Raw genomic sequence first — 100400 nt, 5'->3', positions numbered from 1 at the left:
TCGACCGACCAGATCAAGGCCCTCAACTCCGATCAGGTCGCCGGCCTCAGTTCCGCGCAGGTCGCCACCCTGAGCAGCAGCGAGCTGGCACTGTTCTCGACCGACGAGATCAAGGCCATCAGCGCCAATGCCGTCGCCGGTCTTACACTGGCTGGTCTCGGCACCGAAAATGCCGCCGCTCTGACAAAGACGCAGATCGCCGGTCTGTCTTCGACACAACTGAACGCCCTGTCCTCCGACAGCCTTGACACCTTCTCCGCCGATGAAATCAAGGCCATCAGCACCAAGGCACTCGCGGGCATCGACGTCACCAAGCTGAGCACTGGCAACATCGCCGCCCTGAGCAGAACGCAGGCCGCAGCGCTTTCCTCGGCGCAATTTGCAGCCCTGTCGACCGACCAGATCAAGGCCCTTACCTCCGATCAGGTCGCCGGCCTCAGCTCCGCTCAGGTCGCCACCCTGAGCAGCAGCGAACTGGCTCTGTTCTCCTCAGACGAGATCAAGGCCATCAGCGCCAATGCCGTCGCCGGTCTTACACTGGCTGGTCTCGGCACCGAAAACGCTGCGGCATTGACCAAGACGCAGATCGCCGGCCTGTCTTCGGCACAGCTGAACGCCCTGTCTTCCGACAGCCTTGCCACCTTCTCTGCCGATGAGGTCAAAGCCATCAGCACCAAGGCGCTCGCAGGCCTCGACGTCACCAAGCTGAGCACTGGCAACATCGCCGCCCTGAGCAGAACGCAGGCCGCAGCACTCTCCTCGGCGCAGTTCGCAGCTCTGACGACCGATCAGATCACGGCCCTCGGCTCCGATCAGGTCGCCGGCCTCAGCTCCGCACAGGTCGCCACCCTGAGCAGCAGCGAGCTGGCACTGTTCTCGACTGACGAGATCAAAGCGATCAGCGCAAATGCCATCGCCGGTCTTTCCGCGGCGGCCCTCGCTGGCCTCGGCACCGCAAACGCTGCGGCATTGACCAAGACACAGATCGCCGGCCTGTCTTCGGCACAGCTTGGCGCCCTGTCCTCTGATAGCCTTTCCACCTTCTCCGCCGATGAGGTCAAGGCCATCAGCACCAAGGCGCTTGCAGGCCTCGATGCCAGCAAGCTGAGCACCGATAACGTCGCCGCCCTGAGCAAAGCACAGGCCGCAGCGCTCTCTTCGGCACAGTTCGCGGCCCTGTCGACCGACCAGATCAAGGCCCTCAACTCCGATCAGGTTTCCGGCCTGAGCTCCGCACAGATCGCGACCCTGAACAGCAGCGAACTGGCACTCTTCTCGACCGATGAGATCAAAGCGATCAGCGCAAATGCCGTCGCCGGTCTCTCCACAGCTGCCATTGGTGGTCTGAACAGCGCCCAGGCCGGCGCTCTCTCACCCCAGCAGCTCAAGGTCATGAACGATGCACAGGTCGAGGCGGTCATCAAAGCCTACAAGGCAGTATAAGACTTAAACGACCAGAAAACCTACGACGCGGCTCAGGGCCGCGTCGTAACATTTTAATTGCAGAATGCCCCAGAAGGACATTCAGTATCTGCCATGGCAAAAATATCCATCATCATTCCGGCCTTCAACATGGCCAGTCTTATCGGCGAGACACTCGACAGTGTTCTGCTTAATGACACCGAAATGGATATCGTCGTTGTCGACGATGCCTCCACCGACAATACCTGCGACATCGTTGAGCAATACATGGCGCGGCACGCCAATATAAGGCTGATGCGCAGCGAGACGAACACCGGGCCGGGCGTTGCCCGCAACAGGGCGCTGGCGACAATCGACAGCGAATATTGCCTGTTTCACGATGCTGACGACCTCCTGCACAAGGGAGCCGTCGATACCGTTCTCCCCTTGATGGATGATACGAATATCGATGTCGCGGCATTCAGATATAGCGTGCTGAGGACGGCCGGTGGCACACCTGGCGAAATGGCGCCTATCGACAAGAATATCTGGGATAGCGTCCTCGGCAGTCACGACAGCGCCATGATCGATCTCGACTCGACCGCGCAATTCCTGGTGACGATCAATTACCCGTGGAACAAGATACTGCGGACATCTTTCATTCGCCAGACGAACTGGCGCTTCTCCACCGCGCGGATCAACGAAGACATCCTGCCGCATTGGGCAGCCTATATGAATGCCGGGCGCTTTCTGGCCATCAACAGCAGCCTGACAACACATCGCCTCATCCCGGGACGGGAACAGCATACGAGCACTTTCGACGAGCGCCGACTTGAAATGTTCGCGGCGCTGAAAGACACCGAAAAGCTCTTTCTGGAAAATCCGATCTTCAGGGCAAAATATTACCCGATCTTCATCGTCTTCAAGGCAGGTCTGCTGGAATGGGCGGCCAAGCAGATGCGGGAGGACCTGCACGGTCTTTTCCGGGAATACGTCGCATATTCATACCAATACTTCACGGACGAAGACTTCGACAGTGTCTATAGGATAAATCCGTCAATCGCTCTGGCGAGTTACAGGATGAAACATTCTCGTCGCTAGACATGTGAGCGATCCTTATTGCGGCGCGACAGCATCAACGCCTCAAAAGCCGGCGCCTGACTGGGAGAAACCTTCTCTCCGCCGGGCCGCCGGCTGATCTGGACACGCAACGCCGCTTCAAACACATCCAGCCACAGGCAAGTTACCTGCGATAGCTAAGTACGGCCCATCAACAGGCCGTTTTTATCTTCGACCCTTTGTCGCCTTGCCGCAGGATGTCATGACCGCCAACCACGTCTCTCCTTCAAACGATGACACCGCTCCCAGCGCGCTTGATCTTGCGCGGAACCAACGGTTAAGTCTCATGGATCTGCTGAGCGTGACCGAGGCGCTCACTGCCGCCGGCCAACGAGCCGCCGCCGTGGAACTCTACAAGACATGGGTCGCATTCAACGACAACAATCCCGTCATTCATCTTGCCTATTTCAATTATGCCGTAGCACTCAGCCAGCTTGGCGACCGCGCAGGCGCCGTACAGGCATTCCGCGCCTGTTTGAAGGCCAATCCGCAATTCGCTCCCGGCCATATCAATCTCGGCCGTGTCCTTGAAGACAGCGGGTTGATCGGCCAGGCAGTGGAACAGTGGTCGCACTATGCGGAGATGACGAAACATCTCGAGGCCGAAGCGATCGGCCACCGGCATATGGCTCTGCAGAACACGGGCCGGGTTCTCGAAGGCGCTGGAAAGCTCGAGGACGCCGAAACCGCCTTGCTGCAGGCGTTCGAGCTGCGGCCGGAATTGCCTGAAGCAGGCCAGCACTGGGTGTCATTGCGGCAGCGTCAGTGCAAGTGGCCGGTGCTTGCGCCCTCGAACCACGTCCCTGCCCGCAAGATGATCGACGCCATGTCGTCGCTGACGCTGAGCTGTTACGCCGACGATCCGATGTTCCAGCTGGCCAAGGCATATCGCTATAGCAAAACGGTGGTCGGCACGCGCCCGGACCTCAGCCGTTTTCCGCGCAGATCACCGAAGCAGAAGTCGGGGACCGGTGAGCGGCTGCGTGTCGGCTACCTCTCGTCGGATCTTCGCGACCATGCCGTAGGCTTCGCTCTTTGCGAGGTTCTGGAGTTGCATGACAAGAACAGCCTTGAGGTCTTCGCCTATTATTGCGGTAACGTCCGCAACACTGACAGCACGCAGGAGCGGATCAAGGCAGCGGTTCATTGCTGGCGGGATATCCATGGCCTCGACGATGCCGCAGCGGCATCGCAGATCATTTCCGACGACATCGATATCCTGATCGACGTGAATGGCTACACCAAGGACGCGCGCACGAAGATTTTCGCCTATCGTCCCGCGCCTGTTATCGTCAGTTTTTGCGGCTACCCCGGATCGATGGGAAGCCCGTTCCATCATTATCTGATCTCCGACGGATACATGATCCCGCCGGAGAACGACATCTATTACTCCGAAAAGGTCCTGCGCATCGCGTGTGACCAGCCGCTTGACCGCAAGCGGCCCATCGCCGCCCGGCCAAGCCGGGCCGAGGTTGGGCTGCCGGAAGATGCATTCGTTTATGCCAGCTTCAACGGCATGCAGAAGATTACCGAAAGCTGCTTTGCGCGATGGATGACGATCCTGTCTGAAACGCCCGGCAGCCTGTTGTGGCTGCTGGCGGGCGACGAAGATGTCAATCAACGCCTGCAAGGCATCGCAGAAAAAAGCGGCGTCGCACCGGAACGGCTCGTATTTGCGCCGAAGGTCCCGAACCCGCACCATATTGCCCGTATCGGCGTCGCCGATCTGTTTCTGGACACGTTCCCCTATGGCGCTCACTCCACGGCTGCGGATGCGATAACATCCGGCCTGCCCGTCCTCACCATGTCCGGCAAGACATTTGCTGCGCGCTTCTGCGGCAGCATCGTCACTGCAGCGGGTGTTCCGGAAATGATTTGTTCTTCGCCGGAAGATTATGTCGCCCGCGCCATCGGTTTCGAACGCGACCGGAAGAGCCTTCAGGAGGTCAGAGAATCGATCGCCCGGCAGCGGGATACCAGCGTATTGCGCGATATTCCCGCTCTGGCGCAACGTCTGGAAGAACTGTTCTGGCAAATGCAGGGCGAATGTGAGCGCGGCGAGACACCGGTGCCGGATCTCAGCAATCTCGATCTCTATTACGAACTGGGCGCGGAAGCCGTATTCGAGAACATAGAGTTTGAAGACGAGCAGAGCTACCGCAACCGCTACCTTAAGAAGCTCACCCAGTGGCACGACTATGCGCCAATTCCCTATGACCGTCGTCTCTGGCAGAAGCCGGATAACTGAGCGCGGAATATTCTCGACCGGCCGAAGCACGCGCTGCACGGCACCTCTTCGATGCAAATCGTGACCGCCCGCCGGGCGACCTATGAACAGGACCGATTATCAATGTTCGCGGACGAAAGAATTGTCATTGTGGGCGCCGGGCTTTCCGGCGCAGTCATTGGCCGGGAGCTTGCACTGGCAGGCCATATGGTCGACATCGTCGACGCCCGCGATCACATTGCCGGCAATTGCCACACCGAACGCGACCGTGAGACTGGCGTCATGGTCCATGTTTACGGTCCGCATATCTTCCATACCGACGACAAGGAAGTCTGGGACTATGTGAACGGCTTCCAGACGTTCATGCCCTACAAGAACCGCGTCAAGACGACGAGCGGCGAGCGCGTCTATTCGCTGCCGGTCAATCTGCATACGATCAACCAGTTTTTCGGCAAGAATTTCCGGCCCGATGAAGCCCGGGCCTTCATCGAGGAAAAGGCCGACAAGTCGATTACCGACCCACAGACCTTCGAGGAGCAGGCGCTGCGCTTCGTTGGCCGCGATCTCTATGAAGCCTTCTTCAAGGGATATACCGAGAAGCAATGGGGCTGCTCGCCGACAGAGCTGCCGGCCTCGATCCTGAAGCGCCTGCCGGTGCGCTTCAACTATGACGACAACTACTTCTTCCACAAATATCAGGGCATGCCGGAAACCGGCTATACGGACATGATCGAGCGCATCCTCGATCATCCAAACATCACCGTCAGGCTTGGCACACATTTCCAGCGCGCCGAGGCGCCCGCCGCCGGACACGTTTTTTACTCCGGTCCGCTTGACGGTTATTTCGACTTCGAATTCGGCCGCCTCGCATACCGGACGCTGAATTTCGAACGCTTCACCTATGACGGCGACTATCAGGGCTGCGCGGTGATGAACTATGGCGATGTCGCAGTACCCTTTACCCGCATCACCGAACACAAGCACTTTTCTCCGTGGGAGGAACATGCCGGCTCGGTCTGCTACAGGGAGTTCTCCCATGAATGCGGCCCGCAGGACATTCCCTATTACCCCATCCGGCTGGTCGAAGACAAAGAACAGCTTGCCGAATATGTGGCGCGTGCCGAGCGGGAAGCGTCGGTAACCTTTGTCGGACGGCTGGGGACCTATCGTTACCTCGACATGGATGCGACCATTCGAGAGGCGCTCGACACCGCCCGCCTCTATCTCGCCAGACAGTCAGAGGGTGCTCCCATGCCGGCATTTCTGCATTCGCCCTTCTGAGACGGACCTGTCCCGCTCTTTTCCATAAATGCAGGCATTTGAGACTTCGGCTTTACCGGAGTTCATCAACGTTTTGCCGCCACGGCATAACGTCCCTCGCCTCTGATAGGGCACCGGCGCCTGTCGCATCTGTGGCGTTGAAAACAGTATCGCAAAGGGAGATCGGCGGCGACGTAGCAACTTCAGGTTCAGGCAAGCCCGATTGCGTAATCAACATCTGAAAAATGGTGGAACCGCATAACCGATGCCCCTTTGGGGGCTTGGGCGAAAAATCCACCTGTTGAGCTTGGGCTTTAGGATTTTTCAGACATGACGTCGATCATTTCTTCCCTGAATGTCAATCAGATCAGATATCTGTCGACAGAGGCGGTCGCAGCCTGGACAACCGACGACGTGGCGTCGCTTTCCACAACGCAGATCAAAGCGCTCTCGTCGGCTCAGATCGCGGCATTGGATGTGGAGGATGTCAAAGTCCTCAACTCGCAACAGTTGAGCGCCATTTCGCAGGTCGCCATTGTTGGCCTGACGCTGGATCAACTCAATATTCTCGACCAATACGCCATTAAAAGTCTGAATTCGAGCCAGGTTTCTGCGCTCACCACCACCCAGCTTCAGGCCCTGACGACCGATCAGGCGGAGGCTTTGACCTCATCTCAGGTGCGCGCCCTCAGTGCGACGCAGATTGCCGCCCTGAGCGCGGAAGATATCGCGACATTCTCAACCGCTGATATGGCCGCAATCACGAACAGAGCCGTGCCGGGCCTGAGCACTGAAGTGATTGCAGGGCTGACCCCGGATCAGATCGCGGCCCTGAGCACGAGCGCGGTTGCAAGCCTGACCACCGACCAGATCGCGGTCCTGAGCCCGGAGCAGGCCGAAGCCCTTTCGCCGGCGCAGGTCAGGGTGTTGAGCTCGATGCAACTCGCGGCCCTCGGCTCAGATGACATAGCGACATTCTCCACCGCCGACATCGCGGCGATTACCGTCAAAGCCATGCCGGGCCTCAGCACCGAAGCAATCGCAGAGTTTACGCCTGATCGGATCGCCGCCCTCAATGCAAGTGCGATTGCGGGTCTGACGATCGACCAGATCGAAAGCCTGAGCACCGCCCAGATCGCCGCACTGACGACGGCTCAGATTGCCGCGCTTAAAACGACGCACATCGCCGCCTTAAGCACGAGCCAGGTCGAAGCCCTGTCACCGGCACAGGTGAGATCGCTGAGTGCGGCACAATTCGTGGCCCTGAGTGCGGAGGATATAGCGACATTCTCAACCGCCGATATCGCGGAAATTACCGCAAAAGCCATGCCACGTCTGGGCACGGAGACGATCGGCGCGCTTACCAGGGATCAGGTCGCCGCATTGACGACGGCCCAGATGAACGCGCTTGGCGTTGCGCAATTCCAGGCCTTGAGCGCTGCTCAGATCGAGGCCCTGTCAACCGCTCAGATTGCCGCCCTCAACACGGGCGTGATCGCAAACCTGATCGCCGATCAGATCGAAGCCTTTAGTACCCAACAGGTCGAAGCCCTGTCCTCGGCACAGGTGAAGTTGCTGAACTCGGTACAACTTGCGGCTCTGAGCGCGGAGGACATAGCAACATTCTCGACCGCCGATATTGCGGCGATCACGAGCAAGGCCATGGCCGGCCTCAGCACGGACGCAATCGCAGCGCTGACCACCGCCCAGATCGCCGCCCTGACCACCAGCGCCATTGCCGGCCTGACGGCGGATCAGGTCGAGGCATTGAGCACAGGTCAGGTCGAGGCCCTGTCGCCGGCACAGGTGAAATCACTGAGCGCAACGCAAATTGCGGCCCTGAGCATTGAAGACTTGGCGACATTCTCGACCGCCGATATCGCGGCGATCACCAACAGGGCGATGTCGGGCCTGAACACGGATGTTATCGCAGCCCTCACCACGGCTCAGATCGGCGCCTTGAGCACCAATGCGGTTACCGGCCTGACCTCCGACCAGATCGAGGCCCTGAGCGGCAGTCAGGTCAGCCTTCTATCCGCCGCGCAGATCAAGGCATTGAGCGCAGCACAGGTCGCCGCCCTAGGCAACGATGTGACCGCCTTGTCCACCAATCAAACAGCCATGTTGAGCACATCGGGCGTCAAGGGTCTGACCACGGATCAGATTGCAGCCCTTGGCATCGATCAGTTCTCGGCCTTGACCACCGTCCAGATCGGAGCTCTCAGCTCGGGACAGATTGCGGCGCTAAGCACGGACAATATAGCATCGCTTTCCGTGGCCCAGCTCGCGGCAATGAGCACCTCTGGCATCGTCGGACTTTCGAGCGGCCAGATCGCCGCCCTCAGCACTGATCAGGTTTCCAGACTGTCGACCAAGCAGATAGGGCGGCTGAGCGCGACACAGGTCGCCACCCTTGGTACAGACGACATAGCCGCTCTTTCAACCGCCCAGATTGCCTCCCTGAGTGCTGCGGGCATTGCGGGACTTAGCTCGCAGCAACTGGCGACCCTCAGCACCAGCCAGGCTGAAGCCCTGACGAGTGCGCAGATCGTCAATCTCGGCTCCACTCAGATTGCACAGCTGGGAACGGACGATCTGGCGAAATTCACGACCAAGGACATTGCCGCGATCAGTTCGAGTGCGATCTCAGGATTGTCGGCGGAGACCATCGCCTCCCTGACGACAGCTCAGATCGCCGCCCTCAATATGCAAAGCATCGCGGCGTTGAGCACCGTGCAGATCGCGGCCCTGAGCATCGCCCAGGTCGAGGCCTTGACCACCGCCCAGGTCAGCGCTCTCAGCTCCAAACAGATAGCGGCCTTGAGCGCGGACGACATTGCGACATTCTCGATCAAGGACATCGCCGCGATCAGTCCGAATGCGGTCGCGGGCTTATCAACGGAGACCATGGCGTCGCTGACGACGGCCCAGATTGCAGCGCTGAGCACGGCGGGTATTGGCGCATTGAGCACCGGGCAGGTCGCCGCCTTGAGCACCGCTCAGGTCGAGGCCTTGACCAGCGCCCAGGTCGGCGCGCTCAGTTCGACGCAGGTAGCGGCGCTGGGCGCGGACGATATCGCAACGTTCTCGACCAGGGACATTGCCGCGCTCAGTTCGAATGCGGTCCCGGGCCTGTCAACGCAAACCATAGCGTCGCTGACAACAGCGCAGATCGCCGCGCTGAGTACGGCCGGCATCGGGGCGCTGAGCACCGGGCAGGTCGCCGCCTTGACTGGCGATCAGGTGGACGCCCTGACCAATACCCAGATTGCTGCGCTCACCTCCAAACAGGTTGCGGCTCTCAGCGTGGCTGACATTGCCTCGCTTTCGGCGGCCCAGATCGCCGCCCTCAGCACCGGCGGTATAACGGGCCTGACCACTGATCAGATCGCGGCCCTCGACACCACCCAGGTCGAGGCCCTGACCGATATCCAGGTCGGTGCTCTCAGCTCGAAACAGATTGCAGTCTTGAGTACGGACGACATAGCAACGTTCTCGACCAAGGACATCGCGGCGATCAGTTCGAATGCCATACCAGGTCTGTCAGCGGAAACCGTGGCGTCGATGACCACGGCTCAGATCGCGGCGTTGAGCACGGCCGGCATTGGTGGACTGAACACCGGACAGGTCGCCGTCCTGACCAGTGATCAGGTGGACGCCCTGATCAGTATCCAGGTGGGTGCTCTCACCTCCAAACAGGTTGCGGCTCTCAGCGTGGCCAGCATCGCCTCGCTTTCGGCAACCCAGATAGCCGCCCTCAGCACGGCGGGCATAGCCGGCCTGACAACTGACCAGATCGCGGCCCTCAACACTGCTCAGGTCGAGGCTCTCACCAGTGCTCAGATCAGTGCTCTCAGCGCAAAACAGATTGCGGCCCTCACCGCCGATGGTCTTGATACCTTCACCGCCGCCGAACTCGCCGCCATCAGTTCGAGCGCGATCTCGGGCCTGTCCACGGCCGCAATCGCCTCGCTGACGACAGCTCAGATCGCGGCGCTGGGCACGGCGGCGCTACCTGGCCTCACCACCGACCAGATCGCAGCCCTCAACATCACCCAGGTCGAGGCCCTCACCAGCGCCCAGGTCGGCGCCCTCACCTCCAAGCAGGTTGCCGCTCTCAGCGTGGCTGGCATCGCCTCGCTTTCAGCGGCCCAGATCGCGGCCCTCACCACGGCGGGCGCGGCAGGCCTGACCGCTGATCAGATCACGGCCCTCAACACCGCTCAGGTCGAGGCCTTCACCAGCGCTCAGATCGGTGCTCTCGGTTCGAAACAGATTGCGGCCCTTGGCGCCGATGATCTCGATACATTCACCGCCGCCGAACTCGCTGCCATCAGCTCGAGTGCGGTCTCGGGCCTGTCGGCGGCAACGATCGCTTCGCTGGCGACAACTCAGATCGCAGCCTTGGGTGCGGCGACAGTGCCGGGCCTGACCACGGACCAGATCGCCGCCCTCGGCACCGGGCAGGTGAACGCGCTGACCAATACCCAGATCGCCGCGCTCACCTCCAAACAGGTTGCGGCTTTGGATACGGCCGACATCGCCTCCCTTTCCGTAAGCCAGATAGCTGCGCTGGACGCCAAGGCGATCGCAGGACTTGGCAGTGCGCAGACCGGCGCCTTGAGCATTGAACAGGTTCAGGCATTATCCACCCGTCAGATCGCATCGTTGAATTCGGATGCGCTCAGGGGCCTGTCTGCGGAGATGCTGGAGACCTTCTCGACGGAAGAACTCGCCGCGATCGGCTCAAGCGCGATAAAGGGACTGTCAACGGGCTTTATCGCCGCTCTTTCCACCGCTGAGGTTGCAGCCCTCAGCACGGCCGGCGTTGCCGGATTGACCAGCGAGCAGATCAATGCCCTTGGCAGGGACCAGATCGAAACACTCTCCACCAGCCAGATCGCCGCATTAAGTTCGGCCGGACTTGCGGGGTTGACGACTGAAGATCTGGCGACATTCTCGACCGGGGAGCTTTCCGCCATCAGTTCGACGGCGATCAAGGGACTGTCCACCGCCGTTGTAGCGTCCCTGTCGCCTCAGGAGATCGCCGCCTTGACCACAAGCCAGGTGGCTTCGCTGAGCTACAGCCAGGTGGCGGCAATGGGATCTGTGCAAATCGGAGCGCTTTCACTGTCGCAGGTCAGCGCCCTCAACGCGATGCAGGCAGCCGCGCTTGGCGGCGACGACCTCACAACATTTTCCACCGAGCAGATCATCAGCTTGAGTTCGAGCGCGATCTCGGGATTGAGCACTGGTACGCTCGCTGCCTTGACGACCTCCCAGGCGGCCGCCTTCACGCCGGGTCAGATCGCCGCCATGACGTCGGCGCAGGTTACGGCATTAAATAGCGCAAAGCCCACAAACAGCTCCGTGCAGGATATCGCCTCCTTCATCTCAACCATCGAGCAGAAGGCTGCGACCCCGGACAATACAGCCGGGACCAATACATCAACTAACGCTTCGAGTGAGACGCAGGAGGCGTCTGACGTCGCAGCAACGATTTTGTCCTACCTGGACGTCTGACTTTCGCTCGTGAGCAGACCGGAAAACCGGTCAAGCCCGGCCGGCTTGACCGCCATGCAAGCGCATCGATGGATGGCAGTTCCGGGCTGATATCGCCCAAAAGCAGAACACCGGGGATCAGGGTCCAAAAACCTCCGATCCCCGGCGCCAATTTTCAAAGCGGTGCTTTCAGTTCCTCAGCTGAGGGCGGCGTAAAAGCAGGGCAAGGATCAAAACTCCTCCCAATTATCCGCCGCGGTATTCAATGCCGCATTGCCGGAAAACGCAGCCTTGATCCTGCCGCCCAGGGCGCGGGCGGGAGACCGAGCGGGCCTGTCGGCGGGTGAAGCCGAACGCACTGGCGCTGCTGCCTCGCTGAACGAACCTTCGGTCAGCCTGAACTGGGCGATCAGCGCGTTCAGTGAAGACGCCTCGCGCGCAAGCCCGTGGCTGGCGGCAGTGCTTTCTTCCACCATGGCGGCGTTCTTCTGGGTGTCCTGATCCATCTGGTTCACGGCCGTATTGATCTGCTGAAGGCCTGAGGATTGCTCCTGTGCCGATTCCGCGATGGCCGCAACGTGCCGGTTGATTTCCTTCACCTCCGTCACGATAAGTTCCAGCGCCCTGCCGGTTTCACCGACCAGCTGTACACCCTGCTGAACCTGACCGTTCGATGTCGTGATCAGGTTCTTGATCTCCTTGGCGGCGCCGGCGGAACGCTGCGCCAGTTCGCGAACCTCCTGCGCGACAACGGCAAAACCCTTGCCCGCCTCGCCCGCACGGGCTGCTTCAACGCCCGCATTCAGCGCCAGAAGGTTGGTCTGGAACGCGATCTCGTCGATCACACCGATGATGTTGGAAATCTCATTGGCGGATGTCGCGATCTGCTCCATTGCCGCGACAGCCTGCTGCACCACCTCTCCGGACTTTTCAGCGCCGACTTTTGCGCGGCCGACGAGGTGACCCGCTTCCTGCGCCCGTTTCGTGGCGTCTTTCACCGTCGTGGTGATCTCTTCCAGCGCAGCCGCAGTCTCTTCGACGGCGGCGGCCTGCTGCTCCGTGCGTCTCGCTAGATCGTCTGCCGCAGACCTGATCTCGTTGGCGCCGGCATCGATGCCGCGTGCGTTCTGCGCCACCTGGCTCAAGGTCGACTGCAACTGCTCCGCAGCCCGGTTGAAATCACCACGGATACCGTCAAGGCCGGAGACGAATGGCTGAACGATCCGGTAGGTAACGTCGCCCTCGGCGATCTTCGAAAGGGCCGTGGCAAGATTATCGACGGCAAACTGTACGTCGGCAGCTTCCCTGGCCTTCTGTTTCTCGCGCTCGATCCGGTCCTTTTCCGAAGTCGACCGGTTGGCTTCCGTTTCATTCTCGAGCCGGAGGCGCTCGATTGCACCTTCGCGAAATGCCTGCACGGCGGCGGCCATCTGGCCAACTTCATCCCTGCGATCCATTCCGGTGATTTCGCTCGCCGTATCACCGGCCGCCAGCGATTCCATGCGCGCACGAAGCCGCGCAATCGGGGTGGTGATGCCTCGGGAAGAAACAAGCAGGCCAAGTGCGATCACAGCCAGAGAAACGAGCGCGAGCGTAATCAGGCCCGTCCAGATCGTCGTATTGGTGCTGGCTGTAAGACGCTCTCTCCCCTCATTCATGACCTGGATGAGCTGCTCATTGCCGGCGCTGATCTTCGGCGAGACTTCGGCAATTTTTCGAAGCACGTTAAGCGCCATCTGCTGCGCTTCGGCGCGTTGCCCTGCCTGCATGAGGGCGATGACCTGATTACCGATCTCTTCGACTTCGACAACACCCTTGAGGATATCGCGGGCGGCTTCCGTGCGCGCCGGCACCAGCTCCATGATCTTGTTCTGGCGTTCCTCGAGTTGCTTACGGTCGGCTCTGAAGGTTTTGACGGCAGCTTCGAAATCGCCGCTGGCCGGGTCGTTAAGGCTGGCGCGAAGCATCTGCATGCCGAGCGCATTGAGGTTGCCGCTGGTTCTGGCGTTCAGAACCGCAGCAAGGGCCTCATGGCCGATGAAGTCGCTATAGACGTTGTCGGTTTTTTGATATTGCAGGCTGACGTAGCTTATTCCGGAAAGCGACATCAGGCTCATCAGCGAGATGACAAAAACGACCTTCGTTTTTATCTTGGTATTCTTCAGGAAAGACATGAATGGCCTCAAGGCAAGCACTCCTCCAGCCGCCCTCGCGGGAGGCCGGGGAATATATGATGAAACATCGCGGGTAGCTGTTGCCCCTCCTCATAGGGCGACAAGCGAGCGCCATTTTCGAACCGCCGCCAGGCAGGTCGAGGTGGCTTCACTTGTTCTACCGGCTCCGCCGATGAAACCTTGGAACCTGCGTATTTTAGATTTCACAAAATCACTAAATGAAGTGTTACCCGGACTATGCAATTGCTGACAATCCGCTGCACCGCAAACCCGTTCAGGCATCATTTTCACGTGTAGCGGCGGCCCCTGCGGCTATGCCGGAAACCGACGCCGCAAGGCAGACCGACACCGCGGTGACTCGGCCCCGCAAAGGATGATTTTTCGGGTATTTCTCACGTCAGGTCATGAAGGGCTTTGCCGAGCGGAGGTCCAACACGGAACTCGGAAAACCTCACCTCCAGGCCCTCGCGCTCCGGTGTGCAGCACATGGGCCCGACCTGATAGAACGGCGATTTTGGAAACGGGCAAAGTTTCAGAAGAGGCCAGCGGATTCCATCAGCGGATGTTTGAACGCGTAGCACGCCATCCGCAACGGTGACGCGCAGATACAGATCAGAAGGATCCCCTGCATAGGCAGTCGTGGACCAGTCCGAGCGATCCAATGTCAGCACATTGCCGATGCAGGCAACACCGTCCGACAGCTCGATGCCCGCCTTGATCCAGTGTGACTCATCGATCCGAACCATGATGCCTGCCTGATCGTACAGTTCCTCATAACGGCCCTCAATCCGCAATGAAGCGGTGAAATCCCCCTGCCACTCCATTCCGAAGAAGTGTCCACTGTCGCGCGTAAAGCCATAATAGGTCTCACGCCAGAAATCGGAGCCTTTATCAGTGGTGACGTGGAGAACCTGGTTATCGAGCGACCATTGCTGCGGCTCATTATGCCAAACACACCTCTCGAACATGGCTATCCCCAGCTTCGTTCATACGACGGAATCGGTGGCGTTATACGTCGAGAGAGGCAGGCTGGCCAGCACGCACACACCCGCGTTCGGTCCCGCCAAGCTATGGCTTGCCGACCTGATCCCGTGGCAGCACCCAGCTTGATGGTGCGTCGTCAAAATCGATACGCTCGCCTCGCCAGACCAGCGTGTAGAGCGGTTCGTCCGGAAAGTCATTCATCTTCAGTTCGCATTTTTCCCCGTCATGAATACCATGCCATTGAGGAGTGCCCGCCTCCTTCGCCCAGACTATTTTTTCCTTCAGCAAACGTTGAATTGGCTCGGATGGATCAATGATCATTTTGTCCACTCCTGCGGTTTGAAGGTGCAGCGGATTTTCATGGCGGATCATGCTCGTGGCCGTACCCGCTTGGGCGATCAGGCTATCGTGCCTGCAATGATCCGGGACCGGATCGTTCGGGCCGACAAAACGAAGCTGCAGATAGAGATGCAGCCGCCCCTGCGAGCGCTCGAACAGTCGCTTGCAGGCGGAAGCATTCACGTCCTCCTCACCGGTCAACTGGCCGATGAGGCGCATGAACCAGCTGTCATAAGCCTGCACATAAAGGAACCATCGTGTTGGGTCCGGTGTATCGGGCGGCGTGTCGCGGCAGAGCCAGATGGCGTGCGCATGCTGAAAAAGCGGGTGAAGCGTATCTTGCAGCAAGGCGAGTTCAGATACGTCCAACCCGTGCGGATGAAGATCAGTACTGTTGGACGTGGATCGAACCGTATCTTCGCTTGTCCATAACCGGTCAGCGATCTGCCGATGCTGCTCTGCCGCCGCCTTGTCCCCCGCTCTCAGCAAGAGTTCACAGAGGTGGCGATGGAACCGATACCGGGGAAAAGACCGGCTAAGGCCGATGCGGCGCCACAGAGATATTGTTCCGTGTATATCCCCGGCTTTCTCCCGATCCCCGGCCTTCAGCTGTAGAAGCGCCGGGTCTTCAGGCGAATATCGCAATCCTTCCGCGATCGCCTCGGCGCGGAGCGTGCCTGATGGATCAAATTTCTCTGCCAGCAGCGCCAGTTGCAGCCAGTCCTGCTCGTCAAACATCTGTTGTTCACGACGCAGCAGGAGCCTTGAGAATTCACCGTGTTGACGGACATGCCAGTCTTTTGCGTCCTGCCAGCCTTGCGCGGCATTTTCGCGCCAGTCCTCATCAAGCCGCGCCGCAATACCGGAGGCTTCCTCTCGCAACCATTCAGCGGCAGCGGAAGTCTCCCCAAGACGCCATGGCAGATGATCGGGAAGCGGGCCTGCCGGATCAACGCCTGCCGCCGCAACGCGCTCGAAGAGTACGGGATGGGTGCTATGAATATCCGGTTTCCGGCAGAGATCTTCATGCAACCAGACCGCCGCCTGCGCGCCGTCACGCGCTCTGCTGTTCTCCGGCTCCGTCAACATGAGGGCAAAGGGTCGCGCTTGGGTGATGTCATTCTTGCCCGCCCCGGCAAACATGTCCGGCCAGAATTGACTGGAAAGGGCTCTTTGCCGCAAAGTCAGCGCGATTTCCGTTTCAAAGGCAATATCTGCGCCACAGACCGAGATCGCCCGCGCATCGGCAACCGCCTCGCAACGGCGTGAAAACTCAAGTGTCTCGCGCATCATGCGCGGTACATACCAGCCAAGAAACAATCTGAGCGGCGCAGTGATCAGCCGATGATTGCGCTCATGCACCGCGCCAAGCGCCGCCCAGCGCTGGCGAGCCATGTGAGCCCAGCGCGCGAGATGACCGTGCGACCGGGAAATATGGGCGTATTCATGCGCGATGACGGTCGCGGCCTGCCGTCCCGTCAACAGGGCGAGAAGCGGCAGGCCGAGCACCAGAACATGTTTGGGCTGGCCGCCACGGGAGCCCGTCTGATAGATGGACGCGTTAAGCGCGGCGTTGATATAGACGGCCGTGAAGGCTGGCGCATCGCAGGCAAGGCGCAGCCGCTCAAGCTCTTCGGCAAGGGCGGGAACCTCTTCGGCCTTCAGCAATATGCCATCCGAAACCGGTGGGGTCGGTACTGTCGCATAGGCGCGCAGGACCATTAGCCCGTAAAAGACCCATGACAGCGCCGGCAACGCAAGAAGCACCAGCAAAAGCCGTGAAGGCGACAGCAGCACAAGCAAAAGAGGCGACAGGATCAGCGTAAGGCCGCAGGCCAGCAGGGACATGTCGCCAAAAGCGAGCCAGGCCAGGGTTCGCCATCTGCCTTCACGCGGTGACTGGAGGGAGCTCGCCATCACGACGCTTATTTCGGTGGAAGGTGGTCGCTTGAGAGTTTCTTGCCGAGGAAGAACGCCTTCAACGCCCGCCCGGCCATCTGCAATCCGGTCGATCCATAAACCTGCGTTTCCATCCACTCCAGTGATGAATGATCGGGGAAGAGTTCCTTGTAACGGTCAAACCATTGCATGGCGATAAACTCGCTCTGGGGAACGCCGTCGCCGTATTTATAGGCGAGAACGACCTGACCATAGGCCTCTCCGGCAATGTGGTCGTCATGATAGTCGATGAGGGATTTCATATCGGCGACGGCCTGCTGTTTTTCCTCCGCAGTGCCATGCCGACGATCGACGCTCGCCAGTCGAATGAGGGACATATCCACCCCGCCTGCCATGGCACCACGGTAATATTCCTGAACCCGTTCGAAATTTTCCCGGAGCGACAGATCGAGATTGTCGACATTTTCCAGCCGCCAGGCATAGTTATAAAGCGCGACCGGTTCACCTTCCTCGACTGCCTGCTGAAGCCAGTGACCCGCTTCGTCGCTGTCGAGCAGCTGCGGGTCTGTGTCGGGCCGGAACCCCGTTACAATGTCATACATGCTTGCCGCGGCCGAATAGACACGCCGTTCAGCCAACGCCCGGGTCAACCAGGCCGACTCCTGCTGGAAGCCTCCATCCCATATCATCCGGCAGGCATGCATCGGCGTAAACTCATCGGGCTCATAGAGCGGCTCGAGCTGTGCTACCCGGTCAACCAGCTGCGTGGCGATCGCAGGGTTGGCCTCTATCCCCCACATGCCGAACTGCCAGGCAAATGCCGCCATGGCCAGCATGGTCGGCTCATCAAAACGACGCACGGCCGTCTGCAACACATCGGCATAAGCGCCGTCATGATCGTCGAAATGCTGGATCAGCATCAGATTGGTGAAGTCACGGAACGGGCCGTCAATGGCCGGATAGGTTCCCGGCGCGTTGCAATAACGGATCGATTCGACATGGCGCTGATACGCCAGTTTTTCGTCCTTGAGAGAATAATGGGTAAAATTGGCGTATTTCCCGAGGGAAACGAAACGCAGGCGATCCGTGAGATCCCGCGCCAGCCAATTCTTGAAAATCCTCTCCCGCGCGGCAATTTCTCGGGTATCGCCGGGTTCCGGATAATCGGGGATAGTCAGCGCATCCTGCACTCCGGGCCAGCGCACGGAATTGCGCTCCTGTTCATTCAATGCAGAACACAGGGGGCCCTTGGCGAATTTTTCGACCTCACCATCATCGCCACCCCATCTCGGGCTCAGATATTGCGCATAGGAAACCAGGATTTCCGGCCACCGGGGCCTAAGCGAAAGGCAATAACGCAGCCAGTAATAGCCGGGATTTTGGGCGTCCCCCTGCTGCAGGGGCGGAAGCGAGGCAGGAAGCGTCGCCGTTACGATGCCTGGCGGCTTCAATCCATGTCTGGCAAGCCGGGCGCATACGGCATCGTAAAACTCCGGCTCGAACTCATCGCGCGCTACCGTCTTTTCAACGGGCTTAGCGAGAAACAGCGCATCGACGAAATCAGGCTGGCCGAGATACTGGCTCATCTCCATCATGGTTTCCGCGGCAAGGGCAGGCCGCGCAGAAAGTGCGATCGCCTTCAGCAAATGGTCTGCCGCAATTATGCAGGCCATGTGGGCGGCGGCCCACTGGTCTTCCCCGACATCCGACGCCCAGGTCGCCGTTCGGATATCACAGGCTCGTCGGAAGTAATAATGACCAGCGACCTGCCTTGCATGGTACGAAGCCGGATATGCCTTTCCCCAGGCATCGAGCAGTTCCAGTCTGAGGTCCGCATCGACGCTGGCGCTGTCGAACACGCCGGTATCGGTCGAAAGATGGATATAATGATCATCCGTCAGATCATCGGACTGCCACCACGCCGCCTCAAGCGTCGCGAGTATACGCTCGACCTCGTCGAAACGCCGCTCAAGCATCGCGCTTCGCAATTCATCCCGCTTGCGGAATCTCGCCCATTGCGCGCCATCCAGTGACAGGGGAGATGAATTTGTGACTGTTTGCATGAATGGCTCCTCAGCGGATGCATTCTCCCTTGGAGCATCAAAAAGCCCCTTGTGTCGAGATATGTGAGGAGACTTTTCCCGGCAGTTTTACAAATCTCAACCACCAGGAACACAACACTGATCCGGTGCTCAGTCAGCAAAAGCCACGAGCCCCACGCCTCGCTTCGCGGCCCTTTCAAGGAAGTCGCGCATCGAATGGAGCGCGGCCAGCGCGTGTTCGTTACCTTCCAGAACATGTTCATTTGCAAGGAGGATGTTCAGCAATATCGCGACCTGCGCGGGTTCAAGCAACGTATCGTCGAAATAGCTGAGATCGGCGCCAGCCTGCCGGGCCTTGTCGAACAGGGCCGCAAGCAAACGGTGCGCATCGAGATCGATGGAACCGGCGAATTCGAGGCAGCCCGGGTCCGGCGGCATGAAGGTGGTGTCGAAATCGGCGTAGTAGATGTCCAGCATGGCAATTGGTCCAGCGGATGGAAGGATTTGAACGCCCCATTTTGCGTGCAAGGCTCAGGCATTTAAAAGGGGCGATCAACGACCGCCCCGACGGAATATTGCTGTTTCAGTCCGCTTACGCAGGACGCTCCTCGCCTGCATTCGGTCGCCAGGTAATCAACCTCTTCTCCGCAAAATCCAGAATGAGGTCAATAATAAGAACAAAGACCGCGAGGATGATGATGCCCGCAAAAACGCCGACCGCATCGAAGTTTCCTTCCGAGCGGGCGATCAGGTAACCGAGGCCAGCGGAAGCTCCCAGATATTCGCCGATGATTGCGCCGACCACCGCAAATCCGACGGAAGTGCGCAGCGACGATAAGATCCAGCTCGCCGCCGCCGGGAAATAGACATGACGCAGCAGATCCGAGCGCTTCGCACCAAGAATGCGGGTATTGGAAAGCACGACCGGGTTCACCTCGCGCACGCCCTGCATGGCGTTGAAGAACGTGACGAAGAAGACGAGCGTAACCGCAAGCGCAACCTTCGACCACAGGCCAAGACCGAGCCAGAGCACGAAGATCGGGGCCAGAACGACACGCGGAATGGCGTTCACGGCCTTGATGAACGGATCAAGCACGCGGGCGACGAAGGGGCTGAGGCCCAGCCAGACGCCGGCACCGACGCCGAGACCTGTTCCGATGATATAGCCAAGCACCGTTTCGCTCAGCGTGATGCCGACATGCTTGTAAAAACCGGCATCGGCAACCCAGTCAATCACCTGTTTGACGATGTCATAGGGCGCGGGAAAGAAGAAGCGGTCGATGGCGCCCGAGGTGACACCGAGCTGCCAACCGCCCAAGAGCACGACCAGAAGAGCGATCTGGATGATACGAACATTAACGGCTTGCATAGCTTTTCTCCACTTCGCCACGCAGGGACGCCCATATATCGCGATAGAGCGTCATGAATTTAGGATCGAGTTTGATTTCCGCAACGTTGCGGGGCCGTTCAAGATCGACAGGGAAACTCTCGATGACTCGGCTTTTCGGGCCTGCAGCGAGAACGACAACCCGGTCTCCCAGCGCAATCGCCTCTTCCAGATCATGGGTGATCATCACCACCGCACGGCGATCCTCCTGCCACAGGCGCAGCAATTCATTCTGCATGAGGTGGCGGGTATGAATATCCAATGCGGAGAAGGGTTCATCCATCAGGATGACCTTCGGCTCGGTGATGAGCGCTTGCGCCATCTGCACGCGTTTGCGCTGTCCGCCCGAGAGCTGGTGCGGAAAACGGTCTCCGAAGCCCTTCAGGCCGACCTTTTCAAGCCAGGCCTGAACCTTGGCGCGCCGCTCGGTTTCGGGAACGCCGCGGAACATCAAACCAAGCTCGACATTCTGAAAGGCTGTCTTCCAGGGAAGAAGCGCATCCTGCTGGAACAGATATCCGATGTTGTTCTGTACGCCCTTGACGAGCGAACCGTCGATGGAAACCTTGCCCTGCGCTGGCTTCAACAGGCCCGCGATGGCGTTGAGAATGGTGGACTTTCCGCATCCCGTCGGCCCAACGATGGAGAGAAACTCGCCATCGCCGACCTTGAGATTTACGTTTTGCACGGCAACAAACGAACCGAACGCCATGGTCACGTCGTCGATTGCCACCATCGGCTGCGGTTTGAGTTCCGTCACAGGTTCTAGCTTTCTAGCTGGCGAAGACATGGCAGCCTCTCAGTTTGCGGCCTTCGAGGCAGCAGCCTCGACGAACTTGTTGGTGTAGGTGGTGTTGAGGTCGATCGTCGCCTTGGCGACCGCGTCATTGAAGCTTTTCAGAACGGCCAGCGGCGTTTCGAGATCGGCAGGCTCAAACTTGCCATCTTCGGAGAAGATCGCCTTGGCCGCTTCAACGGCCTTGATGTAGGTCTGCTTGTCGCCGGACACGAAATCATCGGGAAGCTTTGCGACGATTTCTTCCGCAGAATGCTGCTTCATCCAGTGCAGCGCCCGAACCGTTGCATTGGTGACCTTCTGGATCACTTCGGGATTGGCATTGATATAGTCCTGCGTCGCGTAAAGAACTGATGTCGGATAGATGCCGCCGTAAACATCCTTGGCGCCCTGATCACTACGGGCATCGATGAGGATCTTGCCCAGTCCGCGCTCCACAACGATGGTCGCGGCAGGGTCGTAATTGACGAGCAGATCGATCTTACCCTGCTGCAGGGCTGCAACGGCCGCAGCGCCCGAACCGACACCGATGATGGAAATGTCGTTGTCGCTAAGATTGTGCTGCTTCATGTAGTAGCGAATGAAGAAGTCCGAAGAGGAGCCGGGCGACGTAATGCCGACCTTTTTGCCCTTGATCGTCTCGGGCTTGGCCGGATCAAAATCGGTATCGTTCTTGCCGGCGAGAACGAGACCTGAGTTACGGGCAAGCTGCACGAAGCCGACCACATGCTTGTTCTGCGACTGCATCTGGATCGTATGATCGTAGAAACCAACGGCAACGTCAGTGGAACCGGCAACCAGTGCCTGAAGCACCTTCGAGCCGCCCTGTGCAAAGTTCTCGGTCGTTACATCAAGTCCTTCCTCCTTGTAGAAGCCGAGACTGGCGGCCACGGGGAAAGGCAGGTTGTTGAGGTTGTACGAGCCAACGCTCATCCTGACGGATTCGGCATGGGCAGATGCTGCCAGCGCACAGAGCGCGGCGGTTGCAAGCAGATATTTACGCATAAGGGTCTCCTCCCGGTTTAACTATATTTTGCGCCACTATGGCCGCGTCTAGGCTGCGTCTTCAATCGCAGCGGTTGGTTTGGCGAAGGCAAAGCCTTCGAAAAGCCTGCGCGCCGTTCTTACAAGTCCGGCCATTATTGCGCCGTTTCGCATTTCCAGCTGCACGTCGAGGCAGCCGGCTGGATGTTCGATGCGGATCTGGGTGGGCACCGAAAGACCTCCGGCCACATCATATGCGACGGAGCCTTTGGTGACAGCCGCCGTTGCGATGCCAACAGCACCGGTCGTCGCCAATGCAGGATGACACTCGTTGGGCATGAAATACCGTACCGAGAGAGTGCCACCTTTACGGGCGGGCGCAACGAGCACCGGTTTCGGAATGACCATGTCTTTTACATCACCCATTCCCATCAACTTTCCAGCCTCAATGCGGATGCGCGTCATCCGTTCAATAAGGTCTTTGTTGGCGCTCAGGGTTTGCGGATCCTCGTAACCGGTCATGCCGAGATCTGCTGCGCGGATGAGAACCATCGGAATGGCGCAGTCTATGGCCGTCACGTTGACCCCATCGATCACGTCAACCGGCTTTCCGGTGGGCAGCAGCTTGCCGGTTTTCGCACCCGCTGCATCCATGAATGTCAATGCAATGGGCGCCGCCAGGCCTGGAACACCGTCGATCGAGGCGTCGCCGAGATAAATAACCTCGCGGCCGCGCGTCGGAACCTTCGCCTCGATCAGCTTGCCGGTATTCACGTTATGGATTCGCACAAGAGTATCGTTGCCCTTCGCCTCGACAAGCCCCGCTTCGATGGCAAAGGGGCCGACGGCGGCCAGCATGTTTCCGCAGTTTGGCGAATAATCGACATACTGTCTGTCGGTCCGAACCTGTGCGAAGAGATAATCGATATCGGCGCCCCTGACCGTGGAAGGTCCGATAATCGCAACTTTGGACGTGACCGGATTGCCCCCGCCAATGCCGTCGATCTGCAAAGGATGGCCCGACCCCATGATGGAAAGAAGGGCCGCGTCCCGGTCTGCTCGATCACGGGGAAGATCGGATGCAAGAAAAAACGGTCCACGCGACGTTCCACCGCGCATCAGCACACAGGGTATCTTCAGCAGATCGTTCATGGGTTGCCTCAATATTGCATTTGGCGGATCAATACGCCGTGTTGTTGCAATATGAGCAAAAGAGTCTAATCTGTTAAATGCAATGTTTTGGAGTTTTATTGCGTTATGAGCATCAATTGTGAAATTCTGGATCTGCGGGCTTTTCAAGCGGTGGTTGAACTCGCCAGTTTCCACAGGGCCGCCGAGGCGCTGCACATCTCGCAACCGGCGCTCACCCGCCGCATCCAGAAACTGGAGCAGGCGATCGGCGCGCCACTTCTGGAAAGAACGACGCGCCACGTCGCCCCTACCGCCATGGGGCAGGAAGTCATGCCGCTCGTCCGGCGTATGCTCGAGGAATTTGACGGATCGCTTTTTGCCATGAAGGACGGCGCGCAAAGGCGCGGGCTTATTACGATGGCCTGCGTCCCCACTGCCGCTTTTTACTTTCTTCCGACCGTTATCAAGACCTTCAGCCAGCAATATCCCCACATAAGGCTGCGGATCAGGGATCTGACAGCCAATGAGGGTCTGCAGGCGGTCGCCAGAGGCGAGGTGGAATTCGGCATCAACCTGATGGGCAATTCAGATCCCGAGCTTTCATTCGAGCCGCTCATCGACGACCCCTTCGTGCTGGCAATGCGGAAAGACCACCCTCTGGCAGCTTTCGAAACGATCGAGTGGGACCAGCTGGAAGCCTATCCGCTGGTCGTCGTGGATCGTTCAAGCGGCAACAGGACGCTTCTGGACAGCGCGCTTGCGCGGCACAATCTGAAATTGAACTGGTTTTATGAGGTCACGCATCTCAACACATCGCTCGGTCTCGTCGAAGCCGGGCTTGGAATTTCCGTCCTGCCGCGACTGGCGACGCCGCAGGACGATCACCCATTCCTCATCACCCGGCCGATCGTCAACCCGGTGGTCTCCCGTACGATCGGCATCGTGCAACGGCGAAGCAGTGCTCTTTCCCCAGCCGCCGAAAAATTTGTGAGGATGCTGCTCGAGACCTGGAAAACACAGTGACCGCCTGAGAGAGATACTTTCTACGATATCCGGCTGGTTGCGGCGCAAACCGCAGGCGCCAGGCAACAGCCTCTGATTTGCAGATGCGCGAATGAAAGACAGAAGCTACACCCGGGCCTCGATATCCAGCACCAGCTTTTTCAGCAGCGCCGCAAGGTTATCCCGCTCGTCCGGAGTGAGGCCCTGCAGGAAATTCAACTCGCTTGCCATATCCCGGCGAAACGCCTTTTCCGCCAGCTCGATGCCGGACGGCATGAGGCATACGACAACGCCGCGCCCATCAAGCTTCGATTTTCTGCGCTCGATAAGGCCAGCCTTTTCCAACCGGTCAAGCCGGTGCGTCAGGCCGCCTGAAGAGAGCATCAGCGTCGTATACATCTCCGTCGGCGTCAGCTGGTAGGGCGGCCCCGACCGGCGCAATGTGGCGATAACATCGAACTCGCCGCGATCGAGACCAAAGCCGGCGAATGTCTCTTCTATTGACGGCGCCAGAAGGTTGCTGAGCCGTTTGGCGCGCCCGAAGATAGCCATCGGCTCGGTATCGATATCAGGCAGTTCCCGCGCCCACTGGCCACGGAGACGATCAACATGATCTTCCCTGTCAGTTTCAATCGTCCGATCCGCCGTCGTGTCCGGCATCGCCTGCTTCATCTCATAACCCCATTGCCACTCTGAAACCATATACGGCTTTGCCTGCTTCGTGAATATATCTTTGCGAGAAGATAGATATCTTGACAGGAAGATAAATATCACATATATCTTCTCGCGAAGATAGTTTTGTCTCGAGGAGGAGACCAGATGTTTTCCATCCGCCGTCATCATGAACCGAAGCCCGGCGAGAGCCGGACAGTGCGTTATGAAGGATCCGAATACGGAAGCGCCGTATCCATCTTTCTCGTCAATGCCGATCCGGGTCGCGGCCCTGATCTGCATGTTCACCCCTATGCCGAAACCTGGGTGGTGCGCAAAGGCGAGGCCGAGTTCACAATCGGCAATCAGAGGGCGCGCGGCTCTTCGGGAGACATCGTCGTCGGGCCTGCCAATATCCCCCATCGCTTCGAAAATATCGGTACGGACCGGCTGGAGATCATCTGCATCCATCCGAGTGAGACCTTCCAGCAGACCTTCCTGTAATTCCGTTCCAACATGAGGAGAAAGACAATGGCCAGAATGATTTTCCTGAACCTGCCGGTCAAAGACCTGGCTGTTTCAACCGCCTTCTACGGGGCAATCGGCTGCGTGAAGAACGAGGAGTTCTCCAACGAAGACGCAAGCTCGATGGTGTGGTCGGAGACGATTACGTTCCAGCTACTGCGGCATGACTATTACAAGACCTTCACCGCCAAACCGATCGCCGATGCTCACAAAACAAACGGCATGCTGATTGCTCTTTCGCGCGACAGCCGCGAAGAGGTGGATGCCATGGTTGACGCCGCAGCAAAAGCGGGCGGACAGGCGGATGTTCGAGAGCCGCAGGATCTGGGTTTCATGTATCTTCGCACCTTCGCCGATCCCGATGGCCACGAGTTTGAACCCGCTTACATGGACTTGAGCAACGCGGGCTGACGTTATCCACAAAGGGATGATCCCCATTGATAGCGTAAAGCGTGCCTCCCGAATGGTTTTGATATCAGGAAGGCGCTTCGCACTTGACCGTGGGCTGCGAACAGCAGCCGGAAACTAAAGCACGTCCGCCCCTTCACCTAATCGCCGGTGCCCGATACGGCTGCGGCCAGCGCCCTGATCGCCGATGCGTGTGCCGGCGTTCTTGCACGGGAGAGAAGAACGATATCGGAAGGCGGCAACGAAGGCAGCCCGAGTTCGGCACCCCTGTCGGGCAGGCCGCGGGCGCTAATATCGCCGAGCGGCGCGACGCCCGCTCCCGCAAGAATTCCTTCATGGAGCGCCGAACAGCTTCCGGCGGTGAACGCATCGCGCCAATCCACGCCGGCTCTTCTAAGCTCCGACACCGCAATTTCTCTGACTCCGCACCCGGTTCCCAGCGACACCAGCGGAATGGCGCTGTTCGAGCGCGGCCGCCAGTCTGGAGCGGCCCGCCATCCGAGCTTGTCGGTGCGCAGGATTTCGCCGTCAGAGCCCCCGCCGTTACGCCTGAAAATGACGGCGTCCGCCTGTCCGGACGCGAAACTTTCCTTCACCTGCCGGGAAAAGCCGACATTCACCTCAATCACCGCATTGGCGGGGAGCGCAGCACGCATCGCTCTTATGGCCGTCGAAAGGCGGCCCCCGATCGCATGGTCACTGGCAGCCAGGCTAAAGTGCAGCGGTGATTCACAACCGAAGGTCAGTGCTTCCTCGTGTTTGGCGAGCAGCTCGCGCGCCTTCGGCAGAAACACCTCACCATCCTCCGTGAGCCGCAGATGACGCGGCGAACGGTCGATCAGCCGCCTGCCGACACGCTGCTCCAGCATCTTCAATTTTTGGCTGACGACCGGTTGCACGGTTCCCGCCGCCTCCGCCGCCTTTGTCAGGCTGCCGAGCTCGACGGAGAAAATGAACAGGCGAACGCTCTCAAGATCAATCATATGAAATCACTATGTATGGAATATCTATCCTCATCTTCTCATTATGAAGAAATTTGCGCAAGGTGTCTCGGCAACAAGGAGACAAGACCATGCCCATGATCAAAGCGCGTTACACCAAACCCCGAAACGGAAGCGACCCAAAGCTGGAAGTCGCGGCGCTGCTATCTCGCCTCACGGCGGAAATCCTGCACAAGGACCCGGCCGTCACTGCGGTTCTCGTCGAGAGTGCCGATCCCGGGGACTGGATCATTGCCGGATCGAGCCTCACCGACCAGAAGATCGGAAGCTTCTATGTCGAGGTTTCGATTACCGAGCACACCAACATAAAGGATGAGACGACCGAATGGGTCCGGCGGGTTTATGACGGGATGAACGCGCTGGTAGGCCCCGTGCACGAGGCGAGTTATGTCCTTGTTCACGCCGTCGACGGCGATGCCTATGGTTATGGCGGGCAAACCCAGAACCTGCGGTGGGCGCGAAAGCACGGATAACGCCGGCCACCAGATGAGGCAGGCCGACAAAGTCAGCGGCGCGGCCCCGGATATACGAACCTGCCCGAAGAGGAGGACTACAGCCGTCCCACCTCCTCATTCGGGGTCGAGCGAAACTGCCCGACACCCGTCATCCAAGTCTACGCTCGCGGGATCAAATCCGCGCACCGCCTGTCGCATCGATCATCTGCCCGGTCGTCCAGCGGGCATCATCCGAGGCAAGGAACGTGATGACGTCAGCAATATCGTCGGCGCGACCGATACGTGAAAAGACGGACAGGGCCTCGGCACCGGCACGGGCCTCCGGCGCTGCCAGCCATTCGGCGTTCATGTCGGTTTCAGTAACACCCGGCAGAACCGAATTGACCGTAATTCCGCGCCGGCCGAATTCCGGGGCGAGTGCCAGTGTCAATGTCTCAAGCGCACCCTTGGATGCCGCATAGGCCGGATGCGTCGGCGCCGCAATGCGCGTGAAACCGGTCGAAACATTGATGATCCGGCCATTGTCGCGGAGATGATCAGCGACAGCCTGAATAAGGAAGAATGGCGCCTTGAAGTTGATCGTCATCAACTCGTCGAACGCGGCCTCCGTTGTTTCCTTCAACGGTGTCGCCGGGGCAATGCCCGCATTGTTGACGAGAATATCGAGCGATGGCGCGCCGGTGAAAGCGATCGCGGCTTCCTTAAACTGCTCCCACAAGCTGTCGGTCGCTGCTTTCCCTGCCCGCAGATCGGCATTGAGCGCGACCGCCTTCGAACCGAGGGCCTCGATCTCGCGGATCGTTACCTGCGCGGCCTGGGGATTCGCGCCATAGTGGACGCCGATAAGACCTGCACCCTCCTTCGCAAACGCCAAAGCGGCGGCGCGGCCAATGCCGCGTGAACTGCCCGTTATGAGGGCGACTTTGTTGGATAGTTTCCGGGACATGGATCACTCCGTTGCGATTTAACTAGCGATCGATATAATAAAAGCCAATCATGGTCTGTCAATATTTTTATAGTGATCGATATAATAATGACTGAAACAACGCGAAAACGCGGTAGACCGCGTCTGCTCGATCGGAATGCAGGGCTCGATGTCGCAGCCCGGCTGTTCTGGGAACGCGGCTATGAGGGAACTTCGATAGCGGACCTTACCCATGCCATGGGCATCACCCCGCCGTCCCTCTATGCGACCTTCGGCTCAAAGGAAGAATTATTCCGGCTGGCGCTCGATCATAGCATCGCGCAGCAAAGCCAACGCCGTTCCGAAATGCTGCAGGCGAAAATACCGGCCTACGAGGCGCTCGCCTCTTATCTCTACGACATTGCCGAAGGAGACACCCAGCCTGACAAGCCGCGCGGATGCATCGTGTCTACCGCCGTTCTCCAGCATTCGGAAGAAAACGCCTCTGTCGCCCGCACAGCGGCAGCGTGGCGCGAGGCGGCAATGCAGATTCTCAAGACGCGGTTCGACCGCGCCGTCAGCGAAGGCGAACTGCCCGAGCAAACGAACACGGATACCCTCGCGCGCTTTTATGGCGCCATTATTCAGGGCATGTCTGCGCAGGCTTGTGATGGCGCGTGTACCGCAAGATTGAAGGACTTGGTCGACGTCGCGCTGACAGCATGGCCGGGGAAACGGGGCCGTCAGGATTGAATCCCGAGGCTCTTGAACAGGCAGAGAGAGCTCAGTCGGAATAGGCTGAATAAAGCTGGCAGGCGACGCTGAGAAGAGTGAAATCATCTGCGTTAGAGATGCTCCGGCCGGTCAACGCTTCTATTCTGGCGAGGCGCTGGTACAGGGTATTGTTATGTATCTTCAGGAAACTCGCCGCCCGTGTCGCGGATCTGCCTTCCTGTAGGTAGCTGTGCAGGGTTTCATAGAGAAATTCATGTTTCTGGTCGTGGAGAAGCGGGCCCAGGATTTCGCGTGCGAAACCGAGAACTTCGTGCCGGCAAGGGCGGGGACTGTCAGCTCCCGTCCAGTTTCACAGTGGTTCCGAAGCAAATCGGGCCGGATTTATCGATGCCCGTTTCCTGTTTGGCGCGTTTTTGGCACGCGCGAAGGCGAATTTTCTGCGGAACAATCTGTAGATGGTGAAGTTACCCTTCTTCAGGAGGAGAACAATCCATGACCACAAAAGCCATTTTTGCGGGGGCGGCGACTGCCCTGTCGATGCTTTTTTCCACTACCGCACTCGCGCAAACCGATCTCACGATGTGGTATCACGGTGCTGGCAATGTTGAAGAACGCAAGATCCTGGCGGGCATTATCGAAGACTTCAATTCGTCCCAGTCAGACTGGCGGGTTTCGCTTCAGGAATTTCCCCAGAGCGCATATAACGAATCCGTCACCGCCGCTGCGCTCTCCAACAAGCTGCCTGACATTCTGGATGTCGACGGACCGAACATGCCGAACTGGGCGTGGTCAGGTTATCTGCAGCCATTGCAGATCGACGAGGCAAAGCTTGCGAACTTCCTGCCGGGCGCGGTGGGAAAGTGGGGGGACAAGCTCTATTCAGTAGGCCTGTGGGACGCAGCCGTCGCGGTCTTTGCCCGCAAATCCGTTCTCGATGAAAATGGCATTCGCATTCCAACGCTGGACCAGCCATGGAGCGGCGAAGAATTTAATGCAGCGCTCGAAAAGCTCGCGGCCAGCGGCAAGTTCGACTATGCGATCGACCTCGGCATGGCCGATAAAACCGAATGGTACAGCTACGCCTTCAGCCCGTTTCTGGAAAGCTTCGGCGGCAGCTTGATCGACAAGGAAAATTATCAAACCGCCGAGAACGTCCTTAACGGAGACAGTGCCATCAAGTTCGGAGAATGGTGGCAGTCCCTGTTCCAGAAGAAGCTCGCACCCGGAACATCGCAGTCGCCTGCCGACCATGAAACCGGATTTCTGGAGGGCCGCCACGCCCTGCAATGGATGGGCAACTGGGTTGCGGTGAAGGCTCTGGAGAAATATGGGGACGACCTGCTGTTCCTGCCGGCCCCTGATTTCGGGAACGGTCCGAAGATCGGCGCCGGATCCTGGCAGTTTGGCGTGTCGGCCACCAGCAAACATCCCGAAGGCGCGTCCGCCTTCATCGAATTCGCCATACAGGACAAATATCTCGCGCAGTTCTCCGACGCGATCGGCCTGATCCCGGCCACGTCTTCAGCGGCCCAGATGACGAAGAATTACAAGCAGGGCGGCCCGCTCGAGGTTTTCTTCGAGCTCTCCCAGCGTCAGGGAACATTGCGTCCGGTGACGCCAGCTTATGCCTTCATCTCTCCGGTCTTTTCCAAGGCCGTGTCCGACATTGCCAATGGCGCGGATGTGGCCGATACGCTGGACAATGCAACCGACGAGATAAACAACAACATAGAGCGTAATTCCGGTTACCAACCCAAATAGGGGCATGTGATCGATGGCGCTCTTTTCCTCAAAGGGGAAACTGACCCGGGACGGTTTCATCGGCTGGTTCATGGCTGGACCGGCCATGGTGCTGATCGGGCTGTTCCTGATCACGCCCTTTCTGCTGGGGCTCGGTTTTTCCTTAACCAACCAGCGGCTGACATCTCCCAATCCGACCGAGTTTGTCGGCGTTGAAAACTACACCCGGCTGCTGGGTATCGGCGTGCTCACGCTCGAGCCGGAAAGGGAGGCGGATGGGAGCCTCAAGCAGGGTGCGGATGGCGCCATCTCCTATCCGCGAATTCGCAATTTCACCCGCAACAATCCCGACTATCCCTATCTGGAAGGGATGCGGGAATATAAGAGCTTCACCTGGGGCGAGAACCAGATCTTCATTCTGGCGCGCGACGTTGTGTTTTTGACAGCACTCGTCAATACGCTTTCCTTCGTGGCGGTCGTTGCGCCGGTTCAGGCAGCACTTGCGTTGTTTCTTGCCCTGTTGGTGAACCAGAAAATTCCCGGCGTCACGATTTTCCGTGCGATCTACTTCATGCCTGTGGTGCTGTCGGTGGTGGTGGTGGCCCTGCTCTGGCGGTTTATCTATGCGGCGGATAACGGGCTCCTGAACAGCCTTTTGAGTTACATGAGCTTCGGGCTGTTCCAGCCCGTCGACTGGCTGGGCAGAACCGATACCGCCCTATGGGCCATTCTGGTGATGTCAGTCTGGCAGGGCGTCGGTTTCCATATGGTCATATGGCTTTCCGGCCTGCAGACAATCTCTCCGGATCTTTACGAGGCGGCTGATATCGAAGGCGCGAGCCGCTGGCAGAAATTCAGCATGATAACCTGGCCGCTGCTGCGCAACACGGCCGTGCTGATTATCATCGTCATTACCATGCAGGCTTTTGCCCTTTTTGCGCAGATCGATGTGATGACCAAGGGCGGACCCCGCGATTCGACGCAAAGCATCGTCTATCAGGCGGTTGAGAGGGGATACCGACAGCAGGATATCGCGGCGGGCTCGGCAATCTCGGTCGTCCTGTTCCTGCTTGTCCTGTGCATTTCGCTGACCCAGCGATACCTGACTAGGGAGAAGCAATGATGCAGGCCGGACAACGCAAAAACCTTCCTTTTCTCATCGGCAACTATGTGCTCATGCTGGCTTTCGCGGCGATCTTCATTTTGCCCCTGCTCTTCATGGGCTTCTCGTCACTGAAACCGAACGACCAGCTGCTGAGTGATGCGACCTCGATACGGGCTTTCCTGCCGGTGGGAGACCTTTCGCTCGAAAACTACACCGCGGCTTTTGCCCGGGCGCCGATTGCGACCTTCATATTCAACTCGGTGCTGGTAACGGGCGTCACCGTCTTTCTCGCCCTGCTGCTTGGCTCGCTTGCCGCCTTCGCTTTCACCTTTTTGAACTGGCGTGGAAAGGATGTGCTCTTCTCGGTCATTCTCGCCACCCTCATCATTCCCTTTGAAACCATTGCCGTGCCGCTGCTGCTGGAAGTCAACAATCTGCCATGGATCGGCAGCAACGGGTTTACCTGGGGATGGCTCAATTCGTGGCATGTGCAGATCATTCCATGGATAGCGGACGGGCTGACGATTTTCCTCTTCGTGCAATATTTCAAGGATTTGCCGAAGGAGTTGCTGGAGGCGGCGCGCATCGACGGAGCCGGCTGGCTGCGGATCTACGCACAGGTGGTGATGCCGCTCAGCGGCCCGGTCATCGCAACGGCTGCAATCCTCAAATTTCTCGTCATGTACAGCCAGCAATATCTATGGCCGCTTCTCGTTACCCAGTCCGAGGCATACAGGCCGGTGATGGTGGGGCTGCAATATTTCTTCCAGCTCAACACACCCTGGGGTGAGGTGATGGCTTATCTCACCATCATCACGCTGCCGGTGCTGATCTTTTATCTCTGCCTGCAGAGGCTGTTCATCTCCAGTATCGCGGCGAGCGGGATAAAGGGATAGCGCATCGGCAAGGTCGCGGCGCGAACCGTTCGGCCCCCGAAGGCCGGCATTTTCGCTGCGCGACAGCCTGCCGCCGGATGAGTTCCCACCAAAGTTTTCTACAAGAAACTGTCGGTTCAAGCGCGGGAGGCTGGAGACGTCATCCCAAGTGAAACGCGCGGTTTCCCCAGAACTCACAATTTATTGTGGTTGCGTTATTGTGGTTGCGCTTTGAAGCAATTTGGCCTTGTTTGTGGGCTCAAAATATTCACGGGGAAAGAAAACAATGTCGATAACAACAAAAGTTCGCATCACTCTGCTGGCAGGATCGCTTCTGATCGGCGCCAGTTCCGCACTAGCAGAAACAGTTCTGCACCGTGGTAATGCTGGGGAACCACAGACGCTCGATCAGGCACAGACCTCAATCAACATCGAAGCCTTTATCCTGAAAGACCTCTATGAAGGTCTCACCATTTACGATGCTGCCGGCAAGATCGTTCCCGGTACGGCGGAAAGCTGGACGCTGTCTGAAGATGGCACAGTCTACACATTCAAACTGCGTGCGGATGCAAAGTGGTCGGATGGCACTCCGGTAACGGCTGGAGATTTTGTTTTCTCCTACCAGCGCGTCGAAGACCCGAAGACCGCGGCAAAATACGCGAATATTCTCTACCCGATCAAGAACGCCGAAAAGATCAACAAGGGCGAAACGCCGGTTGAGCAGCTCGGCGTGAAGGCGGTGGATGACAAGACCCTTGAGATCACGCTCGAGCGCCCGACACCCTTCTTCGTTGAACTGCTTGCCCATCAGGCGGCTCTGCCCATCTCAAAGGCGAGCTACGAAAAGAACGGCACGAACTTCGTAAAGCCGGGTGTCATGGTCTCGAACGGTGCATACAAGCTCGAAGCGCATGTCCCGAATGACAGCCTGACGGTCGTCAAGAACACCAGTTTCTGGGACGCAGCAAACACCAAGATCGATAAGGTCATCTTCTACCCGGTGGATGACCAGGCGGCATCCGTTCGTCGTTTCGAAGCCAAGGAAATGGACCTCGCCTACAATTTTTCAGCAGATCAGATCGACCGTCTGCGCAAGGCCTATGGTGAGCAGGTTCACGTTTCGCCGACGCTTGCGACCTATTACTACACCTTCGACACCCGCGAAGCGCCCTATAACGACGTCCGGGTCCGCCGAGCCCTGTCGATGGCGGTGGACCGCGACTTCCTCGCCAAGGAAATCTACAGCGGCTCTCAGGTTCCGGCCTACTCGATGGTTCCCCCCGGTATGGCTTCCTACGGCGAGCCAGCCAAGGCCGACTTTGCGACGCTGTCCCAGCTTGATCGCGAAGACGAAGCCCTCAAACTCATGAAGGAAGCCGGTTACGGTGAGGGCGGCAAGCCGCTTTCCGTCGAAATCCGCTACAACACCAACCCGAACCATGAGCGCGTTGCCACCGCTATTGCAGATATGTGGAAGAACACCTTCGGCGCAAAGGTGTCGCTGGTGAACCTCGACGTCGCCTCGCACTATGGCTACCTGCAGGAAGGCGGCAAATTCAACGTCGCGCGTGCTGGCTGGGTTGCCGACTACGCGGATGCGGAAAACTTCCTCGCGCTTTCCATATCCTCCAACAAGACCTTCAACTACGCGAAGTTCAACAACGCCGAATATGATGCGTTGATGAAGAAATCCTATGACGAAAAGGATCCGGCAGCGCGCTCCAAGCTGCTGCATGAGGCAGAAACGATCCTCATGAAGGAACAGCCGGTTGCTCCGCTTCTGACGCAGGCAGACCTCTGGCTGGTTTCCAACCGCGTCAAGGGTTGGGAAGACAATGCTGCCAACGAACACCTCAGCCGCTTCCTGAGCGTTTCCGAATAAGCAGCACTGGCACGGTGGCCGAAACCACCGTGCCATGCCGGAGCCCGAAAAACCATGATCTCGTTTATTCTGCGCCGTTTGGCGAGCGCCGTGCCGACCTTGTTTATCGTCGTCACGATTTCGTTTTTCCTGATGCGTTTCGCACCGGGTGGTCCGTTCAATCTTGAACGCCCCCTGCCGCCGCAGACAATGGAAAACCTGATGAGAACCTATCATCTGGATGAACCATTGTGGCGCCAGTACCTCATCTATCTCGGCAATGCCGTCACCGGTGATTTTGGTCCGAGCTACATCTACAAGGACAACACCGTCGCCCAGTTGATCGGAAAGGGACTGCCCTATTCGCTGGAACTCGGCAGCTATGCTCTTCTGTTGGCACTGGTGGGCGGCGTTCTTGCCGGCACTTTCGCCGCGCTCAAGCAGAACAGCGCCTTCGATTTCTCGATCATGTCGATTTCGACGGTTGGCGTCACCGTGCCGAACTTCGTTGTCGCACCTGTTCTGACGCTGATCTTCGCCGTCATGCTCGGGCTGCTGCCGGCAGGCAGCTGGGGTGACGGATCACTGCGCTATCTCATTCTTCCGATGATCGCGCTCGCTTTGCCGCAGCTTGCGGTTATCGCGCGTCTGACGCGCGGTGCCATGATCGAGGCTCTGCGGATGGACCATATCCGCACCGCCAAGGCTTATGGTCTTCCAGCGCGCAGCGTGGTGGTGTTCCACGCCATGCGCGCGGCGATGCTGCCGGTCGTTTCTTATCTCGCGCCCTGTGCCGCAGCCCTGCTCACGGGTTCGGCGGTCGTCGAGACGATCTTCACAATCCCCGGCGTCGGCCGTTACTTCGTTCTTGGCGCCATCAATCGTGACTATACGCTGGTCATGGGAACCGTCGTTCTCGTCGCCATTTTTGTCATCGTGTTCAATCTCGTGGTCGACATTCTCTACGGCCTGCTCGATCCGAGGGTCAGACATGACTGATATCTCCGGCAATATTGCCCCTCAACCGTTGGTAAAAAGCCGAAGCCTGTTCCAGCTGGCAGCCCTGCGTTTCAAACGAAACAAGGCGGCCATGGCTGGCTCCATCATGCTCGTGCTGATTACGCTTTTCTCGTTCATCGGTCCGAATTTCCTTACGCACACCTATGATCAGGTGTTTTCGTCCTATGTCTCCGTGGCGCCGAGCCTCGAGCCACGCCCGGATGTGAACAACCTTCAGGGTGTGATGGAGGGCGTCGCCGGCCGGGCGCGCGTGGAACTGAAGGAGTTTTCCGTGGAGGGGCAGACCTTCACGGCAACCATCACCTCCAGTAGCCCGATCGACCCGCGCGCGACACGTTATTTCGACCGCGCCAACGAATTTGAAAATACGAAGGTCGTCGCCACCGAAGACGAGGGCCGGACGCTGAAGCTGGAAGGCGACGTAAACCGCGAATACTTCTTCTTCGGTACGGATTCGAACGGTCGCGACATGCTGGCCCGCGTGATGCTGGGTGGGCAGATATCGATCACCGTCGGCGTTCTCGCCAGTCTCGTTTCGCTTGGGATCGGCGTCGTTTACGGAGCGACTGCGGGGTATATCGGGGGGCGCGTCGACAATGTGATGATGCGTTTCGTTGAAATCCTCTATTCGCTGCCTTTCGTCTTTTTGGTGGTCGTTCTGGTGGTCTTTTTCGGCCGCAGCTTCATCCTGATCTTCCTTGTCATTGGCGCCGTGGAATGGCTGGATATGGCGCGTATCGTGCGCGGCCAGACGCTCGCCTTGAAACGACGGGAATTTGTAAGTGCTGCCCAAGCCTTGGGTTTGAGCGACTGGCAGATCATCCGCCGCCACATCATTCCCAATACGATCGGGCCCGTCGTCGTCTTCGTCACCGTTGTCGTGCCGAAGGTCATTCTTCTGGAAAGCTTCCTCTCGTTCCTCGGTCTTGGCGTGCAGGCGCCTTTGACGAGCTGGGGAGCGCTGATTTCCGAAGGTGCAAACAACATCCAATCGGCACCATGGCTCCTGATATTTCCGGCGATCTTCTTCGTGCTGACCCTGTTTTCGCTCAATTTCGTGGGCGATGGGTTGCGTGATGCGCTCGATCCCAAGGATCGTTGACATGACCAAGACATCTGAAACCATCCTCACCGTCCGCAATCTCAAGGTCGATTTCACCACACCTGATGGCACGGTGAATGCCGTCAAAGGCATCGATCTTGACGTCAAACCGGGGGAAACGCTCGCCGTTGTCGGCGAATCCGGTTCCGGCAAAAGCCAGACCATGATGGGCATCATGGGGCTGCTCGCATCCAACGGCGTTATTGAGGGCTCGGCAAAATATCGTGGGCGCGAACTGATCGGTCTGCCGGTCAGCAAGCTGAACGACATCCGGGGCGCGAAAATCACCATGATTTTCCAGGAGCCGATGACCTCGCTCGATCCCCTCTACAGGATCGGCGCGCAAATCGCCGAACCGATCGTCCACCACAGGGGGGGTAGCAAAAAACAAGCGCGCGCACGCGTTCTCGAACTCCTGAAGCTCGTGGGAATTCCCGACCCGGAGCGGCGCATAGACAGCTACCCTCACGAACTCTCCGGCGGCCAGCGCCAGCGCGTCATGATCGCGATGGCTCTCGCGAACGAACCGGACATTCTGATTGCAGATGAACCGACCACGGCGCTCGACGTAACGATCCAGGCGCAGATCCTCGACCTTCTGAAGTCGTTGCAGCAACGCTTCGGCATGGCCATCGTCCTGATCACGCATGATCTCGGCGTTGTCCGCCACTTTGCCGATCGCGTCGCCGTCATGCGTCGTGGGGAGATTGTCGAATCCGGCACGACGGAGGATATCTTCGATCGCCCGCAGGCGGACTACACCCGGATGCTTCTTGACGCAGAACCCAGCGGGCACAAGCCTGCAGTTGGTAAAGAGGCGCCGATCGTTCTCTCCGGCCGGAACGTGACGGTCGATTATAAAATCCCCGGCGGCTTCCTCTCGAAGCCGAGCAAATTCCGGGCCGTCGATGACGTCAATCTCAGCCTTCACCAGGGACAGACCATCGGCATCGTCGGTGAATCGGGATCAGGCAAGTCCACGCTCGGTCGCGCGCTTCTGCGTCTTGCCCATGCAAATGGCCGCATTTTCTTCGGCGCGACGGAAATCAGCGGCCTCGACCGAAAGGCCATGCGGCCTTTGCGACGGCATCTGCAGCTGGTGTTCCAGGATCCCTATGGCTCGCTTTCGCCCAGACAGACAGTCGGAGAAATAATCACCGAAGGTCTGTTCGTGCATGAGCAGCAACTCAGCCGGGCGGAGCGTGACAAACGCGCAATCGAAGCGCTGAAAGAGGTTGGTCTCAATCCCGCGGCCCGCAACCGTTACCCTCACGAGTTTTCAGGCGGACAACGTCAGCGTATCGCAATTGCCCGCGCGATCATCCTCAAGCCTGATGTCGTCATTCTCGACGAACCTACATCTGCGCTGGACCGATCCGTTCAGGGCCAGGTTATCGACCTGCTACGGGATTTGCAAAAAACGCACGGCCTTTCTTACATCTTCATCAGCCACGACCTTTCTGTCGTCAAAGCCATTTCGGACTATGTCATTGTCATGAGAAACGGGAGGATTGTGGAGGAGGGAGAAACGGACGCCATATTCAACCGGCCGACGGCGGAATATACCGAAACACTCATCAAATCCGCGTTCTCGGCGGGGGTCGCAAGATAGATTAGCGCCCGGTCATCGCCGGGCGATTTCTACCCGGGGCACTGTCCTTAGCCTCGAGAGACCTGTCCGTTTGACCCATATGCCTGGCTTTTCCACGATCTCAGGCATTGAGAGGTTGGAGATTTGGCCGGCCATTTCGGTTTGGCAGAATATCGTAATTTCCGAGGTCCAGAAACGCAAAACGCCCAACGAAGGGGTGAATAGCCCCGAGTTTCGTAGACACCCTCGGGTTAGATTTTCTGCTGCTTCTCGAACTCGACGGGCGACAGCATCCCGTTCTTGGCGTGCGTCACGGCTATCGAGTGCGGCGGGAGTTCGACGGTAATGGGGAGCCAGTGCGTGGCCTGCGTTCGATCGACACCAATGTGGCAACCACTGTCTGGATTTTTGAGCGGTACGCGAATGGCGTGAGCCCCGTTATGCTTCTGTCAAGGCCGGAGCAACGTCGCGGCCGGCCTTATAAAACTCTTGCGCCCGCGCTTGAAACCCATAGCAGGTTCGCGCAGCCCGCCGAAGACCTCGGTCTCGTCCTCGCCTTCCATGACGACGATATCGGCTATCGCCCCGACAGCCAGCCCGTAACCTTCGATCCGCATCAACCGGGCTGCATCCTCCGAGACAAGATCCAGACAGGCTGCAAAATCCTCCGGCCCGAGATGCATGACATTGGCGTAGAGATTGGCCATGCGCAGCAGCGAACAGTCGCCGAAGGGCGTGAACGGGTTGAGAATATTGTTGCTGGCGATGGATGCGGTGACGCCCCGATCCCTCAGTATATGCACGGGTGCAATACCTCGAACGGCGCGAAAGCCGGCTTCCCGGCCGTTCAGATAGAGATCGGTCGACGGCAGCGCCGTCACCCCGACGCCCGCCTGGCGCAACCGCGAAACCCGACGTTCGAATGCTGCCTCGTCCATCGCCGCAAGCTTGGTAGCGTGGCCGACAGTCACCCTGCCCCGCCAATCGGCCCCCTCCGTCCGCTCGCAAATCTCCTCCAGATGCCCCCAGCTCGGATCGAGGTCGAAATCCAGATGAAAATCCAGATCCACGTCATGCCGCGTGGCCATGGTGAAAAGCCGCTCCATTTGGCCGGACGGATCGCTGTCGGTATAGGGACAGCCACCGAGAAGGTCCGCGCCCTCCCCAAGCGCCTGCTCCAGCAGGTCCTCCGTGCCAGGATCGTTGGTCAGCCCTTCTTGCGGGAAGACGCAGATGGAAAGATCGAGCGCGAAGGCATAATCCTGTCTCAACCGCTTTATCGCCTCGAAGCTGCGCAGACCCGCCCGCGGATCGACCTCAACATGGGTGCGCATATGCATCGTACCTTTGGCAATCGCCATCTCTATCGTCCGCGCCCCGCGGGCATAGACGTCCTCGACCGTATAGTCCCGCTTCAGATGGGCAACCGCGGCAATCGCCCCCTTCAGCCCACCTCCGGCATTGCCGCAACGGCAGAGCAGACAGGACTTGTCGAGATGCACATGGGTATCGACGAAGCCCGGCAGCACCAGCCGCCCGCCGATCGACTCATCCTCGTGGCCCGCGCCGGCGGCGATCCGGCCAATGGCGGCGATGCGGCCATCCACAATGCCTATATCCTGCAGCACGGCACACCCCCTCAGGCGCACATCGCGTAGCACGAGATCGAAGGATTCTTGAAATGACATATTGCGACTCGAGGCGTAATTTTTGTAACACTTACTGTATGCACTTTTGATATAAAATTCGCAACAGTCCTGGAGATATCGATGCACAAGACAACAGAACGCGACCTGCAGGCAGTGAAGGACTATCTCGCTGCCTCCATGGCGCCCGATCCGGTTCGCGCCGCGACCTATGTCGCTCCCGGCTTCACCTGCCGCTTCACCGGCAACCGGCTTTTTGACACGCCAAGCGGCCCGACCAGCTTCAATGCCTCCCGCTACAAATGGGTGAAAAAACGCATAGAGCGCTATGACGTCGTGCCGGGCGAAACCGAAACCATCATCTACAGCCTAGGCTATCTCCACGGCGAATGGCCGGACGGCACCCCTTTCGACAACAACCGCTATATCGACCGGTTCACGGTACGCGACGGCCTGATCATCGACACCGACGTCTGGAACGACAGCGCCGAATGGATACTCGACCCGTCCATCGCCCGCTGAATGCCCGTTAAAGGGGCCATCAGGCCCTTTCAGTCTGCATAGGGCGCCAGGATATCCATCAAGTCGCGTGGCTTGGCGCCCGAGCTTTGCAGCAATGCCCGCAAGGCAACCGCCTCCAGATGTTCGCCCATCATCGCCTCCGCCTTTTCCGCCGGCCCGGTGCGGATCGCCTCGATCAATTCGAGATGTTCGCTGACTGCGCAGTCGGAGGAATGTGGTCGTCCGAAGACGGCAAGCGACAGGCCTGCGCGATAGCAGATTTCCGTGACATAGCGGATCAGGATCGGCTTGCCGGTCATCTGCGCCAGAAGCACATGAAACTCGGTGGCGAGCCGGATCGAAGCACCTTCAGGCCCGTGCCGCGCGCCGTGCTCGGCCTCCACGATTGCTTTCAGTTGCTTCGCCTGCGCATCCGTCAGCTTGCCCGCGAGACGCCTCACCACCTGCTTTTCCAGATCAAGACGGATGTCGAAAATATCCCGCGCATCCTCGAAGGACGGCGTGGCGACCACAGCGATGCGGTTGCGCCGCAGATCGACAAGACCTTCCGCCGCAAGCTGGCCGAGCGCATGGCGGGCAATAGTGCGACTGACACCGAACCGCTCACCGAGCGAATCCTCCGGCAGCCGGTCACCCGGGTGCAGCGCCCGCTCGATGATGGCACGGCGCAAGCCCGTACAGATCGCCGCGACGCGATCCCCTTCACTTCTTGCCGAACCCTTGCTGCCCGCCATCACCAACCCTCTTCTTCCGGTCAATCGATAAGCGAGGCGACGGCAAAGATCAACTCGGCGCGCTGCCGCATTTAAATGCAAATGAAATCGAAAATGCACAAAACAATTGCATACAGTTATTGCATTCACTTTTACAGATAATGAATCCATCCTGGAACGCCACAATTCCGCACTTATAGAAACTGGCACGCTCATTGCATGCACTTTTCGGAAACGCTTTCAATGGTGATCTGATGCTGACTGTTCCTCAACCGACGACATACGCCCCTCCCGCCGTGGAGCTCTCCCAGGCAGCCGTCTGCTTCGGCCGGCAGGAAAAAGCCGTCGTTGCGCTGCAGGAGACCAGTCTGCGCATTGCCGATGGGGAATTCGTGGCACTCGTCGGCCCGTCCGGCTGTGGCAAGTCGACGATCATGCGGCTCGCCGCCGGCCTGCTGCAGCCGACCAGGGGCGCGGTCATCGTCGGCGGCCGCGAAGTCGACGCCAAGGCGCTGCGCATCGGCATGGCCTTCCAGAACCCTACCATGCTCCCTTGGCTGACGATCGAGCGCAATGTCATGTTGCCGCTCAAGATCGTAAAGCCGTTCCGTTCCGAATACCGGGCGAAGAAGAACGGTGACTTCCGCGATCGGGTGCGTGCGCTGCTTGCCGATGTCGGACTCGACAAATTTGCCAACCACTACCCGTGGCAGCTTTCCGGCGGCATGCTCCAGCGCGCCAATCTCTGCCGCGCGCTCGTCCACGAGCCGAACCTGCTCCTGCTCGACGAACCTTTTGGCGCGCTCGATCAATTTACCCGCGAAGAACTATGGGGCACGATGCAGTCGCTCTGGATGAAGCGCAAGCCGACCGTCCTGCTCATCACTCATGACCTGAAGGAAGCGGGCTTCCTCGCTTCACGTATCTGCGTCATGAGCGCAAGGCCCGGTCGCATCATTGATGACAGCACGGTCGATTTCCACCGCCCCCGCACCATTGAGATGACGTTCGAGCACGATTTCGTCGCGCTCAACCAGCGCCTGCGTGAACTCATCATCAATGCCCGCTCCGACACCGCAATCCAGGGAGCCTGATCCATGAGCTATGCATTGCGCCGCCGCTTCTGGGCAGCCGCCCTCATCGTCGCCTTCTTTGGCCTGTGGGAAATCCTATGCCTGGTACTGCAGGTGTCCGATCTCGTCCTGCCTCGTCCGAGTCAGGTCTTCGATACGCTCATCGACCGCTTGCCCATCCTCATGCCGCATATCATCCAGACGCTCTGGACGACGATGGTCGGCTTTGTCCTCGGCGTAGCCGTCGGCGTCGTCATCGGTGCTGCGATCGGCGTGTCGCGCACGGCCTATGATACGGCCTATCCGCTGCTGATCGGCTTCTCGTCGATCCCCAAGGTCGCGGTCGTGCCGATCTTCGTTCTGTGGTTCGGCTCCGGCTCGGTGCCTGCAATCCTGACCGCGCTCGCCATGTGCTTCTTCCCGATCGTCGTCAACATCGCCACCGGCCTTGCGACAACCGAGCCGGAACTGGAGGATGTCCTGAAATCGCTGGGCGCCAGCAAACTCGACATCCTGTGGAATGTCGGCCTGCCACGCACCATGCCCTTCTTTTTCGCCTCGCTGAAGATTGCCGTCACCTTCGCTTTCGTCGGTTCCGTCCTGTCGGAAACCGTCGCCTCGAACCGCGGCATCGGCAATGTCATGATGTCGGCCTCGTCCAATTTCGATGTGCCGCTGGTCTTTGCCGGCCTCTTCATCCTCGCCCTTCTGGGTGTGCTTCTCTACGTCGCCTTCTCGCTTATCGAGGTGCGCGTCACGGGCTGGGCCGTCCGCGGCCAGGATTTCACTGCCGCCTGAATATCTACTCAAAACAAATGGAGCCAGACATGCTGAAGAAACTGATCTCGACTCTTGCGCTTGGCCTTTGCCTCGGCGGTGTCGCCCAGGCTGACACGGATATCAAGTTCACTCTCGGCTGGAAGACGCAAGGCTCGGACGCCCCCTTCCTGCTCGCCATGCAGAAGGGCTACTTCAAGGAAGAAGGCCTCAATGTCACGATCGACCAGGGCGAGGGTTCGGCCGCCACGGTCACCCGCATCATGTCGGGCGTCTACGATGCCGGTTTCGGCGATATCAATGCCATCATCCAGAATGCCGCCACCCGACCGAACGAAGTGCCGGTCATGGTCTACCAGCTCTGGAGCAAGCCGCCCTTCGCCATCGTCAGCAAGAAGGAAAGCAACATCACCAAGCCGGCCGATCTGGAAGGCAAGAAGCTCGGCGGCGCACAGGGCACGCCCACCACCCGCCTCGTCAACGTGCTCGGTTCGATCAACAAGGTCGACATGACCAAGGTCGCAATCGAGAACATGGGCCCCAACCTGCAGGAGCCGATGCTGATCAAGGGCGATATCGACGGCGCGCTCGTCTTCAATATCACCAGCTGGTTCAACCTCATCAACAACCGCCAGGACCCGGCAAAGGACTATAACTGGCTATCCTTCGGCGATTATGGCCTGGATCTCTATGCCAACGGCATGATGGTGTCGCAGAAACTCGTCAAGGAAAACCCGAAGGCCGTGGAAGGACTGGTGCGCGCGGTCAATAGGGCCACCAGGGAAATCGCCGGCAATTCCAGGGCAGGCATCGAGGCCATCATGGCCTATGACAATCTCGCCAAGGAAGAGCTCGAATTGGCGCGCATGAAATTCTCCTACGAGAACCTGATCATCTCGCCTGAAGTCGACAGGCTCGGTCTCGGCGATGTCGATGACGCCCGCCTGGCCCGCTCGATCGATATCGTTACCGAAGGCTACCAGCTACCGTCGAAGCCGAAGCCGGAAAATGTCTTCTCGCGTCAGTTCCTGCCGTCGTTGGCCGAGCGCAAGCTCGTCTACAAGGTTGACTGATTGACGGAAACACGCCTCCCTGGCCGGAAATGTCCGGCCAGGCTATGAAGAGAGGAAATTTCATGTCGCTAAATGTGCCGCTAGCAGCCCGGCCGGGAATGGTCACCAGCCCGCATCCCCTGGCAAGCGAAGCCGGCGCAGCGGTGCTGAGGCGCGGCGGCAACGCCATCGAGGCCGCCGTTGCGATCGCCGCGACACTTGCGGTGGTGATGCCGCATTTTTGCGGTCTGGGCGGCGATGCTGTATGGCTGGTTGCAGACAGACAAGGCCTCCGCCGGTCGTTTCTCGGGATAGGTCAGGCCGCGGCTGTCCTTCCTGATTATCATACGCCGATCCCGTTGCGTGGCTCCGCTTCCATGATCACAACCGCCTGCGCGGTGGATAGCTGGGGGCATGCCCTGACATTTGGGCAGCAGCATTGGCAAGGGCGCGAACAGCTTTCAGATCTCCTGACGCCGGCTATCGCTTTTGCGGAAAACGGCTACCGGCCGAGTCACTCGCAAGATTTCTGGCTCGAATTCAGACGCGCCGAGATAGCCGGCTGGCCGGGTTTCGCGGCCGCATTTGATCATCCCGGGAGCAGGGGTATTTTCACGCAAAGTTCACTCGCTCGGACGCTTCGCCATGTCGCCGAGCATGGGCACCGTTCCTTCTATGAGGGAGAGTTGGCGGCACGCTTCGGAGAGGCTATGGCTTCGCTAGGGTCGCCGATCACTGCCACCGACTTGCGGCTTACCCGCACCCGCGATGCCGAACCCGTGTCGCAGGACTATCGCGGCGTAACACTGCTCGCGCCGCCCCCGCCGACGCAGGGGGTTTCCACACTCGCAATCCTTGGCATTCTGTCCCGGCTGGATCTGGCGGCGCTACCGTCGTCAAGCGCAGCGCGATACCATCTCTTGGTTGAAGCCGTGAAACAGGCGTTCCTCGATCGCGAACACATCGCCGATCCGGATTTCGTTAACGACAATACCCCCGGCCTTCTTGACCCGATGCGGCTTGAGGAGAAAGCCTGGACCATAGACCGCCAGCAGGCCCTCGAGTGGCCGCATCCTTACCAGCATGGCGACACGGTGTTCTTTGCGGCAACCGACGAGCAAGGACGCTGTGCAAGCGTGCTTCAGAGTACCTATTTCGACTGGGGCAGCGGCGTGGTCGTAGGCGATAGCGGAATCATCTGGCAGAACCGTGGTGCGGCGTTTTCAGTTGCGCCCCGCCATCCGAACGCCATCCGGCCAGGAAAGCGCCCGTTCTACACCCTTAACCCCGGCATCGCATTCAAGGATGGAGCGCCCCATATGCTTTACGGAACTCAAGGGGCCGATGGCCAACCGCAGACATTGTCGCTGCTGCTCACCGGCCTGCTCGACTACGGCATGACGCCCACACAGGCTCTGGCCCAGCCTCGTTTTCTGCTTGGGCGCACCTTTTCCGACGTCCACAACAGCCTGAAGGTCGAGCAGTCGCTTGGCGGAAACATCATCCGGGAACTCGCTGCGCTCGGGCATGACATCTTGTCGCTGCCGGCACTTTCGCCGATTTTCGGCCAAGCCGGTGTCATCTGCATCCAAGATGAAGGAAGGATTATTGGATCCCACGATCCGCGTGGGGAAGGCGTCACTATTTGTGTTTCCACAAATTGAAAATCGGCAACGCGGTTTCCATGATGGTGCAACAATTCGCAACATGGAGTCTTCCCAGACCTCAAAGAGTATCAAATGGTTTTCCGGCCATCGGCGCGATTTTCGTGAACAGCAAATCCTGATCTCGCCACTGCTTTTCGAAGCTTGCGATGGAGCGTGCGCTCATCTCAGGATCGAGTGCTCCCAACTCCGCCGGAATAGCTTCCACGAGGCTAATTCCAGGAATGATCGTCGTGTAAAAAGATGTGCTTTCAGCCGGCGCCAAGAGAACGTAGCCGCCACTTTCAGCCAACGCATTTTGCAATCATCATCTCTCGCAAGTTCCATACGATAGCCGCACAGAGTCGCGTGGCGCGTGTTCTTCGCCGACGCCGACTGGATAAAGATGTCCGGTCGCGCAATGCCGTGCCGTTGGACAAGACGCTCCACTACAAGGTCGGCCGCCTGTCGCGTTTAGAAAACTGCCGTGATCGTAGCCCTGTCGTCGGCCATCGGTCAGCCTTCAGTTCGCTTGAGTACATGATCAAACGCCTGAAGAAGCGGGTAGTTTCGCTTTGGAGGTCCCAAACACGGCTAGCACTTGGATGCAGCTCCAAAAACTGATATGTTCCCGTTTCGTTTCCACCAGTGACACGCAAGCGCCATGGATCTCACCACCGTCTCAACCGTCAGGAAAATCATCCATGTGGATATGGATGCCTTCTACGCGTCGGTCGAGCAGCGCGACAATCCGGAGCTTCGTGGCAAACCCCTGGCTGTTGGCGGAGCGGCTGCCCGCGGCGTCGTTGCAGCAGCAAGCTACGAGGCGCGGGAGTTCGGCGTGCGCTCGGCCATGCCGTCGGTCACGGCGGCTCGAAAATGTCCGGATCTGATCTTCGTTAAGCCCAGGTTTGAAGTCTATCGCGCCGTCTCGCAGCAGATCCGTGAGATTTTTGCAGAGTACACGCCGATCGTCGAACCCTTGTCGCTCGACGAGGCCTATCTCGACGTGACCGAAAATCTCAAAGACATGCCGATTGCCACTGACATCGCGCTGGAAATCCGCGCCAGGATCAAGGCGGTCACGGGGCTGAACGCTTCGGCTGGTATTTCCTATAACAAATTCCTCGCCAAGATGGCGTCGGATTTGAACAAGCCAAACGGCCAGGCAGTCATCACGCCAAAGAACGGTCCGGCGTTCGTCGAGCAGCTCGCCGTCAAGAAATTCCATGGCGTCGGCCCGGCTACGGCGGAAAAGATGCAACGGCTTGGTATCGAGACTGGCAAGGATTTGAAGGCAAAGTCCCTGCAGTTTCTGGTGGAGCATTTTGGGAAATCGGGCCCGTACTTCTATGGTATTGCCCGGGGCATCGATGACAGGCGGGTTCGGCCGGACCGGGTGCGTAAGTCGGTCGGTGCTGAAGATACATTTACCGCCGACATCAGCGATCTTGATCTCGCAACCAGCGAGCTCCGGCCGCTTGCCGAAAAGGTCTGGGCCTACTGCGAGGCCAAGGGCTTCAGCGGCAAGACGGTGACCGTGAAAATCAAATACTCCGACTTCACCCAGGCAACGCGGAGCAGGACGTCTGCTCTCCCCTATTCGGGCATCAAAGACATTTTCGATGCGGCCAACGCCTTGCTGGCTGGTGTCTATCCGTTCAAGCGCCCGGTCCGGCTCCTTGGTGTAACACTGTCGTCGCTCACCAATGAAAAGGAAGCCGAAGGCGAGGAACAATCGCAGCTCGGCTTGGGTCTGTAGTCAAAGGAACCTGGAACGAATCCAGCAGCGGAAGCCGAGATTCCAAGTTGTGGCGGATGTCGCTTGGGTGGAGCGACATCCGCCATTTCTTCAAGCTCCGACCGGAATCGGGTTATCGATGATCCGTCGATTGAATGCTTCGAAGAGGCCGTGCTCCTTCGCTCCTCGATTGTCATATAGATGGCATCGACGATTACTTCGGGGTCGTCTGTGGCGAGCGCGACGAGGGTTTGCTCGATAAAATCGGGAAGTGGCACGGCGCGTGGGTCACCGCTTTTGTAGATCAGATCGGTGTCCACCCACGGCGGTGCGATTTCCTGCACCCGAACGCTGGTGTTGCGCAGTTGAAAACTGCTGCGACAGAGCAAAGGAATGAAGCGCTGCTTTGGTCGCCGAGTAGATCGCGTTACCTTTTCGGGCTTCCTCTCTGAGAATGAACGTAGCGCTCTTCATGAATGGCTTTTTATCTATCTCCCTCAGCGTGGTGCGTCACTCCATCTGCGCGCTCCCCAGTAACGCGACACCGAACATTGATGGCGATCAGCGGCAGGTGAACCCACCGTCGACAGGCAGCGAAACGCCAGTAATCATTGAGGCTGCGTCGCTGAGCAAAAAGACGATGGGGGCGGCGATTTCCGCTTCGCTGGCCCACCGGCCAAGCGGCATCTGCTTAAGGAAAGGCTCGGCCACATGCGGCTGGCTCCAGTGGCCAGACGAGATCGGCGTCATGACGACGGTTGGATTGACGCTGTTGACGCGGATATTATAGCGGCCGAGCTCCAGCGCCGAGCAGCGGGTAATGTTGTCAAGAGCTGCTTTGGACGAGCCGTAGGAAATGTGGCCCGGCAACGCCACAAGGGCTGCCTGGCTGGACACGTTGACGATGGCGCCGCCCTTGCCGAGCCTCACCATGGACTGGCTGGCATACTTCGTCACCAGCAGCGCACCACGCGCATTAATGGTGATGACCTTGTCGAAAATGGCGATATCCGTGTCCATCGGCGTGGCGATCTCGCCGCCGAAACCGCCACAATTGACGACGCCCCACAGATCCAGCCCCTCCAGCGCGGCGCGGATTTCCTCGTCGCGGGCGAGATCGAACGCCACTGTGCGGCAACCGGTTTCCTTCGCGATGGCCTCGAGCGCCTCCTGCGAACGCCCTGCCGCGATGACATCGGCATTGGTGCGGACAAGATGGCGAACCGTTTCCCCGCCAATACCGCCGCTGCCGCCCGTCACAAGGATCGTTCTGCCCTGAAAATCCGTCATTTCCCGTCTTCCTCCCTCATGGCGCCGCACATTCCGCGCCCTTCACAACGTTTCAATTGATCCGCCCCGGTCCAGTCTCCTGAGGGGTCTTCATATCCCGCGACACTCTCTGCCCGTTCGCATCGAACAGATGGCAGGCGGCGGCCGGGAACGACACGGTAATCCGGTCGCCTGCTCGCGCCATGCGGCCAAGACTGTCTCTTATGGTGATCGTTTCCTCGCCCTCGCGGACATGGATGAAAGTATCGCTGCCGAGCAGTTCGACCATCGTCGCTTTCATCGAATAGGACTGTCCGCCCTGCCCGTCGCCGATTGCAATATGTTCGGGACGGATGCCGAGGGTCACGGTGTCGCCAGGTTCAAACGGCCTTGAAACCGCAATATCGAGGGAGGGACCGGCGGCGAGAGACACGGTGGCGATGCCTTCTGCGACGGCGACAACGCGCGCTTTCAGAAGGTTCATGGCGGGCGAACCGATGAAACCCGCGACGAAAAGATTGGCGGGACGCTGGTAGAGCGCAAGCGGTGAGCCGATCTGCTCGATACGGCCGCCATTCATGACGACGATCTTGTCGGCAAGCGTCATCGCTTCCACCTGGTCGTGCGTGACATAGATCATCGTGCAGCCAAGTTCCGCCTTCAGCCGCGCGATTTCCACCCGCATGCCGACGCGCAGAGCCGCATCGAGGTTGGAAAGCGGTTCATCGAGCAGGAACAGCTTCGGCTTGCGCGTCATCGCACGGCCGATGGCGACACGCTGACGCTGACCGCCGGACAATTCGCGCGGCTTGCGTTTCAGATAGCTCGAAAGCTTGAGTTTGCCGGCCGCCCGGCCCACCCGCTCGCCGATTTCAGCCGCTGGCGTCCGGGCGATTTCCAGCCCGAACCCGATATTGCGGGCAACATTCATATGAGGATAAAGCGCATAGGACTGGAAAACCATGGCGACGCCGCGTTCGGGCGGCTCGGCATCACTCATATCCGCGCCATCCACCAGCACGCGGCCCGAACTGATCGGCTCCAGCCCGGCGATGATGCGCAGCAGCGTGGATTTTCCGCAGCCCGACGGGCCGACCAGCACGCAGAATTCGCCATCCTCTATAGTTAGCGACAATTCGGGAATGACCGTCAGGCTGCCGAAGGCCTTTGTGATTTTGTCGATCGAAAGCATCGCCATGGCTCTAGCCTTTCACCGCGCCGGCAGTCAGGCCGCGCACGAAGGCGCGCTGCACCAGCACATAAAGAAGAATGAGGGGAAGTGCGATCAGGGTCAGCACCGCAAACAGCGCGCCGGGATTGGCCATGTAGAGGCCGGAATATTGCATCGGCACGATGGTGAGCGTCTTCATCTCACTTTTCGTCAGCACGATCAGCGCCAGGAAAAATTCGTTCCAGGTGACGATGAACTGCCAGATGGTGACAAAGACCAGCGCCGGGCGCACCAGCGGCAGCGCCACATGCCAGTAGGTCTGCCAGGCGTTGCAGCCATCCACCTTGGCCGCCTCGAACAGTTCACGCGGGGCGTCTTCCATGAAGGATTTCAGAATGACCATGGCAAAGGGCACGCCAAGGGCGGCATAGGGCAATATGAGGCCGATATAGGTGTTCACCCAGCCGAAATTCTTCAGGAGAATGGCAAGCGGCAACACCATCGAGGCAAGCGGCACCATCAGCGTGGTCAGAAGCGTGGTGTAGAGGAACAGCGTGCCTTTGAGCCGAAGTATGGCGATGGAGAAGGCAAAAAGCGAGGATACGGCGACCACGATCGCCACCGTCGCGACGGTGACGATCAGGCTGTTCAGGAAGATGCCGCCGAGCGGATTGTCGCGGATGACCGTGATGAAATTGTCGAAGGTCACCGGCCATGTGAAGAGCGCGGCGTCGAAAGCCTGCGCCGGCGTTCTCAGACCAACGGACAGCATATAGACCTGCGGGACCATCCAGATGCCGAGCACGATGAACAGCACCGCATGAATGAGAAGGCCGCGTGCGCGGTTGCGGGCAAAAGCCGTCATGACCGATCCTTTCCGGCAGGCGTCAGCCGCGCGCCCAGCGCCGCGATCTGCAGCAGCGAAAGGCCAAGCGCCACGACAAGAACAATCACGGAAAGCGCCGCCCCGCTGCCGGTATCGCCCAGCACAAAGCTCTGCTTGAAGATGAAGGTGCCGAAAACCTCGCTTGCCCGGTTCGGGCCGCCGCCGGTCATCAGATGCACGATGGGAAAGGTCTGAAGCGTGCCGATGACGCCGAGAAGCAGCAACGATTTCGTGGCGGGCGCCAGCATGGGAACCACGACATGGGCGGCAAGTTTCAAACCCTTCGCGCCATCGATGCGCGCCGCATCCAGCACTTCAGACGGCAAGTTGGCGATGCCGGCAATATACATCAGCATGGAAAACCCGGTCCATTGCCAAATATTGACGACGATGAGGGCATAGATCGCCGTTTTGGGATCGCCGATCGGCGAGGTCGACATGACGATACCGGCATATTTCAGATATTCCTGCGCGATGCCGTAATAGGGCGCGTAAATCTGCACCCAGACAAGGCTGACCACCGAAACGGAGGTGACGACGGGCAGGAAGAACATGGTGCGAAAGAAACCGCGCAGCCGGTCCGTGTGCCGTTCGATGAACCAGGCGAGCACCCCGCCCACCAGCATCTGGACCGGAATGGTGATGACACCCCAGAGCGCCATGTTGCGCACGACGGTCCAGAAGGTGGGGTCACCAAGAACCGTGGCGTAATTCGAAAATCCCGCAAAGCTGCGCGCCTCGCCGGAAGCCGCATAGAAGCTCTGTCCCGTCACCCAAAGGATTGGATAGGCAATGAAAACGACGAACAGCAGAACGGCAGGAAGGGCGAAGACATAAAGCATGGACGTCCTCGAAACTCTGCTGCGTTCAATGATAACAGGCGTAGCGCCGGCCCTTAAAACTTCTGCACGCATGGGTTCTCACCGATTGATAATCACGCCGCCATCAAACGAAACGGCATCGAAAGGTGTTGAAGCGCACCCGGGAGGTCTTGTCGCGGTCGATGCGCTTCAACCCGCCGGGCGCATTTGGCAACGCCCGGCATCTTGAGGCCGCCTGTCACTTTGACGCGAGCGCTTTCTTGGTCGCCTCGTCCACCTTGGCCAGCGCGGCCTCGGCTTCGATGCTGCCGGCGGCGACGCCCGCCAGGGCGTTGTCCAGCGCCTCAGCCACGGCCGGCGAAGAAAAGCGTTGGTTTTCAGCCTTGGGCAGATCTGCCATAAACCGCACCGACAATTGCCTGACGTGGTCGGTAATATCGCCCTTCGGCATATGGCCTTCGAAGGCGGGCAGATCGTTCAGGTCGTTCAGCGCCTCCTGCAGACCGACACCGTTGGTCAGTTCGGCAAGGAAGGTCCATGCGGCGTCATTCTTGCCGCCATTTTTCGTCAGGCCGTAACCGATGTCGATGCCGCCGACAGGTGGGCTTGCCTTGTTGCCCTCCTTGACGGGTGGCATGTAGAAAAAGTCGAACCCGTCCATGTTCTGTACATAGTCGGAGAGCGGCGGCGGGAACTTGCTTTCCTGCATCCACCAGGAGCCAAGCGCCATCATGCCCACCTTGCCCTGTGCGAAGAGCTGCGCGCCGGTCGGATAGGCATGCGCGCCAAGCGCACCCTGCTGGAAGATGCCGTCATCGAAGAGGCCCTTCCACGCCTTCATGGCGGCCACCAGCTCCGGCGCGGTCCACGGCGTTTCACCCGCCTGCGCCTTGTCGACGATGCCAGGGGAAAACTGGTTGGCGAGCATCAGGAAGACGTTTTCGTTCTGCCAGCCGTCCGCAGCCCCCTGAAACATCGGGATGAGGCCGTTATCGCTTAGCGCCTTGGCGGCAGCCTTCAGTTCCGCATAGGTCTTCGGCACAGCGATATTGTGTTTTTCGAAGAGCTTACGGTTGTACCAGATGCACAGAACCTGCGATTCCTGGGGAATGATGTAGAAATTCTTGTCGCCGGCGGGGTTGCCCATCAACATCTGTTTGCGGTTGACGGGGAAAATCTTCTCCTCCCACGTTGCACCCCATTGTTTGGCGGCGCGGTCGTTTACGGGCTCCAGATTATCGCGATATTGCTGTGTGAGGGACCCCGGCTGCAGGCCGATGATGTCAGGCAAGCTCCCGGATGCCGCCGCCGCCTTCAGCGCCGTGATATATTCCGGAGAATAATTGTAATAGGTGTAGTTCACCTTCACGTCGGGATGGGCCTTCTCGAAGGCCGCGATCGACTTCTTCATGGTGCTTTGCACGAACCATGACCATACGGTCACTTCTTTCTGCGCGGCGCTCGCGACAGCAGCGGACAGAACGGCAGTCAGAACTGTCGTTGCAAGAAACAACGTCTTCCTCATCATATTCCTCCCTTTATTGTTTAAAGACGCATTGTTTAAAGATGCCGGCGGACCCGCCGCCCTATTTTGTCGCGGCCCTCCCCAGAGCCGCGTTCACTCGAAATGCCGGCAGCTATCAGGCTGCCTTGGCCGCCGCCGCTTTCAGCACATCCTCGGTAATGACGCGGTCGTCAGCGAGCGGGCGTACCGGGGAAAGCCCCAGTGTCTGCAGCTCGCCATGATAGGCGCGAACCGCCTCTTCCGGCTTCAGGGCGCCGTCGGCAACCGCGCGCATCAGCACGATCAGATTGAGCGGAGCTTCAGCCAGATTGATCTTGCGCCCGAACAGCGCGAGCCGCGCGCCGTAACGCTCCGACTGCGCCACCAGCTCAAACGTATCGCGGGTGGTGCCCGCTCCGCCACCAAGAACGCCGACGATCAGCTCGGAATCGAACGAGGCGAGTTCCTCCAGCGCCTTCGGCCCGTTATAGGGCATCTTGAGAAACAGCGGTCGCTCGGCACGCGGCACGCTCGCCAGTGACTTGATGATGTGGTCATTGACAAACTCGCCGGTCTGCTCGCGCGTCAGGCCGATATCGACGTTCGGATTGAAGACCTCGTAGAAATATTTGAAATTGTGTCTCGACGCTTCGGCGCGGAACTCGGCGAAAGCTTTCAGCGTACATATGTCGCGGTCGAGATCGTTGGTGAAGCACACCGAATAAAGGCAGAGATCGGTGCCCGAGGTCGGATAGTTGGCGATGGCGCGGGCAAGGCCCGTATCGCGGAACGGCACGGATGGCGACTGTGTATAGGTGCCATGTCGCACGCCACCCCAGCACATGCTTTCGAGATTGCCGCGAATGGCCGGCTTCACCTCGCTGCCGGAAAACGCGCCGCGCTCGTCCAGCAGATCGAGATTGGACTGCGACACCAGCATGATGTCGACCACATCCTGGTCGATGATCTCCTCGATCTGGGTGATGAATTCCTGGCGGGTGCGACGGCGGGGCGGCTTGACGGAATAATCGAAACCGGTGGCGGAGACACCCGCGCCGACATCGCTGTCCTTCGCATCGGCAATGATAAAATCAGTCGGTTTGTAACGCCCTGCGCGAATATTCGCCAGTTTTCTGTCGAGTCTCGTGACCATCGTAGCCCTCAATGAATGTTGGAGTTCGGCTGCCAGCGCTTCGATTGCGACCGCAGACTTGCATTTATAAACGGCTACTTCTCATATTCTGTCAATAGCTATCTTTTTCTCTCTAAAGGAAGGTGTCTCGACCCATATTCTTGACCAAAGGATGAGATTAAAAGTTTCAAAAATTCGCGTTTTATAAAAATAAATCAATATTTTAAATTTCTCATCCAGACGCCTTCCAGCGCCTTTTCATACCACATCAACAGAACATCAGTGCCACGATGATCCTCCAATCACACGCTTGAAATGTCTTTATTTTCGGCAAATTAGCGGTCAATACGCCGCTCAAGACGTTCGCATGCGCAAAACATGTACTGCGCCGCTTTAAAAATGCGCTGCATTGCGCAAATTCTGGCAAAATAGCATTTTCAGCGCAAAATCACGTTGACGATTTGAGAGATAATGGTAGCAATTGACATCATTGCCGCGTGAGGAGGAGATACTCGGCTATGGGTGACGTTTTTACAGGCGACTGGGGGGAGCGTTATGTCGCGCTCGCCGATCCGCGCTCCGGCCCGATTGGAACATCGGCGCTTTCGCGGGCGGGGCTGTTTTTGTGCGGCATGTCCACCTGTGTCGATGCACGGGTCGACATGCACAATATGCAGCCGCTTCTTAATGCTCCAGCCGAAACGCCGGCGGGTCAATTCGCCGCCATGTTGCTGGCGCGCGCCGCAAAGGGTATCGGCGGCGAAGTACGCGCCGACTGGGTGGACGGCCCGCAATGGCTGCGCGACCATCTGGATGTTCGCTACGCGCTGGGCGGCACCGGCCCGCAGGCCGCCTGGGTGCTTTCGCGGCTCGGCGTCGCGTCTCTGGTGGCGCTGGAGGATCGCCACGAGCAGCAGCTTCGCCATATCCCACCGGGCGTTTTATTGGCCGAGGGCAATGCACTCAAAACGGCAGCGGAAGTGACGCCGACAGAACGGCATATCCCTGAAATATTCATCTTCGAATTCACGGCGGGCAAGCCAATCGGTGCGCTCACCCCCAATCGTTCGACACGCATCATCGTGCGTTTCTGTGATCGTGGTATCCAGCATGATGCGGCATTTGAGGCGGTATCACGAAAGCGCGCCTCCACCGCCGCTGCCGGTCTTCTGTCCGGCCTCAACGACGAGGCCGCGGAAAATGTCGCCGCCGCCGCCCGCCATGTCTTTGCGCTCAGCCGCGACTGGATGGATGCGGGCTTGAAGACGGTGCATTTCGAGCTTGCCGGTTATGCTTCGCAGGACGCCGTAAGCGAGCTGCTCGATCAGGCCAGCGGTGCAATCAGTTCACTCGGCATGAGCCATTCGGAACTGCTGGCAATGGATAGCGCCGCCCAGCATCCGATGGAGGCGCTGATCGCTCTTGGAGACCGGCTGGATATAGACCGCGTCTGCGTGCATGCCGACACCTGGGCCGCCGCTGTGACACGCAACGACCCCGACGAGGAGGAACTGGCGCTGATGGCCGGATGCGCCATTGCCAGCGCCCGGGCCGCCAATGGGGAGCCGGCAAACGCGATCCGTACCGATGCGCTGGCGCAGTTCCACGCGTTGCCCTTCGACAATCGCGTGCGGAAAGGCCGCTGGACCTTTGTTGCCTGCGCCTCGCCTTATGTTGAAAAGCCCGCCACCACGCTCGGCCTCGGCGACAGTTTCACGGCCGGGTGCCTTCTCGTTCTCGGCAATCCCGGCGTCGCGACCGCCCCCGCCGCCCTCAAACATGCCTAAAGGAAAAACGATGTTTCTCGAACGATTTCGTCTGGATGGAAAAACCGCCTTCATCACCGGCGGCGGGCGCGGCATCGGCCTTGCGACGGCGCAAGCGCTGGCGGAAGCAGGCGCGCATGTCATCATTTCCGACATGAATGCCGAGGTGCTGGAGACGGGTCTCTCGGAACTGAAGGCACAAGGCCATGCGGCGGATGCCATGCAGCTGGATGTAACGGATGCGAAAGCCGTCGCCGAGGCCGCGCGGGCCGCCAACGACCGCTTCGGCGCCGTCGACATCCTGATCTCCAATGCCGGCATCGCCTGGCCGGACACGCCGGGCGAAGAGATGAGCGACGAGGTCTGGCTGAAGGTGGTGGATGTCGATCTCAACGGCGCTTACTGGTCATGCCGTGAATTCGCCCGGCCGATGCTGGCGCGGGGACACGGCTCCATCGTCACCCTCGGTTCGATGTCCGGATTGATTTCCAACAAGCCGCAGCGGCAGGTGCATTACAACACGGCAAAGGCCGCCGTTCACCACATGACGCGGTGCCTCGCGGGCGAATGGGCTGAGCGCGGCGTTCGGGTCAATTGCGTTGCGCCCACCTATGTCGATACCGTCATGTCGCGGGGCGGCTTTTCAGACGAAACGCTGATGCCGGTCTGGATGGAAATGACGCCGATGAAACGCGTCGCAAGGCCCGATGAGATCGCCGCGCCGATCCTGTTTCTGGCGTCGGACGCCGCCAGCGCCATGACGGGCACAATCGTTGCGGTGGATTGCGGATACACGATTTGGTAGAGCTTGACGGACATTGGAGAGAATCGGCGCGTTTTTGCGGGCCGAAAACCGGGTGATTGCATGGAGTCTTCGAGCAAGCGTGTTGATATGGTTCCCGCCAAAAGACGGGCGCTCATTCTGGAGCACCTGCGCATCAATGGCGCGGCGGGCATTCAGGAGCTCGCGGATACGATCGGCGGATCGCAATCGACCGTGCGGCGTGATCTCGAGCATCTGGTGGAAAAAGGCTATCTCGAGCGCACCCACGGCGGTGCGCATCTGTTGCAGCCGATGCGTGCGACCTTCGAAAGGGAGATGACGGTCAATGCAGCGCTTCAGCACGCGGAAAAAGTTGCGATCGGCCGCGAGGCGGCGGAGCGGCTGAGTGCCGGTGACAGCGTCATCTTCGACAGCTCCTCGACGGTCATGGAGGCGGTGCGGGCCGCCGCCGAACGCGACCTTCCGTTGACGGTGGTGACCAACAGCCTGCAGATCGCCGATTTCGCCGCCGACATCAAATCCTGGCGCACCATCCTGCCGGGCGGCACGGTGCGGCCGGGGCATCGCCATCTTGCTGGCGAGCCGGGGGAAAGCTTCATCAAAACGCTGCATGCCGATATCTGCATGACGGGGGCTTCGGCGGTTACCGGCACGCTGCTGACGGAAACTTCGCTGGAAGTGGCTTCGCTCAAGCGCGCCATGATCGCCGCGGCCCGCAAGACCGTGCTTCTGGTCGACAGCTCGAAATTCGCGGCGCCCGGTTTCTGCACGCTGTCTGATATTTCGCAGATAGATGAGGTCATCACCGATAACGGCATTTCGCAGGATGCGATGACCTCGCTCAAAGCTACGGAGTGCAAGGTGACGCTGGTTTCGCCCGCTGCCCCTGCGCCACTGACCTGACGAAGTGCCATTTCCATCGGCAAATTCACTGTGCCGCCTCGGCGTTCGGCGATTGCGGTTGCGAATGTGCAGTTTGACGTGCGGCAAACAGATGAAGCGAGCGCATGGCTCGCCGGAGCTCCTCGTCCGCCGCAAGCCGGCGATATTCGGCATAAAGCGTCTCGTATTTTTCGAAATGGCGCAGGTTCGGCACAAATTCGCGTAGGCTGCGCGCACCGAGCCTTTCAGCACCCTCGGCAAAAGAGCCAACGATCCCGGCCGCCACCGCCGCATGGATTGCCGCGCCGAGCGCCGTCGGGTTCTCCACATCAGGAACCTCGATTATGCGCCCGAACACATCCGCCATCGTCTGCACCAGAAACGGATTGCTGCGGGCCAGACCGCTCGTCATCACGATACGGCTGATCGGCACACCGCCCGCTATCGCCATGTCCAGAATGGATCGCGTGCCGAAACACAGCGCCTCGATCAGCGCCCGGTAGATTCCGGCCGAGGTCGATTTCAGGCTGAGGCCCACCAGCAATCCCGACAGCATGGAGTCGGCGAGCGGAATGCGGTTTCCCGCAAACCAGTCGAGCGCCAGAACACCGCCCTCGCCCGGACTGACCGCCTGCGCCGCCTCATTATGCAGGGCGAAGTTGCGGGAAAGGTCTTCATCGCGCGGAAAGGTTTTCACATACCAGGCCAGCATATCGCCGAACGCCGCCTGCCCCGCCTCGTAACACCACAGATCCGGCAGGGCGGCACCGAAGGCCGCCCCTTCGAGCCCCGGCGGCAGACCGCGTCCCTCGCCGTCCAGAATGAGAAAACCGGCAGAGGTTCCGAGCGCGCCGACAAAAACACCGGGACCGACGGCGCCGACCGCAGGCAGAACGACATGGCTGTCGATAACCGAAACCGCAACGACGGCGTCGCCTTTAATTCCGGTGCGGCGACGCCACTCCGGCGTCAGGGAACTGGCCGGGCTACCGACCTGAAGCGGTTTCGAAAGGCGCTCCGCAAGTCCCGGCACCACGTCTTCCGGATAGCCGGTTTCCCGGGAGAACTGCGCCTTGTAGGAGGCGAAGTCGAGACTTCGCGCCTCATTGCCGGTAAGCTGCCAGACCAGCCAGTCTCCGGCCTCGATGAAGCGCCCGGTTTCGGCCCACAATGCGGGTGCTTCAGCGCGCATTTGCGCCGCCTTGGCAAGCATCCATTCGCCGGAAAGCTTCCCGCCGAAGTTTCCAAGGTAATCACCGCCCAAAGCATTGATCGCATCGGCATGAGCCTGCGCCGAATGTTTCCAGAGCTTCACATAGGCATGCGGCTCATCCGGATAAAGCACCGAAAGCGCCGTACCGTCGGCGCGTGCGGGCATGGGGGAGGACGCGGTGAAATCAATACCTATTCCCGCAACATTGCGACCGTTACCGAGCGCCGACAGAATGATCTCGGCGGCTTCCGTATAGTCGTCTGCGACCTGAAGGACGAAATTGGCGGGCAGGCTTCGACCGCGCAGCGAATGCGTCAGAATGCCGTTGCGATACGGATGGACATGGTGGCCTTCCTGCGCGCCGGTGCGGGCATTGACGAGAATGCCGCGCGCCGATTCCGAGCCGAAATCCATGCCGATCATATAGGTATCGGTCATGACCTCACGTCCCCCGGCGACTGCTGACAAATACTGTGTGGGCATCATTCAGGGGCATGGGATCTCGCAATTGGGTGGGACTGAAACACTGCCGTTCGTCACGTTGCCATTCTTCACGTTGTCGGGCTGGCAGCGGCATGGGCGCGCCGGCCCGGCGGATCGAGATCGGCAGCAGCCATGGCGCCGGTCATGATCGCCACGGCATCCGACATGGTGATGTCTCGCGGATTGACGACGGCCGCCCGCCTGCCGAGCCTGTGGATGTGGATACGGTCGGCGATTTCAAACACATGCGGCATGTTGTGGCTGATAAGCACGATCGACAGGCCCTTGTCGCGAATGCTAAGGATCATGTCGAGAACCTTGCGGGATTCCTTGACACCAAGAGCTGCGGTCGGCTCGTCGAGAATGACGACACGCCCACCGAACGCGCAGGCACGCGCGACGGCAATGCCCTGCCGCTGCCCGCCGGACAGCGTTTCGACGCTCTGGTGAATGTCCTGCACTGTCATCAAACCGAGGTTCGACAGGTGTCGCCGCGCTTCGGTCGCCATGCGGGGGCGGTCCAGCAGACGAAAGACCGATCCGCCGATGCCGGACACACGCATTTCGCGCCCGAGGAAAAGATTGTCCGCGATGGAAAGCGCCGGCGAAAGGGCAAGGTTCTGAAACACCGTTTCGATGCCGGCGGAGCGCGCATCCATCGGCGTTCTGAAATCGACACGTTTGCCTTCCAGCCGGATTTCGCCGCTGTCGGGGATAATCGCGCCGGCAAGCGCCTTGATGAGCGTGGATTTTCCGGCGCCGTTGTCACCGATCACGGCAAGAATTTCGCCGCGACGCAATTCGAAGTCCGCCCCGTTGAGGGCAACGACATTGCCGTACCGTTTGGTCAGCCCGCGACCTTCGAGCGCAAGTTTGCCTGTCATGCCGAAACTCTCCGGAGCCACTGGTCGACGCCGACGGCCGCCACGATCAGAATGCCGACAGCGAATTCCTGCCACAGCGCATCGAGGCCCGCGAGCGCGAGACCGTTTCTAAAGACCCCCACGATCAGCGCGCCGATCAGGGTGCCAATGATGGTGCCGCGTCCGCCGAACAGCGAAGTTCCGCCGATCACCGTCGCGGTGATCGAATCCAGATTGGCAGTCGATCCGGAGGTCGGGCTGATTGCGCCGACCCGGCCGATCAACGCCCAGGCGCCGATGGCGGAGATGAGACCCGCGCAGGCATATACCGCCAGCAACACGCGGCGCGTATCGATGCCCGCAAGCGTCGCCGCATCCGGGTCATCCCCGGTCGCATAGACATGGCGGCCGAATGCGGTGCGGTTCAGCACGTACCAGGCGAGAGCGGCAAGAGCGAGCATCAGCACGGTTCCGAGCGTAATGCGAGCGCCGCCGAACTGGATTGCAGCCCCCATCCATTGCAGGATCGGTGCAACCTCCGCCACCTCCTGGCTACGGATGGTCTGGCTGCCGGAATACCAGAGGTTCAGCGCCCCGAAGACGCTCCAGCTCCCGAGGGTGACGATGAAAGGCGGAAGACGCACATATGTTATGAGAAACCCGTTGATGAGGCCGCAACCCAGCCCGCCGCCGAGCCCGATAAGGAAGGCGAGTTCCGGTGGCAACCCGGCTGTAATGGCAAGGCGGCCCATGAGCGTCGAGGTCAATACCATGATGGCGCCGACCGACAGGTCGATGCCTGCCGTCAGGATCACCAGTGTCTGGGCGATGCCGATAATGCCGATGATGGTGACCTGTTGAAGAATGAGCGAAAGATTGAAAGGCTGAATAAACCGTGAGCCGACGATGATGGAAAACACCCCAACGCTGGCTGCAAGAACAATGAACGGCACCACCGTTGGATTACCGTGCAGGAAACGTTGCAGCCTCCGAAGCGGGCTCGCGTCCTGATCCTCGAACACGGCATGAGATGTTTCTTTTCCTATCGAACCGGCCTCAAAGCCTGCCGGACCAGTCGAAGCATGTTTGCTGGGTTCAGTCATCGAGATACACCCTTCGCAGGTCTGCGGCTTCAACCCGGACACAGGACCGGCTGCCGGAAAATGCGATGCACGGATTAAACACGTTGGAGCGCCTTTTTCACATCCGCAGGGAAGTGCGGCGTTCTGTTACGGCAAATTTTTAAAAAGCGTGGCCAGACGGTTTTTATTCGGAAACTGACCTGGCCATGAGTGACGCCCCGCGGCTTAGAGAGGACGGGGCGTCAAAGGCTGGTCAGCCCCAGCAGGCCTTCAGCGCTTCATCGGAAGTGATCGAGTCAACGCCGGCAACCGGCTTGTCGGTGACGAGCGTGACGCCGGTGTTGAAGAACGGCAGGCCGGGGCTGGCCTCAGGCTTCTTGCCGGACTTCACATATTCGACGATCGCATCGACTCCAAGCGACGCCATCTTGAGCGGATATTGCATCGACGTTGCGCCGATCACGCCCGCCTTCACGTTTTTTACGCCAGGGCAACCACCATCCACCGAGGTGATTATGACGGAGTCCTGCTTGCCGGTCGCCTTCAACGCTTCATAAGCGCCGGCCGCGGTCGGCTCGTTGATGGTGTAGACCACATTCAGATCGCTGTCTTTCTGGAGAAGCGTTTCCATGCCGGTGCGGCCGCCCTCTTCAGATCCCTGCCCCCACTGGTGGCCGACGATGCGCTTGTCGTCTTCATCCAGATAACGCGTCACGTCCTTGGGATCGATGCCGAAACCCTTCATGAAGCCCTGATCGCGGGCGACATCCACCGTTGGCTGGTTTTCAAGCGCATCGATAAAGGCGACCTTGGCCTTGGAAGCATCGCCGACCGTTTTGGCGGCCCAGGAGCCGATCAGTTCACCCGCCTTGAAATTGTCAGTCGCAAAGGTCGCATCGGCGGCATCGGCGGGTTCCAGCGGCGTATCGAGCGCGATGACGAGGATACCCGCCTTACGGGCCTGCTCCACCACCGGCACCACCGCCTTGGTGTCGCTCGCCACCATCAGAATGCCTTTTGCACCGGCAGAGATCAGGTTTTCGACGGCAGCTACCTGGCTTTCATTATCGCCGTCGAACTTGCCGGCGAAACTCTGGATCTTCACACCACCCAGTTCCTTGGCCTTCAAGGTTGCGCCTTCGCGGATCTTGGCAAAAAACGGATTGGCTTCGGTTTTTGTGATAACGCCGATAAGGATGTCTTCAGCCTGTGCGTTCAAGGGAATGAAGGCAAGGCTTACCCCCAAGGCGAGCGCTGCAGCGCCCAGACGTCCGGACATGGCAAAACTGCCCGCAGAAGCGGGTTTTTCAAAAAACTTCATTTGAAATCCTCCCAGATTACCAAGCGCTCCCTCCCATCCGGAGGACGTAATCCGTCTTGGCGCGATTATTACTGACCGTAATTATGCATACTGTCAACATTATCTAGTTACCATTTTGTATTTTTTTATACATATATCGGGAGCAATATCGGAAATTTCGGATTATAAGGGGATTTTCTACCAAATGTTGGTAAGCAGTCTCGTCAGGCGCGCGGCCGCATGCCAGACACTCAAAGACGCTGTGAGGAACGGGAACCGGCAATGGCAAGCACAACCTCCGGACAAGGATCTACCCCTCGCGAATGGCAGGGCGATCTCAACGCGATCAAGGCAAGCGCCGCGCTGCTGTCGCTCGTCGGTTCGGGTCGCGCCCGTTCGCGGAGTGCGCTGACCGAACTTTCCGGTCTCTCGCGGGCGACCGTACACCAGAAACTCGCAGGCCTGATCGATGCGGGGTTGATCCGCGAGACGGAGGAAACGCTTCCGAGTGGCGGACGCCCGACGCGGGCCCTTGATCTCAACCGCGATTTTGCTGTCGTCCTCTCCGTCGACATCGGCGAGCAGCATATCCGCGTCGCCGTCACCGACCTGCAGCCGCGCATCCTCACGGAAATCGCGGAAACGTTCGATATTCTGCGCGGCCCCGCTGTGGTTCTGAACTGGATCGAAGAGCAGTTCGAGGCACTTTTATCGAGGATTGGCAAAACAACCGGCGACGTGCTGGGCATCGGCATAGGCCTGCCTGCCCCCGTAGACTACGCCAACGGCCGGGTCGTCGGTCCTTCCGTGATGGTCGGATGGGACAATTTCGAAATCAGGCAACATCTTGAAGAAAGATTCGGCGTTCCAGTCTACGCCGAAAACGACGTGAACCTTCTGGCGTTGAGCGACCATCGGCAGCGACGGACAAACATCAGCGAGATGGTTTTTGTCAAGGTCGGGACAGGCATCGGCAGCGGCATCATTACGGAAGGCCGCCTTTATCGTGGCGCGCAAGGTGCCGCAGGCGATATCGGCCATATCCAGTTCGCGCGCGAACCCGCACCACTCTGCCGCTGCGGCAAGATCGGCTGCGTCGAGGCACGCGCGGCCGGATGGGCAATCGCACGCGAATTGCGGAGAGAGGGCATCGAGGCGCACACCGCCCGTGACGTGACCCGACTGGTGGAGCTTGGCCAACCGCTTGCCATCCACCTCGTCAGGGAATCCGGTCGCATTCTCGGCGAGGTCATGACGAGCCTCGTGAGCATCCTCAACCCGCAGATGATCGTCATCGGCGGCACACTTGCGATCGTCAACGACCACCTTCTGGCCGGCATACGCGAGCTGGTCTACAAACGCTCGCTTCCACTGGCAACCAGAGAACTGGAGCTGGTGATCTCGCCCCCGGATCCGGACGCAGGCGTCATGGGCGCCGCTATTCTCGTGGTCGAGGAACAGATGAAGGCAAAAAACGTCGAAACGGTGATTTTGCGCCATAGTGCGCACCCGGCGCTTAAGTGAACGAGAAAGCGTGCGTTGTCACGCGTCTCACCTGATTTCTAGCGGTCTCGCCGCCAGATAAGCCCTGCCAGAACGAGCATCATAACGTCTGCCATCGGCGCTGCCGCCCAGATGCCTGTTTTCCCCCAGATCAAGGGAAGTGTCAGGGTCAGTGGAATGGCGAACAGATAGGTTCGGCCCAGCGAGAGGACCGCGGTCTGACGCACCTTCCCAACGGCTTGTACATAGCTCGCGGCCATCAGGACAGGACCGAAGGCGAAGTAGGCGGCAACATAGACTGGAACAATCCTGGCCACCTCCAGCGCCACCGTGGCATCACTCACGAAGAGCCATCCAAGGCCATCGCGCGCCAGGCTCAGCGTCAACTGAGTAAGGAGGCCATAAACCGCACTGACACAAATGGCCAAACGCAATGTATCCGACGCCCGATCGGCTTGTCCTGCCCCAATGGTGTTGCCGACAATCGCCTGTAGGGCGAGGCTCATGCCCATAAGGGGCAGAAACGCGAAAGTCATGACACGCATGACGACGCCATATGCGGTCACCATGGTTTCCTGATTGCCAAGATTCAGGCGATGCAATGAAAATAGAACCGCCGCGGAACTCAGGGAGAGACCGATGAAGTTCATGCTTCTCGGTATTCCCAGGGCCAGCATCTCACCCCAACTTCGACCAATCCGAAAACCGACAACTGGCAAAATGCCCTTGCCCGCCATGCGATAGCCAATGATGAGCAAAAGCGCAATTAGCTGTGCCAGCGCAGTTCCGCCAGCAGAACCAGCGGCTCCGAACTGGAAATAGCCGATCAGCAATGCATTGAGAGCAATATTCGCAAGCGTCAGGATTACACCGGCCATGGCCATGAACGCCACGCGCCCCTCGGTGCGGAGCGCGTCCGAATGAACTGTCAGCAGAAACATGACCGGCGCTGCGACAAAGGAGACCGCCAGAAAGCGCCACCCCGTATCTGCGAGGTGCTGGTTGCCGCCTGCCATCCAGGTAACGATCACGCCGCCACCGAGGAAAAACAGGGCGATCGTAAGCACACCAAGCACGACAGCCAGACCCTGTGCTGAAGCGAGGACCTCACAAGCCTCTGACATGTCACGCGCGCCAAGACGGCGCCCGAGCACGCTGGCCATGCCGGAACCGACAATAGCTGACGCCGCTACCAGTAGCATGGAGAAAGGAAAGACCAGCGTTACCGCACCAAGCGCTTCGGGCCCGACAAAGGCACCCAGTAGCATAGCATCGGCAACGATCAGCATCCCATTGACCATGGTCACAAGGATGATCGGCAGGCTGGTTCGAATAAAAACGGAAGAAATCGATCCATGCAGGAACGAATTGGTCGGCACGGAGGCCGAACGGTTTTGCTCACTCATCTCAACATTCCAAAATGGGCAAGTCGGATTTTCTGAGTGGGCGCTTGCATTGCCACCGCACCAACTACCCAAAAGGGGATATTGCGATCAGCTTGAACGAGCAGGAGTTCACCAATGACAGGGCGTCATGCAAGCGGCGGGCCTCCTGAAGCCGGGAGATTTATATGACTGCATCGCTACGCGGTCAAGCAAAACCCAGTCGCCCTCATCCTGTTGGCTGAGGGACGACATTTACCCGGAACCGTCAGTTCAGGCTTCACTTCGAGCTGGGCAGCAGGTAGCATAAGTCCAACGGCAGCTTCGGGGGCATCTCGGTGTCCGTCAGGACGGCTGGAAAGAAGGAGCGTTCTTGTCACAAGATTTGTCGCTCCATGGCCAAAGCACCCAGCTTCCAAGCCAAGTTGGGAAGCCGTCACGCCACCTCAAGGTGTGAGGGTTCCATTCCCTGCGCGACAGGCGGCGCAGAAGACTTCGAATGCGGGTGGGAAGTGTTAAGTCGCCGAGCCACGATATCGTGGTTGAGCCACAGGACGGGACCAGAGGGTTCGGAAGATTCGCCAAAAATTAGCTGCCCGGTTGCCTTCACAACGAGACCGCTCAGGAGGTCGCTGATCATCACCTTGCCATCCCGATGCATCTGGGTGATCTCGTTTGACGTGCCAATGGTCAGATCGGCCTGTGCCTGACTGTTTGCCATGGGCCAAGCCGAAAAGACATAGAACGGGCGCATGACCTCGCTGGCCTGCATGGCGGCGATCTTCCCGAAAACATCCTTCATGGTTAAGCCATCGTCCAGAAGCTGCTGGCAGGCCTGCCACTGTTCTTCTGCCCATTGGCCACCGTTTTCTTTCTTCAACGCAAGCAGCAGCGGTATGAGGGGCAGCTCGATACCCGTGAACACATCGGACGAGTTGGTCCGGATTTCGGGACAGTTATAGACAGTTGCCTTGATCCCTGTCGCCCAGGCTTCCTCTGCAATGCCTTCGAGCCGCATCTTCGCATATCCCTGGGTGTAGTTGGTATAGGTCTGCCAACGATAGCTCCCATCGATCAGGACCGCCGATCCATGATAACCATAGGCCGTATATCGCACTTGTCCGCCCGAAGCTTCGACGCGCTCGCGGATCGCCGTGCTGAAATCAATGAGATGGCGAAAGGTGTTTGCGGAGACATCGTCAAAATTCTGTAGAATGAGCTTTCCCATGTCACTGTCGAGCAGGGCCTGCGAAGACATGTGGCGGGCGCCGGTTCCCTTGTAGATTCGATTGGCGACGACCAGGAATACCTTCGCCTTCGGAATGCCCCCAGCCATTGTATGGGCGAAGAAAACATTGCGGCCAGCGCCAATCATTCCGTCTAGAACGGTCATGACCCTTGAAAGCGACTCCGTAAAACGCGCAGTAGCGATGTCGCGGCATTGCCCGACATAGTCCCAGTCGAGCTTGTCGTGTTCCCAGCTCTCCAGCGTCATCTTTGCCAGGAGATCGGTGGGAGTTGGACCGTCTGCGGGCGCATCGAGATCGAAACCCGCCATAAGAGGTATGTTGATAATCCTGCCGCCCAGCTGGGCCTCCGCCGAAGACAGTTCCTCGGCGTCAAGCGGCCGGAGCGCGTTGTTCTCGTCGCGCCGCCCGACGGTGATCCCCACAATCTCCATTCCAGCCCGCCTGGCTTCGTCAAGCAAGCCGGTGGCGTATCCGCGGCCGAATAGTTCGCCGAACAATACGAAAACATCGCCCTTACGGAAGACCGTGTTTTCGGAAAGACTATTCAGCGCAATCGGATTTTCCATACTGTCAACTCTTTGCCTCGCGTATCGTAGAGCAATGGCTCACACGACCTGTGATAAAGACATGACCGCATAGTCGCCGGATGGGAACTCATTTTCGGTGACCGTTCATTTCAAAACGTGAAATCAATCCCCTGTTGTTCTTACACTGCAGCGAAATGCCAAAGCCGCTGGAGACAGGCGCACCGATACCAAAACGAATTGCTTCGAAACGCTCGTCTACGGATGCTTGAGAGGCTATCGGCGTTTCCTGAGGCGCAAAGCAACCCTATTTTTTGTGCCGGGAGGCGGCTTGCATCGAGACTCATGCAATTTACAAAGCTCTTGATACAAATCGAACCGGCGACACTGCTGTTAACGGAGGCTCCGTTTCCAACGATATGTCGACCCTTCGACATGATGGACATGCGGCGAAACAGCCACCATAGTGTCGAAAAAAGCGGCGCACCAGACCGACGCTCAATAGCGGGGCGAACCAACGGACGGGGCCGAAATACCGGTGAAGGCCGAACCTTTGCGGGAACGAAGGAACAGTCCGGACAACGGTCCGCGCCTTGGTCGATACAGGTTCGGCCTGCGTGCTGGCTCGGTTTGATACACTACTTGCATGAACTGGTTGTCCCTCTCTGGAGGATAAGGCTAATGAAAATGCGATTTCTCAGTGAGGCTGTTCTCGCCTTGATGCTTTCCACCGCAATCGCCTCCGCGCAGCAGGCGTCCGACACGGTGGCGCCCGAGAAAGCAACGGATATTGCGACTGCCAAACGTATCGAGTCAAAGAGCTTCATGGTGGCGGCGGCCAATCCGCTGGCGGCCGAGGCGGGGCGCGACGTGATCACAGCGGGTGGCAACGCCATTGATGCAATGGTGGCGGTGCAGGCCATGCTCGGCCTCGTTGAACCGCAGAGTTCCGGTCTCGGCGGCGGCGCCTTCCTGGTCTACTACGACGCAAAAAGCGGCAAGCTGACAACGTTTGACGGCCGCGAGACGGCGCCGATGGAAGCCACGCCAAAGCTCTTCCTGGATGACAACGGCCAACCGCTTAAATTCATGGACGCAGTGGTCGGCGGCCGTTCCGTTGGCACACCGGGAACAGTGCGGCTTCTGGAGGAAGCCCACAAACGCTATGGAAAGGCGGAGTGGGCAAGCCTCCTGAAGCCGGCGGAAACGCTGGCTACCGAGGGCTTTAAGGTGTCACCGCGCCTTGCTTCCCTGATCGCGTCCGAGGGCGACCGGTTGAAGAAATATAAAGAGGCCCGGTCATATTTCTTCGACACCTCCGGGGCCGCCCTGCAGACCGGTGCCCTGTTGAAGAACCCGGCCTATGCCGAAACGCTTGCGGTGCTCGCCAGCGGCGGCGCCGATGCTTTTTATAAAGGGACAATTGCCGAGGCGGTCGTCGACACTGTGCGTGGGGCACCCGACAATCCCGGCGTGCTGTCCCTGACCGATCTGTCCAACTATCGCGTGATCGAGCGCGAACCTGTCTGTCTCAATTATCGTGCTCTTGATGTGTGCGGCATGGGACCGCCCTCTTCGGGCGCCATCGCCGTCGGCCAGATACTCGGCCTGGTGGAGAATTTCGATTTAAGGAGCCTGGGGCCGAAAAATGGCGAAAGCTGGCGCATTATCGGCGATGCGCAGCGTCTCGCATTCGCCGACCGCGAGCGTTACGTCGCTGATACTCATTTCGTGCCACTGCCGATCAACGGCCTGCTGGACAAGTCCTATCTTGGCGAGAGGGCAAAGCTGCTGGACGGCGACAAGGCGCTGGCCAACGATGCCGTCAAGGCTGGCGAGCCGCAATGGGACCACGCGCTAGTTTTCGGCCGTGATGCCGCGCTCGAGTTGCCTTCCACCAGCCATTTTGTCATCGTCGACAAGGATGGCAACGTGGTCTCGATGACGACGACGATCGAAAATGGCTTCGGCTCGCGTCTGATGACGAACGGCTTCCTGCTCAATAACGAGTTGACGGACTTCTCCTTCAAGACCCATGACGGCGGCCTGCCGATCGCCAACCGCGTTGAGCCCGGCAAACGGCCGCGCTCCTCCATGGCCCCGACTATTGTGATGAAGGATGGAAGACCACTGCTCGCCATTGGTTCCCCCGGCGGCAGCCAGATCATCGGCTATGTGACACAGGCGCTGATCGCCTACATTGACTGGGGCATGCCGGTTGAGGCGATCGTCGCTCAGCCGCATCTCATCAACCGGTTCGGCACCTACGACATCGAGGCTGGCACCAGCGCGGAAGAACTGATCGGGCCGCTGAAGGCGCTGGGTTACGAGGTGAAACCGGGCGAGATGAATTCCGGTTTACATGCTATCGAGATAACCGCCCAGGGCTTGGCCGGCAGCGCCGATCCACGACGCGAGGGAATGGTTGTAGGGGAGTGAAGGCCCGGCCTGCGAAAAGACGGCGGCCTCAAGAGACAGAGCATAGCGTCGTGTGGAGGCTAGGTGACTACCCCGCGTGGGTGTCCTGTTTTTAGCGAGGAAATCGTAGGGAACAGGACATTACGTCCAAAAACAACTCTTCCTGCGCCATTGAAGCCGTCAAAGCGTCAGAGAATTCCTGAGTGCACGTCGGGGAACTGGTTGTAACCCACTCCGTTAGTTGTCTGCATGACCAATGGAGGACGGCATGAAGAACTTCGCCCTTTATTACTGGCCAGTTCCTTTTCGAGGTCAGTTCATCCGCGGAATTCTGGCCCATTGTGGGTACTCCTGGGATGAATACGATGTCGATGCGATTGAAGGAATTATGGATTGTGGGGTGGAAAAGCAGCCGGTTGCCTTCATGGGGCCACCGGTTCTGATTGACCGTGAGCGCAATTTTGCGATCTCCCAGATGCCGGCGATCGCCATATACCTCGGTGAGCGGCTGGATATGCTGCCGACAACTGTTGAGGGCCGCGCACTCAGCGCCAAGATCGTTAACGATGCCAATGATGTCCTTGATGAGTTGACTCTCGACGGCGGGCGAGAAATGTGGACACCTGAAAAGTGGGAGGAATTCATCCCTCGTTTCCAAAAATGGGTCCGTATTTTTGCGGATACCGGAGTACGAAACGGCTTGAGTGCTACTTCCGGCTTTATGCTCGGAACGGAAAAGATCGGCGTTGCAGATATAGTAACCGCAATCCTTTGGACGACTGTAGCGGACCGGTTCCCGGCCATTAAGGGCCTCATTGAGGACACCTCACCCATAATCTGGGGTCTCTCCAGAAGAGTGGGAGCTACAGCTCCGCTGGCTGCCTTGAACCGCAAGAGTTTTGAAGACTATGGCAACGCTTATTGCGGAGGAGAGATTGAGAAGTCGCTCCGAAAGGTAGCGGGTTGATTAACGTCTGCACGGCGCCATAGCTTTGTCTGCTTTGCAGCCGGTCCAAAGTCTTGAAAAGATACGCGCCGCCGACGCATTATTTCCACAACCCCGCAGTTGAAAGAGACCCGGACCGACGTTTGACCTTCAAACAATTTCGATCACTGGGATTTACAACTCCACTTGGTCGTAAGCGCGCCGGCGCGCTCTGATGGTGTCCAGATTGTCGTGGACCCAGAAGTTAAATCCCTCAAGGGCGTGCAAAGCTCCATGGGCGATCTCTGTCAGCTCGTACTCGACACGCGGCGGCACCTCGGGAAAATAGTGACGCACAACAAATCCCTCGCGCTGGAGATTACGCAGTGTGAGCGTCAGCATGCGCTGCGTAATCTCACCGACATCTTTTCTCAATGTCGAAAAGCGGAGCCGATGATCTTCCGCGAGAGAAAGACGCCAAAGAACCGGCATAGTCCATTTGTCACTCAGCAGGCTGCAGACCCCGTTTGCCGGAATGGGTCTTAAGTGTCTGCCATTTTCTGATCCGCGCACTGGGCCGGCATCGATCTGTTTTTCCAAGGGTATCATCCTTGTGCCTGATGCTGAAAAATGTGCCGTCTTCCGGCAGAATTACATTCGTATATATAGACGGTCCTTGTTTAACGCGAGGGTTTCAAGTGACCAATAGCAAGCACCCAATTCTGGTTTTCGGCGCCACGGGAAGGCAGGGAGGGTCTGTCGCCAAAGCCCTGTTGAAGGTGGGATGGCCAGTTCGCGCACTCGTTCTGGATTCCACCAAAACTGCATCGCTGCAATTGCGGAATGCAGGCGTCGAGCTTGTGCAAGGTTCATTTGAAGACACCAAAGTAATCCGCACAGCGATGAAAGACGCTTACGGTGTTTTTAGCGTACTACCAGCAAACCTGGCTGCCGAAGACGAAGTCCGTCATGGTATATCGATTGCGGATATCGCTGCCGAAACCGGCATCGACCATTTTGTTTATTCGTCAGGCGCCAGCGTGGGGAATGAACTGACTGGCGTTCCGCGTTTCGACGCCAAGCCTCGTATCGAAGCCCATATTCGACAGCTCGACATGACTACGACCATCATACGGCCGATGATTTTCATGGAAATGCTGGTGAGGCCTGGCTTCGGTCTGGATGAGGGCCGGCTGGTGTCCCTGATCCGATCCGACCATTTCATTCAGCTTACTGCCGTTGAAGACATCGGCAGGTTTGTTGCAGCCGTGCTTGCCGACAAGTCCCGCTTTGGCGGCGCAACACTTAAGATCGCAAGCGATCGACTGACCGGGCATGAACTTGAGGTCGCTTTCAGCGAAGCAGCCGGTCGCTCGATAACCTATGAACGGTTTCCCGATGACGTTCTCGCTGCAAACACGGATCTCGCGCATATGGCAGAGAGCCTGGTAGACGGGCCGCTCGCCGAGCTCGTCGATCTGAAAGTCATGCACGAAATTAACCCCAACCTTCTCACTTTCAGGTCCTGGCTCGCTGGCGATGGGCGTAAGCTGCTCGATGCAGCCTTGCAACCGTCGGTCTAGTGACATACGCCAGCCTCAATAATGACAAGCGAACCACAACGGCTACCGAGCAGACGTTTGCAGCTCATCAGTCACGCGACAGGGCTTCGATCGGGTCCAGCTTTGCCGCATTTCGGGCGGGAAGGAAGCCGAAGACGATTCCGATCAGGGTCGAGCAGGCGAAGGCCACCATGATGGAGCCCGAAGAGAAGATCATTTTGAAATCGGGGCTCAGCAAATTGAAAAGAGCGCTGATCCCGAGGGCGAGCATCACTCCCATGAAGCCGCCGACAAGGCAGACCATGATGGCCTCGATCAGGAACTGGGAGAGAATATCGCTGCGGCGCGCGCCGACGGCCACACGAACCCCGATCTCCTTGGTGCGCTCGGTCACGGATACCAGCATGATATTCATCACACCGATGCCACCGACAATCAGCGAGATCACGGCGACTGACGAAATCAGCAGCGTCAGGGTTTGCGTGGTGGTCTCGATAGTCTCGCGAATGGTCGCCGAATTGGTGAGGAAGAAGTCTTTCGCGCCGTGCCGACGCTCGATAAGGCGGGAAACCGCGGCCTCGACATTGCCCGGATCGACATCGTCTCTGATACGGACCGTTATGCCGTCGACGTTCTGACGACCCAGCATACGGCCCATGACGGTTGTGTAAGGCGCATAAACGGTCAACGTATCAACCGCAGGGCCGAAGGAGTTTTCCCGTTTCGTTACACCTACAACCCTCGCCGGCATCGTGCCCAGAAGGATGACCTGCCCCACCGGGTTAACCCGGTCTGGAAACAGGTCTCGCGCGGCATTTGCATCAATCACCACATTCTGGCTGTAGGCGGTAACGTCCTGGGCATCGAACAATTGTCCATGCGTCAGCTCAAGACCCCGTACACGAAAGAAGTCCGCGCCAACTCCGGTGACTGACGCATTGACGGCCACGGCGGCGCGCTTGACAGTTACGCTCGTCGTGACGGTTGGTGTCACGCTGTCGACATAGGGCTGGTTCACCAGCGCTTCTGCATCGGCGGGAACCAGCGTCCGTATCTTGCCCGCTTCCAGATCGCCGAAGCCTTTCCCTGCCCGCACCTCGATCGTGTTGGTGCCGAGCGAACTGATACTGCTCAGGATTTGTTGCTGCGAGCCGGCTCCCAGTGCCGAGATAGCCGCCACCGAGGCGATACCGATGATGATGCCGAGCATGGTCAGAAGCGAGCGCATCTTGTGTGCCCATATTGCCGCGCCCGCCATACGAAAGGCCTCAGTCATCCGGTCAATTGCGCCACGCCAGCCAGCGCCCGGCGCATGCTCGCGGATGGGACGGGCCGTCACGGCGGATTTGGATATATTGCGCTCGTCGGAAATGATAACGCCGTCGCTGATCTCTACAACCCGATCTGCGTGTTCGGCGATCTTCTTGTCGTGAGTGACGAGAATGATGGTGTGCCCCTCGGCGTGAAGCTCGCGCAGGATCTTCATGACTTCGGCGCCGCTGTGCGTATCAAGCGCTCCGGTCGGCTCATCGGCCAGAATTATCTCGCCGCCATTCATCAGGGCGCGGGCGATCGACACCCGCTGCTGCTGGCCACCCGAAAGCTTGCCGGGGATATTGCCCGTCCGCTCGGCGAGGCCCAGTCGGGTCAACAAGGAGATCGCTCGCTTGTGCCGGTCGGATCGGCTGCGTCCGGCATAGATGGCCGGCACCTCGACGTTGCTGGCCGCGCTGAGATCGCCAAGCAGATGATAACGCTGGAAGATGAAACCAAAACGCTCACGGCGTAGCGCCGCCAGTTCGTCCACGGACATCTTCGAGGTCTCGCGCCCTTCGATCCAGTAGCTGCCGTCCGTCGGACGATCAAGGCAGCCAAGGATGTTCATCAGCGTCGACTTGCCGGAGCCAGAAGCACCGATGATGGCCATCATCTCGCCGGCCTCGATGTCGAGGTCGACGTCTTTCAGCACCCGCACCATCTCGTCGCCTGCGGGGAAAGCGCGGGATACCCCACGTACGCGGATCAGTGGTTCCGTCATAGTGCGCCCTATCGCTTCGCCGCGGCCAGTTGAGCCTGGCCATCCGTGCGTTCGTCCGTGGATGCTCCAACGACGATGGTCTCGCCTGCCTGAAGACCGCTAAGGATCTGGATGTCCGCGCCATTATCGATGCCGACCTGGACCTGCCGGATCTGGACCTCGCCCATCGCGTCCAGTATGCGGACACGCGCCGTGTCCCCGGCCCGTGGCGCGCCTTCCACTGCGCTCAGCGGAATCAGCACGGCGCCGCTGACGCGGCTCAAGACGATGGACACCTGCGCCGTCATGGAGGGCCGCAGGACCCCGTCCGCATTCGCGACGTCGATCAGCCCGGTGTAATAGACCGCGCCGTTGGTTGAGCCAATCCGGCTCGCGGCGGCGTTGCTCTCGTTGGCGATGGAGGCTGGGGCCGGTTCCACCTGTCGCAACTCCCCATCGAAACGACGCTTCGGATCGCCAAGAATGCTGAGCCAGACCGGCAGGCCCCGCCGCACACGCACGACGTCAGCCTCGGAGATATCCGCGCGCACCGTCATTGTGTCCAATCGTGCGATCATGACGATGGTCGGCGCGGTCTGCAGGGCATTCACGGTTTGACCCTCGTCAGTGACGATCGCGACCACTGTGCCGGCGATTGGGGCAGTGATGCGCGTATAGTCCAACTCTATACCCGCAGACTCCAGCGCGACCTGCGCTTGGGAGACCTGAGCGTCCAGCGACTGAACCTCGGCCCGCGCGGTGTCTCGCATGGCAACCGCAGCGTCATACTGGGCGCGCGGCGTGGAACCACCTGCCAGCAGGTCACGCTCGCGCTCGAAATCCTTCTCGGCTTTCACCAGACCGGCCCTGCGCGCGGCGTGAACGGCGCGGATGTTGGCCAGAGCGGCCTCGCGGTCCCGCAAGGTGTTGCGCCGGGTCTGGGAATCGATCTCGGCCACCAATTGGCCAGCCTCGACGATGTCACCGATCTTGACAGCTAGATGCTCAATGCGACCCGAGGCCTGAGCGCCGACACGCACCAGCTCGAGCGGTTCGAGAACCCCGTTCGCCAGCACCACCTCTTCAATGTCACCCGTTCGCGCCTGCGCCGTCACCAGTTCAGGCTTTGCCGGCGGACGCAGAAACAGCAGCCAGACGACCAGCAGACCGACAAGGGTTGCCGCCGCCAGGATGAAACGCTTGCGGGTAATGTGTCGTGTCATTTAGTCGTGGCCCATGCTATTGAAATTTGCGGGCTTTCTCTGTCACGAGAGTTACCCGAAAATTACGGGGAGCCGTCGTCGCGCCTATCCGTTAGGCACGCGCTGTAAGATCAACCGATCGGCAAAGAGTGCTTGCAATGTGGATGGCGTGCCAAAGATTGTGCGCCAGACATCAAGTGATCGCAGCCGTGCTCAGCCAACATCGACGGATGAAAACGCCTTGATCTGTTGTCTCAGACGACGGGCCCTACCGCTGCTGGAAAACGCGCTTCTCGCGCCAGCGTACGGCAAATGTGCTGCCCTTGCCTGGAGCGGACGAAAGCTCGACATAGCCGCCGTGACGGGTGACGATCTCGTTGACCATGCTGAGCCCCAGACCCGCACCTGAGCCGTGAGGGCTGACCCGGTAGAACGGCTCGAATATGCGCGACTGCTTGTCGCCGGCAATTCCGCAGCCCTGATCGGCGACAGTCACGCTGCCGTCAGCCTCAATACTGACCGATATCTGTCCTCTTCCGCCTCCGTACTGGACTGCATTACGGACCAGATTGACGAATGCACGCTCCAGAGCTTCGGCATCCCCGGGAACGAACAGGTTTTCCGCATCGCTATCGAACGAAATCTCGTAACCTTCGGCAATCGCCAGAGGGGCAAGGTCGGCGACCACCTTAGACACAACGCTGTTGAGATCGACAGGCGCATCCTGCTGGGGCTTCTGCCGGTACTTCTCTGTATCGAGAAGCTGGTTCGCGATTGCTGTAAGTCGCTTGATGGCCGTCTGCAGGTGTGTCTTGTCCGCACCTGGTGAAAGCGTATCGATTCTCACCTGCAGGACAGCAATCGGCGTTCGAAGTTCATGGGCCGCGTTGACGAAGAAGCGCTCCGTGGCCTCGAAGCCGCTATCGAGACGACGCAGTGCCCTGTTGATGTCGCGCACCAGACGAAGCACCTCAGTGGGCAAGCCCCGCTCTTCCACCAGGGCGCCACGTGTGTCGAGGTCGATCCGGTCGAGGCGCCTGGTCAGATCGCTGAAGGACCGCAAAGCCCAGCGTGTGACAAACGGGACGCCAATCAGGGAGATGGCGACGAGGATCAGCGCCGGCACGCCGATGGCAAGGTTCCCCAGCAGCACGGTCACACCATATTGGGACATGGAAACACCGCCGGCAAAAATCGTTGCCTCACCGGCCTCTGTGTCGAAACGCTCCATGCGGGCGACACTCAACGGATCGTTCAGATCACCATGGAGTTCGACACTTCTGAACGTCCGCAGGAATGGCATGTTGTCGGCAATTTTCCCGGGAGGCGCACCGTGTGCAAGGACAGTATCTTTTCCAAGATCTGCCACGAACCACAGGTCAGGCGCGTCTTCCATAATCTCTTTAAGCTCGGCCGTCGGCACCAGATGGACCCGGCCATTCGGCTCGAGACGAACCGAGTCTGCGATTTCCTGAGACAGCCAGATGGACGTGATCGCCACATCGGGCTTGAGGCCAGAAAGGAGATAGAAAACCAGGCTGAGCGAAGCGATGACCGCGCAGAGCTGCAGGACAATAAAACCAAAAGTAAATCGCCAGCGAAGGGATGTGCTGGTCATCCTATTTCTGCTCATGAAGGTAGTAGCCTATGCCACGAATGTTCTTGATAACAATGTCGGCCTCCGCTTCGCCAAGCTTTCGGCGCAAGCGAGACATGTTGGACTCCAGTGAGTTCGACTGGATTTCGTCGTCAAAGGAATAGACCTGCCCCTCAAGGGACGAACGCAACACGGTACGACCACGGTTTCTCAAAAGAGTTTCGATGATGAGCAGTTCCCTGCGGGTGAGCGCAAGCCGGACGCCGTTGACATGCACATCGCATGAAACCCGATCATAGGTAACGTTTCCTGCCGACAGGACGAACGGGCCAGCTGTCGGCACCCGCCTCAGCACAGCGCTCATTCTGGCAATCAGCTCGGGAATTTCGAACGGCTTCGGCAGATAGTCATCGGCGCCGTCATTGAGGCCGGAAATTCGCTCGCCAGTCGACCTCAGAGCGGAGATGATGATCGATCGCGTATTTGAACCCGTGCGGTGCAAATCGGCGAGGAAGGTACTGCCATCGCCATCCGGCAGTTGCCGGTCGATAAGGACAATATCATAATCCGCCATGGCGATTGCTTCCCGCGCCATCGCCAGATCTCCAACAGCGTCAAGCACGATGCCATGCTGCGAGAGGGCCGTCCTCAAGGCATCCGTCATTTCCGGATCGTCTTCGATAAGCAGAAGTTTCATAGTGGCCTGATCGTGCAAGTCCGGGACAGCTGTTCTCAAGAATTCTAACAGCAAATTTATATGTATGTTTCAGATAAACTCGACTGTCATGACCGACTGGCCGCCAAGTCAATCGGCGGTCCAGATGTTTGGCACCGGGGAACCGAAACCTGGCCGGTATCCAGCTGGCTTTTAGCTGCCGGTCGCCAAGGTCAAATCCTTATCGGCAGCGGCCGTAATTATCGCGATATCTGCAACCGTAGTCGCGTCGGTCCCGATGTTCCCAGCGATCGCGCCGGTTCCTGTCGTTTCGTTCACTAATGTTCCCAATCACAGCCCCTCCCGCGCCACCCGCGGCGGCGCCCACTGCAGCGCCTTCCCACGTGCCGCTCGCCAGCCCGCCGATGATTGCGCCACTGGCCGCACCAATACCGGCGCCCTTTTCCGTCTTGCTGCACGCCGTCAGCGTCAAACAAATGAATATGCCTGATATGATCTTTTTCATGTCTGTCCTTTCGATCCATCGCCGCTACGGTCGCTCTTCGACCGTTGAGACGCGCCAAGGCGGCGACGTATGGCCACCGAAAATTACGTGGAAGTTACGCACAACCGTCGACACCGACACCAGTCGAACGCGCAAAGTCGTGTAGGATGCGCGTTTTCGCGATCAGTAATTCTCAGGTAATTCCGCCCGCCTAGTCGACAGGCTCCGACGGTTCACCCTTGACCACTGCGTTTGAGGATGGTGGATCAAATGACTGGAGCAGACCATTGCCAGGCGCGCGGCCAGGCCGGAGTCATTATGCGCACGGCATGTTCCAGAATATTCAGAAGAAAACCGAGTGACCAGAATTACGGGAAAAGCAGTCGTAAAGCTTGCCTGTAGATGTGTTTGAACGCTTTTTTTGCTCTTAAGCGGAATCGAACAATCGTTCACCTAGTTAATAACATTGGTTGAGTTCATTAGACTAGCAGCAATTTATTTCTGCAATGACAGCCAGTACCGGGTATGCCGACGTTCGCCCGTACGCGTCAGTGCACCGATCTCCACGAGCCGCTGAAAGTCGCGTGTAGCTGTAGCGCGGGATGTGTCTGTGATCGAAATGTAGTTTCGGCACTTAGACCTCCCTTGAAGCCAGCCGTACCTTCCTTGAAGATGCGCGCGACTACCTTTTCCTGCCGCTCGTTCAACTGGCCTCGAAAACGATCATAAAACTTTGCTTTCTGAATGAAGAAATCTATGCGCTCAAGCGTCGCCCGTTGAGCATCCAGGATCGTTTCTGAAAAGAAAATGATCCAGCCGGTGATATCGAGCGTGCACTGGTGTCGCTCAAGCTCGGAATAGTAGGCCTTCCCGGTCTTCTCGATTGTGGAGGCGAGTGAAATGAGACTTGGCTGCCCTATGTTTTGCGATAGGAGAATATACGGCCTTATATGGCCAGTTTGATTATCTACCGGAAATCGCCCCCGCTTCTGAGTGGCCATATCGACTGGACGATGATCAGTCAGGCCTGTGGGATCGAAGCCGAGGTGACGGCAGAACTGAAAAAGCAGCTCCGGCCAGGCCTGGATGCAATCATCCGCTGGCTCGGCGCACCCATTTAAAGGAGCAAGCGCGGCAGGTTTGATCAATTGGCGTCAGAAGTGGGACGCAACCCCGGTTACCGGACGGATTTTATGACCGACCCGGAAGTTATCGGAAGAGGGCAAAAAGTCGTGTTTGCAAGATAGACCCGAGTACACAGCGAAGCCGTTCTTACCGGGAATGTCGCAGGGCCAATCTGCGCATTTACGCAGTATCGAATGGGCAGATTTCATGGTTTCTGTCGCGCAGCAGACATCCGGGCCGTGACGCTTTGCCGGTTGTCCGCCCCGATCCCGGCACAGCCCCTAGAATTCGACAGCAGAACAGCCTTGGAACAGAAAATCAATTCTCACTTGTCTCGCAGATCGCTGCTCACCTTGGCAATCAGCTCATTTCTGGCGGCAGGTTGCGAGCAGGTTCCCAAGACGAAACTCGAAGTTACTGCGGCTACCCTGCCCGAAAACAAAAATGAAACGACGTCAGCCGCAAAAACGGCGAAGGAAAACAGGCCAAAGCCTGCGGGTACCGGTTTCGCTTACGACGAAATTTATGCGGCGCTGGCGGATGGCGGCTTTGACGTTCCAGCAGTCAATTACCGCGCCATTGACCCACAATACCTCCGACAGGAAGTCGAATACATCACCGCAGAGCCTGCCTATTCAATTGTCGTAGATACAAATGAGAGGTTCCTCTACTGGGTTCTTCCCCGTGGCCGAGCCATACGTTACGGCGTCGGGCTCGGAACTCAGGGACGATCATGGAAAGGGCGCGCTGTCGTTCAATGGAAACAGAAATGGCCAAGGTGGAAGGCGCCGGACGATATGATCGCCCGCAACCCTGAACTCAAGCCCTACGGTGTTGAAGCAGGCGGAATGGCCCCCGGCCCCAGGAACCCTCTCGGCGCGCGCGCCATGTACATTTTCCAGAACGGCAAGGATACGCTTTATCGTATTCACGGATCACCGAGCTGGAGAACCATAGGTAAAAATTCTTCCTCGGGTTGCGTCAGAATGCTGATGCAGGATGCGATCGATCTTTATGATCGAGTGAAAGGAAAGACGCCCCTTTTGGTCATCTGATAGCGTTAATCTGAGCGCGCAATGATTAAGAATAACCGCCGCGGGTCAAATTTACGCCATAAACGACACCATATCTCGCGGTCGTTCGGTTTAGCGGATCTGGGGCCTTTCGGTTGTAGAAACGTCAGATCGCAGCGCTCCAGACCTCGTGATTGAGGCGTGGGGCAACACATATCGAGCAGCGGGAGAGACCGATATCTCCCGACATCGGCGCCGACGGAGCAACCACCCCGGAAACTCTCAGGCAAAAGGACCGCTGCAAGATCATACAAACTCTGAAAAGCGAGCTGATGCTCGCGCCGATGGTGTAAGTTCGCCGAAACAAGGTGAGCGAATCTCTCAGGCCAATGACAGAGGGGGTGCCAAAAGCCCAGGAAAAGGGCAAGGAGCACCTATGGCTGGAAGTCACCCTTCCCTATCGACAGTCGATTGCGTCGACGCAGTTTCAAGACCATTTTCATTGACGGTGGCGGCAATTGCATTTGCCGCACACGACCCTGGCAGGCGTGGCGCATTCCGGCGCGTCGGCGCTCGTGTCAGCCGGCTTCAGCGGCGGCATTTCACCCCGGTCCCCTTCAAAAATTGAACAGCTCCACGCGGTTTCACCGGGCAACGCGCTCGACAGGTGTGGCGCAAGCACCTCACGACCCGCCTTCTCGCGATGAGACCGCTACGCGGTTCTTGTACGAACACTACCTAATTCAGGAAATTTAAAATGGTCGATTGGGAAGATTTGCGATTTTTCTCCGCCTTCGCTCACCACGGGTCGATCACGGCAACCGCCAAGGCGCTACGCGTCGATCATACGACCGTCAGTCGGCGCATCACATCGCTGGAAACCTCGCTTTCCGTGAAGCTCGTTGATCGCAGGCCAAGATCATATGTACTGACCGATATGGGACGCGACGTCGCGAACTTCGCCGAGGAAATGAGCAGATCTGCATTTGCTCTGAGCCGTTGCGCCGGTTCCGGCCAGAACGGTATCGAAGGTGATATCGTGGTATCCGCCCCGCCATCGCTGCTCTACAGCTTCATTGCGCCGCAAATCTCCGCGCTGCAATCTCAGCATCCTGACGTAAGGCTCCGTCTTGTCGGTACCATGGAAGCGATGTCCCTCTCCAAGGGAGAGGCGGATATTGCCATCAGCCTGAAGCGGCCGAGCGAAGCCACGCTGGTTGCGCGTCGCCTCGGACAATTGCCCTATTTCCTCTATGCCGACCCTGCCTACCCGACGAGAAACGGCCCTCCTCTCTATATAAGTTATGATGATACCATGCGGGAGTCGGATCACTATCGCTGGCTTGATGAGAGGCTTTCCGCCGACGAGGTGTTCATGTGCAGCAACGACCTGCGCATACAGGCGGCGGCGGCCGCCGGCGGCTGTGGGGTGGCACTGCTGCCCGCCTACCTCGCCGCGGAACACGGTCTTGTGAGGTTCGATCCACTCGATCCCGGCGTCAGGATCGACGTTTGGCTGGTGATCCACGAAGACGTGCGCGACACGCCGCGGATACGTGTTGCCATGGACTTCATCAGTGAAAGCCTCAAGCCCTTGTGGTGTTCCTGATTATGCGCAGATCAAGCCTGCGCCATTGCCGAATTTTCCGGGATTTGGCGCGGTGTAAAATGCCGCGTGACAGGGTCTGTCCTGCGCGCGTGCAGTGACCGGTTGTACCTGCCCGCATTCCAACCCTATTCCCGATACCTGAGCGTGGAGTATTTTCATGTCTTTGATTGCTCGTTACAGGAGAGGTACCGCCGGATACCTTGTTCTCCCTGCCAAAAAACGCAGCGCCAAAACATCCGCTCGAAATCGTCAGCGGGTGGGCCTGCTAATCGTGGCATTTGCGATCGGTTATGCCGCGATCGCAGTCCGCCTTCTGCAATATGGCTATTTTTCCGAGAGTGACGCGACGGCCAGTATTCCACGATCTCCCAATATAATCGCCTCCCGCCCCGACATTCTGGACCGCAACGGCCAGCTTATCGCAACGGATATCAATCTCATCTCGCTTTATGCAGAGCCTCGCCGCGTTGTTGATGCAAATGAGGCCATCGAAAAGCTCGCCTCTGTTGTTCCCGATCTGGATTGGGCTGATCTGCACAGAAAACTAACGTCGGACTCCGGTTTTCAGTGGATCAGGAGACAGCTTACGCCCCGCCAGGAAGCTGAGATCATGCGCCTTGGCATTCCGGGCATCGGATTCAGACCCGAAAAGCGGCGGTTTTATCCTGGTGGGCCAGTGGCATCTCACATTGTCGGGCATGTCAACATCGATAATCAGGGGCTGGCGGGCATTGAGCGCTATCTCGACAGGCAAGGCCTGGCAGACCTGCGTGGAGCTGGCCTTACCGATCCCACCCAGCTTGAACCGGTCCGGCTGTCCATCGATTTGCGCGTTCAGAGCATCGTGCATAACATCGTTAGCGATGCCTTGAGGAACTATCGGGCGGAAGCGGCAGGTGCCGTCGTAATCGATGTCGACACAGGCGAGGTTCTCGCGATGGCGTCCGTCCCCGACTATGACCCGAATGAGCCTTCGCGGCGCCTTACCGATGGCACGATCGACAGGGACTACGAAAACGGATGGTTCAACCGCATGAGCAATTCAGCGGTCGAAATGGGCTCGACCTTCAAGGCGTTCACCCTTGCCATGGGGATTGATGCAGGCGTCGTCAATCTGAACTCGGTCGTTGATGCCTCCCGCCCGCTGAAGATGGGTGGTTTCATCATCAGGGATTTTCACGGCCGAGGACGGCCGCTGACTATCCGGGAAGTCTTTCGCTACTCATCAAACATCGGCACGGCAAAAATCGCTGATCTCGTTGGCCTGGAAAGTCACCAGCAATTTCTCTTCAGACTGGGCTTGTTGTCAAAGATGCAGACGGAGTTACCGGAAATTGCTTCGCCCGCAGCGCCAAGGAACTGGAAAAAGATCAATTCCGCAACGATTTCCTTCGGTCACGGTCTGGCCACGACACCGTTACAGACAGCTGCGGCTGCGGCGGCCCTCGTAAACGGTGGCATATTTCGGCACCCGACCTTCATCGCCGACAACGGGAGGCGTCACCAAATCACCGGCAGACGTGTCCTGCAGGCCTCGACCAGCGCAAAGGTCCGCGAGCTGTTCTGGTACAACGGCACCCAAGGTTCGGGCCGAAACGCCCAGGTGGCCGGTTTTGATGTAGGTGGGAAAACCGGGACAGCGGAAAAGGTTATCGATGGCAAATACGCGAAGAACCTGAACTTCAATACATTCCTCGCGGCATTCCCCATGCACCGCCCTCGTTATTTGGTGCTGTCGATCATTGACGCCCCGCTTTCCGGTGAGCGTGGCGGGCGCCTGGCGGCCTTCAATGCCGCGCCGATGGTGCGCGACATCATCGAGCGCGCCGCACCACTCCTCGGGGTTCGACCGTCATTCGGGAACCCGCAAGCATATCCTTTGATGAACTACTGAATAGGCGATGAACCCATGTCATTCGCAGATACTGAATTTTCAGATTATTTGATGATCTTTCCCCCGACGAGCGACATTATCCATATCCTCTATTTCGTTGCGATTGTCGCAGAGGCCATGACAGCCGCACTCGCCGCCGGCCGTCGCGAAATGGATTGGATCGGCGTATTTCTGCTTGGATGCATTACCGCCCTTGGCGGTGGAACCGTGCGCGATGTTTTTCTGAACCACTATCCGCTATCGTGGGTCGAAAATCCCAGCTATCTCCTCGTGACGGGATTATCTGCGCTGGCGACGATCCCGATCGCCCGATATATGTATCACCTGCGCAAGATGTTCCTTTTTCTTGACGCGATAGGACTGGTCGTCTTCACCGTCATCGGCTGCCAGATTGCGTCAAACCTCAACCTGCCGCTGGTTGTCGTGGTGGCGGCAGGCGTGCTGACTGGATGTCTGGGCGGCGTACTTCGGGATATCCTGTGCAACGAAGTACCGCTCTTGTTTCGTTCGGAACTCTATGCAACCGTCTCGGTCTTTACGAGCCTGATCTACTTGATCGTGCCCCTCCTGGGGGTTTCCCACGCGATATCCTCGCTCGTCGCAATGGCCCTCGGGTTGATGCTCCGGCTCCTTGCAATACGCTTTAACTGGTGTGTACCGACATTCGTTTACACGAAAGACCCTCATTGAGGAGCGAGCGCATTCTTCACCGCCGCAAGGCCGCGGCGTAAAAACGGGTCGGAGTGCACGTAAAAGAACTGCACTCCACGCGCCCGCCAGTGCGGGATTTCTTCCAGCGTTGCAAGCGTGCCGGCGATCTTTCCCGCTGCGCGAATTTTTTCGACGGCGACGGCGACCTTGTCGATCACCACGTCCGGGCGCGGTTCGCCGAATGGCGGCGCGGGCGGATAGCCCATGTCCTGCGACAGATCGCCGGGGCCGATGAAAAAAACGTCGATGCCCTCGACCGTCAGCATCTCCTCAAGAGCGTCGACTGCATCGACGGTCTCGATCATGGCGATGACCAGCCGCTTCTCATAATCGGACGGCAGGGCGTAACGCACCGCATCGACAATTGCCCGGGCCTCGTCGGCATTGCTGACCATGGGCACCATGATCCCGTCGGCGCCGGCATTGAGGTAGCGGATGATGATCGGCCGTTCGTGCGAATGCGGGCGCACGATGGCAGCACCGCCCACCGAGCGTACCACCTGCCCTGTTGCCCGCACATCCTCGAAGCTCCATGTGCCATGCTCGCAATCGACGAAGACTGCATCCGCGCCAAGTTCCACCAGCCGGGCGGAAAGACCTGAATGTGTATGGTGCGGCGTGAACATGCTGATAGCCTCACCCGTCGCAAGACGGGCGCGCAACTTTGCTCCATTCATGGAAGTCTCTCCCTTACTTCTTTTTCGGCATATCTGGCGTGTCGTCCGGCGCCCCTATCCAGCGCGCGATCTCTATGTCTTTCGAAGTGTCGCGCATATGGGTCGGGCAGATGTGCAGTTCCGGAATGACCGCGCTGTCACTCAGGCTGGCGCAAAGCATGATGGCCCGGGCCACGTCATGCGGGTCCATCATCACGGCGCGTTCTTCCTTCAGGGGCGGCCGCGCGCGGTTGTTCATGATCGGCGTATCGGTCTCGCCCGGCAGGATGGTGGTCGCCCGGATACCCTGATTGCGATAGGTATTGTGCAGGAAGGTCATGAAGTTCTTCACGCCCGCCTTTGCCGCGCCATAGGCCACGCCACCCAGGAGGTTGGGATTGAGGGCGGCGAGCGAAGAAACGGTAATGATAGTTCCCTCACCCTTTTCGATCATCTCCGGCAGCACCGCCTGCGTCAGGTTGAACACCGCAGTCAGATTGACGTTGATGGTGGCGTTCCACTCCTCCTCACTGATGAAGCGGGCGTTGAGCACCTTGCTGGCGGAACCGGCATTGTTCACGAGGATATCAATGGGACCGACGGCCTCGCTGATCGACTTGACCGTATCGAAGATCGCCTCACGCGAGGCGATGTCGAGCGTGCGGGCGATGGCCTTGCCCTTCTTCTTTTCGATCAGTTCCGCGACTTCCCGCAGAGGATCGAGGCGGCGGCCGGTCAGCACGACCGTCGCTCCTTCCTTTGCAAGCAGGATTGCGGTTTCGCGGCCGATGCCCGAGCCGGCACCGGTTACCAGCGCGATCTTTCCGTTCAGCAGTCCCATCATCGTCTCCTATTCGGCTGCGGCAGCAATGGCGCCAGAATAGCCGAAGATTTCCTTTGCCGCCTTCGAGGTTACCAGGCCTTCGGAAATATCCTGCTCGATCAAATCGCGCGAGCGTTCGGCAGCACGGCCCCAGCCGCCGCCGCCCGGCGTCTGCACTTCGAGACGTTCGCCGGTCTGAAGAACCACCTTGCCCTTCGGGAAATGCGGTTTCCCTTGCTTCATCACCTTGCCGGCGGAACCGCTCTGGCCTTCCACCACACCGAAGCAGGGATGGCGGACGCGTTCCGATGCGAGGTAGATGTTCATCGGGTTCCTGCCGAGATTGCGCAGGATAACACGCTGGCCGAGGCCACCGCGATGTTTGCCGGCGCCGCCGGAATCGGCGATGAGCTCCTTGCGTTCCGTCAGAACCGGAACGGCGACCTCGAACATTTCAACGGCCGTGACCTTGCAGTTGGACGGGAAGCTCAGCGTGTCCAGCCCGTCGAATTCGGCGCGCGCGCCCTGCCCGCCATGGAAATTCTGCACGGAGGCATATTGCGTTCCGTCGTTGCGCTGGCCGACGCAATTGGCAGCCCAGATTGGCGCACCGCCACTGTCGCCCAGCACCTTTTCCGGCACGATGCCCTCAAGCGCCTTGAAGATCAGCGAGGGGATAACGTGACCGATCAGGTTGCGCGAATTGCCCGCCGTCCATTCCTGCGGATTGAGAATGCAGCCGAGCGGCGCCTCGTCGGTGATCGGAACGATGCAGCCCTCATTATTGGGGGTTTCCGCATCGAGCAGGCATTTCAACGCGTATACCGAATGGGCGTAACGGTAGTTCGTGCGGCAGTTGATCGAGTGCAGGACCTGATCCGAGGTGCCCGTATAATCGACATGGATGGAATCGTCCCTGACGATAACAGAGGCTTTCAGTTTGACGTCGACGTCGTAGCCGTCGAGCAGAACCTCTGCGGAATAGGTACCGTTCGGCCATTCGCGAATTGCCTTGCGGGTCTGCGCCTCGGAGCGGTTGTGGATGGCGTCGGCCAGTCCGTCGACGTCGTCCAGCCCGTATTCATCGAGGAATTTCACTAGTTCGCGGCCCATGACGTTGTTGGCGGCGATCATCGATTCCAGATCGCCGCGCACTTCCGTGGGAAGGCGGACGGAGGCTGCGATGATGTCGAACACGTCCTCATTCGGAACGCCTGCCTTGAGCAGCTTGACGATGGGAAAACGGATACCTTCCGCGAAAATGTCGCTTGCTTCCGAATGCAGCGGCGCACCACCAATATCGGGAAGATGGGCGATCGATCCCGCATAGGCGACGACCTTGCCATTCTTGAAGATCGGCGTGATCATCGTCACGTCAGGCAGATGGCCGGTTCCGATTTCCGGGTCGTTGGTGGCTAGAACATCGCCCTCTTCGAGCGTGTCGGCAGGAAACTTCGGCAGGAAATATTTCTGTGCGGCCGCAGGCAGCGAGGTGATGAAGACCGGGATAGACCAGGTGCATTGCGCCAGCGCCCTGCCCTTGCTGTCGAGAAGTACGGTGACGTAATCGTGGTTCTCGCGCACGATCGGCGAAAACGCCGTCTTGCCAAGCACGTTATCGGCCTGATCCGCGATGAAGATCAGGCGGTTCCACATGACCTGGAGGTTGATCGGATCGTTGAAATCGGTAGCGGGTTTCGACATCTGATTACCCCTTAGAGAATGTTGATCACGAGATTGCCGTGGGCATCGACGTGGAAGGCGCCGCTTGGCCCGACGACAGCCGTCGATTCACGCTGCTCGACGATGGCAGGTCCCTTGACGTTATGGCCGACCGGCAGCTTGTAGTGATCGTAGACCGAGGTCTCAACGTAGCCGTTCGCCTCCTGAAAATAGACCTGCCGGCTGCCCTTCCGGGCTTCGGCAACGACGGTTTCATGCGGCCGGGTGACCTGATCCTTCTCGCCGCTGGCGCGTAGACGCCAGGTGATGACTTCCAGCGGTGCTGCGACGGTGCGGCCGAACAATTCGCGATAGAGCTTGAAGAAACTGCTGCGCAATTCTGCAAGGAAGGCTTCTTTCGGAAGGCTGCGGTCAGGAAGCACCACCGTGATCTCGTGTCCCTGCCCCACGTGGCGCATGTCCACGGTATAACGATTGGTGATCGTGTCCTTGGGAACGCCCGCCGCCGATACGACTTCAGCGCCCTGGACGGAAAGATCGTCGAGCAGACGGTTCATCGCATCGATATCCCAGGCATCGATCGCCATCGGATGGCTTGCGGAGAGATCGACGGCGACCGGCGCGATCAACAGGCCGATGGCGGAGCTGACGCCGGCGCCGGTCGGGCAGATGATGCGCGAGATGCCGAGTTTGCGGGCGATGCCATAGGCATGCACCGGGCCGGCACCGCCGAAGGCGACCATCGGCAGCGAGCGTGGATCGACGCCAAGGTCGGTCGCATGCATGGCGGCGGCCTTGCTCATGGATTCATTGACGAGATCGTGAATGCCCCAGGCGCAACGCTCGACCGATACATCCAGCGAGGCGGCCAGCTTGGACATCGCCTGATGTGCGGCGTCTTTTGAAACCTTGAACGAACCACCGACGAAGGATTCCGTTCCCATGTAACCGAGCAAAATATCCGCGTCGGTCACCGTCGGCTCGGTTCCGCCGCGCTGATAGGCGGCCGGTCCCGGCATTGCACCTGCGGAATGCGGGCCGACATCAAGAAGGCCGAGAGGATTCTTCGCCGCGATGGAACCGCCGCCTGCGCCGATCTCGATCATCTGGATCGACTGGATTTTCAGCGGGAAACCGGATCCCTTACGGAAGCGCTGGTAGTGCGCGACTTCGAGATCGGTGCCGACATTCGGCTCGCCATTGGGAATGAGGCAGAGCTTGGCGGTGGTGCCGCCCATGTCGAAAGAGAGAACGCTCGCTTCACCCGCGGTGCGGCCAAATTCGGCAGCGGCGACAGCACCCGCTGCAGGCCCGGATTCGATCAGGCGGACGGGAAGCTCGGCCGCGCGGCTGCTCGGGACAAGCCCGCCCGAAGACGTCATCCAGAGAACCTGCCGGTCGATGCCCCTGTTGGCAAATTCCTTTTGCAGATGGGCGACATGTCCGGACATTTGCGGGCGGGTATAGGCATTGACAACGGTCGTCGAGGCACGGTCGAATTCGCGCATTTCCGGGCAGACCTCGGAAGACAGCGAAACGAAGATGTCAGGGTCTTCTTCGCGCAGGAGTGCGGCGACACGCTGCTCGTGCTGCGGATATTTGTAAGCGTGCAACAGGCAGACCGCCACCGAGCGGATGCCCTTTTCCCTCAGCCGTCCGGCAATCTCGCGGACGGTCTCCTCCTTGAGTTCCGTCATGACCTCGCCATCGGCGGCGATACGTTCCTCGGCGCCGAAGCTGTTGGCGCGGGTAACCAGCGGATCGGGATATTTGATGTTCAGGTCATAGAGGTCGTAGCGTCCCTCGTTGCGGATACGCAGCATGTCCTGGAAGCCGTCTGTGGTGACGAAACCGGTTTCCACGCCCTTGCGTTCAAGCACGGCATTAGTGACGACGGTGGTTGCGCCAAGCACCTGCAGGTTCTCGATCGCAATCGCATGCGCATGCTTTTCGAGCAGTTCGGACACACCCTGGACAACGGCTTCCGCCGGATTTCTCGGCGTGCTCAGGACTTTGTGAAGGTGGAGTTCGCCGCTGTCATCCAGAAGCGCAAAATCGGTAAAGGTACCGCCAGTATCGAAAGCCAGTTTTGCCATTGTTTCCCTCGAGCGACCATGCAGCGTCTTTTGCTGCTTTGTGGACCCAGAGGTTGGGCCCGTTCACTGATGGGAAATTGAAACGTTCGGCCAGCCTTTACCAACACAACCTCGGTCTGCCGCCATAGGGTTTGCTTATAGCGAATTCACACGGCGCGAATGCCCGGATGGTGCCCGCTCTTCAGCTTCGTGACGATTTCGAGAAGCACGGAACGCGCTGCCAGAGCCGGCTCGGAAAGCGGCATGTGATCGGAGACGCAAAGCGAAACCGTGGCGTCGATAACGGGCGTTGTGAGGGGATGCAGCTGCGCGCCGCTGAAGCTCGGGGTTTCCAGGACAACCGAGGCCGGAAGGATGGTCGAACCGAGGCCGTCGAGTACCGCAGCCCCCAGCGCAGGCACGGATTCCAGTTCTGAAATAACCTCCGGCTTCGCGCGCGCCCGTGCGAGCCCTTCATCGATTAGCCGGCGAAGGAAATGCGCCTTGCTTGGCAGCAACATTGGTCGGCCATCGAGCGCTGAGAGGGGAAGCGGCTGACCGGGTTCGGCAGGCAACACCATGTCGGCAGGCGAGACGAGGAACATCTCTTCGCGGAACAGGGGTTCCAGCGTCACGCCCTTGATTGGGTCGGAAGTGTAGATGAGCGCCATGTCCATCTTGCCAGTCATGATTAGCTCGCTCAGGATATGGCCGAAGCTGTCGTTGATATGGACCGTGATGGCAGGAAATCGCGCCCTCATTTCCTTGATGAGAGGCAGCGAAAGCGCACTTGACGAGGAATAGGTGGCAAGCCCGATGGAGACGCGGCCGGAGACAGAGCGCGCCGAGCGGTCAATGTCGGTCTGCGCCTGCTCGATCTGCTTCAGCATGATCTGCGCATGGCGATAGAGGATCAGCCCGGCTTCCGTCGGTGTGATGCCGACATTGCTGCGCAGCAGAAGCTGGTGCTTGAAGTGCTGTTCCAGCGAGGCGATCTGCTGCGACAGCGCCGGCTGGGCCACACGAAGGATGCCGGCGGCACGCGAAACGCTGCCGGTATCGACGATCTTGACGAAGCTTTTTAGTTTTTTGAAATCGACGCTCATCGGTCCCCACTTTTTGCGGAAACCCTAACGTATCAGCGCAGAAACAGGAATCTATTTCTGCAGGGAGGATGCGTAATTTCAATAGGATAGAGCGCTTTTGCGTTCATTCGAACACCAAGCGTTGCGGGACGCGCAAGAGAAGTGGACAGCTCCTTCTGCGCGCCCGATCGATTTGTTAGCGCAGCGCTTCCACCGCACGCTCGATGCGGTTGCAGGCATCCTCAAGCACTTCCATGGAGGTGGCAAAGGAGATGCGGAAATAGGGCGAAAGCCCGTAGGCAGCGCCTTGAAGAGCCGCCACGCCGACGCTGTCGAGGAGATAGAGGACGAAATCGAGATCGTTTTCGATCACCTTGCCATCCGCTGTCTTCTTGCCGATCACGCCGGCGCAGCTCGGATAGAGGTAGAATGCCCCGTCCGGGACCAAACAGGAGAGGCCGGTGATGGCGTTCAGACGCTCACAGGCGTAGTCGCGCCGCTTTTTATAGACCGCAACGCTTTCCATCACGAATGTCTGGTCGCCTGAAAGCGCATGTGCGGCGGCCGCCTGGCTGATGGAGGAAGGGCAGGATGACATTTGCGATTGCAATTTGTTGATGGCGGCAATGAGTGCAGCAGGCCCTGCCCCGTAACCGATCCGCCATCCCGTCATGGCGTAGGACTTGGAAACGCCGTTGGTCAGTAGCACCCGATCCTTCAGTTCCGGAACGACGGCAACGAGGGTCTTCATCGGCTCATCCTTGAACCAGACCTGATCGTAGATATCGTCGGACAGAACCATGACATGGGGGTGCCGCAACAGTACGTCGCCAAGCGCCTTCAGCTCCGCCTCTGTATAGGCCGCACCCGTCGGGTTTGATGGCGCGTTGAGGATCAGCCACATCGTCTTCGGAGTGATCGCCGCCTCAAGCGCTTCGGCTGTGAGTTTGAACCCCGTTTCCTCCGGGCATGCGACGATGACAGGCGTGCCGTCATTGGCGATGACCATATCTGGGTAAGACACCCAGTAGGGAGCCGGGATGATGACTTCAGCACCATTTTCCACGCTTGCCATCAGCGCCAGAAACAGGATCTGCTTGGCGCCACCGCCAACGCAGATTTCACTATCGCCATAGGTGATGCCAAGACGTTTCTGGAAGTCGCCGATGATCGCCTTGCGAAGTGCGGGCGTGCCGTTGACCGAGGTGTATTTGGTCTCTCCCCGGTCGATGGCGGCATGCGCCGCGGCCTTGACGGCCTCCGGCGTATCGAAGTCCGGCTCACCAACCGTCAGGTCCGCGATATCCCGACCGGCGGCCTTCAGTTCCCGGGCGCGGGCCGCAGCCGCCGTGCTTGGCGATACCTTTATTCTCGACACGCGTGATGCTGGCACGAAAGTGCTCATGGGATTTCCTCGTCTGGATCTATCGTTATGGGCTTGTCAGTGCGCGGCTTCGAGTTCGCCGCGCATCTTTCCGGTCAGGAACAATTCGCCGAGTTCGTCATGGGTGATCTCCACCGGCTTGCCGTCCCAGATCACCTTGCCGAGACGGAGGATGACCGCACGTTGCGCCACCTCCATGGCCTTCTTGGTGTTCTGCTCGACAAGCAGGATGGTCATGCCGTTCGCATGCAGGCGCAGGAGTTCGTCGAACACGATGCCGATTGCGGCGGGCGACAGGCCGACCGAGGGCTCGTCGACCAGAAGCACCTTCGGCCGCTGCAGAACCGCCATCGCCACTTCGAGCAATTGCTGCTCACCGCCGGACATGTTGCCGGCGAGCGTCGAGCGCCGCGTCTTCAGGATCGGGAAAAGATCATAGACATAATCCCGGTCCGCCTTCACCTTGGCGTCACGGATGGTATAGGCGGCCATCTGCAGGTTTTCATCGACAGTCATGACCGGGAAGTTGCAACGTCCCTGCGGCACGAAAGATATCCCCTCGCCCAGAATGGCCCGCGAGGTAGATCCGGCAATGTTCTTGCCGCGCCAGTCGATGCCACCTTCCTTGATGGTGGTCATGCCGTAAAGCGTCTTGAGCAGGGTGGACTTGCCCGCGCCATTCGGCCCCATGAGGGCCACGAACTGGCCGCCCGGCACATCCAGATCGACACCGTTCAAGATATCAAGATTGCCGTATCCCGCGCGCAGGCCCTTGATGGAAAGATTGCTGTCAGCCGCCAAGATAGGCCTCCCTCACACGCTGGTCCTTGATGATGTCATGCGGCAGCCCCTCGACCAGTTTCGTTCCCTGATCGAGCACGACCACGCGCTGGCAGATGCTGGTGACGACATCGATATTGTGTTCGATGACGAGGAAGCTGACGCCCAGCGATTTGTTCGCATATTGGATCGTTTCCACCACGCGCTCGATAATCTTCGGATTGATGCCCGCCATCGGTTCGTCCAGCAGGATGAGCTTCGGTTCCGGCATCAACATTGAGGCAAACTGAATGAGTTTCTGCTGACCGCCGGAAAGATCACCGGCCGGCTGATGGCGAACATCCCACAGGCCCGCCATCTTGATCAGTTCGCGTGCACGCTCCCTGAGTCCGGCCACGCGTCGGCGCGACATGCCACCGAGACCGAAGGTGGATAGCAGCGAGGGAAAGGTGAACATCTGGCCCGCGATGACAAGGTTCTCCTCCACATCGAGCGCCTTGAAGGTAACCGTCTTCTGGAAAGACCGCAGCATGCGGCCTTCGCGGGCGATGCGGTTGAGCGACCAGCCGGTGATATCCTGTCCGTCCAGGATCACCTTGCCGGTATCCGGCCGGGCAAGCCCGGTGCTGCAATCGAAGAAGGTGGACTTGCCGGAACCGTTAGGTCCAATCAGCCCGGCAATCTCGCCGCGATTGATGTGCATGCTGACATCGTTGACCGCCTTGACCGCACCATAGGACTTGCTGAGGTTCTTTATCTCGAGGATGGGAAGATGAGCGGTCATTTCGAACCTCCGATCGCGTTCCAGAAGCGATTGATCAGGGGGGCGAAACCCTTCTTAAACCAGAAGACGAGAACGAGAAGGCAGAAGCCGTAAGCGATCATCCGCACTTCAGGAGCAACGCGGAGCGCCTCGGTCAGTCCGACGAAGAACAGGCTGCCGAAGACGGTTCCCGAGATCATGCCCGCGCCGCCGCCGAGAACGATGATCAGCATCGTCGTCGAATAATACATCTGAAAAGTCAGCGGGCTCACCACCGTCAGATAATGGGCGTAAAGGCAGCCTCCTACGCCGGCAAAAACGGCGCTCAGCATGAAGACGATCAGCTTGTAGCGCCAGGTCGGGACGCCGAGGGATTCCGCCAGCGTCTCGTTTTCGCGTATGGCGACCATGTTGCGGCCCGCCGGCGAGCGGACGATTGCCCATGCAGCAAGCGTGCCGAGCACACAGATGGCAAGCGCCAGATAATAAAAATTGGTGGTTCCACTGACGGTAAAGGAAAGCGGCCCAAGCTCGAGGTATGGTTTGGGGATGCCGGAGAGGCCCATGTCGCCACGGGTCAGCGAAATCCAGTTCTTGGCAATCGCCTGGCCGATGATGACGAAACCGAGCGTACACATGACGAAGGACGTTGAACGAAGACGCAGCGCCGGAATGCCGAGCGGCAGGGCAATCGCGCCGGTAACGAGGCCGGAGGCGATGAGGTTCACGTAAAACGGCGTCTCGAAATGCACGGCCAGCAGGCCCGCCGTATAGGCTCCGATGCCGAAAAATGCCGCCTGAGCCAGTGATAGCAGACCGGTATAGCCTACCAGCAGGTTGAGCCCGTGCGCCGGCAACATGAAGATGAGCGCGATGATGAGCGAATGCGTGACGTAGCGCGTGCCGATGAAGGGCGCGGCAAGTGCTAAGACGATCAGGACGGCGGCGAGCGGAATACGCAGATCGCGGCGGCGAGCCTGGGGAACGGTGTCTGTGAGAGACATGTCTAGTCCTCAAAATTCGAGAAAATTCGGCTGGTGCGGTTTCTAAAAACGCGCCTGCGTCGAAAACAGGCCGTGCGGACGCCACATCAGCATCAGGATCAGCGTTGCGAAACCAACGGTGTCGCGGAATTGCAGCCCGACATAGGTGGCGACGAGGCTTTCTGCGATGCCAAGGATCATAGCGGCAAAGAAGGTTCCCCGCACGTTTCCAAGACCGCCCATGATGATGATCGGCAGGGTCTTGAATGTGATGAGTTCACCCATGCCGCCATAGACACTGACATTCACCGGCGCAGTCAGGACGCCCGAGAGTGCAGCGAGTGCGGCGCCGAGAACGAAGGTCCGCAACACGACCTGGGACACATCAATACCGACCACACCGCAGCATTCGACGTTCTGCGAGACCGCCCGCATCGCCATGCCGAGACGGCTGTAGGTGACCATCAGTTCAAGGCCGACGAAGACGATGAGACACACGGCCAGAATGATGATGCGCTGTTGCGCCAGCGTGAAGCCGAGAATGGAAACCGGCTCGATATAACCGCCGGCGAAGAACTTGTAGCCGCCGCCGAAGACGAAAATCACGGCGTTCTGCAGGATAAGCGCGATGCCGAGGGTGGCAAGAACGCCGGACTCCGCCGGCGCCCCCACCATTCTGCGCATCACGAGCTGGCCTACCACGTAGGCCACCACCACGGTCGAGAGAACACCGACGACAATCGAAGCCTCATAGGAAAGGCCCAGATAATCGATGGCGAACCACGCCCCGAAGGTTCCGAGCATGTAATATTCGCCATGAGCGAAGTTGATGGCTCTCAGCACCCCGAAAATCATGGTCATGCCGACGGCGACGATCGCGTAGACGGAACCGGTGACGATCCCGTTTACGACTTGCTCGAGAATTGTCGAGAACATGGCTGTACCCCTCCCGGTCTATCAGTTCGCAGGGTACTGGATTTCCGCCGTATAAGCGCCCTTGATACTTGGCTTGCCGTTCTCGATCTGGAGAAGGATCATCGGAAGGCGCGCCTGGTTGTGGTCATCGAAGGTGACCTCGCCAACCGGGCTCTTGTATTTGATCTTCGAGAGAGCTTCACGGACGGCATTGCGATCAGCACTTCCGGCTTCCTTGATTGCCTGGGCAAGCAGGTTGACGGTATCCCAATGCACATAGGCGTGGTTGTTGGGCGCTTCCTTGTATGTGGCGGTGAATTTCTCAACGAAGGCCTTGCTGGCCGGACTATCGAACTGCGGCAGCCAGGCTGCGGCCTCGACCGCGCCTTCCATGGCCTTAGGTGCTGATTTGATCGTTTTTTCGGTGTTGAATTCACCGTTGCCGATCAGCACGACCTTACCGGCAAGTCCGAGTTCCAGCATCTGGCGGGCAACGATGGGCGTGGTGTCGGCCAGACCATACATGATGATCGCCTGCGCGCCATTGTCGCGGATCTTTGCCAGCACGCTACGGAAGTCAACTTCGCCTTCCTTGTAGTAGTCTTCGCTGAGTATCTCGCCCTTGAAGTCGGGCAGATATTTCTTGGTAAAGGTGATGGCGGAACGGCCATAATCGCTATCGACCGACAGCACCGCGAACTTGGTGAAACCACGCTGCTCGGCGGCGTATTTCGCCACCACAAGCGCGCGGTTCTCATCCGTCGGATAATTGCGGAAAGTCCATTTGAAACCGCCGACACCCGCCTGATAAGTGATCTTCGGGTTGGAAGAGGCAGCGTTCAGAAGCAAAACCTCCGCATCTTCAGCGACAGGCTGCATGGCGAGCGTGACGGAGCTCGATACATCGCCGATGACGAAATCCACCTCGTCCTGATCGATCAGGCGGCGGGTCGCCGAAACACCCTCGACCGGCGTTCCCTGGCTGTCGGCGTTGAAGAGTTCGATCTGCTGACCGTTGATGCCGCCGGCCGCATTTATGTCCTTTACCGCGAGTTCCGCGCCATGCATGGAGAAAGCGCCGTAGCGCGCATTCGGGCCGCTCATCGGCGCGACGAGGCCGAGCCTTATCGTGTCGGCCGCATAAGCGGAGGCGGAGAGCGCCGGCGACAGGCTCAGGATCGGAGCGACCGCTGCGGAAACCAGTAGAAGTCTGCGAGTAATACCGTTTTTCATGTTCCCACTCCTTTTCGGATTTATCTGTTCCGGCTTTAGCCGGGCGAGCTTTTGCCGCTTTTGCGGTTCTTGTCGATCAACGTCACGCTAATCTTCAGGGCAGAGTAGGTTCATCCCCGGAGGTTTTGCCAACACAAGTCCTTTCTGCCGCTATAGCGTTTCCTTATGCCGGGGGCCGTTTCTCTCGTTCTAGACGCGGCGCTTCGTTTTTTGCATGGCTTCCATGCAGGCAAACGCCTGTATTTTTTGCGTCTGAATGAACATATCCTGTGCAACACAATTGAAGGAACCTATGAAAATGAAACTCCACGACACCGTTCGTAACTACTTCCGCAATCGCCGCGCCATGGCAGAACTTAGCGCGCTCGACGACAGAAGCCTTTCCGACATCGGCGTTAGCCGCTCGCATATCCGTTCTGCCGTGGAAGGCCGCCGCTAAAGAATAGGGTGGCCGCTGTAGTCGCACAGCAAAGTCTCGCTCATCGACAAGTCTTGTTCCCAGGCAAATAACGTGAGTGCGGTAGATTCAGCAGCATAGAGCCGCAAAGTCATCCCATTGCGCCAAAGATCTATGCTCTAAGATTGACGTTGCCCCCAAGTTTTATCCAGTTTTGAGTTCGCTCCAGCGGTTTTGGGTTGCTGTATTCTGGGCGGTAGCGGCGGGGTGCGGTGCGGAGCCATTTCGGCTGCGCAGCACCGCATCACGTCGCGGGTTGATTGTCTGAGCGAACTCGGTGGGTGTCAGCCAGCCGAGGCCAGAGTGTGGGCGGTGATCGTTGTAATCGTAGCGCCAGTTTGAAAGCGCTGATCGAGCATGAGCCAGCGACGAGAAGAGAGTCTCATTCAGGAACTCGTCTCGCAGCCGCCCATTGAAGCTTTCGATGAAGGCGTTCTGGATCGGCTTGCCCGGTGCGATGTAGTGCCATTCCACCTTGGTCCGATCCGTCCATTGCAAGATCGCGTTGCTGGTGAACTCGCTACCATTGTCGCTGACGATCATCTTCGGCTTGCCTCGTCCCTCGATGATCCGGTCCAGCTCACGGGCAACCCGCAGACCGGAAAGCGACGTATCGGCGACGAGAGCCAAGCACTCCCTGGTGCAATCGTCGACCACCGTAAGCACCCGGAACCTGCGACCATCGGTGAGCTGATCCGACACGAAGTCCAATGACCAGCGATCATTGGCGGCAAGCGGGATCAGCAACGGTGCTCGTGTGCCTATCGCTCGTTTCCGACCGCCGCGCTTGCACCGTCAGTTTCTCTTCCCGATAGAGCCGGAAGAGCCGCTTGTGGTTCACAAGGTGACCCTCACGCCTGAGCAGCACATGAAGGCGTCGATATCCAAAGCGGCGACGTTCATGCGCCAGCGCCTTCATCCGCTCGCGAAGGTCATAGTCATCGCTGCGCCTGGTTTCGTAACGGATCGTCATCCGGCAAAAGCCGATGGCTTTACACGCCCGCCGTTCGCTCATCTGGTGGTGATCCATCAGATGAGCGACAGCTTTTCGCCTTGCTGCGGGCGTCACCACTTCTTTCCCAAAAGGTCTTTCAAAGCCGCATTGTCCAGCATCGCATCTGCCAGGAGCCGTTTCAGCTTCGTGTTCTCGTCTTCCAGCGTCTTCAATCGCTTGGCTTCGGATACGTCCATGCCGCCGAACTTGGCTTTCCACTTATAGATGCTGGCATCGCTGACGCCGTGCTTGCGGCAAAGCTCCGAGATCGGCGTGCCAGCCTCGTGCTCCTTCAGAATGCCGATGATCTGTTCGTCTGTAAAACGATTGCGCTTCATTCCCTGGTCCTCTCAATGGGCCAGAGCTTACTTCAAAATGGATTATTTCAACGGGGCAAGGTCACTCGCGTGCCCTTCACTCGCATATGGAAGTGAGTGGCGGGATTGATTTGATGACCCGCAACCCTGTTTTGTACCTGACAGCGACGCGGTTCCGATTTTATGTTTGCGACGCCAAAAGGGCTCCGCGTTGTCACGGAGCCCTTTATATATTGTGTGGCTAGATTTGGTTGCGGGGGCGAGCTTTCATCTTTACTTGCGCTCCAAGCAAGTAAAGATGGTTGCAGGTTTAAATCGCGCAATTTCAGATTATTTAACAATGGCTTCCGGGGATATCGTCATCCCGCAAGGTGAACTTTTTGCAACATCGGCGTAGCTATCTCGCCTTCAAACCAGAAGGCGAGCAACCAGTGAAGTCCAATCACTTATCGGCAGTCTGTCCTCGTTCCCAAAGCGCTGGCCTATTTATCAGTTCGACCATTTCCGGAACCGGGGCAGCCGGCTCGGATAAAGCCAGGTAAAAATTCGAAAACCCTTCAGGAGTCATGACAATCAAACGCCCATTTATCACGTCGTCTGCTAATCTTAGAATGGAGGTATACGCAAACTCCACCGGCGACTGACCGCATTGGTCGGCTGCACGCTTAACCACTGCGGCGTCCGCTTCCGAGAGCCGTATCGTTATAATGTCTTTTGACTCTTCCACACGATGTACCCGATTGCGATTATGACGTTCGCCCTTCTACAGCACGATAGAAAGGCCTGACTACCATTCTGATTTCTAGAAAGCACAATCACCTGAATACCTGAAGTGCAGTCTGCCGCGCTCCCCATTGAGCGCGGCAGATGATTATCAAACGGTCATGCATCTGCCCTGTTCAACGCTTTGAGGATGGCTTTTGACAATGCGAACGCACGGGCATCACCTCCCTTTTGATCCCGGACCATCTCGCCTAGTTCCGCCATGGGGAACCGCCTCAGTGTTGGTACGAATTCGTCGGGATCAAAGCCCTCGGGGGGATTGGCATAGATACGCACGAGCGCACCGAAGATCGAGGCACCGTGTGTAAGTGGTTCACCCTTATATGCTTCAGCCATGCAGGTCAGAGCAGCCGAAACGACTGCGTCACCATGTCTGCGAAGCGCGGTGGCAATCGAAGACGTAAAAGTGACATCTCCTGGCTTCCATGCAGTTGACGAAGTGCTCCGGGCAATAGCTAATCCTGCCTCAGACACAAACCGTCGAATATCCAGGGCATCCTCATCGCCGGCAGCAAGAGCCGCGTGGAAGTCATCCATGCGGTTCATCGCCTTGCGCGCCCTGTTCGCAACAATGAACATGCGTGCCTCATCTTCTGGACTGCCATAGGTGAAAAGGCAGCAAGGCAACTGCAGTAAATCTCCCCGGCGCACGGCTGCAGCCCAACGATGCTGTCCGTCGATGATTACCCTTGAACCGTCAGGCCGCCGCGATACCACCAGAGGCGCACAAAGCCGCCAATCGAAGTTTGCGGCTGAATAGCCCCGAGTTTCGTAGACACCCTCGGGTTAGATTTTCTGCTGCTTCTCGAACTCGACGGGCGACAGCATCCCGTTCCTGACGTGTTTGCGTTTCGGGTTGTAGAACATTTCGATGTAGTCGAACACGTCCTGGCGTGCTTCATCGCGTGAACGGTAGACTTTGCGCCGTATCCGCTCTCGCTTCAGAAGATTGAAGAAGCTCTCGGCCACCGCATTGTCATGGCAGTTGCCGCGTCGGCTCATCGAGTGAACCAGATTGTGGTGCCTGAGGAACG

General features: G+C 58.7%; 82 protein-coding genes, 4 pseudogenes and 1 riboswitch. Of the genes and pseudogenes, 36 read left to right on the top strand and 50 right to left on the bottom strand.

Going from position 1 to position 100400, the window contains the following annotated elements:
• The 5 genes and pseudogenes from CFB10_RS23450 to CFB10_RS23430 form a co-directional block, all read left to right on the top strand.
• Positions 1-1443, top strand: a pseudogene (locus CFB10_RS23450) (ice nucleation-like protein); the annotation flags it as partial.
• A 93-nt stretch (positions 1444-1536) separates the two neighbouring features.
• A complete protein-coding gene (locus CFB10_RS23445; RefSeq protein ID WP_020009022.1) occupies positions 1537-2502 on the top strand; it encodes a glycosyltransferase family 2 protein in 966 nt (321 codons plus the stop codon).
• Positions 2503-2806: 304 nt separating this feature from the next.
• A complete protein-coding gene (locus CFB10_RS23440) occupies positions 2807-4768 on the top strand; it encodes a tetratricopeptide repeat protein (protein ID WP_020009021.1) in 1962 nt (653 codons plus the stop codon).
• Positions 4769-4870: 102 nt separating this feature from the next.
• Complete coding sequence (gene glf, locus CFB10_RS23435) at positions 4871-6028, top strand: UDP-galactopyranose mutase (RefSeq protein WP_020009020.1); 1158 nt, start codon at positions 4871-4873, stop codon at positions 6026-6028.
• Positions 6029-6337: 309 nt separating this feature from the next.
• Complete coding sequence (locus CFB10_RS23430; protein WP_020009019.1) at positions 6338-11530, top strand: S-layer family protein; 5193 nt, start codon at positions 6338-6340, stop codon at positions 11528-11530.
• A 209-nt stretch (positions 11531-11739) separates the two neighbouring features.
• Here the strand turns inward: CFB10_RS23430 and CFB10_RS23425 are convergent, their stop codons facing one another.
• The 9 genes from CFB10_RS23425 to CFB10_RS23385 all read right to left on the bottom strand — a co-directional run bounded on the left by CFB10_RS23425 (position 11740) and on the right by CFB10_RS23385 (position 23266).
• A complete protein-coding gene (locus CFB10_RS23425; protein WP_020009018.1) occupies positions 11740-13683 on the bottom strand; it encodes a methyl-accepting chemotaxis protein in 1944 nt (647 codons plus the stop codon).
• A 392-nt stretch (positions 13684-14075) separates the two neighbouring features.
• Positions 14076-14651 (bottom strand): DUF1349 domain-containing protein, encoded by a 576-nt coding sequence (locus CFB10_RS23420; protein WP_020009017.1) that lies wholly within the window; start codon positions 14649-14651, stop codon positions 14076-14078.
• Positions 14652-14751: 100 nt separating this feature from the next.
• A complete protein-coding gene (locus tag CFB10_RS23415; RefSeq protein WP_244559888.1) occupies positions 14752-16728 on the bottom strand; it encodes a M48 family metallopeptidase in 1977 nt (658 codons plus the stop codon).
• A gap of 203 nt (positions 16729-16931) precedes the next feature.
• Positions 16932-18968, bottom strand: coding sequence for a DUF4034 domain-containing protein (locus CFB10_RS23410; protein WP_034500886.1), 2037 nt, complete (start codon positions 18966-18968; stop codon positions 16932-16934).
• Between the two features lie 129 nt (positions 18969-19097).
• Positions 19098-19424: a hypothetical protein gene (locus tag CFB10_RS23405; protein ID WP_020009014.1), complete on the bottom strand. Its 327-nt coding sequence runs from the start codon at positions 19422-19424 to the stop codon at positions 19098-19100.
• Positions 19425-19539: 115 nt separating this feature from the next.
• Positions 19540-20316: an ABC transporter permease gene (locus CFB10_RS23400; protein ID WP_020009013.1), complete on the bottom strand. Its 777-nt coding sequence runs from the start codon at positions 20314-20316 to the stop codon at positions 19540-19542.
• Positions 20303-21070, bottom strand: coding sequence for an ABC transporter ATP-binding protein (locus CFB10_RS23395; protein WP_034500883.1), 768 nt, complete (start codon positions 21068-21070; stop codon positions 20303-20305). Before CFB10_RS23395 ends, CFB10_RS23400 begins: the two co-directional genes overlap by 14 nt.
• A gap of 63 nt (positions 21071-21133) precedes the next feature.
• Positions 21134-22135 carry an ABC transporter substrate-binding protein gene (locus CFB10_RS23390; RefSeq protein WP_020009011.1) on the bottom strand — a complete coding sequence of 334 codons (1002 nt, stop codon included), beginning with the start codon at positions 22133-22135 and terminating at the stop codon, positions 21134-21136.
• Between the two features lie 48 nt (positions 22136-22183).
• Positions 22184-23266, bottom strand: coding sequence for a 4-oxalomesaconate tautomerase (locus CFB10_RS23385; RefSeq protein ID WP_020009010.1), 1083 nt, complete (start codon positions 23264-23266; stop codon positions 22184-22186).
• A gap of 105 nt (positions 23267-23371) precedes the next feature.
• Between CFB10_RS23385 and CFB10_RS23380 the strand changes: the two genes are divergently transcribed.
• Positions 23372-24268, top strand: coding sequence for a LysR family transcriptional regulator (locus tag CFB10_RS23380; protein WP_003510199.1), 897 nt, complete (start codon positions 23372-23374; stop codon positions 24266-24268).
• Positions 24269-24373: 105 nt separating this feature from the next.
• Here the strand turns inward: CFB10_RS23380 and CFB10_RS23375 are convergent, their stop codons facing one another.
• The gene (locus tag CFB10_RS23375; protein WP_020009009.1) at positions 24374-24919 is read right to left on the bottom strand and encodes a MarR family winged helix-turn-helix transcriptional regulator; all 546 of its coding nucleotides are present in this window, start codon (positions 24917-24919) and stop codon (positions 24374-24376) included.
• A 147-nt stretch (positions 24920-25066) separates the two neighbouring features.
• Here CFB10_RS23375 and CFB10_RS23370 point away from each other — a divergent pair, with 147 nt between their 5' ends.
• Both CFB10_RS23370 and CFB10_RS23365 read left to right on the top strand, forming a co-directional pair.
• Positions 25067-25402 carry a cupin domain-containing protein gene (locus tag CFB10_RS23370; RefSeq protein ID WP_020009008.1) on the top strand — a complete coding sequence of 112 codons (336 nt, stop codon included), beginning with the start codon at positions 25067-25069 and terminating at the stop codon, positions 25400-25402.
• Between the two features lie 27 nt (positions 25403-25429).
• Positions 25430-25834 (top strand): VOC family protein, encoded by a 405-nt coding sequence (locus CFB10_RS23365; RefSeq protein ID WP_026363363.1) that lies wholly within the window; start codon positions 25430-25432, stop codon positions 25832-25834.
• A 137-nt stretch (positions 25835-25971) separates the two neighbouring features.
• Here CFB10_RS23365 and CFB10_RS23360 read toward each other — a convergent pair whose 3' ends face one another.
• On the bottom strand, positions 25972-26814 hold the full coding sequence (locus CFB10_RS23360) for a LysR family transcriptional regulator (RefSeq protein ID WP_020009006.1): 843 nt from the start codon (positions 26812-26814) through the stop codon (positions 25972-25974).
• 89 nt (positions 26815-26903) lie between these two features.
• Here CFB10_RS23360 and CFB10_RS23355 point away from each other — a divergent pair, with 89 nt between their 5' ends.
• On the top strand, positions 26904-27305 hold the full coding sequence (locus CFB10_RS23355) for a 4-oxalocrotonate tautomerase family protein (protein WP_020009005.1): 402 nt from the start codon (positions 26904-26906) through the stop codon (positions 27303-27305).
• Between the two features lie 154 nt (positions 27306-27459).
• Here the strand turns inward: CFB10_RS23355 and CFB10_RS23350 are convergent, their stop codons facing one another.
• On the bottom strand, positions 27460-28233 hold the full coding sequence (locus CFB10_RS23350) for an SDR family NAD(P)-dependent oxidoreductase (RefSeq protein WP_020009004.1): 774 nt from the start codon (positions 28231-28233) through the stop codon (positions 27460-27462).
• Positions 28234-28320: 87 nt separating this feature from the next.
• On the opposite strand from CFB10_RS23350, the gene CFB10_RS23345 reads away from it, so the two are divergent.
• Positions 28321-28944, top strand: a complete 624-nt coding sequence (locus CFB10_RS23345; protein WP_020009003.1) for a TetR/AcrR family transcriptional regulator — start codon at positions 28321-28323, stop codon at positions 28942-28944.
• A 31-nt stretch (positions 28945-28975) separates the two neighbouring features.
• On the opposite strand, the gene CFB10_RS24290 is transcribed toward CFB10_RS23345, so the two are convergent.
• On the bottom strand, positions 28976-29161 hold the full coding sequence (locus CFB10_RS24290; RefSeq protein WP_371258458.1) for a helix-turn-helix domain-containing protein: 186 nt from the start codon (positions 29159-29161) through the stop codon (positions 28976-28978).
• 18 nt (positions 29162-29179) lie between these two features.
• Here CFB10_RS24290 and CFB10_RS23905 point away from each other — a divergent pair, with 18 nt between their 5' ends.
• The 8 genes from CFB10_RS23905 to CFB10_RS23305 all read left to right on the top strand — a co-directional run bounded on the left by CFB10_RS23905 (position 29180) and on the right by CFB10_RS23305 (position 38241).
• A complete protein-coding gene (locus CFB10_RS23905; RefSeq protein WP_141097750.1) occupies positions 29180-29422 on the top strand; it encodes a hypothetical protein in 243 nt (80 codons plus the stop codon).
• The gene (locus CFB10_RS23335) at positions 29419-30687 is read left to right on the top strand and encodes an extracellular solute-binding protein (RefSeq protein ID WP_020009002.1); all 1269 of its coding nucleotides are present in this window, start codon (positions 29419-29421) and stop codon (positions 30685-30687) included. The genes CFB10_RS23905 and CFB10_RS23335 overlap by 4 nt, the downstream gene beginning before the upstream one ends.
• 13 nt (positions 30688-30700) lie before the next feature.
• Positions 30701-31789 (top strand): carbohydrate ABC transporter permease, encoded by a 1089-nt coding sequence (locus CFB10_RS23330; RefSeq protein WP_020009001.1) that lies wholly within the window; start codon positions 30701-30703, stop codon positions 31787-31789.
• Entirely contained in the window at positions 31786-32667 is an 882-nt protein-coding gene (locus CFB10_RS23325; RefSeq protein ID WP_020009000.1) for a carbohydrate ABC transporter permease, read from the top strand. Before CFB10_RS23330 ends, CFB10_RS23325 begins: the two co-directional genes overlap by 4 nt.
• A gap of 265 nt (positions 32668-32932) precedes the next feature.
• Positions 32933-34528: a peptide ABC transporter substrate-binding protein gene (locus tag CFB10_RS23320; RefSeq protein WP_020008999.1), complete on the top strand. Its 1596-nt coding sequence runs from the start codon at positions 32933-32935 to the stop codon at positions 34526-34528.
• A 54-nt stretch (positions 34529-34582) separates the two neighbouring features.
• A complete protein-coding gene (oppB, locus tag CFB10_RS23315; protein ID WP_003510218.1) occupies positions 34583-35506 on the top strand; it encodes an oligopeptide ABC transporter permease OppB in 924 nt (307 codons plus the stop codon).
• Entirely contained in the window at positions 35499-36629 is a 1131-nt protein-coding gene (locus CFB10_RS23310; protein ID WP_020008998.1) for an ABC transporter permease, read from the top strand. The genes oppB and CFB10_RS23310 overlap by 8 nt, the downstream gene beginning before the upstream one ends.
• A 1-nt stretch (position 36630) precedes the next feature.
• Positions 36631-38241, top strand: coding sequence for an ABC transporter ATP-binding protein (locus tag CFB10_RS23305; RefSeq protein ID WP_026363361.1), 1611 nt, complete (start codon positions 36631-36633; stop codon positions 38239-38241).
• A gap of 428 nt (positions 38242-38669) precedes the next feature.
• Here the strand turns inward: CFB10_RS23305 and CFB10_RS23300 are convergent, their stop codons facing one another.
• Complete coding sequence (locus tag CFB10_RS23300; RefSeq protein ID WP_020008996.1) at positions 38670-39908, bottom strand: amidohydrolase family protein; 1239 nt, start codon at positions 39906-39908, stop codon at positions 38670-38672.
• Between the two features lie 81 nt (positions 39909-39989).
• Here CFB10_RS23300 and CFB10_RS23295 point away from each other — a divergent pair, with 81 nt between their 5' ends.
• Entirely contained in the window at positions 39990-40388 is a 399-nt protein-coding gene (locus CFB10_RS23295; protein WP_020008995.1) for a hypothetical protein, read from the top strand.
• A gap of 29 nt (positions 40389-40417) precedes the next feature.
• Here CFB10_RS23295 and CFB10_RS23290 read toward each other — a convergent pair whose 3' ends face one another.
• Positions 40418-41122, bottom strand: coding sequence for a GntR family transcriptional regulator (locus tag CFB10_RS23290; protein ID WP_020008994.1), 705 nt, complete (start codon positions 41120-41122; stop codon positions 40418-40420).
• Between the two features lie 233 nt (positions 41123-41355).
• On the opposite strand from CFB10_RS23290, the gene CFB10_RS23285 reads away from it, so the two are divergent.
• The 4 genes from CFB10_RS23285 (at position 41356) to CFB10_RS23270 (ending at position 45667) form a co-directional block, all read left to right on the top strand.
• Positions 41356-42195 carry an ABC transporter ATP-binding protein gene (locus CFB10_RS23285; protein WP_026363360.1) on the top strand — a complete coding sequence of 280 codons (840 nt, stop codon included), beginning with the start codon at positions 41356-41358 and terminating at the stop codon, positions 42193-42195.
• A gap of 3 nt (positions 42196-42198) precedes the next feature.
• The gene (locus CFB10_RS23280; protein WP_020008992.1) at positions 42199-42972 is read left to right on the top strand and encodes an ABC transporter permease; all 774 of its coding nucleotides are present in this window, start codon (positions 42199-42201) and stop codon (positions 42970-42972) included.
• Positions 42973-43001: 29 nt separating this feature from the next.
• The gene (locus CFB10_RS23275; RefSeq protein WP_034500890.1) at positions 43002-44024 is read left to right on the top strand and encodes an ABC transporter substrate-binding protein; all 1023 of its coding nucleotides are present in this window, start codon (positions 43002-43004) and stop codon (positions 44022-44024) included.
• 62 nt (positions 44025-44086) lie between these two features.
• Complete coding sequence (locus CFB10_RS23270; protein WP_081629421.1) at positions 44087-45667, top strand: gamma-glutamyltransferase family protein; 1581 nt, start codon at positions 44087-44089, stop codon at positions 45665-45667.
• A 61-nt stretch (positions 45668-45728) separates the two neighbouring features.
• On the opposite strand, the gene CFB10_RS24125 is transcribed toward CFB10_RS23270, so the two are convergent.
• A complete protein-coding gene (locus CFB10_RS24125) occupies positions 45729-45971 on the bottom strand; it encodes a hypothetical protein (RefSeq protein ID WP_020008989.1) in 243 nt (80 codons plus the stop codon).
• A 339-nt stretch (positions 45972-46310) separates the two neighbouring features.
• On the opposite strand from CFB10_RS24125, the gene dinB reads away from it, so the two are divergent.
• Positions 46311-47408, top strand: a complete 1098-nt coding sequence (gene dinB, locus CFB10_RS23260; RefSeq protein ID WP_020008988.1) for a DNA polymerase IV — start codon at positions 46311-46313, stop codon at positions 47406-47408.
• A 540-nt stretch (positions 47409-47948) separates the two neighbouring features.
• Here dinB and CFB10_RS23250 read toward each other — a convergent pair.
• The 6 genes from CFB10_RS23250 to CFB10_RS23225 all read right to left on the bottom strand — a co-directional run bounded on the left by CFB10_RS23250 (position 47949) and on the right by CFB10_RS23225 (position 54191).
• The gene (locus CFB10_RS23250; protein WP_020008986.1) at positions 47949-48677 is read right to left on the bottom strand and encodes an SDR family oxidoreductase; all 729 of its coding nucleotides are present in this window, start codon (positions 48675-48677) and stop codon (positions 47949-47951) included.
• Positions 48678-48729: 52 nt separating this feature from the next.
• Positions 48730-49854, bottom strand: a complete 1125-nt coding sequence (locus CFB10_RS23245; protein WP_026363358.1) for an ABC transporter ATP-binding protein — start codon at positions 49852-49854, stop codon at positions 48730-48732.
• Between the two features lie 4 nt (positions 49855-49858).
• Positions 49859-50692, bottom strand: a complete 834-nt coding sequence (locus CFB10_RS23240) for a carbohydrate ABC transporter permease (protein WP_020008984.1) — start codon at positions 50690-50692, stop codon at positions 49859-49861.
• On the bottom strand, positions 50689-51555 hold the full coding sequence (locus CFB10_RS23235; RefSeq protein ID WP_020008983.1) for a carbohydrate ABC transporter permease: 867 nt from the start codon (positions 51553-51555) through the stop codon (positions 50689-50691). The genes CFB10_RS23240 and CFB10_RS23235 overlap by 4 nt, the downstream gene beginning before the upstream one ends.
• A 217-nt stretch (positions 51556-51772) precedes the next feature.
• Positions 51773-53059, bottom strand: a complete 1287-nt coding sequence (locus CFB10_RS23230) for an ABC transporter substrate-binding protein (RefSeq protein WP_026363357.1) — start codon at positions 53057-53059, stop codon at positions 51773-51775.
• A gap of 115 nt (positions 53060-53174) precedes the next feature.
• The gene (locus tag CFB10_RS23225) at positions 53175-54191 is read right to left on the bottom strand and encodes a hypothetical protein (RefSeq protein ID WP_020008981.1); all 1017 of its coding nucleotides are present in this window, start codon (positions 54189-54191) and stop codon (positions 53175-53177) included.
• Positions 54192-54688: 497 nt separating this feature from the next.
• Between CFB10_RS23225 and CFB10_RS23220 the strand changes: the two genes are divergently transcribed.
• Genes CFB10_RS23220 through CFB10_RS23210 form a run of 3 tightly spaced genes read left to right on the top strand, consistent with a single transcriptional unit; the run spans position 54689 to position 57623 of the window.
• Positions 54689-55957 carry an ADP-dependent glucokinase/phosphofructokinase gene (locus tag CFB10_RS23220; RefSeq protein ID WP_020008980.1) on the top strand — a complete coding sequence of 423 codons (1269 nt, stop codon included), beginning with the start codon at positions 54689-54691 and terminating at the stop codon, positions 55955-55957.
• A gap of 10 nt (positions 55958-55967) precedes the next feature.
• Positions 55968-56741: an SDR family NAD(P)-dependent oxidoreductase gene (locus tag CFB10_RS23215; protein WP_020008979.1), complete on the top strand. Its 774-nt coding sequence runs from the start codon at positions 55968-55970 to the stop codon at positions 56739-56741.
• A 60-nt stretch (positions 56742-56801) separates the two neighbouring features.
• The gene (locus CFB10_RS23210; protein ID WP_020008978.1) at positions 56802-57623 is read left to right on the top strand and encodes a DeoR/GlpR family DNA-binding transcription regulator; all 822 of its coding nucleotides are present in this window, start codon (positions 56802-56804) and stop codon (positions 57621-57623) included.
• A 25-nt stretch (positions 57624-57648) separates the two neighbouring features.
• Here the strand turns inward: CFB10_RS23210 and CFB10_RS23205 are convergent, their stop codons facing one another.
• From CFB10_RS23205 to CFB10_RS23190, 4 genes are all read right to left on the bottom strand, one after another.
• Entirely contained in the window at positions 57649-59253 is a 1605-nt protein-coding gene (locus CFB10_RS23205) for an FGGY-family carbohydrate kinase (RefSeq protein ID WP_020008977.1), read from the bottom strand.
• Between the two features lie 113 nt (positions 59254-59366).
• A complete protein-coding gene (locus tag CFB10_RS23200) occupies positions 59367-60182 on the bottom strand; it encodes an ATP-binding cassette domain-containing protein (RefSeq protein WP_020008976.1) in 816 nt (271 codons plus the stop codon).
• Positions 60179-61264 carry an ABC transporter permease gene (locus tag CFB10_RS23195; RefSeq protein ID WP_026363356.1) on the bottom strand — a complete coding sequence of 362 codons (1086 nt, stop codon included), beginning with the start codon at positions 61262-61264 and terminating at the stop codon, positions 60179-60181. Before CFB10_RS23195 ends, CFB10_RS23200 begins: the two co-directional genes overlap by 4 nt.
• A 232-nt stretch (positions 61265-61496) precedes the next feature.
• Positions 61497-62564: a substrate-binding domain-containing protein gene (locus CFB10_RS23190; protein ID WP_020008974.1), complete on the bottom strand. Its 1068-nt coding sequence runs from the start codon at positions 62562-62564 to the stop codon at positions 61497-61499.
• 261 nt (positions 62565-62825) lie between these two features.
• Here CFB10_RS23190 and CFB10_RS23185 point away from each other — a divergent pair, with 261 nt between their 5' ends.
• Positions 62826-64067, top strand: coding sequence for an ROK family transcriptional regulator (locus CFB10_RS23185; protein ID WP_020008973.1), 1242 nt, complete (start codon positions 62826-62828; stop codon positions 64065-64067).
• Positions 64068-64105: 38 nt separating this feature from the next.
• On the opposite strand, the gene CFB10_RS23180 is transcribed toward CFB10_RS23185, so the two are convergent.
• Complete coding sequence (locus tag CFB10_RS23180; RefSeq protein WP_020008972.1) at positions 64106-65452, bottom strand: MATE family efflux transporter; 1347 nt, start codon at positions 65450-65452, stop codon at positions 64106-64108.
• A 412-nt stretch (positions 65453-65864) separates the two neighbouring features.
• Positions 65865-67244: a hypothetical protein gene (locus CFB10_RS23175; RefSeq protein WP_020008971.1), complete on the bottom strand. Its 1380-nt coding sequence runs from the start codon at positions 67242-67244 to the stop codon at positions 65865-65867.
• A 639-nt stretch (positions 67245-67883) separates the two neighbouring features.
• Between CFB10_RS23175 and ggt the strand changes: the two genes are divergently transcribed.
• Positions 67884-69641, top strand: coding sequence for a gamma-glutamyltransferase (gene ggt, locus CFB10_RS23170; RefSeq protein WP_026363354.1), 1758 nt, complete (start codon positions 67884-67886; stop codon positions 69639-69641).
• 247 nt (positions 69642-69888) lie between these two features.
• Positions 69889-70587 carry a glutathione S-transferase gene (gst, locus tag CFB10_RS23165; RefSeq protein ID WP_026363353.1) on the top strand — a complete coding sequence of 233 codons (699 nt, stop codon included), beginning with the start codon at positions 69889-69891 and terminating at the stop codon, positions 70585-70587.
• A 153-nt stretch (positions 70588-70740) separates the two neighbouring features.
• On the opposite strand, the gene CFB10_RS23160 is transcribed toward gst, so the two are convergent.
• On the bottom strand, positions 70741-71154 hold the full coding sequence (locus CFB10_RS23160) for a helix-turn-helix domain-containing protein (RefSeq protein ID WP_020008968.1): 414 nt from the start codon (positions 71152-71154) through the stop codon (positions 70741-70743).
• Positions 71155-71243: 89 nt separating this feature from the next.
• On the opposite strand from CFB10_RS23160, the gene CFB10_RS23155 reads away from it, so the two are divergent.
• Positions 71244-72128, top strand: a complete 885-nt coding sequence (locus CFB10_RS23155) for an NmrA/HSCARG family protein (protein ID WP_026363352.1) — start codon at positions 71244-71246, stop codon at positions 72126-72128.
• A gap of 67 nt (positions 72129-72195) precedes the next feature.
• Here the strand turns inward: CFB10_RS23155 and CFB10_RS23150 are convergent, their stop codons facing one another.
• The 6 genes and pseudogenes from CFB10_RS23150 to CFB10_RS24240 all read right to left on the bottom strand — a co-directional run.
• Complete coding sequence (locus tag CFB10_RS23150; RefSeq protein WP_026363351.1) at positions 72196-74145, bottom strand: MacB family efflux pump subunit; 1950 nt, start codon at positions 74143-74145, stop codon at positions 72196-72198.
• A gap of 8 nt (positions 74146-74153) precedes the next feature.
• Positions 74154-75347, bottom strand: a complete 1194-nt coding sequence (locus CFB10_RS23145) for an efflux RND transporter periplasmic adaptor subunit (protein ID WP_020008965.1) — start codon at positions 75345-75347, stop codon at positions 74154-74156.
• 247 nt (positions 75348-75594) lie between these two features.
• Entirely contained in the window at positions 75595-76944 is a 1350-nt protein-coding gene (locus CFB10_RS23140) for a HAMP domain-containing sensor histidine kinase (RefSeq protein WP_020008964.1), read from the bottom strand.
• Position 76945: 1 nt separating this feature from the next.
• A complete protein-coding gene (locus CFB10_RS23135) occupies positions 76946-77620 on the bottom strand; it encodes a response regulator transcription factor (RefSeq protein WP_020008963.1) in 675 nt (224 codons plus the stop codon).
• Positions 77621-77819: 199 nt separating this feature from the next.
• A complete protein-coding gene (locus CFB10_RS23130; protein WP_081629420.1) occupies positions 77820-78104 on the bottom strand; it encodes a YMGG-like glycine zipper-containing protein in 285 nt (94 codons plus the stop codon).
• A gap of 474 nt (positions 78105-78578) precedes the next feature.
• Positions 78579-79015: pseudogene (locus tag CFB10_RS24240) on the bottom strand (Fic family protein); the annotation flags it as partial.
• 387 nt (positions 79016-79402) lie between these two features.
• Here CFB10_RS24240 and CFB10_RS23115 point away from each other — a divergent pair.
• From CFB10_RS23115 to CFB10_RS23100, 4 genes are all read left to right on the top strand, one after another.
• Complete coding sequence (locus CFB10_RS23115) at positions 79403-80263, top strand: L,D-transpeptidase (protein WP_020008959.1); 861 nt, start codon at positions 79403-79405, stop codon at positions 80261-80263.
• Between the two features lie 172 nt (positions 80264-80435).
• A riboswitch (glycine riboswitch) is annotated at positions 80436-80529 on the top strand.
• A 449-nt stretch (positions 80530-80978) separates the two neighbouring features.
• Positions 80979-81830: a LysR family transcriptional regulator gene (locus CFB10_RS23110; protein ID WP_020008958.1), complete on the top strand. Its 852-nt coding sequence runs from the start codon at positions 80979-80981 to the stop codon at positions 81828-81830.
• 157 nt (positions 81831-81987) lie between these two features.
• Positions 81988-83724 (top strand): penicillin-binding protein 2, encoded by a 1737-nt coding sequence (locus CFB10_RS23105; protein ID WP_081629419.1) that lies wholly within the window; start codon positions 81988-81990, stop codon positions 83722-83724.
• A 15-nt stretch (positions 83725-83739) separates the two neighbouring features.
• Complete coding sequence (locus CFB10_RS23100) at positions 83740-84414, top strand: trimeric intracellular cation channel family protein (protein WP_244559885.1); 675 nt, start codon at positions 83740-83742, stop codon at positions 84412-84414.
• Here CFB10_RS23100 and CFB10_RS23095 read toward each other — a convergent pair.
• The 11 genes from CFB10_RS23095 to CFB10_RS23045 all read right to left on the bottom strand — a co-directional run bounded on the left by CFB10_RS23095 (position 84408) and on the right by CFB10_RS23045 (position 96815).
• Positions 84408-85112, bottom strand: a complete 705-nt coding sequence (locus CFB10_RS23095) for an HpcH/HpaI aldolase/citrate lyase family protein (protein ID WP_020008955.1) — start codon at positions 85110-85112, stop codon at positions 84408-84410. The two genes, CFB10_RS23100 and CFB10_RS23095, sit on opposite strands and share 7 nt — an antisense overlap.
• Before the next feature lie 13 nt (positions 85113-85125).
• Positions 85126-85932: an SDR family oxidoreductase gene (locus CFB10_RS23090; RefSeq protein ID WP_026363348.1), complete on the bottom strand. Its 807-nt coding sequence runs from the start codon at positions 85930-85932 to the stop codon at positions 85126-85128.
• Between the two features lie 9 nt (positions 85933-85941).
• Positions 85942-87618, bottom strand: coding sequence for a hydantoinase B/oxoprolinase family protein (locus tag CFB10_RS23085; RefSeq protein ID WP_020008953.1), 1677 nt, complete (start codon positions 87616-87618; stop codon positions 85942-85944).
• Between the two features lie 11 nt (positions 87619-87629).
• On the bottom strand, positions 87630-89693 hold the full coding sequence (locus CFB10_RS23080; RefSeq protein ID WP_020008952.1) for a hydantoinase/oxoprolinase family protein: 2064 nt from the start codon (positions 89691-89693) through the stop codon (positions 87630-87632).
• Positions 89694-89839: 146 nt separating this feature from the next.
• Entirely contained in the window at positions 89840-90778 is a 939-nt protein-coding gene (gene nac / locus CFB10_RS23075) for a nitrogen assimilation transcriptional regulator NAC (RefSeq protein ID WP_020008951.1), read from the bottom strand.
• Between the two features lie 175 nt (positions 90779-90953).
• The gene (locus tag CFB10_RS23070) at positions 90954-92162 is read right to left on the bottom strand and encodes an aspartate transaminase (protein WP_020008950.1); all 1209 of its coding nucleotides are present in this window, start codon (positions 92160-92162) and stop codon (positions 90954-90956) included.
• A 36-nt stretch (positions 92163-92198) separates the two neighbouring features.
• On the bottom strand, positions 92199-92942 hold the full coding sequence (locus CFB10_RS23065) for an ABC transporter ATP-binding protein (RefSeq protein WP_020008949.1): 744 nt from the start codon (positions 92940-92942) through the stop codon (positions 92199-92201).
• Positions 92932-93705, bottom strand: coding sequence for an ABC transporter ATP-binding protein (locus tag CFB10_RS23060; RefSeq protein ID WP_020008948.1), 774 nt, complete (start codon positions 93703-93705; stop codon positions 92932-92934). The genes CFB10_RS23065 and CFB10_RS23060 overlap by 11 nt, the downstream gene beginning before the upstream one ends.
• Complete coding sequence (locus CFB10_RS23055; protein WP_020008947.1) at positions 93702-94688, bottom strand: branched-chain amino acid ABC transporter permease; 987 nt, start codon at positions 94686-94688, stop codon at positions 93702-93704. Before CFB10_RS23055 ends, CFB10_RS23060 begins: the two co-directional genes overlap by 4 nt.
• A 42-nt stretch (positions 94689-94730) precedes the next feature.
• Entirely contained in the window at positions 94731-95603 is an 873-nt protein-coding gene (locus CFB10_RS23050) for a branched-chain amino acid ABC transporter permease (protein ID WP_020008946.1), read from the bottom strand.
• A gap of 21 nt (positions 95604-95624) precedes the next feature.
• A complete protein-coding gene (locus CFB10_RS23045; RefSeq protein ID WP_020008945.1) occupies positions 95625-96815 on the bottom strand; it encodes an ABC transporter substrate-binding protein in 1191 nt (396 codons plus the stop codon).
• A 298-nt stretch (positions 96816-97113) separates the two neighbouring features.
• On the opposite strand from CFB10_RS23045, the gene CFB10_RS23040 reads away from it, so the two are divergent.
• The gene (locus CFB10_RS23040; protein ID WP_102024263.1) at positions 97114-97254 is read left to right on the top strand and encodes a DUF1127 domain-containing protein; all 141 of its coding nucleotides are present in this window, start codon (positions 97114-97116) and stop codon (positions 97252-97254) included.
• A gap of 162 nt (positions 97255-97416) precedes the next feature.
• On the opposite strand, the pseudogene CFB10_RS23035 reads toward CFB10_RS23040, so the two are convergent.
• From CFB10_RS23035 to CFB10_RS23020, 4 genes and pseudogenes are all read right to left on the bottom strand, one after another.
• A pseudogene (locus CFB10_RS23035) lies at positions 97417-98604 on the bottom strand (IS3 family transposase).
• Positions 98605-99025: 421 nt separating this feature from the next.
• Complete coding sequence (locus tag CFB10_RS23030) at positions 99026-99310, bottom strand: DUF1778 domain-containing protein (protein ID WP_020008942.1); 285 nt, start codon at positions 99308-99310, stop codon at positions 99026-99028.
• 155 nt (positions 99311-99465) lie between these two features.
• Positions 99466-100107, bottom strand: a pseudogene (locus CFB10_RS23025) (DUF6551 family protein); the annotation flags it as partial.
• 45 nt (positions 100108-100152) lie between these two features.
• The coding region (locus tag CFB10_RS23020) for an IS3 family transposase (protein WP_020009112.1) at positions 100153-100400 on the bottom strand (248 nt) is incomplete at its 5' end.

Source organism: Agrobacterium sp. 719_389 (assembly GCF_900188475.1).
GTDB lineage: Bacteria > Pseudomonadota > Alphaproteobacteria > Rhizobiales > Rhizobiaceae > Agrobacterium > Agrobacterium radiobacter.
This window is presented reverse-complemented; position numbering and strand designations above follow the sequence as displayed.

Coding starts and splice junctions, on each gene's coding strand:
- CFB10_RS23045 (WP_020008945.1), bottom strand. CDS start 96,815: ATGAAAAACGGTATTACTCGCAGACTTCTACTGGTTTCCGCAGCGGTC.
- CFB10_RS23110 (WP_020008958.1), top strand. CDS start 80,979: ATGGTCGATTGGGAAGATTTGCGATTTTTCTCCGCCTTCGCTCACCAC.
- CFB10_RS23395 (WP_034500883.1), bottom strand. CDS start 21,070: ATGGTGGCAATCGACGACGTGACCATGGCGTTCGGTTCGTTTGTTGCC.
- oppB (WP_003510218.1), top strand. CDS start 34,583: ATGATCTCGTTTATTCTGCGCCGTTTGGCGAGCGCCGTGCCGACCTTG.
- CFB10_RS23445 (WP_020009022.1), top strand. CDS start 1,537: ATGGCAAAAATATCCATCATCATTCCGGCCTTCAACATGGCCAGTCTT.
- CFB10_RS23290 (WP_020008994.1), bottom strand. CDS start 41,122: ATGGCGGGCAGCAAGGGTTCGGCAAGAAGTGAAGGGGATCGCGTCGCG.
- CFB10_RS23055 (WP_020008947.1), bottom strand. CDS start 94,688: ATGTCTCTCACAGACACCGTTCCCCAGGCTCGCCGCCGCGATCTGCGT.
- CFB10_RS23060 (WP_020008948.1), bottom strand. CDS start 93,705: ATGACCGCTCATCTTCCCATCCTCGAGATAAAGAACCTCAGCAAGTCC.
- CFB10_RS23285 (WP_026363360.1), top strand. CDS start 41,356: ATGCTGACTGTTCCTCAACCGACGACATACGCCCCTCCCGCCGTGGAG.
- CFB10_RS23050 (WP_020008946.1), bottom strand. CDS start 95,603: ATGTTCTCGACAATTCTCGAGCAAGTCGTAAACGGGATCGTCACCGGT.
- CFB10_RS23270 (WP_081629421.1), top strand. CDS start 44,087: ATGTCGCTAAATGTGCCGCTAGCAGCCCGGCCGGGAATGGTCACCAGC.
- CFB10_RS23160 (WP_020008968.1), bottom strand. CDS start 71,154: ATGATACCCTTGGAAAAACAGATCGATGCCGGCCCAGTGCGCGGATCA.
- CFB10_RS23380 (WP_003510199.1), top strand. CDS start 23,372: ATGAGCATCAATTGTGAAATTCTGGATCTGCGGGCTTTTCAAGCGGTG.
- CFB10_RS23180 (WP_020008972.1), bottom strand. CDS start 65,452: ATGAGTGAGCAAAACCGTTCGGCCTCCGTGCCGACCAATTCGTTCCTG.
- CFB10_RS23350 (WP_020009004.1), bottom strand. CDS start 28,233: ATGTCCCGGAAACTATCCAACAAAGTCGCCCTCATAACGGGCAGTTCA.
- CFB10_RS23100 (WP_244559885.1), top strand. CDS start 83,740: ATGTCATTCGCAGATACTGAATTTTCAGATTATTTGATGATCTTTCCC.
- CFB10_RS23310 (WP_020008998.1), top strand. CDS start 35,499: ATGACTGATATCTCCGGCAATATTGCCCCTCAACCGTTGGTAAAAAGC.
- gst (WP_026363353.1), top strand. CDS start 69,889: ATGAAGAACTTCGCCCTTTATTACTGGCCAGTTCCTTTTCGAGGTCAG.
- CFB10_RS23095 (WP_020008955.1), bottom strand. CDS start 85,112: ATGAATGGAGCAAAGTTGCGCGCCCGTCTTGCGACGGGTGAGGCTATC.
- glf (WP_020009020.1), top strand. CDS start 4,871: ATGTTCGCGGACGAAAGAATTGTCATTGTGGGCGCCGGGCTTTCCGGC.
- CFB10_RS23385 (WP_020009010.1), bottom strand. CDS start 23,266: ATGAACGATCTGCTGAAGATACCCTGTGTGCTGATGCGCGGTGGAACG.
- ggt (WP_026363354.1), top strand. CDS start 67,884: ATGAAAATGCGATTTCTCAGTGAGGCTGTTCTCGCCTTGATGCTTTCC.
- CFB10_RS23410 (WP_034500886.1), bottom strand. CDS start 18,968: ATGCAAACAGTCACAAATTCATCTCCCCTGTCACTGGATGGCGCGCAA.
- CFB10_RS23335 (WP_020009002.1), top strand. CDS start 29,419: ATGACCACAAAAGCCATTTTTGCGGGGGCGGCGACTGCCCTGTCGATG.
- CFB10_RS23375 (WP_020009009.1), bottom strand. CDS start 24,919: ATGAAGCAGGCGATGCCGGACACGACGGCGGATCGGACGATTGAAACT.
- CFB10_RS23205 (WP_020008977.1), bottom strand. CDS start 59,253: ATGACCGATACCTATATGATCGGCATGGATTTCGGCTCGGAATCGGCG.
- CFB10_RS23365 (WP_026363363.1), top strand. CDS start 25,430: ATGGCCAGAATGATTTTCCTGAACCTGCCGGTCAAAGACCTGGCTGTT.
- dinB (WP_020008988.1), top strand. CDS start 46,311: ATGGATCTCACCACCGTCTCAACCGTCAGGAAAATCATCCATGTGGAT.
- CFB10_RS23135 (WP_020008963.1), bottom strand. CDS start 77,620: ATGAAACTTCTGCTTATCGAAGACGATCCGGAAATGACGGATGCCTTG.
- CFB10_RS23405 (WP_020009014.1), bottom strand. CDS start 19,424: ATGCTGGACATCTACTACGCCGATTTCGACACCACCTTCATGCCGCCG.
- CFB10_RS23195 (WP_026363356.1), bottom strand. CDS start 61,264: ATGACTGAACCCAGCAAACATGCTTCGACTGGTCCGGCAGGCTTTGAG.
- CFB10_RS23040 (WP_102024263.1), top strand. CDS start 97,114: ATGAAACTCCACGACACCGTTCGTAACTACTTCCGCAATCGCCGCGCC.
- CFB10_RS23245 (WP_026363358.1), bottom strand. CDS start 49,854: ATGGCGATGCTTTCGATCGACAAAATCACAAAGGCCTTCGGCAGCCTG.
- CFB10_RS23430 (WP_020009019.1), top strand. CDS start 6,338: ATGACGTCGATCATTTCTTCCCTGAATGTCAATCAGATCAGATATCTG.
- CFB10_RS23140 (WP_020008964.1), bottom strand. CDS start 76,944: ATGACCAGCACATCCCTTCGCTGGCGATTTACTTTTGGTTTTATTGTC.
- CFB10_RS23360 (WP_020009006.1), bottom strand. CDS start 26,814: ATGATTGATCTTGAGAGCGTTCGCCTGTTCATTTTCTCCGTCGAGCTC.
- CFB10_RS23345 (WP_020009003.1), top strand. CDS start 28,321: ATGACTGAAACAACGCGAAAACGCGGTAGACCGCGTCTGCTCGATCGG.
- CFB10_RS23370 (WP_020009008.1), top strand. CDS start 25,067: ATGTTTTCCATCCGCCGTCATCATGAACCGAAGCCCGGCGAGAGCCGG.
- CFB10_RS23415 (WP_244559888.1), bottom strand. CDS start 16,728: ATGGTCCTGCGCGCCTATGCGACAGTACCGACCCCACCGGTTTCGGAT.
- CFB10_RS23150 (WP_026363351.1), bottom strand. CDS start 74,145: ATGACGGAACCACTGATCCGCGTACGTGGGGTATCCCGCGCTTTCCCC.
- CFB10_RS23905 (WP_141097750.1), top strand. CDS start 29,180: ATGTTTCTGGTCGTGGAGAAGCGGGCCCAGGATTTCGCGTGCGAAACC.
- CFB10_RS23105 (WP_081629419.1), top strand. CDS start 81,988: ATGTCTTTGATTGCTCGTTACAGGAGAGGTACCGCCGGATACCTTGTT.
- CFB10_RS23215 (WP_020008979.1), top strand. CDS start 55,968: ATGTTTCTCGAACGATTTCGTCTGGATGGAAAAACCGCCTTCATCACC.
- CFB10_RS23220 (WP_020008980.1), top strand. CDS start 54,689: ATGGGTGACGTTTTTACAGGCGACTGGGGGGAGCGTTATGTCGCGCTC.
- CFB10_RS23355 (WP_020009005.1), top strand. CDS start 26,904: ATGCCCATGATCAAAGCGCGTTACACCAAACCCCGAAACGGAAGCGAC.
- CFB10_RS23080 (WP_020008952.1), bottom strand. CDS start 89,693: ATGGCAAAACTGGCTTTCGATACTGGCGGTACCTTTACCGATTTTGCG.
- CFB10_RS23420 (WP_020009017.1), bottom strand. CDS start 14,651: ATGTTCGAGAGGTGTGTTTGGCATAATGAGCCGCAGCAATGGTCGCTC.
- CFB10_RS23225 (WP_020008981.1), bottom strand. CDS start 54,191: ATGGTCACGAGACTCGACAGAAAACTGGCGAATATTCGCGCAGGGCGT.
- CFB10_RS23295 (WP_020008995.1), top strand. CDS start 39,990: ATGCACAAGACAACAGAACGCGACCTGCAGGCAGTGAAGGACTATCTC.
- CFB10_RS23425 (WP_020009018.1), bottom strand. CDS start 13,683: ATGTCTTTCCTGAAGAATACCAAGATAAAAACGAAGGTCGTTTTTGTC.
- CFB10_RS23300 (WP_020008996.1), bottom strand. CDS start 39,908: ATGTCATTTCAAGAATCCTTCGATCTCGTGCTACGCGATGTGCGCCTG.
- CFB10_RS23305 (WP_026363361.1), top strand. CDS start 36,631: ATGACCAAGACATCTGAAACCATCCTCACCGTCCGCAATCTCAAGGTC.
- CFB10_RS23235 (WP_020008983.1), bottom strand. CDS start 51,555: ATGCTTTATGTCTTCGCCCTTCCTGCCGTTCTGCTGTTCGTCGTTTTC.
- CFB10_RS23320 (WP_020008999.1), top strand. CDS start 32,933: ATGTCGATAACAACAAAAGTTCGCATCACTCTGCTGGCAGGATCGCTT.
- CFB10_RS23070 (WP_020008950.1), bottom strand. CDS start 92,162: ATGAGCACTTTCGTGCCAGCATCACGCGTGTCGAGAATAAAGGTATCG.
- CFB10_RS23145 (WP_020008965.1), bottom strand. CDS start 75,347: ATGACACGACACATTACCCGCAAGCGTTTCATCCTGGCGGCGGCAACC.
- CFB10_RS23230 (WP_026363357.1), bottom strand. CDS start 53,059: ATGAGGAAGACGTTGTTTCTTGCAACGACAGTTCTGACTGCCGTTCTG.
- CFB10_RS23325 (WP_020009000.1), top strand. CDS start 31,786: ATGATGCAGGCCGGACAACGCAAAAACCTTCCTTTTCTCATCGGCAAC.
- CFB10_RS23175 (WP_020008971.1), bottom strand. CDS start 67,244: ATGGAAAATCCGATTGCGCTGAATAGTCTTTCCGAAAACACGGTCTTC.
- CFB10_RS23190 (WP_020008974.1), bottom strand. CDS start 62,564: ATGAAGTTTTTTGAAAAACCCGCTTCTGCGGGCAGTTTTGCCATGTCC.
- CFB10_RS23440 (WP_020009021.1), top strand. CDS start 2,807: ATGGATCTGCTGAGCGTGACCGAGGCGCTCACTGCCGCCGGCCAACGA.
- CFB10_RS23210 (WP_020008978.1), top strand. CDS start 56,802: ATGGAGTCTTCGAGCAAGCGTGTTGATATGGTTCCCGCCAAAAGACGG.
- CFB10_RS23390 (WP_020009011.1), bottom strand. CDS start 22,135: ATGCGTAAATATCTGCTTGCAACCGCCGCGCTCTGTGCGCTGGCAGCA.
- CFB10_RS23330 (WP_020009001.1), top strand. CDS start 30,701: ATGGCGCTCTTTTCCTCAAAGGGGAAACTGACCCGGGACGGTTTCATC.
- CFB10_RS23085 (WP_020008953.1), bottom strand. CDS start 87,618: ATGTCGAAACCCGCTACCGATTTCAACGATCCGATCAACCTCCAGGTC.
- CFB10_RS23400 (WP_020009013.1), bottom strand. CDS start 20,316: ATGCAAGCCGTTAATGTTCGTATCATCCAGATCGCTCTTCTGGTCGTG.
- CFB10_RS23240 (WP_020008984.1), bottom strand. CDS start 50,692: ATGACGGCTTTTGCCCGCAACCGCGCACGCGGCCTTCTCATTCATGCG.
- CFB10_RS23275 (WP_034500890.1), top strand. CDS start 43,002: ATGCTGAAGAAACTGATCTCGACTCTTGCGCTTGGCCTTTGCCTCGGC.
- CFB10_RS23185 (WP_020008973.1), top strand. CDS start 62,826: ATGGCAAGCACAACCTCCGGACAAGGATCTACCCCTCGCGAATGGCAG.
- CFB10_RS23200 (WP_020008976.1), bottom strand. CDS start 60,182: ATGACAGGCAAACTTGCGCTCGAAGGTCGCGGGCTGACCAAACGGTAC.
- CFB10_RS23280 (WP_020008992.1), top strand. CDS start 42,199: ATGAGCTATGCATTGCGCCGCCGCTTCTGGGCAGCCGCCCTCATCGTC.
- CFB10_RS23130 (WP_081629420.1), bottom strand. CDS start 78,104: ATGAAAAAGATCATATCAGGCATATTCATTTGTTTGACGCTGACGGCG.
- CFB10_RS23090 (WP_026363348.1), bottom strand. CDS start 85,932: ATGGGACTGCTGAACGGAAAGATCGCGCTGGTAACCGGTGCCGGCTCG.
- CFB10_RS23115 (WP_020008959.1), top strand. CDS start 79,403: ATGGGCAGATTTCATGGTTTCTGTCGCGCAGCAGACATCCGGGCCGTG.
- nac (WP_020008951.1), bottom strand. CDS start 90,778: ATGAGCGTCGATTTCAAAAAACTAAAAAGCTTCGTCAAGATCGTCGAT.
- CFB10_RS23250 (WP_020008986.1), bottom strand. CDS start 48,677: ATGACGGATTTTCAGGGCAGAACGATCCTTGTGACGGGCGGCAGCGGC.